The sequence below is a fragment of the Flavobacterium sp. PL11 genome, assembly GCF_035985025.1.
GTDB lineage: Bacteria > Bacteroidota > Bacteroidia > Flavobacteriales > Flavobacteriaceae > Flavobacterium.
Genome location: NZ_JAXCIA010000003.1, coordinates 57,672 through 166,910, shown reverse-complemented (window position 1 = coordinate 166,910; position 109,239 = coordinate 57,672). Strand labels below are relative to the sequence as shown.

At 32.6% G+C, this 109,239-nt stretch carries 85 protein-coding genes, 1 tRNA gene and 2 pseudogenes (1 of these 88 cut by a window edge); 55 read left to right on the top strand and 33 right to left on the bottom strand.

The features are described from left to right. The first annotated feature begins 419 nt into the window (after positions 1-419). The 5 genes from pth (at position 420) to bioB (ending at position 6,356) form a co-directional block, all read left to right on the top strand. Positions 420-1,094 (top strand): aminoacyl-tRNA hydrolase, encoded by a 675-nt coding sequence (pth, locus tag RCH18_RS03145; protein ID WP_326935311.1) that lies wholly within the window; start codon positions 420-422, stop codon positions 1,092-1,094. A 115-nt stretch (positions 1,095-1,209) separates the two neighbouring features. Next, complete coding sequence (locus tag RCH18_RS03140; RefSeq protein ID WP_326935310.1) at positions 1,210-3,249, top strand: T9SS type A sorting domain-containing protein; 2,040 nt, start codon at positions 1,210-1,212, stop codon at positions 3,247-3,249. Positions 3,250-3,345: 96 nt separating this feature from the next. Then, complete coding sequence (locus tag RCH18_RS03135; protein ID WP_326935309.1) at positions 3,346-4,272, top strand: bifunctional riboflavin kinase/FAD synthetase; 927 nt, start codon at positions 3,346-3,348, stop codon at positions 4,270-4,272. 100 nt (positions 4,273-4,372) lie between these two features. After that, positions 4,373-4,828 (top strand): hypothetical protein, encoded by a 456-nt coding sequence (locus RCH18_RS03130; protein ID WP_326935308.1) that lies wholly within the window; start codon positions 4,373-4,375, stop codon positions 4,826-4,828. A gap of 442 nt (positions 4,829-5,270) precedes the next feature. Next, positions 5,271-6,356, top strand: coding sequence for a biotin synthase BioB (gene bioB / locus RCH18_RS03125; RefSeq protein WP_326935307.1), 1,086 nt, complete (start codon positions 5,271-5,273; stop codon positions 6,354-6,356). 137 nt (positions 6,357-6,493) lie between these two features. Here the strand turns inward: bioB and RCH18_RS03120 are convergent, their stop codons facing one another. Next, positions 6,494-10,354 (bottom strand): calcium-binding protein, encoded by a 3,861-nt coding sequence (locus tag RCH18_RS03120; protein ID WP_326935306.1) that lies wholly within the window; start codon positions 10,352-10,354, stop codon positions 6,494-6,496. A gap of 371 nt (positions 10,355-10,725) precedes the next feature. On the opposite strand from RCH18_RS03120, the gene RCH18_RS03115 reads away from it, so the two are divergent. Beyond that, positions 10,726-11,196 (top strand): regulatory protein RecX, encoded by a 471-nt coding sequence (locus tag RCH18_RS03115; RefSeq protein WP_326935305.1) that lies wholly within the window; start codon positions 10,726-10,728, stop codon positions 11,194-11,196. A gap of 3 nt (positions 11,197-11,199) precedes the next feature. Here RCH18_RS03115 and RCH18_RS03110 read toward each other — a convergent pair whose 3' ends face one another. From RCH18_RS03110 to RCH18_RS03080, 7 genes are all read right to left on the bottom strand, one after another. Beyond that, positions 11,200-12,372, bottom strand: a complete 1,173-nt coding sequence (locus tag RCH18_RS03110; RefSeq protein WP_326935304.1) for a beta-ketoacyl synthase N-terminal-like domain-containing protein — start codon at positions 12,370-12,372, stop codon at positions 11,200-11,202. 99 nt (positions 12,373-12,471) lie between these two features. Continuing rightward, positions 12,472-13,743 carry an adenosylmethionine--8-amino-7-oxononanoate transaminase gene (bioA, locus tag RCH18_RS03105; RefSeq protein WP_326935303.1) on the bottom strand — a complete coding sequence of 424 codons (1,272 nt, stop codon included), beginning with the start codon at positions 13,741-13,743 and terminating at the stop codon, positions 12,472-12,474. 59 nt (positions 13,744-13,802) lie between these two features. Beyond that, positions 13,803-14,390 carry a Uma2 family endonuclease gene (locus RCH18_RS03100; RefSeq protein ID WP_326935302.1) on the bottom strand — a complete coding sequence of 196 codons (588 nt, stop codon included), beginning with the start codon at positions 14,388-14,390 and terminating at the stop codon, positions 13,803-13,805. A 227-nt stretch (positions 14,391-14,617) separates the two neighbouring features. Next, complete coding sequence (locus RCH18_RS03095; RefSeq protein WP_326935301.1) at positions 14,618-15,205, bottom strand: Uma2 family endonuclease; 588 nt, start codon at positions 15,203-15,205, stop codon at positions 14,618-14,620. Between the two features lie 216 nt (positions 15,206-15,421). Further along, positions 15,422-16,009, bottom strand: coding sequence for a Uma2 family endonuclease (locus tag RCH18_RS03090; RefSeq protein WP_326935300.1), 588 nt, complete (start codon positions 16,007-16,009; stop codon positions 15,422-15,424). Positions 16,010-16,046: 37 nt separating this feature from the next. Continuing rightward, positions 16,047-16,664: a dethiobiotin synthase gene (gene bioD, locus RCH18_RS03085; protein ID WP_326935299.1), complete on the bottom strand. Its 618-nt coding sequence runs from the start codon at positions 16,662-16,664 to the stop codon at positions 16,047-16,049. A gap of 11 nt (positions 16,665-16,675) precedes the next feature. Beyond that, entirely contained in the window at positions 16,676-17,815 is a 1,140-nt protein-coding gene (locus tag RCH18_RS03080) for an aminotransferase class I/II-fold pyridoxal phosphate-dependent enzyme (RefSeq protein WP_326935298.1), read from the bottom strand. 123 nt (positions 17,816-17,938) lie between these two features. Here RCH18_RS03080 and RCH18_RS03075 point away from each other — a divergent pair, with 123 nt between their 5' ends. Both RCH18_RS03075 and RCH18_RS03070 read left to right on the top strand, forming a co-directional pair. Beyond that, on the top strand, positions 17,939-18,451 hold the full coding sequence (locus RCH18_RS03075; RefSeq protein WP_326935297.1) for a DUF2975 domain-containing protein: 513 nt from the start codon (positions 17,939-17,941) through the stop codon (positions 18,449-18,451). Positions 18,452-18,454: 3 nt separating this feature from the next. Then, positions 18,455-18,673 (top strand): helix-turn-helix domain-containing protein, encoded by a 219-nt coding sequence (locus RCH18_RS03070; RefSeq protein WP_326935296.1) that lies wholly within the window; start codon positions 18,455-18,457, stop codon positions 18,671-18,673. Between the two features lie 59 nt (positions 18,674-18,732). Here the strand turns inward: RCH18_RS03070 and RCH18_RS03065 are convergent, their stop codons facing one another. The 7 genes from RCH18_RS03065 to RCH18_RS03035 all read right to left on the bottom strand — a co-directional run bounded on the left by RCH18_RS03065 (position 18,733) and on the right by RCH18_RS03035 (position 30,027). Continuing rightward, complete coding sequence (locus tag RCH18_RS03065; protein WP_326935295.1) at positions 18,733-19,014, bottom strand: F0F1 ATP synthase subunit epsilon; 282 nt, start codon at positions 19,012-19,014, stop codon at positions 18,733-18,735. Between the two features lie 79 nt (positions 19,015-19,093). Further along, positions 19,094-20,605: a F0F1 ATP synthase subunit beta gene (gene atpD, locus RCH18_RS03060; RefSeq protein WP_326935294.1), complete on the bottom strand. Its 1,512-nt coding sequence runs from the start codon at positions 20,603-20,605 to the stop codon at positions 19,094-19,096. Between the two features lie 256 nt (positions 20,606-20,861). Beyond that, complete coding sequence (locus tag RCH18_RS03055) at positions 20,862-22,343, bottom strand: SGNH/GDSL hydrolase family protein (protein ID WP_326935293.1); 1,482 nt, start codon at positions 22,341-22,343, stop codon at positions 20,862-20,864. 26 nt (positions 22,344-22,369) lie between these two features. Next, positions 22,370-25,177, bottom strand: a complete 2,808-nt coding sequence (locus tag RCH18_RS03050; protein ID WP_326935292.1) for a TonB-dependent receptor domain-containing protein — start codon at positions 25,175-25,177, stop codon at positions 22,370-22,372. Between the two features lie 495 nt (positions 25,178-25,672). Continuing rightward, positions 25,673-27,520 carry a glutamine--fructose-6-phosphate transaminase (isomerizing) gene (gene glmS / locus RCH18_RS03045; RefSeq protein WP_326935291.1) on the bottom strand — a complete coding sequence of 616 codons (1,848 nt, stop codon included), beginning with the start codon at positions 27,518-27,520 and terminating at the stop codon, positions 25,673-25,675. A gap of 9 nt (positions 27,521-27,529) precedes the next feature. Continuing rightward, the gene (locus RCH18_RS03040) at positions 27,530-29,200 is read right to left on the bottom strand and encodes a DUF4270 domain-containing protein (RefSeq protein ID WP_326935290.1); all 1,671 of its coding nucleotides are present in this window, start codon (positions 29,198-29,200) and stop codon (positions 27,530-27,532) included. A gap of 20 nt (positions 29,201-29,220) precedes the next feature. Then, positions 29,221-30,027, bottom strand: coding sequence for a glycogen/starch synthase (locus RCH18_RS03035; protein ID WP_326935289.1), 807 nt, complete (start codon positions 30,025-30,027; stop codon positions 29,221-29,223). A 108-nt stretch (positions 30,028-30,135) separates the two neighbouring features. On the opposite strand from RCH18_RS03035, the gene panC reads away from it, so the two are divergent. From panC to RCH18_RS03015, 4 genes are all read left to right on the top strand, one after another. Then, positions 30,136-30,984, top strand: a complete 849-nt coding sequence (panC, locus tag RCH18_RS03030; RefSeq protein ID WP_326935288.1) for a pantoate--beta-alanine ligase — start codon at positions 30,136-30,138, stop codon at positions 30,982-30,984. Positions 30,985-30,998: 14 nt separating this feature from the next. After that, positions 30,999-31,349, top strand: coding sequence for an aspartate 1-decarboxylase (gene panD / locus RCH18_RS03025; protein ID WP_326935287.1), 351 nt, complete (start codon positions 30,999-31,001; stop codon positions 31,347-31,349). A gap of 80 nt (positions 31,350-31,429) precedes the next feature. Beyond that, on the top strand, positions 31,430-32,791 hold the full coding sequence (gene radA, locus RCH18_RS03020) for a DNA repair protein RadA (protein ID WP_326935286.1): 1,362 nt from the start codon (positions 31,430-31,432) through the stop codon (positions 32,789-32,791). Between the two features lie 700 nt (positions 32,792-33,491). After that, entirely contained in the window at positions 33,492-35,453 is a 1,962-nt protein-coding gene (locus RCH18_RS03015; protein WP_326935285.1) for a biosynthetic peptidoglycan transglycosylase, read from the top strand. A gap of 672 nt (positions 35,454-36,125) precedes the next feature. On the opposite strand, the gene RCH18_RS03010 is transcribed toward RCH18_RS03015, so the two are convergent. The 9 genes and pseudogenes from RCH18_RS03010 to rseP form a co-directional block, all read right to left on the bottom strand. Beyond that, positions 36,126-36,494 carry a DUF2237 family protein gene (locus RCH18_RS03010; protein WP_326935284.1) on the bottom strand — a complete coding sequence of 123 codons (369 nt, stop codon included), beginning with the start codon at positions 36,492-36,494 and terminating at the stop codon, positions 36,126-36,128. A 132-nt stretch (positions 36,495-36,626) separates the two neighbouring features. Further along, positions 36,627-36,809 carry a hypothetical protein gene (locus tag RCH18_RS03005; protein WP_326935283.1) on the bottom strand — a complete coding sequence of 61 codons (183 nt, stop codon included), beginning with the start codon at positions 36,807-36,809 and terminating at the stop codon, positions 36,627-36,629. A gap of 502 nt (positions 36,810-37,311) precedes the next feature. Further along, positions 37,312-37,428, bottom strand: a pseudogene (locus tag RCH18_RS16115) (type II toxin-antitoxin system YoeB family toxin); the annotation flags it as partial. A 15-nt stretch (positions 37,429-37,443) separates the two neighbouring features. Further along, the gene (locus RCH18_RS03000; RefSeq protein ID WP_326935282.1) at positions 37,444-37,581 is read right to left on the bottom strand and encodes a hypothetical protein; all 138 of its coding nucleotides are present in this window, start codon (positions 37,579-37,581) and stop codon (positions 37,444-37,446) included. Next, complete coding sequence (locus RCH18_RS02995; RefSeq protein ID WP_326935281.1) at positions 37,578-37,802, bottom strand: DUF2683 family protein; 225 nt, start codon at positions 37,800-37,802, stop codon at positions 37,578-37,580. The genes RCH18_RS03000 and RCH18_RS02995 overlap by 4 nt, the downstream gene beginning before the upstream one ends. A gap of 239 nt (positions 37,803-38,041) precedes the next feature. Beyond that, positions 38,042-38,224, bottom strand: a pseudogene (locus RCH18_RS16110) (type II toxin-antitoxin system RelE/ParE family toxin); the annotation flags it as partial. Between the two features lie 109 nt (positions 38,225-38,333). Then, positions 38,334-38,582, bottom strand: coding sequence for a type II toxin-antitoxin system ParD family antitoxin (locus RCH18_RS02990; RefSeq protein WP_326935280.1), 249 nt, complete (start codon positions 38,580-38,582; stop codon positions 38,334-38,336). An 820-nt stretch (positions 38,583-39,402) separates the two neighbouring features. Further along, a tRNA-Asn gene (locus RCH18_RS02985) sits at positions 39,403-39,476 on the bottom strand. 103 nt (positions 39,477-39,579) lie between these two features. Then, on the bottom strand, positions 39,580-40,923 hold the full coding sequence (gene rseP / locus RCH18_RS02980) for an RIP metalloprotease RseP (protein WP_326935279.1): 1,344 nt from the start codon (positions 40,921-40,923) through the stop codon (positions 39,580-39,582). A gap of 190 nt (positions 40,924-41,113) precedes the next feature. Here rseP and RCH18_RS02975 point away from each other — a divergent pair, with 190 nt between their 5' ends. The 16 genes from RCH18_RS02975 (at position 41,114) to RCH18_RS02900 (ending at position 60,660) form a co-directional block, all read left to right on the top strand. Next, on the top strand, positions 41,114-42,181 hold the full coding sequence (locus RCH18_RS02975; RefSeq protein ID WP_326935278.1) for an NADH:flavin oxidoreductase/NADH oxidase: 1,068 nt from the start codon (positions 41,114-41,116) through the stop codon (positions 42,179-42,181). Positions 42,182-42,377: 196 nt separating this feature from the next. Beyond that, positions 42,378-43,418, top strand: a complete 1,041-nt coding sequence (locus tag RCH18_RS02970) for a Gfo/Idh/MocA family oxidoreductase (protein WP_326935277.1) — start codon at positions 42,378-42,380, stop codon at positions 43,416-43,418. A 177-nt stretch (positions 43,419-43,595) separates the two neighbouring features. Next, positions 43,596-44,807 (top strand): MFS transporter, encoded by a 1,212-nt coding sequence (locus RCH18_RS02965; RefSeq protein WP_326935276.1) that lies wholly within the window; start codon positions 43,596-43,598, stop codon positions 44,805-44,807. Positions 44,808-45,270: 463 nt separating this feature from the next. Further along, the gene (locus RCH18_RS02960) at positions 45,271-48,108 is read left to right on the top strand and encodes a carboxypeptidase-like regulatory domain-containing protein (protein WP_326935275.1); all 2,838 of its coding nucleotides are present in this window, start codon (positions 45,271-45,273) and stop codon (positions 48,106-48,108) included. A gap of 10 nt (positions 48,109-48,118) precedes the next feature. Further along, positions 48,119-49,474: a DUF5689 domain-containing protein gene (locus RCH18_RS02955; protein ID WP_326935274.1), complete on the top strand. Its 1,356-nt coding sequence runs from the start codon at positions 48,119-48,121 to the stop codon at positions 49,472-49,474. A gap of 39 nt (positions 49,475-49,513) precedes the next feature. Beyond that, positions 49,514-49,981 carry an FKBP-type peptidyl-prolyl cis-trans isomerase gene (locus RCH18_RS02950; RefSeq protein ID WP_326935273.1) on the top strand — a complete coding sequence of 156 codons (468 nt, stop codon included), beginning with the start codon at positions 49,514-49,516 and terminating at the stop codon, positions 49,979-49,981. A gap of 499 nt (positions 49,982-50,480) precedes the next feature. Continuing rightward, positions 50,481-50,951 carry an FKBP-type peptidyl-prolyl cis-trans isomerase gene (locus tag RCH18_RS02945; protein WP_326935272.1) on the top strand — a complete coding sequence of 157 codons (471 nt, stop codon included), beginning with the start codon at positions 50,481-50,483 and terminating at the stop codon, positions 50,949-50,951. Between the two features lie 247 nt (positions 50,952-51,198). After that, a complete protein-coding gene (gene hflX, locus RCH18_RS02940; RefSeq protein ID WP_326935271.1) occupies positions 51,199-52,449 on the top strand; it encodes a GTPase HflX in 1,251 nt (416 codons plus the stop codon). A 521-nt stretch (positions 52,450-52,970) separates the two neighbouring features. After that, complete coding sequence (locus RCH18_RS02935; protein ID WP_326935270.1) at positions 52,971-53,819, top strand: hypothetical protein; 849 nt, start codon at positions 52,971-52,973, stop codon at positions 53,817-53,819. 181 nt (positions 53,820-54,000) lie between these two features. Continuing rightward, a complete protein-coding gene (locus RCH18_RS02930; RefSeq protein ID WP_326935269.1) occupies positions 54,001-56,061 on the top strand; it encodes an ATP-binding protein in 2,061 nt (686 codons plus the stop codon). Between the two features lie 357 nt (positions 56,062-56,418). Continuing rightward, positions 56,419-56,664, top strand: coding sequence for a type II toxin-antitoxin system ParD family antitoxin (locus RCH18_RS02925; RefSeq protein WP_326935268.1), 246 nt, complete (start codon positions 56,419-56,421; stop codon positions 56,662-56,664). Continuing rightward, the gene (locus RCH18_RS02920) at positions 56,664-56,963 is read left to right on the top strand and encodes a type II toxin-antitoxin system RelE/ParE family toxin (protein WP_326935267.1); all 300 of its coding nucleotides are present in this window, start codon (positions 56,664-56,666) and stop codon (positions 56,961-56,963) included. Before RCH18_RS02925 ends, RCH18_RS02920 begins: the two co-directional genes overlap by 1 nt. 400 nt (positions 56,964-57,363) lie before the next feature. After that, entirely contained in the window at positions 57,364-57,618 is a 255-nt protein-coding gene (locus tag RCH18_RS02915) for a type II toxin-antitoxin system Phd/YefM family antitoxin (RefSeq protein ID WP_326935266.1), read from the top strand. Position 57,619: 1 nt separating this feature from the next. Continuing rightward, positions 57,620-57,877 carry a Txe/YoeB family addiction module toxin gene (locus RCH18_RS02910; RefSeq protein ID WP_326935265.1) on the top strand — a complete coding sequence of 86 codons (258 nt, stop codon included), beginning with the start codon at positions 57,620-57,622 and terminating at the stop codon, positions 57,875-57,877. 436 nt (positions 57,878-58,313) lie between these two features. After that, positions 58,314-59,216: an alpha/beta hydrolase family protein gene (locus RCH18_RS02905; RefSeq protein ID WP_326935264.1), complete on the top strand. Its 903-nt coding sequence runs from the start codon at positions 58,314-58,316 to the stop codon at positions 59,214-59,216. 1,039 nt (positions 59,217-60,255) lie between these two features. Then, positions 60,256-60,660: a DoxX family membrane protein gene (locus RCH18_RS02900; RefSeq protein ID WP_326935263.1), complete on the top strand. Its 405-nt coding sequence runs from the start codon at positions 60,256-60,258 to the stop codon at positions 60,658-60,660. A gap of 813 nt (positions 60,661-61,473) precedes the next feature. Here RCH18_RS02900 and RCH18_RS02895 read toward each other — a convergent pair. Next, positions 61,474-61,680, bottom strand: a complete 207-nt coding sequence (locus RCH18_RS02895) for a hypothetical protein (RefSeq protein ID WP_326935262.1) — start codon at positions 61,678-61,680, stop codon at positions 61,474-61,476. Between the two features lie 580 nt (positions 61,681-62,260). Here RCH18_RS02895 and RCH18_RS02890 point away from each other — a divergent pair. The 9 genes from RCH18_RS02890 to proC all read left to right on the top strand — a co-directional run bounded on the left by RCH18_RS02890 (position 62,261) and on the right by proC (position 75,147). Beyond that, positions 62,261-64,627, top strand: a complete 2,367-nt coding sequence (locus tag RCH18_RS02890) for an ATP-binding protein (RefSeq protein WP_326935315.1) — start codon at positions 62,261-62,263, stop codon at positions 64,625-64,627. Positions 64,628-66,137: 1,510 nt separating this feature from the next. Next, entirely contained in the window at positions 66,138-66,935 is a 798-nt protein-coding gene (locus tag RCH18_RS02885) for a DUF1853 family protein (protein WP_326935261.1), read from the top strand. Positions 66,936-67,243: 308 nt separating this feature from the next. Then, complete coding sequence (locus RCH18_RS02880; RefSeq protein WP_326935260.1) at positions 67,244-67,783, top strand: DMP19 family protein; 540 nt, start codon at positions 67,244-67,246, stop codon at positions 67,781-67,783. Positions 67,784-68,041: 258 nt separating this feature from the next. Further along, entirely contained in the window at positions 68,042-69,313 is a 1,272-nt protein-coding gene (gene serS, locus RCH18_RS02875; RefSeq protein ID WP_326935259.1) for a serine--tRNA ligase, read from the top strand. Positions 69,314-69,407: 94 nt separating this feature from the next. Continuing rightward, entirely contained in the window at positions 69,408-71,186 is a 1,779-nt protein-coding gene (locus tag RCH18_RS02870; protein WP_326935258.1) for a hypothetical protein, read from the top strand. A 102-nt stretch (positions 71,187-71,288) separates the two neighbouring features. Further along, on the top strand, positions 71,289-71,600 hold the full coding sequence (locus RCH18_RS02865) for a DUF4286 family protein (RefSeq protein WP_326935257.1): 312 nt from the start codon (positions 71,289-71,291) through the stop codon (positions 71,598-71,600). Positions 71,601-71,815: 215 nt separating this feature from the next. Further along, positions 71,816-72,595, top strand: a complete 780-nt coding sequence (gene rsmA, locus RCH18_RS02860) for a 16S rRNA (adenine(1518)-N(6)/adenine(1519)-N(6))-dimethyltransferase RsmA (RefSeq protein WP_326935256.1) — start codon at positions 71,816-71,818, stop codon at positions 72,593-72,595. Continuing rightward, on the top strand, positions 72,585-73,937 hold the full coding sequence (gene mgtE, locus RCH18_RS02855) for a magnesium transporter (protein ID WP_326935255.1): 1,353 nt from the start codon (positions 72,585-72,587) through the stop codon (positions 73,935-73,937). The genes rsmA and mgtE overlap by 11 nt, the downstream gene beginning before the upstream one ends. 433 nt (positions 73,938-74,370) lie before the next feature. Continuing rightward, on the top strand, positions 74,371-75,147 hold the full coding sequence (gene proC / locus RCH18_RS02850; RefSeq protein WP_326935254.1) for a pyrroline-5-carboxylate reductase: 777 nt from the start codon (positions 74,371-74,373) through the stop codon (positions 75,145-75,147). A 121-nt stretch (positions 75,148-75,268) separates the two neighbouring features. Here the strand turns inward: proC and nhaA are convergent, their stop codons facing one another. Further along, on the bottom strand, positions 75,269-76,432 hold the full coding sequence (gene nhaA / locus RCH18_RS02845) for a Na+/H+ antiporter NhaA (RefSeq protein WP_326935253.1): 1,164 nt from the start codon (positions 76,430-76,432) through the stop codon (positions 75,269-75,271). A gap of 141 nt (positions 76,433-76,573) precedes the next feature. Here nhaA and RCH18_RS02840 point away from each other — a divergent pair, with 141 nt between their 5' ends. Together RCH18_RS02840 and RCH18_RS02835 are read left to right on the top strand one after the other, a co-directional pair. After that, entirely contained in the window at positions 76,574-77,524 is a 951-nt protein-coding gene (locus RCH18_RS02840) for a 2-hydroxyacid dehydrogenase (protein ID WP_326935252.1), read from the top strand. A gap of 47 nt (positions 77,525-77,571) precedes the next feature. After that, positions 77,572-77,853 carry a TM2 domain-containing protein gene (locus RCH18_RS02835; RefSeq protein WP_326935251.1) on the top strand — a complete coding sequence of 94 codons (282 nt, stop codon included), beginning with the start codon at positions 77,572-77,574 and terminating at the stop codon, positions 77,851-77,853. Positions 77,854-77,903: 50 nt separating this feature from the next. On the opposite strand, the gene RCH18_RS02830 is transcribed toward RCH18_RS02835, so the two are convergent. After that, positions 77,904-79,706, bottom strand: a complete 1,803-nt coding sequence (locus RCH18_RS02830; protein ID WP_326935250.1) for a lysophospholipid acyltransferase family protein — start codon at positions 79,704-79,706, stop codon at positions 77,904-77,906. A gap of 113 nt (positions 79,707-79,819) precedes the next feature. Here RCH18_RS02830 and RCH18_RS02825 point away from each other — a divergent pair, with 113 nt between their 5' ends. The 10 genes from RCH18_RS02825 to RCH18_RS02780 all read left to right on the top strand — a co-directional run bounded on the left by RCH18_RS02825 (position 79,820) and on the right by RCH18_RS02780 (position 96,357). After that, the gene (locus RCH18_RS02825; protein WP_326935249.1) at positions 79,820-80,581 is read left to right on the top strand and encodes an exodeoxyribonuclease III; all 762 of its coding nucleotides are present in this window, start codon (positions 79,820-79,822) and stop codon (positions 80,579-80,581) included. Between the two features lie 145 nt (positions 80,582-80,726). Then, positions 80,727-81,668: an OmpA/MotB family protein gene (locus RCH18_RS02820; protein WP_326935248.1), complete on the top strand. Its 942-nt coding sequence runs from the start codon at positions 80,727-80,729 to the stop codon at positions 81,666-81,668. A 152-nt stretch (positions 81,669-81,820) separates the two neighbouring features. Further along, complete coding sequence (locus tag RCH18_RS02815; RefSeq protein ID WP_326935247.1) at positions 81,821-82,858, top strand: aldo/keto reductase; 1,038 nt, start codon at positions 81,821-81,823, stop codon at positions 82,856-82,858. A 1,771-nt stretch (positions 82,859-84,629) separates the two neighbouring features. Then, positions 84,630-88,469, top strand: coding sequence for a DUF7149 domain-containing protein (locus tag RCH18_RS02810; protein ID WP_326935246.1), 3,840 nt, complete (start codon positions 84,630-84,632; stop codon positions 88,467-88,469). A gap of 105 nt (positions 88,470-88,574) precedes the next feature. Next, positions 88,575-88,961, top strand: coding sequence for a hypothetical protein (locus RCH18_RS02805; RefSeq protein WP_326935245.1), 387 nt, complete (start codon positions 88,575-88,577; stop codon positions 88,959-88,961). A 1,377-nt stretch (positions 88,962-90,338) separates the two neighbouring features. Beyond that, positions 90,339-91,094 carry a transposase gene (locus tag RCH18_RS02800; RefSeq protein ID WP_326935244.1) on the top strand — a complete coding sequence of 252 codons (756 nt, stop codon included), beginning with the start codon at positions 90,339-90,341 and terminating at the stop codon, positions 91,092-91,094. Between the two features lie 540 nt (positions 91,095-91,634). After that, positions 91,635-94,859, top strand: coding sequence for a WD40/YVTN/BNR-like repeat-containing protein (locus RCH18_RS02795; protein ID WP_326935243.1), 3,225 nt, complete (start codon positions 91,635-91,637; stop codon positions 94,857-94,859). Between the two features lie 554 nt (positions 94,860-95,413). Further along, positions 95,414-95,683 (top strand): hypothetical protein, encoded by a 270-nt coding sequence (locus RCH18_RS02790; protein WP_326935242.1) that lies wholly within the window; start codon positions 95,414-95,416, stop codon positions 95,681-95,683. Next, the gene (locus tag RCH18_RS02785; RefSeq protein WP_326935241.1) at positions 95,619-96,134 is read left to right on the top strand and encodes an IS66 family transposase zinc-finger binding domain-containing protein; all 516 of its coding nucleotides are present in this window, start codon (positions 95,619-95,621) and stop codon (positions 96,132-96,134) included. Before RCH18_RS02790 ends, RCH18_RS02785 begins: the two co-directional genes overlap by 65 nt. A 40-nt stretch (positions 96,135-96,174) precedes the next feature. Continuing rightward, positions 96,175-96,357, top strand: a complete 183-nt coding sequence (locus tag RCH18_RS02780) for a hypothetical protein (protein ID WP_326935240.1) — start codon at positions 96,175-96,177, stop codon at positions 96,355-96,357. 725 nt (positions 96,358-97,082) lie between these two features. On the opposite strand, the gene RCH18_RS02775 is transcribed toward RCH18_RS02780, so the two are convergent. After that, positions 97,083-97,820 (bottom strand): arylesterase, encoded by a 738-nt coding sequence (locus tag RCH18_RS02775; protein ID WP_326935239.1) that lies wholly within the window; start codon positions 97,818-97,820, stop codon positions 97,083-97,085. A 32-nt stretch (positions 97,821-97,852) separates the two neighbouring features. Here RCH18_RS02775 and RCH18_RS02770 point away from each other — a divergent pair, with 32 nt between their 5' ends. Next, a complete protein-coding gene (locus tag RCH18_RS02770) occupies positions 97,853-98,542 on the top strand; it encodes an ABC transporter ATP-binding protein (protein WP_326935238.1) in 690 nt (229 codons plus the stop codon). A 44-nt stretch (positions 98,543-98,586) separates the two neighbouring features. Continuing rightward, on the top strand, positions 98,587-101,079 hold the full coding sequence (locus tag RCH18_RS02765) for an ABC transporter permease (RefSeq protein ID WP_326935314.1): 2,493 nt from the start codon (positions 98,587-98,589) through the stop codon (positions 101,077-101,079). 285 nt (positions 101,080-101,364) lie between these two features. On the opposite strand, the gene RCH18_RS02760 is transcribed toward RCH18_RS02765, so the two are convergent. Together RCH18_RS02760 and RCH18_RS02755 are read right to left on the bottom strand one after the other, a co-directional pair. After that, complete coding sequence (locus tag RCH18_RS02760; protein ID WP_326935237.1) at positions 101,365-101,919, bottom strand: alpha/beta hydrolase; 555 nt, start codon at positions 101,917-101,919, stop codon at positions 101,365-101,367. A gap of 83 nt (positions 101,920-102,002) precedes the next feature. Then, positions 102,003-102,185: a hypothetical protein gene (locus RCH18_RS02755; protein WP_326935236.1), complete on the bottom strand. Its 183-nt coding sequence runs from the start codon at positions 102,183-102,185 to the stop codon at positions 102,003-102,005. Positions 102,186-102,380: 195 nt separating this feature from the next. Between RCH18_RS02755 and RCH18_RS02750 the strand changes: the two genes are divergently transcribed. After that, positions 102,381-102,737, top strand: a complete 357-nt coding sequence (locus RCH18_RS02750; protein WP_326935235.1) for a hypothetical protein — start codon at positions 102,381-102,383, stop codon at positions 102,735-102,737. Between the two features lie 101 nt (positions 102,738-102,838). On the opposite strand, the gene tnpA is transcribed toward RCH18_RS02750, so the two are convergent. Next, positions 102,839-103,300, bottom strand: a complete 462-nt coding sequence (tnpA, locus tag RCH18_RS02745) for an IS200/IS605 family transposase (protein WP_326935234.1) — start codon at positions 103,298-103,300, stop codon at positions 102,839-102,841. 169 nt (positions 103,301-103,469) lie between these two features. Here tnpA and RCH18_RS02740 point away from each other — a divergent pair, with 169 nt between their 5' ends. Then, entirely contained in the window at positions 103,470-103,682 is a 213-nt protein-coding gene (locus RCH18_RS02740; protein ID WP_326935233.1) for a hypothetical protein, read from the top strand. A 67-nt stretch (positions 103,683-103,749) separates the two neighbouring features. Beyond that, positions 103,750-105,027 carry an IS1380 family transposase gene (locus RCH18_RS02735; protein ID WP_326935232.1) on the top strand — a complete coding sequence of 426 codons (1,278 nt, stop codon included), beginning with the start codon at positions 103,750-103,752 and terminating at the stop codon, positions 105,025-105,027. Between the two features lie 355 nt (positions 105,028-105,382). Here RCH18_RS02735 and RCH18_RS02730 read toward each other — a convergent pair whose 3' ends face one another. Together RCH18_RS02730 and RCH18_RS02725 are read right to left on the bottom strand one after the other, a co-directional pair. Then, positions 105,383-105,556: a hypothetical protein gene (locus RCH18_RS02730; RefSeq protein ID WP_326935231.1), complete on the bottom strand. Its 174-nt coding sequence runs from the start codon at positions 105,554-105,556 to the stop codon at positions 105,383-105,385. A gap of 5 nt (positions 105,557-105,561) precedes the next feature. After that, positions 105,562-107,670 (bottom strand): DEAD/DEAH box helicase family protein, encoded by a 2,109-nt coding sequence (locus RCH18_RS02725; protein WP_326935230.1) that lies wholly within the window; start codon positions 107,668-107,670, stop codon positions 105,562-105,564. Positions 107,671-109,001: 1,331 nt separating this feature from the next. Here RCH18_RS02725 and RCH18_RS02720 point away from each other — a divergent pair. After that, on the top strand, positions 109,002-109,239 hold the beginning of the coding sequence (locus RCH18_RS02720) for a C1 family peptidase (protein WP_326935229.1). 896 nt of this gene lie beyond the right edge of the window; 238 of the gene's 1,134 nt are visible here — the first part of the coding sequence; its start codon is at positions 109,002-109,004; its stop codon lies beyond the right edge, outside the window.

Here is a 109,239-nt window from a genome sequence, read left to right as displayed (position 1 = left end):
ACGATCTAAAGTATAAATAGTTGTTTATGTTAAATAGCAGCAGACATTTTCGATTTCAAAACAACATTTCTCCCGCTTTCCATTGCAATCTTTTTGTTCGCCATAAGGCTCATAAAAAGGATTTTTATTACAATCGGGGCTAGATTATACGTTTTTATTTTTAATGACTATTATATTGTCATTCCGAGGAACGAGGAATCTCTACAATATTTTATTACGGTAACTATAAAGTTCCTACTAAACGCAAGATTTTACAACCATCCCCTATATTGTCATTCCGAGGAACGAGGAATCTCTACAATATTTACCTATCAATTTTCCATTAACTATGAAAATAGTAATAATTCTAAGATAATACTACGCTTGAAAATATCTAAATATCTATTCCACAGAATTGTGAATTAGTTTACTTTTGCAAGATGATAAAATGGATGCAAAAACTATTTTCACCTATAAAAACAGAAGACTTAACGCCTGACATGAAACCGCAGGTGCACGAATACCAACAAAATAATATGAAAAGCGTGAGTAATAAATTTTTAATAGTAGGACTTGGTAACATTGGAGCCGAATATATAAACACAAGACATAATGTAGGTTTTAAAATCGTTGATTTTCTTGCCAAGAAGGAAGGTATTAGTTTTGAAACTGTAAAACTTGGCGCATTAACCGAATATAAATTTAAGGGCAGAACATTTTTATTGCTTAAACCCAATACCTATATGAATTTAAGTGGTAAAGCAGTTCAATATTGGATGGATAAAGAAAATATACCATTAGAAAATATATTTGTAATAACTGATGACTTAAATCTGTCGTTTGGAAGTGTTCGCATCAGACCTAAAGGAAGTGACGGCGGCCACAACGGCTTAAAAAATATTAATTTGGTTTTAAATACTCAAAATTATGCACGTTTTCGTTTTGGAATCAGCGATGAATTCAAAAAAGGAAAACAAGTAGATTACGTTCTTGGCGATTGGGATGATGCCGAAAAAATAGCATTACCAGAACGCTTAGAAGTAGCTTCTGAGATTATTAAATCTTTTGGAACAGCAGGTCTAGAAAATACAATGACTTCCTTTAACGGAAAATAATACTTCTGAATCTAGTAAAAAAAATGTTTTCTTTCAAAGTTTGAAATATCAATAATGTACTATCTTCATTGTTTAAAAAATATTCCATATTGATTGGATGCTATACATTGACTTCATGAAAAAAATTACTTTTATTTTGTTGTTTTCTTTGTCTTCTTTATTTACAATCGGTTTTGCACAAGTAAATACGACAAAGGAAGTCACACTCTTTGGAAAAAAAGAAACGATTAAAACAGGATCCGTGATACGCTGTGCCACCACTCAATATGAAGAATATTTAAAGTCAAAAGATTTAAATAGATTATCTATTAGCGCTTTTGAAAAGTGGATCGCTCCAAAAGTTTTGGAAAGAAAAATTAAAAAAGGCACATCCAAAGTCTTAAAAACGAATGCAATAATTACTATTCCAGTTGTTGTTCATATAATTCACAATGGTGACATCATTGGTACTGACGAAAATATTTATGACGAACAAGTGCTCTCACAAATACGCGTTTTAAATGAAGATTTTAGACGTAAAAGTAACACACCAGGATTTAATACTACTAATGTAGGAGCTGATGTAGAAATAGAATTTGCTCTTGCTAAAAGAGATCCAGCAGGCGTTTTATCAAATGGAATAAATCGTGTCAATTTGCTTCAAGAAAGCTGGTCAACAACTGATATAGATGAATTTGTTAAACCGAAAACACAATGGAATCCTGATAACTATTTCAACATTTGGGTAGTAAAACTAAGTGATCAAACTACCTTAGGATATGCGCAGTTCCCAAGCGCATCTGGCCTAGCTGGAATCGAGTCAAATTCTGGCATTGCATCTACTGATGGTGTAGTTATAGGGTATAAATTTTTTGGATCTTCTACTTACTATCCTGCCGGTTCGTATAGTAATGATTACGATAAAGGTAGAACTACGACTCATGAAGTAGGACATTGGCTTGGACTTCGACATATATGGGGTGATCCTGATAATGATTCAGATGGATGTGATGTAGATGATTTTTGCTTAGACACACCAAACGCAGGAAAAGCCAATGAAGGCTGTCCCACTAAAATAATCGATTCTTGCCCCTTATCTCCCGGTCTAGATATGTTTAAAAACTACATGGATTATACTGATGATGCTTGTATGAATATTTTTACTGCAGATCAAAAAACTCGAATGCTTACAGTAATGAATAATTCTATAAGAAGAGCTGTTTTAAAAAATTCTAATGCGCTTACAATTGGGCTTACTTATAATATTGATGCAGCTATAAATATTGTCAATCTAAATATAAACGCTTGTAGCAAAAGTTTTGCCCCAACAATCACTTTAACTAATAAAGGTAGTGTAGCACTTACAAGAGTGATCATTGCTTACGGAATTGACTCCGTAAATTCAAGGAACTTTACGTGGACTGGAAATCTTGCAAGTAATCAAAGTCAGCAAGTTACATTAGGATCTCTGTCAACCACTGAAGGCAAACATGTATTTAATGCGACAATTTCACAAGTTAACTTAGTAACAGACGAAAATTTAAAAAACAATATTGATGTAGTAAATTTTAATATTACAAAAAGTTATACTTCATCTACTGTAACATTAGATTTACAACTTGATAAATTTGGTTCAGAAACCTCATGGAATCTCACAAATAGTAATGGAGATATTGTATATAAAGGAGGTCCTTACACTGATACTTCGACAACTCCTACGCCAATAAAAACAACTTTTAATTTAGTAAACAATAGTTGTTACACTTTTAAAATTGTCGATAGTGAAAGCGATGGTTTTTGTTGTGATTATGGCAATGGATCCTTTACTTTATCTACAGCCAACAATGAAATCATCGCAACTAGTGAAAATTTTAAAGATCAAAGCATAACTAATTTTATAATAGGAACGTTAGCAGTAAATGAAAATGATATAAATATTACCTATCTATACCCCAATCCAACTACTGATTTTATAAATATAGTAATAGAGAATGAATTAGAAGCACCCGACAATTACACTATTATAAACAGTTTAGGTCAAATTCTAAGAGATAAAAATATTGATGCAAGGCAAGATTTATCAATTGATGTTTCTGCTTTATCGCAAGGGATATATTTTCTTCAATTATCTAAAAACAAATCTAAAATAAAAAATCTCCGATTTATTAAGAATTAGATGCTAATATCAAATCAAAAAAGATTTATATTTTCGTTCGTTTTTTAGTTATATCATTTGGTTATCTTAAATTTGCGCCATTATAAAACAATTGCTTTGAAAATTTTTCATTCTATTAAAGATTTTAGTTCTACAAAAAAAACGATTTTAACATTGGGCACCTTTGATGGAGTCCACATTGGTCATAGAAAAATTTTAGATAGAATCATTCAGTACACTAATAATGAGGAATATGAAAGTCTAGTACTTACTTTTTTTCCACATCCTAGAATGGTATTGCAAGAAGATTGCGATATTAAATTATTAAATACTATTGAAGAAAAAACACAATTATTAGAAACAATAAGATTAGAAAATTTAGTCATTCATCCCTTTGACGAAAAGTTTTCGAGATTAACGGCAGAAGAATTTGTAAAAACAATTCTAGTTGATCAATTTCATGTGCAAAAAATTATTATCGGTCATGACCATCGATTTGGGAGAAATCGTACGGCTAACATTTACGATTTAATCGCATTTGGGAAACAATATGGTTTTGAAGTAGAGCAAATATCAGCACAAGAAATAAATGAAATTTCTGTTAGTTCTACAAAAATACGTAACGCACTCCTTGAAGGAAATATGACTTTAGCAAATGAGTATTTAGGATATAATTATTTTCTAACGGGAAATGTAATTCAAGGAAAACAGCTAGGGCGAACGATAGGTTTTCCAACAGCAAATTTAAAAATTGAAGAGTATTACAAATTGATTCCGCTCAATGGAGTGTATATTGTAAAAAGTATTATTAATCAAAAAATAGTTTTTGGAATGATGAATATTGGATTTAATCCAACTGTATTAGTAGATGAAAAATCAATTGAAATTCATTTTTTTAATTTTGATGAAAATTTATATGATAAAAAAATTAGTGTGTTTATAATACATAGAATTCGCTCTGAAAGAAAATTTGAATCTGTTAATATGTTACAAAATCAATTAGAAAAAGATAAAGTTATTGCGTTAAATTATTTAAATCAATAAACATTTTCAATATTTAATAGATAATTTCATTATTTTTTGTAAATTCGAATTTACTAGATTTTTAGTCAATAAATCATTTTAAATTTCAAAAAATAGTTTTATGAATATACCGAAAGAATTAATAAATGGGTTTATAATATTTTTAGGAATAGGACTTTTCTTCTTACTGGCTGAAGCCTTAGGTTTAGCAGATAATTATCTTTTACGTTTCTTTAATGTCGCATTTATATTTTATGGAACACTTAGAACATTACGTTCTAATTACAAGCAAGGGGATAGATCTTTACCTTCAAATGCCTCCTCGGCTGTCTTTACTGCATTTTCAGGAATTTTTTTAAGTGTTATTGGACTAGTTATATATATTACTATAAATGGTGGCGATGCCTATATAGAATCTCTTTCAAGAAATTTTCTTTTTGGCGGTACTCCATCTGTAATAAGATATGCCTTTTCATTATTATTAGAGGGATTTGTATCAGCAGGGGTAGTATCTTTTTTAATGATTTTATATTGGGAAACAAAGTATAAATCAGACAAGCACGGTGCTAAGAAATAGGATTTTTTATTTCTATAACCTTAAAATAGATAGAGTTAGGATAATATTTTTTAATTAGAACTGAATATATTATTGTTTTATTATTTTATAACATTTATTCAAGTAAAGGCGTAAGCAGTGATTTGCAATTATTGGTGTATTTAATACTGCGTAACATACAGTTTACTAAACTACTTAACATAAGTTAGCAAATGTTTTAAGTAGCAACAATTTTTTATTTCCATTTTACTTTTTGATTAGTATCGACAAGAAATATTTTCTTGTTTTGTTACATACCGAATTTTACCTTAAAACTTAGTTGAACAATCAGTTAAATTAATTCTTATCTCCTGAGAAATGATTTATGGGATAAAAAAATAAAACATTAAAACTTCAATTTACATATAGTCTTAATTATTTTTAGAACTATTTAATTACATTTACGTTTTATAAAATGATATCAATGACTATTACAAAACACGATTGGACTAAACAGGAAATAATTGCCATTTACAATAAACCTATGATGGACTTGCTATATGAAGCAGCTACAATTCATAGAGAACATCACGATCCTAATGTGGTTCAAGTTTCTACTTTGCTTTCTATCAAAACAGGTGGTTGTCCTGAAGATTGTGGGTATTGTCCTCAAGCTGCAAGATATCATACTGAAATTGAAGGCAATGATTTAATGTCTGTTAGTCAAGTAAAAGCACAAGCTTTACGAGCAAAATCAACAGGTTCTTCACGTGTGTGCATGGGAGCGGCTTGGAGAAATGTAAAAGACGGACCTGAATTTGATCAAGTGCTGGAAATGGTACGTACCATTAATAAATTAGACATGGAAGTGTGCTGCACTCTTGGTATGATTACTGAAAATCAAGCGCATCGCTTAGCAGAAGCTGGTTTATATGCATACAATCACAACTTAGATACTTCTGAAGAATACTACAAAGAAGTAATTTCAACACGTGGATATGAAGATCGATTACAAACCATAGAAAATGTACGTAAGACAAATGTGACTGTTTGTAGTGGCGGAATTATTGGAATGGGAGAAAGTATTGAAGATAGAGCTGGAATGCTAGTTGCCCTTTCTACTTTAAATCCTCAGCCAGAATCAGTACCCATAAATGCTTTAGTAGCTGTTGAAGGAACTCCACTGGAGGAAGAAAAACCAGTTGAAATATGGGAAATGATCCGTATGGTAGCAACTACCAGAATCATTATGCCCGAAACTCAAGTTCGATTATCTGCTGGTAGAATGAACATGAGTCGCGAGGGTCAAGCCATGTGCTTTTTTGCTGGTGCAAATTCTATTTTTGCGGGAGATAAGTTATTAACCACTCCTAATCCTGACGTAAATGAAGACATGAAGATGTTTAAAATGCTAGGATTAAATCCGCAAAAACCTTTTACTAAAGTATCACAACCCGCAACCGTTGAAGCATTTGATTCTCAATTTACTACAATGGGTGAAAAGCCAAAATGGTCAAGACCAGGACATCAGATTGAAAGAAATTTAGAAGCTTCTACAAAAGGGAAGTAGTCAAAAAAATATTATTTCAATATCTGTATCGCAATAATAATAAATTATGTTCCTAGTTTAAATATTAGGAACATTTTTTTTATATAAATGGTTTTCCATGAAAGCGGCTAAATTAAAAAATAATAAAAATCAAATGATTACTGTCTCGCTATAATTTTTTTAGAGATAGTTGTTCCATTTTTTAAGAGTACTTTAACGATCAAAACCTCATCAGCTATTATTGCCATCCGCGCTAAAAAATTCTTTTTATTTACTTCAATTGTTTGGTAAATAAGCTTTCCGCCAATGGTATAAATATAAATTGTATCAATAGAATCTAGTGATGAATTCACATTAAGTTCTCCTTTATTTAAAGAAATATAGAAATTGTTTTCTGCTATTTCTAAATTATCAATATTTAGTGCTTTATTTGTATATCGAAGCACAAAGCGATCATTAAATGTCCCTATTTCTGTATCAAAATTATAATTCTTCTTTTTCAAATCGAAGACAACATTCTTAATTTTATCTTCTAGAAATAAAGATTGGTTTAATAATAAACCATCAATTTCATCAATACTAATCGTAAAAGAACCTTTGATAGCGCTATTGTATCCTAATGCAATGCTATCATTATCATTGAATGGTAATGCTCTACCTTGAATAACTAAATTTTTATTAGCAAGAATACTATAAAAATCTAAGTTTTTATTTGCTTTGCGACTTTCACCATCATAATCAGAATCAAATTCATCAGTTGCATTTGTAGTGTAACCAATTAGTATTTGTTTAAAAGCACCTTCGTTATTAAATAAATTTAACCAAATTCGATGTTTTTCAATTTCATTGCTTTTCCACTTTTTAGTAGCAACTGACCTAAAAAAACTACCGTTTTGATCTATTAAACGCATACTATTATTGTAAATCACATTTCCACTGTTTTTACTTGTAGTAAAAAAAGATTGTCCAGAAGCTATTGTCCCATTTGGTTTATTATTATTTACTCCAGAATTTAGTGCCTGACTCGTCCCTACACCGCCCATTATATTATAAACGGCATAATCATTAGCCGCATATTGATTGTTTGTTAATGGTGTGTTGTGAGTCCAGAAATATAATGTTCCCTCTAAAACTGCTGTATTTAAAGCTAAAAATCGATCAGCACTTATCGCAGATGGGTAAGGATTACCTAAGAGGTGCGAAGTATTACTATCATTGACAGGAATTGCTATATTTCCATTATTAGGAATACCTTTAAAAACTGCTTCAAATTGTTCAGGAATATTCTCTGAAAAATTTTGCGGACCACGAATAATATAGCCTTGGCCTATTATCATATTATTTATAGGCGATTCTAAAAACCATGAATTAGCGCTTGGATTATATGAATAATATTTATCTACAAGTGTGTTTGGTGAAACATCTATTAATTTTTGATTTAAAACTGGCGATGACCAATACGTATAATCATATTTCACAATGGGAGTAGTTTTTCTGTGTACATTGATAATTCCAGAATTGATAGTAGCGTCATCAGATTGAAATAGTGAAGCATTATTTTCTACAATAAGTCTTCCCAACCCTGAATATTCAGAGGTTAAACTTAACGTATTACCTGTTTTTATAGCAACTGTATTGCCACTGGAAATAAAACAAGAACAAGATTTAGCAGATATGTCAAAATTATAATTTCCATTGAAAGTTAATGCTTTTCCAAGTGATGGAGCTCCATTACTCCAATTAGTACCATTCCAAGTTGAACTATCGATACATAATTTTATTCTAGCAATACGGTGTTTTGGTATACTAGAAACCAAATTGAAATTTCCTCCAATAATCACTTTTGCATCTTCAGTAAAAGCGATACTAAATAAGGTGTTATTTAAATCAACTTTAAATGTTGCGTCATAAACTCCATTAGGAAGTAAACGCAACATACGCTGTACAACTATTGCATTATAAGTTCCAGAAAATGTACCTCCTATTAGCAAGTGATCATCTAGCTGTACTAAAATAGTTCTAATTTCACCTTTACTAAAACCGGCTCCCGTAATAAAAGAGGAATCGTAACTTCCGTTACTATTTAATCGTACTATTCTTTTTGCGGAAAAACCGTTATAATTTAAAAAAGAGCCACCAATAATAATTTTACCACTGGATTGTAATGCAATTGTATATACATTTTTATCAATACCAGTGCCAATTGAAAATGATGAATCAACACTTCCATCTGTGTTTAAGCGAACCAGTTTATTATAAGGATATTCATTAAAATGTGTAAACCGTCCACCCAAAAGAATTTTTCCATCAGGTTGTATGTAGATAACTTCTATAATTCCATCAGCTCCCATACCTACGTTGAAAGTGGGATCGATACTGCCGTCAGTAAGCAATCTAATTATTCTATTGGAATTGATTGTATTATAAATAGTAAAATTACCACCTACAATTATTTTCCCATCAGACTGTGTAGCTAATGCATAAACTTGATTGTTAAATCCGCTACCTATTACAAACGAGGGGTCAATAATGCCATTTGCTTGAATTCTACAAATACGATTCACTGCAACATTATTGTAGTTTCTAAAACTACCAGCTAAAATAATTTTACCATCAGTTTGCTTTACGGCATTCCTAATAAAATTATCAGCGCCATTAGCTGAAGGATTAAATGATGAATCTACTACTCCATCATCTAATAATCGTGTAATTCTTGATGTTTTAACCCCATTAAACTTAGTGAAATTTCCAAAAACTAACGTTTTATTGTCAGATAACGAAATCACTTTAGCTACTGAATTATTAAAACCAACGCCAGATGTTAAAAAACCAATTTCTAAACTTCCATCTGAACCTATCTTAGCGAGTCGACCTTGATTTTGAGAATCAAAAACAGAAAAAGAACCTCCCACAAACCAGGAATTAGTAGACTCCATTTCTAAAGTAAGCACTGTAGCAGAGCCAGGACCATCTCCAATATCAAATGGTGGGACTACAACACCATTAGCATCTAATAAAATTAATCGGTTAACATCGATTCCATTATAATTTCCAGTAAAAGATCCGCCAATCATCATTTCCCCTATAGCCGTAATTTTAACAACTGAAACATACCCAGCACTAAAGCCAGTTCCTGAATTAAAAGTAGTATCATGGGTACCATCCGAATTTAATCGTACTATTCTATTGGCTGTACTTTCATTATATTTTGTAAAGTCGCCACCTATTACAATCTTACCATCAGCTTGAATAGCAAGCGCTCGTATATCATCATCAAAACCATTTCCAATGTTAAATGTATTGTCCCAACTACCATCTACATTCAACCGGATCATTTTATTGATTGCAATACCAGTGAATAAATTAAAAGTACCTGCTACAAGTATTTTTCCATCAGGCTGAATTTGCAAGGTATTTATAAATCCATTCCCAGCTCCACTACTTATAAAAGAATTATCAGGAAGTCCATTAGGTAAAATACGAGCAATTTTATTTACAGTAGCGCCATAATAATTTGTAAAACTACCTCCAATAATAATTCTACCATTGGTTTGGATAGCAACGGTATAAATAGTTCCATTAGTTGACCCAATAGAGGTGTTAAAGGTTAAATCACGGGAACCGTCACTATTTAATCGAATTAATCTATTAGCCGCTATACCATTATAAAATTTAAACGCACCTCCAACAATAATTTTACCATCGGCTTGTATTGTCGTAGCATAAACATTACCATCAAAACCAATTCCAGTATTGAATGAAACATCTATAGAACCATCTGGAAGCAGGCGCGTAAGTTTAGCAGTAGAATTACCATTACAACTTAAAAAATCACCACCTACAATTAAATTTCCATCTGATTGTAATGCAACTGTTCTTACAGCACCATTAAATCCGTCACCTAGTGAACCATCATCATAGGTGTTGAAAGTAGTATCAACTTTACCTTGTTGTGGATATACAGTATTAATAAATAAAATACTGATTGCTATTACTAAGTAACATAGTTTTGTTTTCAAAATTTCTTTTAGATTTAAAATTTTAAAAAATGGAATTGCTTAAAAGTAATGCTGATAAAGTTAGACATTAAATTTAAATCTCACAACATACACGTTTAGTGTTGATTACATCAGATAAATATATCATTAATTAAAATGTTTGCTGAAATAACACCTAAGATTATTGCTAAACTGATCTTCTAAGAGACTGTATTCTCTTTGAGATATCAGTGATGTGTTTTTGGATATTTACCTTTCTTTTATTGAAATGCTATAGATTTGTAAATCTATTTATGTGTTTTCTACTAGACTTAAATAGTTTAGATTTGTAGTAGTAACTTTGTAACGCACGTTTAATAAAATCTAATACCACGACATTTTATCACCCAAAAATGAAAGATTTCTACACTATAAAAGAAGCTATACCTAAGATAGAGCATTTTTGTGCCTATCAAGAACGCTGTCATGAGGAGGTTATTCAAAAATTGAGAAGTTTCAAGATGGATTCTGATGAGATTGACACCATTATCGTTCATTTGATCGCAGATAAATTCCTTGATGAAGAGCGTTTTGCTTGCAGTTTTGCCAGAGGAAAACATCGTATAAAAAAATGGGGTAAAATTAGAATTGTTAATGAACTAAAGTTTAAAAAAATAAACCAACGTTTAATTACCACTGCTTTAAAAGAAATTTCTGTTGAAGAATATTTAGCTACATTTCATGCAGTGGCTGAGAAAAATTGGGAATCTATTAAAGAGTCTAATGCGTTAAAAAAGAGAAAGAAATTTTGCGATTACTTGTTAAGAAAAGGTTTTGAAAGTAATTTGGTTTATGAGAAAGTAAAGGAATTAGAGGCAGCATAAATTTTAGATAGTCAATAAAATACTTACCGCATTTCCTCCAAAACCTACAGCATTAATTAAAACTTTTTTGATAGGTTTAGTCTTAAGTTGCGCTTTTGCAAAAGGAACGCTAATAAAAGTGTTATTTTGCATCATCATAATAGCAAGTTCCATACTTAATATTCCAGAGGCGCCAAAAGTATGTCCGATTTTCCATTTATTAGTAGTCAATAAAGGGAGGCTTTCACCAAAAACTTTTTGGATAGCTTTATATTCTGATAAATCGCCCTTTACCGTTCCTGGGGCGTGCATTACTATTACATCAACATCGTATAAATCAGTGTTCTTCAATGCCATTTTCATCGATTTTTGGAAGCAGGTCGCCTCTGCTGAAATCGAAATATTATGTTCTAAAATTTCAGTTGCGTATCCTATACCCTCTATATATGCTACTGCATTTTCAGACTTTCCTATTTCTAAACAACATACTCCTGCGCCTTCGCCCAATATCATTGTTGACTGTTTCTTTTTTAAATCAAGAGCTAAATTTGGCCAGTGCACTATTTCATTTATATTATCACCAGCATTAGCATATATTTTTAATGCACGCATTTGAGCAATCGTAAAATCAGTTAATGGCGCTTCACTCCCACCAACTAAAAATTTCTCAGCCATTCCGGCCTTTAACCAAGCTACTCCGTTTAAGACAGCATGTAAAGCTGTAGAACAAGTTATAGAATGTGATATCTCGGGACCTGTGCTTTGTAAATCGTGGGCAACCCAAGAGGAAATATTACCTAAAGTAGTTGTAGGCGAGGCTAGGGTCTGCGCTTTTCCAGTTTCTAAATATTCTTGATGGTGTTTTTCAAAGAGATCAGTTGCTCCGCGGGAGGAACCTATATTTATTCCAAATATGTCATCAGTTTTCCAGCCTGCATATTGAATAGCTTTGCGAGAAGCGGCTATTGCATACAAGACAGAATTGTCAAGCGCCTTATATTTATTATCTGATTCACGTAAAGCAGTTATGATCTCTCTTGAATCATCATCTAATTTAGCAATAAAAGTGTCTTGATTGTCAAGCAAATGTTTTGAAAAGTAGTGCTTCCCGTTGAGATAATTTTCCCAAATAATTTCTGGACAACTCCCTAAAGGAGAGATTGAAGCGATGGAAGTGATAGAAATAATTTTTGACAAGAAATTGTTTTTTAAAGATAAATATGGCTGAATATGGCATCCTACTTTTTAAAATTAATAAAAAAGAATGCAATTAGTAGATTTTAATTTTTTACAAATTTAAACTTTTTCTAAAGCATCTTCAACTACATCATATATTTTCTGTAATTGTTCATTAGTGATAATGTAAGGGGGTAATATATAAACAATATTACCTACGGGACGTAGAATTATACCATTGGCAATAAAAAAATTATAGAGCTTGTTGCGCAAAGTACCGTAATAACTCTCGTTATTCTCGGTTTTTATTTCTAATGCAAAAATAACTCCCAAAACTCTTGTTGTCGTAACTCGTGGATGGTTTTCAATCCTTTTTTGGAAATCTAAATGTTTCTGATTTACGCGTACAAGATTATCTTGCATTTCATTGGTTTGCAGTAATTCTAAACTCGCTAAAGCAGCTGCGCAACCTGTTGGGTTAGCAGTGAAAGTGTGCCCGTGAAACAGTGCCTTATTAATATCATCATCATAAAAAGCCTCAAATAAATCCTGTGTAAAAGTTGTAATTGCCATAGGAATTGTTCCACCAGTTAACGCTTTTGATAAGCACATCATATCAGGTTTTTCAACCAAATAATCAGTTGCAAAAGTTTTTCCTGTTTTGCCAAAGCCTGTCATCACTTCATCAGCAATCGTAAGAATATTGTTTTCTTTACATATTCGAATTAAAACATCCAGCGTTTCTGGATCGTACATCACCATTCCGGCGGCTCCCTGCACTAAAGGTTCATATATAAATGCTGCACAATTATTGTTTTCTATAACAGCTTGCAATGCATTGTAACTTTGTTGCTCATGACCTTTTACAGGAACTGGAATTCTAACAACATCAATAAACATTCCTTCAAAAGCCTGAGTATAAAACGAAATTCCACTTGCGGCCATTGCGGCAAATGTATCTCCGTGAAACGCGTTTTCAAAAGCAATTATGGTGGTTCTCTTCTCCCCTTTATTAAAAAAATATTGTAAACCAACTTTGATTGCTACTTCGACAGCGGTAGAACCATTATCTGAAAAGAATATTTTTTGTTGATTTTTTGGCAGAATTTCCATCAGCTTTTCAGCTAAAACTATTGCAGGTTCATGTGTGAATCCACCAAACAATACATGTTCTAAAGTCGTCAATTGTTTGTAGATCGCATCGGCAATAAATACATTAGAATGTCCGAAAGGATTTACCCACCAAGAAGCAATTGCATCAATATATTCTTTATCGTTTTCGTCCCAAAGCAAAGCGCCTTTTCCTCTTTTTATAGCAATGGGTAAAGCCGCAGTTTTGTGTTGGGTATATGGATGCCAAAGGTATTGACGGTCTCTTTCAGTTAAGTTCATTAAGCAAAGATAGGAAAAGAAGTTTGAGCTACGAAGTGGGAATTATGAGGACAGAAAATTTAATTGAAAATCTCTTCTAGTTTAAAATCGAGTTGTGGGAATAATGGACTTTCAATTTTATCATCTTCAATTAACGGATGTTGACCCACAAAAATACCCTCTTTTAAAACATAAATAAAAATCGTTTTATTTTCTGGATTCACGATCCAATATTCTAAAACGCCAGCTTCCTGATACAAATCATATTTATAGCGCATTTCTTTTTTAAAATTTCCAGGTGAAAGTATTTCAATCATCAGTTCAGGAGCGCCTATTGCACCTCGTGCATCTAGTTTATTTTCATCACAAATCACGCACAAGTCAGGTTGAACAACCGTGTAAATATCAGTATCACTTTTTGAATTTTTAGTACTTAACAAACGAACATCAAAAGGTGCTACAAAAAGATTACAAGAATTATTTTTGAATTTGTTACCTAAAATAATCGTCAAGTCTCGTGAAACTTTTTGATGGTAAGTGCTAGGCGCTGGACTCATTTTGAATATTTTACCTTTAAAAAGCTCCAATCGTTCTTGAAACATCCAAGTCAAATAATCCGCGTAGGAATATTTTTTAGCTAAATCTAATTGACTAATATTGGTAATCATAATTGCTTTTTTATAAAATTAACAACAATAGGCTATGTTATAACTTAAAAATATTTTCTTGAAACAGTGCAGCTTATTGGAGAGTAATCTTTATCTGAATATATTTTTTGAAATGCTAAATTAAAATAATTTGAATATACAATCTAGCTTTCAGAAATTTCAACGCTTTTAAAATCAATTGCCTCTATAAAACTGTATAATTTCTTTTGAAAATTATAAGGTACTAATTAGTTAAAAATCTCTTCTAATCTAAAATCGAGTTGAGGAAATAATGGACTCTCTATTTTATCATCTTCAATTAATGGATGTTGACCCACAAAAACACCTTCTTTTAAAACATAAATGAATATCGTTTTATTTTCTGGATTCACGATCCAATATTCTAAAACGCCAGCTTCCTGATACAAATCATATTTATAACGCATTTCTTTTTTAGAATTTCCAGGTGAAAGTATTTCAATCATTAGCTCAGGAGCGCCTATTGCACCTCGTGCATCTAATTTACTTTCATCGCAAATCACACATAAGTCTGGTTGAACAACCGTGTAAATATCAGTATCGCATTTTTGATTTTTTATATTTAACAGGCGAACATCGAAAGGTGCTACAAAAATATTACAAGTTTCATTTTTGAATTTATTCCATAAAATTCCATGTATGTTGCCTGCAACTTTTTGGTGATACATACTCGGAGCTGGACTCATCTTGAAAATTTTACCTTTAAAGAGTTCCAATCTTTCTTGAAACATCCAGGTTAAATAATCAGCGTAAGAATATTTTTTGGCTAGATCTAATTGACTTATACTGGTAATCATAACTGCTTTTTTATAAAATTAACAACAATAGGCTATGTTATAACTTAAAAATATTTTCTTGAAACAGTGCAGTAGGTAAAGATTGATATATATTTTATGAAATGCTAAATTAAAATGATATGAATATACAATCTAGCTTTCAGAAATTTCAACGCTTTTAAAATCAATTGCCTCTATAAAACTGTATAATTTCTTTTGAAAATTATAAGGTACTAATTAGTTAAAAATCTCTTCTAGTTTAAAATCGAGTTGAGGAAATAATGGACTATCTATCTTATCATCTTCAATTAATGGATGTTGACCCACAAAAACACCCTCTTTTAAAACATAAATGAATATCGTTTTATTTTCTGGATTCACGATCCAATATTCTAAAACGCCAGCTTCCTGATACAAATCGTATTTATAGCGCATTTCTTTTTTAGAATTTCCAGGTGAAAGTATTTCAATCATTAATTCAGGAGCACCAATAGCACCTCGTGCATCTAGTTTATTTTCATCACAAATCACACATAAGTCAGGTTGAAGGACAGTATAAATATCAGTATCACTTTTTGAATTTTTAGTACTTAAAAAACGAACATCAAACGGAGCCACAAAAAGATTACATGAATGGTTTTTAAAGTTGTTCCACAACAAACCTGTCAAGTCTCGTGAAACTTTTTGATGATACATACTCGGAGCTGGACTCATCTTGAAAATTTTACCGCTAAAGAGTTCCAATCGTTCTTGAAACATCCAAGTTAAATAATCAGCGTAAGAATATTTTTTGGCTAGATCTAATTGACTGATATCAGTAATCATAATTGCTTTTTTACAAATTTAACGAAAATAACCATTGTTATAACTTCGATAAATTTTCTTGAAACAATTCAGCATATTCCGAGATCACATTCTTGTCAAAATAAGGTTCATCTTCAATACGACCAATAAAGTTGATTCCCGTTTTAGAAAGAATAATAGACTCCGTAGCTTTGTTTTCATTACCATTAAAAATAATTCCGGCAATTTTTATATTTCTGTTTTGTAACGCTTCAATAGTTAATAAAGTGTGGTTGATGCTTCCCAAATAATGACGCGAAACCACGACTACTTTATAATCGGGCTGAATCAAATCAATGACACAATCCTGATCATTAAGCGGAACAAAAACACCTCCAGCGCCTTCAACAACCAGATGATTTTGTGTCACTGGTTCGGTAATCTTTTTGAGATCAATAGAAATGTTGTCGACTGCTGCCGCAAAATGTGGACTTGCAGGCGTGTTCAACGCATAACTATTCTCGAAAAAAGTTGATTTACTGTTCGACACATATCGCTTTACTTTATGTGTGTCTGAGTTATCTAAATCGCCTGCTTGAATGGGTTTCCAATAATCAGCTTCTAAAGCTTCTGTTACAATAGCTGATGCAATGGTTTTACCAACATCAGTTCCAATTCCCGTTATAAATAGTTTCATTGATTTCTGTTTTAAAACACAAATGTACTCAACAAAAGTAAAATTCGATTGATCTCTTCTTCCGAATTATAACTATGCAAACAAAAACGTAAACGTTCCTGTCCTTCTGAAACTGTTGGTGACAATATAGCTTTTACATCAAATCCGTTTTTCTGTAATTCATTCGCAATTGCTTTTACTTTCTGATTTCCAGGAATAATTGCACTTTGTATTGCTGATTTACTGCGCACGAACAGTTGCTTTAATCCTATTAAATTAAGCTGCTGATTGAAATGAATGATATTATGTTTTAATGCATCAATACTTTTTAAATCTTTATCCAAATATTGATAAGCAATTAAAATCGTAGCAACAGAATGTGGTGAAAGTCCAGTGGTATAAATAAAACTTCGAGCAAAATTTATTAAATACTCTTTCAATTGTACCGAACCCAAAATTGCGGCGCCGTGACAACCTAATCCTTTACCAAAAGTCATAATACGAGCAAAAACGTAATCTTGCAAACCCAACATTTGAACTAATCCTTCTCCTTTAGATCCAAAAACCCCTAAAGCATGTGCTTCATCAACAACTAAGTAACAATGGTATTTATCTGAAAGCGACACTAATTCTTCCAGATTTGGACAATCACCATCCATAGAAAAAACTGATTCAGTCACTATGTAAATTAAGGAATTACCATTTCGTAAAATTAATTTCTCTAAATCTTCAAAATCATTATGTATAAACTTAAATGCTTTTGCGTTTGACATCTTGATTCCGTCGCGGATAGAAGCGTGACACAATTCATCATATAAAATAACATCGTTCCGCTGCGGTACAGAACTAAAAAATCCAATATTGGCATCATAGCCAGAATTAAAAATTAAAGCTGCTTCTGAATGATGAAATTGAGCAATATAGTCCTCTGTGATTTCATATAAAGGATGGTTACCTGAGAGTAAACGCGAACCAGTTGCACCGTTTGTTTTACCATTATTCTTAGATAAAAATTGATGAACCGAGTCATAAAGTTCCTCTGACTTTGCAAATCCTAAATAATCATTAGATGAAAAGTCTATTTTAGTACCTGTTTGTAAAAGTTTCCGCAAGGAATTATTTTGCGAGCGTTCGCTTAATTTATCTACTAAACTTTGTGGAAATTGTTTCATTGCAATACAAATGTAGAAAAACAATTTTAAATCCAACACTATATATTTTAATTGTTATTTGATAAAAATTTATTGTTTATCAATAATTTTTATATATTTGATGTTTAAATAAAATTATTTCTTATGAAGAAATTAAACTTTTTAAAGGCCATTTTAGATTTATTTTGGTTCTTTTCTGTTTTGAGTTCAATAGCGATTGTCGTTTTTGTAGCTATGTATCTTTTTACAAGTAATTTTAATATTCCAATAGAAATAAAAGGTCAAGTAATTAATACAAATTCTATAATTGCCAAAGTTACTGTGGTGGCTAATTTAGTCAGTGGCTTTTTATTTTTATACAGTATTTATTTACTTAGAAAAGTAGTTTCTCTTTTTCAAAAAAAAGAAATATTTACCACGATTGTAATTGATAGTTTTAGTAAAATTGGAAGTTGTATAATTGCCTCTGCATTAATTAGCAGTATTTCTGTTCTTGTTTATAAAGCAGTCGAGAAAAGTTTTACAAGAATTTCACTTGACTTTGGAGGATATGATTCATTATTAATAGCTGTGAGCTTAGGTTTATTTTTTATGGTTATTAGTGAAATATTTAAAATTGCTAAAAGTATAAAGGAAGAAAGTGAATTAACAATTTAGCTTATGCCAATTATTTTAAATTTAGATGTGATGTTGGCAAAACGTAAAATGCGTTCGAATGAACTTGCCGACAAAATAGGAATTACAACTGCTAATTTATCAATACTAAAAACAGGAAAAGCAAAAGCAGTTCGATTTTCTACATTGGAGGCAATTTGTGATGTGTTAGAATGTCAACCAGGTGATATTCTAGAATTCATAAAAGAAGACAACAAAAAATAGATTTGTAATAAAAAAGCCCAACGTTTCCGCTAGGCTTCAATTTTTATTTCATTAAGTATTTAGTCAACTAAAACGATTACTTTATTATCTTTCATTTCAATTGTACCTGAATTGATCGACAATGTATAATTTTGATCATTTACCTTTGTAAATTTACTTGCTACTTCTTTTGCGAAAGCGAAACTAGAAGCAGTAATTTTCACATCGCCTTTTTCCAATATTGAAACTATTGGCGCGTGATTATTCAAAATTTGAAAACTTCCATTAATTCCAGGCAATGTAACCGAAGTTACTTCTGCTGAAAACAATTTGGCTTCTGGTGATACTATTTCTAAAATCATAATTTTTTGAGTTATGAATTATAAATTATGAATTATAAGTTTATTGAAAAACTCATAACTCATAACTCATAACTTATTATTAAGCTTCCGCTAACATTTTTTCTCCTGCTTCGATCGCTTCTTCGATAGTTCCTTTAAGGTTAAAAGCTGATTCTGGTAAGTGATCTAATTCACCATCAATAATCATATTAAATCCTTTGATAGTATCTTTAATATCTACTAAAACTCCTTTCAATCCTGTAAATTGCTCAGCAACGTGGAAAGGTTGAGATAAGAAACGTTGTACACGACGCGCTCTTGAAACAGCTAGTTTATCTTCTTCCGATAATTCTTCCATACCTAGAATGGCGATAATATCTTGTAATTGCTTGTATTTTTGCAAAATTTCTTTTACTCTTTGTGCGCAATCATAATGCTCATCCCCTAAAATTTGTGGTGTAAGAATTCTTGACGTTGAATCTAATGGATCCACTGCAGGATAAATACCTAATTCAGCGATTTTACGAGATAATACTGTTGTTGCATCAAGGTGAGCAAACGTTGTTGCTGGTGCTGGATCCGTTAAATCATCTGCAGGAACGTAAACCGCTTGTACAGATGTAATAGATCCTTTATTTGTTGATGTGATACGCTCTTGCATCGCACCCATTTCTGTTGCTAATGTTGGTTGGTAACCTACTGCAGATGGCATACGACCTAAAAGTGCCGAAACCTCAGAACCTGCTTGTGTAAAACGGAAAATATTATCAACGAAAAACAATACATCTTTCCCTTGATCAGTTCCAGCTCCATCACGGAAATACTCCGCAATAGACAACCCAGAAAGTGCAACACGAGCACGAGCTCCTGGTGGCTCATTCATTTGACCGAAAACGAAAGTAGCTTTAGACTCTCTCATTCCTGGTAAATCTACTTTAGATAAATCCCATCCTCCATTTTCCATAGAGTGCATAAATTCATCACCGTATTTTATGATTCCTGACTCTAGCATCTCACGAAGTAAGTCATTCCCTTCACGTGTTCTTTCTCCTACTCCTGCGAATACTGAAAGACCACCGTGACCCTTTGCTATATTGTTAATCAACTCTTGGATCAATACGGTTTTACCCACACCAGCACCACCAAATAATCCAATTTTACCACCTTTAGAGTAAGGCTCAATTAAATCGATAACTTTAATACCAGTGAATAAAACTTCTGACGAAGTTGATAAGTCTTCAAATCTTGGAGCTTGACGGTGAATGGACATTCCATTTACACCTGTTTTTGGTAATTCAGGCAAACCATCAATTGCATCTCCAATAACGTTAAATAAACGTCCGTAAACATCAGCGCCAATTGGCATTTGGATTGGATTTCCTGTTCCCACTACTTCATATCCTCTACTCAAACCATCTGTTGAGTCCATTGATATGGTACGAACGGTGTTTTCACCAATGTGAGATTGTACTTCAAGTACTAATAAAGTACCATCTTTTTTTGTGATTTCTAATGAATCATAAATTTTTGGAAGTTCAACATCTATACCGTTGAAAACTACGTCAACTACTGGACCAATGATTTGGGCAACTTTTCCTATTACTTTTGACATTACTTATGTGTTTATTAAATAGCTAATTAGGCTTATGAATGAGTACAAACCGAAACCTATCGATTTGGTCCTTTTTTCAAAGCGCAAAGATAATTTTTTAAAATAAAAAATCAACATCTTTTAGCATAAAAAAAACGAAAAAGATAATTGATTATTAAAACGCGATGAGAATATTAAACCACTGATACTTTCACAAAATAAAAAACCACCACGCTTGAGAAACGGGTGGTTCTAAATAAAAATTAATAATTAATAATTACAAAGCAGCTGGATATAGTATCCTATATTTTCCAACATTTACATTTTTAAAATTTGAATTGTATTTAGCATTAATAGCTTCAAGAAATTGATTTGCAATTATAGCATATCCTCTTGGACTTGGATGAACTCCATCTAATGAAAACATTCCACCAGTTACAAAAGTAGAGGTAGTTGTATATCCATTATAAACTATACCTGCTGGAGTTGCTAATTTATCAGTAACCGCTTTTAGTTCTACAAATGCTAAACCTTTTGCATCAGCTATAGATTTGATTGTTGCATTATAAGCATCGGTAGCTACTTTAACCTCTGCCACTTCCTCTTTTGATAACACCCAATTATCCGCAAGAGGAACAGAAACTCCATTTACCGCTGCTGGATTTCCACCAACTAATGTTCCAATGAATGTTCGTGATGTTAATACCATTAAATCTTCTGCAGTTGCATGTCTATATGAAGGAATTCCAAAAGAACTTCTGTCCGTTAAATAACTATCCACAATTACTACTGCATTTGCACCAGCTTGAAAATTTATAGTTCTTCTAGTAGCCTCAGCCGCCGTTAACAATCCCGCATTAACCATTGCTTGTAGACCACCATTATAGCTAGCATACCCACTATTTAACTGCGCAGCAGCTGGAGCAGTTAGTGCTACTGGGTTATATGGAACAGTAGTAAAAAATGGTAAAGCTGTAATATATGGTATATTAGCAACTACACCTTTTGCACCTTTAGCCGTTAACGCATTTATTATATTTGAATAGGTATTTGCAAAAACAGTTGGATCCGTTATATCATTATTTGCGTAGGTAGCAGGATTCATATTTCCAGTTCTATTAATACCTGAACCACCTGAAGTGGCATATACTAAAACATCATTTCCTCCTATCCACAGGGAAAAGAAAGTAGCATCTTGTGCTACAGCATCAGCAATAACTGTGGTTGTATTGCTAGAAGCGAATCTTACAAAATAAGGATTTGCTGTTCCAGCGCCAATCCCAGCAACACTGCCATATCCTGGAGATAATAAGTGGTAACTCTTGGCTCCTGGAACTCCAAGATTATTAAAAGTACCCGTCAATTTGTTAGTAACCTCTGTTGTTGATGATCCAGTTACTGCAACAGGTGCAGTTCCATTAAAAAATAATCGAGGTACAAAAATTGCATTACCGCCTAATAAAAGTCCACCAACATTATCAGCCATTAAAGGCGTTTTAAATTCACCTCCACCAGCTAAAGCAAATTGTTGACTGATAATATTTGCATAAGATCCTTCCTGCCCTAATTTGAATAATGCATTATCACTAAAACCAGCAGCATAAGAATCTCCTACAGCAATATACTTAGTAACAATTGCTGAACCTGAAGTTATTGGTTTTCCATCAGATGAAGTAGAATCAATCATTACCTCATCATCATTATTACATGCTACAAATGCTAATGAAGCAAATAGTAACCATTTGAAATTTTTTATCATTGTTTTTTAAATTAAAATTTGATTAATTACGGATTGATTGTCCATGAAGCAAAGTACTGCTGACCAATAAGCCCAGCTCCTAAAACTTGACCATATTCTTTTCCTCCAATATTTGAAGCTCCAATTTTAAATGTAGATTTTAGCGATGGGAAATCATAATTTAATTGAGCATCAATCACTGTAGCTGAAGCAATTGTTCCATCCGCAAAAGATGATTGCCACAAGTACTCGCTGTTCCATCTTCCGCTTATATTAAATCCAAAATTAGCGAACAATTTTTCATTGCCAATAGATGCTTTTACGCGGTGTTTTGGGGTATTAAATCCTGCTTCAAAACTATCATCTTTAGATTGATCAAAATTAAATTGAGCATAATTGTAATTTACACCAAATTCAAAATCTTGATATACTTTTCGAGACAGACCAATACCAAAACCTAATGATTCAATTTCTAAATCAGTATTTGTATAAAGTTGAAAAGCTCTTGTGTTACCATTAGCAAGTGCATGTAAAGCTTGTTGTCCTTGTGGATTAGTTAAACCACCTCCATCTAAAGCTTTTCCATATAATGGAGCTAAAACATTTAAATTACCAATGAAATTATTATAGATATTATAATATCCATTGATGTCAATTGAAGTTTTATCTATAAAAGAGCGGTATCCTAATTCAAAAGCTTTTACTTCTTCTGGTTTCACTAAATTGGCATTATTTTTAAGCAATAAGGCTGGATTTCTCGCTGCTGCAAATGCTGCTGCTGATGAAGCTGTATATGAATTTTCATAAGCGTTTCTACCAGTTATTGTTACTGAATTTCCTTGCGCAAATCCTTGTCCTACTGCTGTAGCGATAGGTAAAGTTTCAACAAATCGATCTAAGTTGTCAGGAGCTGATCCTAATAATATGGCTCTACCAACATTAAATCCAATGTATTGATCCTGAGTTGATGGGTTACGGAAACCAGTTTGAAACGAACCTCTAAAATTGTGTTTTCTGCTTTCTCCTCCTGTATACACTAATGATAATCGTGGTGAAATATTGCCATCAAAATTTTGAGCTTTGTCATAACGAATAGAACCCGTAAATTTCAAACGGTCATCTAACATTTTCTTTGTTAGCTGTGTGTAGGCACCATATTCATCATATTTAATTGGTCCTTTCGCATCTGTATAAATACGTCCAAAAGAATTTAATTCGTATTGTCTGTAAGAACCTCCGACTTGAATTTCTGCAAAAGAAATTAAATCTTTAAAGTTGTAATTTGCGTCTGAGTGGTAAATTATTGAATTATCTACTAACTTAGAACCAGTCAATACATCAGGATCGCTGATAACTTGACTAAATGCATTTTTGAATGCTGCTGTTCCAGGTAAGAATCGACCTGTATCGGCTACACCTCTTGCACGTGAATGTGCTTGATCAGGTGTTGCTCCAGCTAAAGTTGATTGTACATACGTTCCTGCATATTGACCAAACCATGTTGCATCTGGTTTCCATTTTCTGTTCACATTAATACCTGCAAATAACATATCATACGATTGACCACCATCTTCTGTTGTGGTATAACCTCTAATAAAGAAATTTTTACCTTTAAACTCTATTTTATGTTGTTGCATAAAAAAGTTGTTTAAGTAATAACGATTGGCTCCTTGATAAACTGTGTTACCATACCCGAACTTACTTTGCCAAATCACTTCTAATTTTTCATCACCAAATGGACGAAGATGTAATGAGAAATCAATTTTAGTATTAGATACTTTATTGTCAGTTAAGTCAACTTCGTTATAACCCGTTCTACTTACATTTGTGCTTGGCAATAAATTTACAGCTGATGCTGGAATTATTCCTTGTGCTGCTAATGCTTCACCAACACTTTTAATATTAGTAGCCACTTCATCACCATATACATTTACTCCATCATAATCAATGTTGCCTCTACCAAAACCCATACGCGTTTTATCATCGTAATTAACAGCATTCCATTCTGTTCCTCTCATATAAGCAAAATTTGCTTTACCAGCGAAATACTTATTGAATGCTTTAGCCATTCTAACTCCATAATCGACGTAATCATTAGTACCTGCAGCTTTTTGACTAGTTTGACCAAATTTTGCGTAAGCTCTAATCCCTTCGCTAGCAAATGGACTTTTACTTGTCATAAATAAGATTCCATTAAAAGCATTGGCACCATATAAAGCAGAAGATGCCCCTGGTAATAATTCAACACTTTGTACATCAATTTCAGAAACACCAATTAAATTTCCTAAAACAAAATTTAATAGCGGTGAGGAATTGTCCATACCATCTACTAGCTGCATAAAACGGGTATTTGCCACTGATGCAAATCCACGAGTATTAATAGATTTAAAAGACATACTTGAAGTATTCATTTGCACTTCTTTCATGTTTTCAAGACCATCATAAAATGAAGGAGAAGCCGTTTTTTTGATATCAGCAATACCCATTCTTTCAATAGTTACAGGTGATTCTAAAACTCTTTCTGGCGTTCTAGAAGCAGAAACTACTATTTCATTTAATAATGTTTCTTCTTCTTCAAGCTTTACTGTAACCTTTATATTAATTGCAGTGACTGAGACTTTTTGAGAAATATAACCTACACTTGTAACATTAATAGTGTAAGGTAGATTTTTAGTTGCTTGGATTTTAAAATTACCGTCTACATCAGTGACGGTACTGGCTAATTCGCCGATAATCGTAATATTAGCTCCAGGGATCGGTAGGCCGTTACTATCTGTAACCACGCCTGAAATTGTACTTTGAGCAAAAGCAATGCTACAAAAAAACAATGACATAAAAAGTAAATATACTCTCATCAGATTAAAAATTTGTTGGTTTAGGAAGCCAAAGTACAATTAATTTTGATATTAATAAAAAGTAGCTAAAAAAATTTGATTTTTAGTAGCTTTGGAGCATATTATAGTGATTTTGTACAATATCAATTAAATTTAAAATGTTAAATTTTAGGATAAATTATATAAAAAATAACTATGCAAGCATATAAAAATTAATAATAATTCGGAATTATTATTAATTTCTAACGATATAATAAAAATGAGTGTGCATTCTAAAATATTAATATTGTCCTGATTTTAAGTAATCATACTCTATTGTTTAAATCGAAATTATAAATAATAGTATTCTTAAAAAATAATAGAAATAGCATTTTATAATACAAACTTATTGTTCAGAATTTTAATAAAGAGGCAAATAAAATAATGATGATTTTAAGTAACATTTGGAAAGGCGTTAAATAACAAAAGCCTCATTAATTTGAGGCTTTTGTTTTATTCTTAAAATTATAGTTACAATTATTCGACAGTAACTGATTTTGCTAAATTTCTAGGTTGATCTACATTACAACCACGCATTACAGCAATATGATACGATAAAAGTTGTAATGGAATTGTTGTAATCAATGGTGATAATGCATCTGATGTTTCTGGAATTTCAATGATATAATCTGCTAATTCACGTACTTGAGTATCTCCTTTTGTAACAACGGCTATAATTTTACCGCTTCGTGATTTAATCTCTTGAATGTTACTTACAATTTTATCATAATGACCTTGTTTTGGTGCAATTATAATTACAGGCATGTGTTCATCTATCAATGCAATTGGTCCATGCTTCATTTCTGCAGCTGGATATCCTTCAGCGTGTATGTATGAAATTTCTTTTAGCTTTAAAGCTCCCTCTAAGGCAACTGGGAAATTATACCCTCTTCCAAGATATAAACAATTAGGTGAATCTTTAAAAACTGCAGCAATTTCTTTAGCTATGTCATTAGTTTCTAACGCTTCTTTAACTTTTTCTGGAATAATTTCTAATTCGTTTAAATAAGCATGAAAAACAGAATTTGATAACGTTCCTTTAGCTTTAGCTAAACGCAATGCAATCATTGTTAAAACTGTGATTTGGGTAGTAAATGCTTTAGTAGATGCGACACCTATTTCAGGTCCAGCATGTGTATAAGCTCCCGCATGCGTCTCTCTAGAAATAGAAGAACCAACCACATTACAAACTCCAAAAACAAACGCACCACTTTCTTTAGCGAGTTTAATAGCAGCCATTGTATCTGCTGTTTCACCTGATTGCGATATGGCAATAACAACGTCAGTTCTATTTATGATAGGATTTCTATATCTAAATTCAGAGGCGTATTCTACTTCTACAGAAATTCTTGCAAATTCTTCAAATACATATTCAGCTACCAAGCCAGCGTGCCAAGAAGTTCCACAAGCTACTATGATGATACGGTCTGCATTTAAAAATTTTTCTATATTATCCTCGACACCTGCCATTTGAATCAAACCTTCGTTAGCATGTAATCGTCCTCTATAAGTATCTTTAATAACACTTGGTTGCTCGTAAATTTCCTTAAGCATAAAATGGTCATATCCTCCCTTTTCAATTTGCTCTAAGTTCATTTGCAACTCTTGAATAGTAGGATTAACTAAAGAATCATCTTTAATTTTACGTACTTTCATAGGTTTATGCAATCTAATATTAGCCATTTCACCATCCTCTAAATACACAGCATTAGCAGTATATTCAATAAATGGAGAGGCGTCAGAGGCTATAAAATATTCATTTTCCCCTATACCTATTGCTAGTGGACTACCTAATCGAGCAGCAACAATTTCATTTGGGTTTTTTATATCAAATACTGCAATTGCATACGCACCTACCACCTGATTTAAGGCCACTTGAACAGCCTTACCTAATTTTAAATTATCTTTTTTTTGTACCTCTTCAATCAAATTGATTAAAACTTCAGTGTCAGTATCTGAATGAAAGATATAACCTCTATTTATTAATTCAGCTTTTAAAGGAGCATAATTTTCAATGATTCCGTTATGAATAATAGCTAAATCTCCAGAATTTGAAATGTGAGGGTGCGAATTAACATCATTAGGAACACCGTGTGTAGCCCAGCGAGTATGTCCCATTCCAATGGTACCATTTATAGTAATTTCTTGTAATGCTCTTTCTTCAAGATCTAAAACTTTTCCTTTTGCCTTAGCGACTTTCATCTCTAAACCATCATATAACATCACTCCAGCACTATCGTATCCTCTATATTCTAATCTTTTTAATCCTTTAATAACAATAGGATAAGCTTCTCTATATCCGATATATCCAACAATTCCACACATAATTTATTTTTATTTTGGTTTAGTATAATAAATTTCAAGTTTTAATCTTTTATCAGCAGGAATAGTCGCTTTTCCGCCAAATAGTACAATTCCTAAAGGATTCATCACTGATGCTTTTGGTGCCTGAGAAATGAAAGCGTCAGGAGTTTTTACTTTATATGAAACAACTTTTAAAATATCTTCTGTAATGATAAGACCTAATTTTACATTAGTAGAATCTTTATTATTAATAAGATTTCTTATTTGATTAGTGATTCTAATTTTGTAATTAGCACCTTTTTTTGTAGTCTCATTTTTATTAAGTAGACCATCAAATATTAATTTAGATTTTTTAGGAGAAGTATTATTGATACCTTGGTCTAAAGCGTAATCTACTAATATACGACTATTAGTAAAATCATATAAGTAAAGTCTTTGCGGATGATCACTATTTGCCATAGCATCACTGTCAATATGAAAAACTAAATTTGCCTCATTAATCAGTAATTTTTTACCATCAGTAGGATTTCTTAAATCATCCAGTTCATCAGCGACATCATTTGATCCAGCAATTACGTTTCCATTAGCATCATAACCTCTAACATCTTTTTTATCAAAAAGCTCTAAAACCGCTAATGATCCTTCACCACCTTTAAGATATAATTTTTCATCACCACTAACTATATTACCTGTACTTGGTAACATATTGTAAGTTGATCCTGATGTACTAAAATTATTGTTTAGCAAACTAACTGAATTACCAGTCATGTTTAACACTAACGTCTTTTTATCTCTACTTGGAGCCACACCCGCAGTAGGATTAGCTACATCTTCTTTATATATTATTGTTATTTGACCTTTTGTAAAATCAAGCATAGCTAAATTCCCTGGGCTATTACCTATTTTTTCCATTTTAAAATAGAGACCTCTAAAGTAATTTTTAAATGCGTCATTAGAAGCTAACTTTCCCGAATTTATTGCATTTAGGATTCTCGTTTTAAAATAAATTTTATTCAAATTTAATTGCATTCCAGGCGCGGAGTATTTTTTAGTTTTAACCCCAGTTATAGAGTCTAAAACTTCGACTACTTTTTCAGTAGGATCAAAGTAAAATTGATCATTTTGAGAAGTGTCTGATTCACTGTCATTTAAGCGATTAGAAATTTTCTTACTATCAAATAGTGTATTTTGATCTGTAAAATATTTTTGCTGCTGCTGAAAATTAGTCATCGGATCTGCATCCCGCATAAAGTATCCTGATTCATAAACGCTCAATTTCATTTTGGCTTTTTCAGGACCATAAATAGAATCTAAAACATAGGTACTACTACCATCTACATTAATCTTTTTCTTGAGTTCATCCGTGTAATAGGGTATTGTAAGAATAACACTCTCTACAAATACATTTTGACCAATAGTATTTACAGTGGAAGCTAAACTTACTTGCGTATTAAAATTCGCAGTAGTTTCACCAAAATTTTTGTCATTATAAATTCCTAAAGGATTTATTTCAAGATTATTAGATTGAATAGGACCTGTTTTTTGATTGTAACCATTAACTGTATAAGAGTCTTTATTAAAAACAAAATTATTACTACCTATAAGATCTCCACCAATTTCATTATAATCTTTGTCACACGAGTATAAAAAGACTACAGATATAACTATCAAGGCTTTCTTAAAAAAAGAATTATTGTACATATTTATTAGAAAAGTTAAATTTAAAGAACTTCCGTTTTGTAGAAATTAGTATATGCTTCTGAAAACGAATCTTTGGAGGCGAAAGGTAAAAAAGGTTTTCCTGAAGATTCTATAAATTTTGTTAAACTTGGAGACAGGTTATTTGATGCAATAATTACAGCATCTGAGTGATTGATAGTCGCTTTTATAATATTTTCATAATCTGGAGTTTCCAGATCAGCAATGGCATCAGCAGGAATTCCGTCAAATTTTACCTTGTTAATCATTCCTTTATTTAATGTTCCCTCAAATGATTGAGCATAAACAGATGTTACAATTTTAGTCTCTGAAAATAAGGCTTCATTTTTATAATAATGCTTCATATAAATAGGTAACATAGCAGCCATCCAACCATGAACATGAATAATATCGGGAACCCAATTTAGTTTTTTTACAGTTTCAACGACACCTTTAGCAAAGAAAATGGCACGTTCATCATTATCAGAATACATGACACCTTCTTCATCAGTAAATGTAGCTTTCCTTTTAAAATACTCATCATTGTCAATAAAGTAAACTTGAATCCTTTCCTTAGGAATAGAAGCTACTTTTATAATAAGCGGCATATCCAAGTCATTTACAACTAAATTCATCCCTGAAAGTCTAATTACTTCATGCAATTGATGTCTTCTTTCATTAATATTTCCATACCTTGGCATAAAAATTCTTATCTGTCCACCTTGATCATTTATCATTTTAGGAACGTCATAAGACATTAAAGAGACCTCATTTTCAGCGAGATACGGCACCACTTCAGATGATACATATAATATCCTCTTATCTTTCATATTGTAATTTACTTAGTTTACTGGCAATAAAAACCATGCAAAATTACAAAAATTTATGCAGTTATTAACTAAAATAGTAAGTTTGCAGTTAATTTTAATAATACCACCATGCCTATTTTCTACGGAAAAGCATCTTTAATGGACTATTTGAAATCAATAAAAACAGCTGATTCCACCATTGGATTTGTTCCCACTATGGGTGCTTTACATCAGGGACACCTTGCTTTGATGAAAAAATCACTTTTAGAAAATAATAATACCGTTGTTAGCATTTTTGTCAATCCTACACAATTCAATAACTTAGAGGATTTAGCCAAATATCCAAGAACTTTAGAGGAAGATGTCAAAAAATTAGATGATTTAGATCCTAAGATTATTTTATATGCTCCTTCTGTAGATGATATTTATGAAGGCAACGTTTTGTCACAACATTTTGACTTTGATGGGTTAGAAAATCAAATGGAAGGAAAATTTAGACCTGGTCATTTTGATGGAGTTGGTACAATTGTTAAAAGACTTTTTGAGATTGTAACACCTACAAATGCCTATTTTGGTGAAAAAGATTTTCAACAGTTACAAATTGTAAAAAGAATGGTTTTCAAAGATAAGCTAGGCGTTATAATTGTTGGCTGTCCCATTCACAGAGAACAAAACAATCTTGCCATGAGTTCTAGGAATGAACGATTGTCTGAGCAAGAAAGAGAAGAAGCTGCCATTATTTATAAAACATTAACCGCTGCAAAAGAGAAGTTTACAAAACAAAGTTCAAGAAAAATTACAGAATGGGTTAAATCATTTATCGAACGTAACCCGCGTTTTACATTAGAATATTTTACCATTGCTGATGAAACTACGTTACTATCGTGCACCAAGAAAGATAAAAATAAAAAATACCGTGCTTTTATTGCGGTATTAGTTAACAATATTCGTTTGATTGATACCATTTCACTAAATTAATTTACTTTTGTAGTATGCAAATACAAGTTTTAAAATCAAAAATTCACCGGGTTAAAGTAACAGGTGCCGACTTAAATTATATCGGAAGTATTACCATAGACGAATCTCTCTTAGAAGCGTCGAATATTATTGAAGGTGAAAAAGTGGCTATTGTAAATATCAACAATGGAGAACGCTTCGAAACTTATGCTATCAAAGGACAAAAAAATTCAGGAACAATAACCTTGAATGGTCCAGCGGCTAGAAAAGTTCAAAAAGATGATATCATTATTATTATCTCCTACGCAACAATGGAATTTGAAGAAGCTAAAACATTCAAACCCTGGGTTATTTTTCCAAATGAAAATGATAATTCATTGACTTAAATAATAAATTTTGAATATTATTATTAAACTCTCTAGGCCTTTTTAGGCTGGCAAGCTTAGAAAAAATTTATTTCAAAAGAATGGCTAAAGTAAAAACAACTTTTTTCTGTCAAAACTGCGGTGCACAATATGCAAAATGGCAGGGACAATGTAACTCCTGCAAAGAATGGAATACCATTGCCGAAGAAATTATTCAAAAACAAGAAAAAATAGCTTGGAAAAGCGAAACCACTGTTAGCAACAAGGCTCCAAAACCGCTTCGAATTGATGAGATTGATTCGGCTCAAGAAATCCGAATGGACACTACAGATGCAGAATTGAACCGTGTTTTGGGTGGCGGAATAGTTCCTGGTTCGTTAATACTGTTGGGCGGCGAGCCTGGCATTGGTAAAAGTACACTTTTACTTCAAATCTCCTTAAAATTACCGTACAAAACCCTTTATGTTTCAGGTGAAGAGAGCCAAAAACAAATAAAAATGCGTGCCGAAAGGATTACGTCTACCAGCGACAATTGTTATATTTTAACAGAAACTAAAACTCAAAATATTTTTAAACAGATTGAAGCTATTGAACCTGAGATTGTAATTATCGATTCCATTCAGACGCTTCATACTGATTATATTGAATCAACTGCGGGAAGTATTTCCCAAATTAGAGAAACCACCGCTGAATTGATCAAATTTGCTAAAGAGACCAATATTCCGGTAATTCTTATAGGTCATATCACTAAGGACGGAAACATTGCTGGTCCAAAGATTTTAGAGCACATGGTCGACACGGTTCTACAGTTTGAAGGCGATAGAAATCATGTGTACCGAATATTGCGTTCCTTAAAAAACCGTTTTGGCTCTACGGCCGAAATAGGAATTTATGAAATGTTAGGAAGTGGACTACGCGAAGTTTCTAATCCTTCAGAAATTTTGATTTCGCATAAAGACGAAGAATTGTCAGGAACGGCAATTGCTTCCACTTTAGAAGGAATGAGACCATTGATGATTGAAATTCAAGCCCTAGTGAGTACTGCAGTTTATGGAACTCCCCAGCGAAGTACGACAGGTTACAACGCTAAAAGACTAAATATGATCTTGGCAGTTTTAGAAAAACGAGCAGGCTTTAGGCTTGGCGCCAAAGATGTTTTTCTAAACGTTACAGGTGGAATTTCTGTCGATGATCCTGCTATTGATTTAGCAGTTGTTGCGGCTATTTTATCTTCTAATGAAGATATTGCGGTGAACAAGGATTTTTGTTTTGCGGGCGAAGTAGGACTTTCAGGCGAAATCCGTCCTGTAAACAGAGTAGATCAGCGTATTCAGGAAGCAGAAAAACTTGGGTTTTCAACCATTTTTGTATCAAAATATAATAAAATAGCGATTAAAAATAGCGGAATAAATATTCGTTTAGTAGCTAAAATAGAGGATGTTGCGGGGGAATTATTTGGATAGATAAGTTCGTTTTTTTTTATCGAAAAACTGCAAACTTTATTCAGAAAGCCGTCGTATATTATTTTTGATTTAATCGAAAAGTAATTCATTATAATTGCTATTTACCTTTTTCAATATGAGTTAAAACTAAAAACACAACTTCAAAATCTGATCTTTTGCACAGCAGAAGCAGAAACTTTTATCTTTTTTACATTTATAAAGTGTAGTCGCTAATTAACCACTTAGTGTATAATAGTAAGACTTTGAGTGAAAGCCCCAAATTTTTGGATGTACTTTAACTGTAACTGATGTAATAGAAATTTGTTCCGCTGGCCCTTCAATGGTGAAATAAAATAAAGTTATTTTTACTTATCAATTATTTTCAAAGTTTGAATAACGAATTGCCTTATTTGATTATAAAATATAACTACGTTTATTTCACGATATATCGCTAACCGTAATTAAAAAATCATCAAAAACTAGAGCGATCAATACTTATTGTACAGCTGAAACTAATTTTTAGTACCGTCAGTTCAAAACTGAAAAACACATCCTCGAAGTTGAAAACTTTGCCGAGCGATTCATTGAATAGCCAATAATAATCCTTTACAATATATTAGCTTTTTTAAGACTACGCACACTATACTATAAAGTTTAAATCCTTTTGCTTTATTTCATTAACTTGTACAACTAAATCTTCTAAAAAATCGCTTCCTATTTAATGAAAACTAATAAACAAAAAATAATACTATTTCTTAAAGTGGTCTTGATATTTTTTGTTGTGTTCGCACTATCGCTATATTTTTTTAGAGACATCATTTTAAAACAAGCTATTACTAAAGTTACAGCAAAAATAGAACTCGAATATGATAGCAGCTTGACCGTTAAGCAAGCTAATTTTGAAGGATTTTCAGGTTTGAATTTAACCCAAATCACTTTGACTCCAAAAAATGCAGACACTTTGTGCAACATACAAAAATTAAGAACTAGTATTAATATTTGGAAATTATTAATAGGAGAAATTCAATTAGGAACACTTGAAGTTCAAAACGGATTTGTGCAACTCGTGCAAAAAGGAAATGTAAAAAACTTTGCCGCTTTTCTTAAAAAAAACAATTCAGAATCAGTCAATAATAGTAAAAAAGATTATGCTGAAATCGCCTATCGCATTATTTCAAAAGTACTAAATCTTGTTCCAACAAATATGAAGGTAAAGAATTTAGTTGTTAAATTGAACGACAATGGTACAAAAACAGCTATAAAAATTGATAAATTAGTACTTCAGAACAAAAACTTAGAAACTTTATTAAACATAAAAACGAATTCTTTTTCACAACGGTGGAAAATCAAAGGATTTGCTAATCCAAGAGATAAAAAAGCTGATATCCGGTTTTTTAATCTTGATGCAGGCGCCATCAAAGTTCCTTATTTAGATGAGCGTTACAATCTCATTTCCAGCTTTGACTCCATTCGTTTAAAAATTGACAATATAAACAAAAGTGGTGACGAATTGCACATTGATGGATTTACTTCAATTGCCAATTTAAAAATAAATCATCCCAGAATTTCCCGAAAAGACGTCATTATAAAAAATGCAAGATTTGATTATCGTTTTTTATTAGGCTCTGATTTCATCTCAGTTGATAGTAGTTCTACCGTACAACTTAATAAAATAAAATTTCATCCTTATATTGCGTACCATACTACTCAAGATACCATTTATAAACTTAAAGTAACACTTCCAAAAACCAATGCTCAAGATTTTATAAATTCACTTCCTAGCGGACTATTTACAAATTTTCAGGGGATGGAAGCCATAGGAACTTTCAATTATAATTTAGATTTTCAATACAATGCAAACAAACCAAAGGACTTAGTTTTTGGGAGCAAACTCAAAAAAGAGAACTTGAAGATAACGAAATACGGCACAGCGAATCTAAACAAACTCAATAGTGAATTTGTTTATCGTGCAATTATCAAGGATGTTTTACAACGCCCAATTGTAATTGGAAACGCAAACCCAAATTTTACTCCATTAGACCAAATCTCGCCTTATTTACAAAAAAGTGTTTTAACCACTGAAGATCCTTCCTTCTTTTCTCACCGTGGTTTTATCAATGAAGCTTTCAAACAATCCATTATAAAAAATATAAAAACTAAGAAATTTTCACGTGGTGCTAGTACAATCAGTATGCAATTAGTCAAAAATGTTTTTTTAACACGCGAGAAAACTTTGTCTCGAAAATTAGAAGAGATAGTATTAGTTTATATCTTAGAAAACAACCGAATAGCAAGTAAAGAACGAATGCTGGAAGTTTATTTTAATGTTATTGAATGGGGTCCAAATATTTATGGAATTGGCGAAGCGAGTCGATTTTATTTTGATAAAAATCCAGCTGATTTAGATCTAAAAGAGTGTTTATTCCTTGCCCGAATTATTCCAAGTCCTAAAAAATTCATGTACCAATTTAATGATGAAGGAACGCTAAAAGAATTTGCTGTGAAACAAGAATCTTTTTTGACAAATATTATGACTCGTAGAGGTCTTTTAAGTCTTGAAGATACCATTTATAAACAACAAACAGTAAACATAAATGGCGCGGCTAAATCCTATTTGAGATTAAAAGTGAAAGATTCTACGGTAATTGATTCTATACAAACTTTTGATGAGTTCTCGCTTTAAAAATGTGTTCAAAAATGCCATATTTTATAAGTTGTCGTTGATCTGTGACTAATTCTTTTCTTAAGTGTAAAAGTCCCTTTGAACTTTAATGCCATCAACGTAAGGTTTACAAACACAACCTTAAAGTTATAAACTTTGCAGGACTTGCCAGTTACGAAATGAGAGGTACAAGGTACTAAAGATGATGTACGAAGTGCGAAATATATGGTATAAGGGATAAAATACTAGTCACGAATCACCAATCACGAGTTACGAATAACAGGCTTTTACCGCTCCAAATTTGTCATTCTGACGAAGGAAGAATCTATGTTTGTTGCTCTACTCTGTTGAGATTGCTTCGCTTGTTAAGGTTATCTGATGGCGCAGATTTGCTTTTAAATTCGCATGTCGCAAATCTGGGCTATCATAACGGAGGATACAAACCACATTGTAAGCACAAGCAAGATAATCGCAAGATCGGAAGATACAAACCTCCCTATTGTGCTAAACCAGCAACAACGGCCTGTTGAAAAGCAACTTTATGATCGTGATTGTTTAGAGTAAAATAATTTTGAATCATTAGTAATTTTTAATTTATAACTTGTGACTAGTATATCGCACTACACACCTTGTCTTCACCCCTAATACGTCTTAGCTCGTACCTCGTGCTTCGCAGCTTATACCTCGTACCTTTTATTTTACAACGTGTAACTTTAAATCATCTAATGAAATAATGTCCAACGCTTTTTCATTTGTTGCTTTTAAAATTACAGGCGGCGCAACGCCAGCTTTTAAAGCTTCTTTCCATCGGTTAGCACACAAACACCAAACATCGCCCGATTTTAATCCCGGAAAATTATATTTTAAATTGGGCGTAACTAAATCATTGCCTTTTGATTTAGAATAGTTTAAAAATTCATCCGTTAATACTGCTGCAACAACATGAATTCCTGTATCAGCGTCACCAGTTGAACAAAAACCATCTCTGTAAAATCCTGTTAGCGGTTCTAAACTCGCCATTTCTAGAGCTGTTCCGAGCACGTTTTTTTCTTGCTTTTTCATCTTGTTTTTATTTGATATGGAAGTAGTGGTTTTTTTAGTAATTAAACAATTTTTTTGCACTTCTTCATTTTATCCCAATGTTATAGTTGACACAAATAAAAATAGTAAAATTGATTTTCTCATGATGCTTTTTTATAAAATTTTCACGCCTTGAACATTTATTTTTGAAATATGAATGTCCAAAGAAATTCTGGTATCTAAATAGGTGTCACTCCTACTGACGGCCACTTTATCGGCGCTGTTTTGTCCTTTACACAACGCAAAAATAGACGAGCCTTCACCAGAAATACCTGTACACAAGGCATTATTCGCCAACACACTGTTTTTTCACTGCATCGAAATTAGGGATTACTTATTTACGCATCGGTTCAATAATCACATTAAGTCACGAACGACCAATACGTTCATAACCGTTGTTGAACTAAACGTACGGTAACGTGTTCCTGGAAAATGTTAGTGTTTTGTAAAATTAATTAAAAAATTATTTACAATGACGAAAAAAGGCGACGATTTAGCTGTAACAACTGCAATCATCAATCGTGCAGTTTCCTAATTGCCCGGATTTAAGGTATTACTTTACAGATTTAAATGCAATATTTCGGTTTTAGGAAGGAGCGAGATAATTGGACAAAAATTCAATTGGCAGATGAAACAGTAGGTTGGATTAAAGCCGATGCGATTAAGGAGTTGAGGTCAGCCCCGATTGCTATCGGGGATTGAAGAGCAATTACGATCACATATTCTTCTTATAGCTGGGGATTGGACTGGGTGTGGATTGGAAATTTGCGCTATCGGGTTTATGATGCCATAATCCTTACTATTTGTCGCTGTAATATCCCCAAAAGGAAAGAACAATAACAACAACTTTTTTGCTTTCAATTCTATAGACCATTCGATGTTTAGCCGTTATTCTTCGCGACCAAGGTGGTATTGCATAATGTTTTAATTTTTAGGGCTTTCCAGAACCTGCTAAGAGATGTTCTCGTAACTTATTTAAAAGTGTGTCGATTTTAACGAGTGCTTTTTTGTCACCAGATTTCTTATACTTTTCAATATCAGCGATTGTCAATTCTATCAAATAACTCATAAACCTAAAAACTCTTTTTGCTGCTCTTTTGTAAGCTTTTTCGTTTGTCCAGAGTCAACTTGCATAATAGATTTATCAATTTTAGCAACAAATTCACTCTCGCTTAATAAAGTTTGCTCTTCAGATTCTGCAACTTCAAAACGAACTTTCATTTCTTTCAATAAAGATTTTAGCAACGATTTTTGCTGTTCATTTTTCGGGTAAATTATTATACTATCCATTATCTTTAATATTTTTCAATTACACAAAAGTAACTATTGCACAGCAAGATTTAGATAGTTTATTTTCAAAAATCAATCTCCTTATCACTTAAATCCTATAAATTATAAACCATCATTTTTAGTTCTCGTAGTAAAAGTAAAGTGTAGCGGTTTATTTTAGAAGATAAAACGCTTCGAGATCAGCTCAGACAGCTATCGGGGATCGAAGAGCGAATTATGCGTCGTGGAGCTGGCAGTTTTTATTCGGTCAGTTTGTTTTTTAAATCCATTCTTTCGTGTAATATTCTGATTACTTCAATTTCGTCTTCTGAAATTAGATGATAAAATAGTATAAGCTTTCCAGATTTCAAACCGCGTACGCCTCTACTTATTCCAACATATTCTCTTCCTAAATCAGGATTTGTTTCGATTGCTGCACAAGCAAATTTTAAGGTCGCATACTAGTTGTCGGCCTGACTTTCTGATCATTGTTCGTAAGTGTAATCCGAGATGTCATTTAAGTCATCAATCGCCTCTTGACGCAATACAACTTTAATTATTCTTTCTCTTTTCGGCTTTTAGTTTTTCTAGATTTTCGTCAAAGTCAAAATTTTCAACTCTAGGACTATTTATACCTTCTTGAATAGCATTTTTAAGTGCAATTACCCTACCTTCTTCATTTTCCAAAAGTCGAAGTCCAGCTCTTATTACTTCGCTAACATTTTTATAACGGCCTACAGAAACTTGACTGCTTACAAATTGATCAAAATAATCTCCAAGCGATATAGATGTGTTTTTCATATGGAGTTAATATTTGTTCTTTATTGGAATATGGAATTCGCATATCTTCATCGTGTTTGAGACCAATTCTAGGTCATGCTCATTTTATAATGTGAATTTTTATCAAAGTTACCAAATTTTGGTAAAACTTCTAATTTATTGAGTTCAGGATTTTTTTACTAAATTACATACATCTTGAATATGTGTATGACGTTATCATGCAGTCACAATTATAGTTGACGGTCTTTGTTTAACAAAAGTTAGACTTTATTGAATTATAAAGGCATAAATTTATCACTCTAAATTCTTCAATCGCTTCGTCTTAATACTTAATACGCTACCGCCCCTCAACAATCCCAATTTCTTCCTCGCTCAAATCCTATAATTCATACACCATCAAATCTATTTTTCGTTTTAAAAGTGAGGTGTCAGCGAGAAACTAATCTAAAAACCTTCGAATAAACTTTAACTAAATCAGTTTAAAACTAAAAAACACATCCTCAAAGTTGGAAACTTTGCGGAGCGGGGTAAATATCAGCACACCTCAAAAATTACTAATATAGACCTTACTCTTCATTGATTTAATGTGTTTTTCAATAGCTAATCCTTGTGTTTTAGAATCACACTCAATTATTAAGAAAACAATCCAATCGTCAGCATTATAAATAAATTTACGCGGGGCTGCTTGTCTGTGAAATTCAAGCCTTATGTATAAATCAGATGTGAATCTAATTTAAAATCGGTCGAGTTTCATCGAATGTAGTATGTAAACACTAAAGATAATATTAGTAGTTTTTTAAAACAAAAAAGACTATCATTTCTGATAGTCTTTTTATAAAAGCTCCCTCTCTTGGGCTCGAACCAAGGACCCTCTGATTAACAGTCAGATGCTCTAACCAACTGAGCTAAGAAGGAAACTGAGCAATAAAAAGTAACTTACGTTACATCTCTAAAGCGGTGCAAAGATAGGCTATCATTTGATTTGTGCAAATAAAAATCAAACTTTTTTTAATTTTTTTTATCGACCTACGATTGCCTTGTAAATGTCGTTTCCATTCGCAAATAGTAATAGTGTGATAAGTAAAACAAAACCAACTAATTGCGCATTCTCTAGAAATTTGTCACTTGGTTTTCTACCACTTATAATTTCGTATAATAAAAACATTACATGGCCACCATCAAGTGCTGGAATAGGCAATAAGTTCATTACTCCAAGCATAATGGATAATAAAGCGGTGATTCTCCAAAAAGTTTCCCAGCTCCATGTATCAGGAAAAATATCAAATATTGCTTTAAATCCACCTACTTGTTTGTAAGCACCCGTACTTGGGCTAAAGATCATCTTTAACTGCTTGCCATAACCAACTAACTGATCTTTCCCTTTTGTAATTCCAACGGGTATAGCTTCTAAAAAACTAAATTCTTGTTTACTAATCTTATAATATCCTAGTTTTTCTAATGATTCCATACCCAATCCTCCAACACCTATACCTAATTTTCCATCATTGGAAACTTGTACTGGTACCTGAATCTCTTTTTGATCTCTCAAAACAGTAGCCGCAATTGTTTTGTTTTTGTTGTTTTCCAAAATTGTTTTTGCTTGATCAAAATATTTTGCAGGTTGTCCATTCAAAGCAATTACGATATCTTTTACTTGCAAAGCAGTATTTTTAGATTCTTCAGCAATAGACCCAACAACAAATGGCATTCTAATCCCTAACAACTGCCCTTTTTCAAATTTTGATAATTGGTCTACAAAATCAATTGGCATTTTTATAGTTTTCTCAGCACCATTTCTTTGGATCAAAACCTCTTTTGCCATGACAACTTTCATATTAATGTCGTTGTCAAACTTCACGATTTTTTGGTTATCAACCGAAATTATTTTATCTCCAGTTTTAAAACCTACGTTCTCCATTGCTTTATTTTCGATCAACAAACCATCTTTTAGATCAGCATTTGCAATATAAATGTCGCCATAAGCAAATGCCATTCCGATATAAATGATAAACGCTAATATAAAATTGACAGTAACTCCACCTAACATAATAATTAATCGCTGGTAGGCTGGTTTAGATCTAAATTCCCAAGGTTGTGGTGGCAAAGCCATTTGTTCCTTGTCCATGCTTTCATCTATCATACCGGATATTTTTACGTAACCACCAAGAGGCAGCCACCCAATTCCGTATTCGGTTTCACCAAATTTCTTTTTTAGAAGGGAATATTTAACATCAAAAAACAAATAAAATTTTTCGACTCTGGTTTTGAATAATTTAGCTGGAATAAAATGTCCTAATTCGTGAAGTATAATAAGTAATGATAAACTCAATAAAAATTGAGAAAGCTTTATAAATATTTCCATTGTTTAATATTAATTCTTTTATAACTCGCAAAAGTAACGTTTTCTATTTGTTTTTTTTGCAAATTTATTAGTGTAGGGTTTTAAATGTTTGTTAATTATTAGAAAATCAATATGTCGTTTCCCTTGCGTCTGTTAACTTTACTTTTTCAAAAATAGAAATCCAATATTTATCCCTTTAAAAGTTTTTAAAATGTCATCACCATTATTTTCTCCTCTTTCTATAAAAAGTATTACGCTCAAAAACAGAATCGCAATTTCACCTATGTGTCAATATTCAGCCGTTGATGGCTTTGCTAATGATTGGCATTTGGTCCACCTTGGCAGTCGTGCTACTGGTGGTGCGGGATTAGTAATTCAAGAAGCCACGGCTGTTTCTGCTGAAGGTAGGATTTCTGCTGAAGATCTCGGCCTTTGGAAAGACGAACAAATCGAAAAACTGAAGCAAATTAATGCGTTTATCGTGAGTCAGAATTCGGTTCCCGGAATCCAATTGGCGCATGCCGGACGAAAAGCCAGTGCAGCTTCGCCTTGGAATGGTGGTAGAAAAATTCCATTAAATGAAGGTGGATGGGAAACTGTAGCGCCAAGTGCAATAGCGTATCATCAAAGTGAAGATACGCCAATTGCGTTAGATAAAAGCGGAATTCAAAAAGTAATTTCTGATTTTAAAACAGCTACGAAAAGAGCGGTTCAAGCAGGGTTTCAAGTTCTCGAAATTCATGCAGCACATGGTTATTTATTGCATCAATTTCTTTCTCCTTTATCTAATTTACGAACTGATGAGTACGGTGGATGTTTTGAAAACCGAATTCGATTAACGCTTGAAGTTGTTGAAGCAGTCCAATCAGAATGGCCGGATAATTTACCTTTATTCATTAGAATATCAGCCACTGATTGGGCTGAAGGTGGATGGAATATTGAAGAGTCCATCCAACTTTCTAGAATACTCAAAGAAAAAGGGGTGGACTTAGTTGATGTTTCTTCAGGCGGAGCGGTTTCACATCAGCAAATTCCGGTAGAACCTAATTATCAAGTTCCTTTTGCCGAAAGCATTAAAAAAGAAACAAGAATTTTGACTGGAGCCGTCGGTTTAATTACTGATGCAGCTCAAGCTGAAGAAATAATCACCTCAGGAAAAGCAGATTTAATCTTGTTTGGAAGAGAATCACTGCGAAATCCTTATTTAGGATTAGCCTTTGCAGATGAATTACAAACAGATGTAGATTGGCCAAAACAATATTTAAGAGCAAAGATTTAGAACACGATGAAACTAGTAATAAATGCTACACAGAGTAACTCAGTGTATTACACAGTGTAACACGGTGAAACTAATAATAAATGCTACACAGAGTAATTCAGAGTATGACACGATGAAACTAATTTAAATGCTACACAGAGTAACTCAGTTTATTACACAGTGTAACACTGTGAAACTATCAATTATATAAGTTGCTATGCAAAAAATAAAAACCGCTTTACTTTCTTACGGAATGTCAGGCAAAGTCTTTCATGCTCCTTTTCTGTATTTTCATCCTGGTTTTGAAGTGCTTGGCGCTTGGGAACGAACTAAAAATTTAATTCAAAATGATTTTCCAGAGGCGAAAAGGTATTCATCTATTGAGCAATTACTCGAAGATGATGTCGATTTAGTTGTTGTAAATACACCAGTAGAAACGCATTATGAGTATGCTAAGAAAGTTTTGCTCGCAGGCAAAAATGTCATTGTTGAAAAAGCCTTTACAACAACCGTTGCCCAAGCGCAGGAATTAGCGGCTATTGCCAATGAAAAAGGGGTGAAACTTGCTGTGTTTCAAAACCGGCGATGGGATAGCGATTTTAAAACCGTTCAAAAAATTCTGTCTCAAAAATTGCTAGGCGAAATCGTAGAAGCCGAAATTCATTTTGATAGATATAATCCTATTTTGAGTCCCAAGCTACATAAGGAAACTGCTAATGCTGGAGCAGGAGTTTTAAAGGATTTAGGACCGCATATTATTGATCAAGCTTTATGTTTATTTGGAATGCCAAAATCAGTTTTTGCCGATATTCGGATCACAAGAGAATTTTCTTTGGTTGATGATTATTTTGATATTCTATTGTATTATTCGGATTTTCGTGTACGATTAAAAGCAGGATTTTTTGTTCGAGAAGCTAATCCAGCGTACACCATTCACGGTAAAAAAGGTTCCTTCTTAAAACCACGTGGTGATGTTCAAGAAGACAAATTGAAATTAGGTAAAAAACCAAATCTCAATAATTGGGGAACTGAAGCAGGCGAAAATCAAGGATTATTGCATACGGAAATCAACGGTGAAATTGTAAAAAAATTGATTCCAACATTACAAGGGAATTATTATGATTTTTTTGACGGCGTTTATAATTCAATCATCAATAACACTGTCGAACCTGTTACTGCTTTAGATGGAGTGCGTGTAATGCAAATTATTGAAGCAGCAATACAAAGTAGTGCTCAAAAAAAGGCAATTGATTTGTAAAGTGAATAGTCGAACTGTAAATTTTTAGAAAAAATAAAATTTGCAGAGCGATTTTCCAGCTTTAATTAGATGTTTTTATAAACAATAACGATGTATTTATCTCAACCTCTCTTACATTGAATCAGCAAACGATTGCTTTTCGTAATTTTGTCACATTATATGGTAAAATAAATCATTTTGATAGATTTAAATTTTATAGGAAGGTTACGAAACAAAGGTAAAATCAAGAAATCTTTTACTAACGCAAAAATGTCGTATTTACGACGAATACGATGGTCTGTCTCTGCTTTTTATTTTGCAATGGGTTTGTCTTTTGCAACATGGGCTAGTAGAATTCCAGATATAAAAACCACTTTACAATTAAGTGAGGGCGAATTGGGAACTATTTTATTTGCTTTGCCGCTGGGACAACTAGTAATTATGCCTTTCTCAGGAAAATTGGTGAACCGCTTTGGTAGCCATCGAATGTTAGTTTTTGCTTTACTATTCTATGTTTTTAGTTTGACTAATATTGGCTTAGCCACTCAAACTTGGCAGTTATCATTGGCATTATTTATTTTTGGAATATTTGGAAATTTATCAAATATAGCTGTAAATACGCAAGGAGTGTACACCGAAGTTTTATTCAAAAAAACAATCATGTCCTCATTTCATGGGATGTGGAGTTTTGCAGGATTCACTGGAGCTTTAATCGGATTAGCAATGTTAGCTTTTAATTTTACCACATATATCCACTTTTTGATTATTGCTGCAGTCGTTTTTATCATGATTGTGTTCAATTATAAATTTTTAATAGTTGCTAAAGAAAAGCTCAAAGTTGAAAAGAGAAAAATGTTTACTAAACCGGACAGTGCATTAATCTGGCTTGGAATTATTGCGTTTTTTTGTATGGCCAGTGAAGGTGTAATGTTTGACTGGAGCGGCATTTATTTTAAAGATGTCATCAAGGTACCTAGAGCGTTGGTTATTTTAGGATACACATCATTTATGATTACAATGGCTAGCGGCAGGTTTATTGGCGATAGCTTAATCCTAAAATATGGAAGAAAAACGGTTTTACAAATCAGCGGAATCATGATCTCTGCCGGTCTTTTTACAGCTGTTATCTTTCCTTATATTATTCCAGCAACCATCGCATTTATGTTCGTTGGTCTTGGCGTCTCCACAATAGTGCCTACCGTTTACAGTATTGCAGGAAAAAATAAAAATGTTTCGCCAAGTGTAGCTTTGACCACCGTATCAAGCATCAGTTTTTTGGGATTTCTATTGGGACCACCAGTCATTGGTTATATTGCAGAGTTGTCAAGCCTTAGATTTTCTTTTGCCTTTATAGGAATTTTTGGAATCCTTATTACTGTTATGGTTACTAAAATTAAAGCAATACAGTAATTATTAGCTTTTAGTAGATACCATTTAGTGTCGGTTTTTAAAAATCGCAATGATTTGCTTTTCCTTTTAGAGTAGAAAAAATATACGTGTACTATTGATTTTTCAGCAGACCTGTAAAGAGTTTAAAGCGATTCTGATTTTGATCACAACAAAATAAACAATAAATAGATCGATAAGTTAATTTACAGATTGAAAATCAGTAAATTAACTTTTTTTTTATACATTTAACAGTATGATTATATAGCCTGTTTTTATACTGTTAAACAAAATTCCAAAACTACTTTTTAGCATAATTTCAAGTCATATTTTCGGCAATCTTTTAAAATGTATTTTTCATTTTAAATAGGTATGTCAGTTGCAAACAATTACACTTTATTTATACATTAAACACAATACTACAGAACGTTAGTATCGCATAATCAAAGTTATTTTAAAAGTGAAATTATTAAAATTAGTTTAGTCTATGAAAACTTTCTACTTTATAATTCTTCTAATAGCTCAAGCGGTAAGCAGCACTGCTCAAAACAACACGGGCTTATTTGGTAAAATTATTAATGCCAAAACACAAAGTCCACTTGGTTTTGTAGTGGTTAGTATTCAAAATTCTACTTTATTACAATTGACAAAAACGGACGGACAATTTAGTTTTGATGATGTTCCTTCGGGTAGTATATTATTATTAATACGTAGTCAAGGTTTTAAAGATGTTCTACTTCCATTAGCAATTACCTCAGGCGAAAAGCTAGATTTAGGCACAATTCTATTAGAGGAAGATCAATCACAAGAATTACAAAGCAGTATAATCACGTTAATAGAAAGCGATTTCACTGATGAAAATAGTAGTTCCGAAAGCACTGTGGGACTTTTGCAATCCTCTCGCGATGCTTTTTTGCAAGCGGCAGCTTTCAGTTGGGGACAAGCGCGTTTCAGAGTTCGAGGATTAGACAGTGAATATGCAACAATGATGCTCAATGGCGTAACCTTGAATAAAGTATATGATGGTAGACCACAATGGAGTGAATGGGGCGGACTTAATGACGCATTTCGAAATCAAGAATTTACTTTAGGAACGGCTGCTTCTGATTATACCTTTGGAGGAATTTTAGGCACACAACAAATTAGCACACGAGCATCAATATATAGACCAGGTAGCCGCATTACATTTTCAGCCACTAATACAAATTATAGTTGGCGAAGTATGGCCACACATGCCTCAGGGATGAATGCTAGAGGCTGGGCTTATGTCGTTTCTGCAGGAAAACGATGGGCGGAAGAAGGGCACTTTGAAGGGACAAATTACAACGCAAATTCTTTTTTTGTTAGCCTCGAAAAGAAAGTAAATAATCGACATTCCTTAAATCTTACTGCTTTATACACGCCCAATTCAAGAGCAAAAAATTCACCTAATACAACTGAAGTTATCGAGCTCACTGCTGTTAAATACAATTCCTACTGGGGCTATCAAAATGGTAAAAAAAGAAATGCTCGAATTAAAACGATTCAAGTTCCTTTAGTAATGTTAAATCATTATTTTAAAGTAAACGATAAAGCAAATTTGAATTCTAGCGTTACTTATCAATTTGGAAAAATAACAAATAGCAACATTGATTATCAAAATGCTAATAGTCCTGACCCAACCTATTATCGAAAATTGCCCAGTTATTATAGTTCTTTATATGAAAGAGATGACGGTGAGTTTTCGGGAGCATTTATACCAGATTATGAAAATGCTGAAAAAAGTAAAGCTTTGTTTTTGATCGGTTCTCAAATTGATTGGGCTGCTATTTACCAGGCGAATAAAAAACCGGTATTAGATGCAAATGGAATGATCACAAGCTATGAACCAGTAAATAGTAAGTATGTTTTATATGAAGACAAAGCGCATGATCAAACGGCTGTAATTACAACTAATTTGACATCGCAACTTTCAGAAAATATTTTTTTAAATTCTGGAGTAGCGTATAAAAAATCTAAATCTCAATATTCTCAGTATTTACTAGACTTATTAGGAGGTGCTTATTTTGAAGATATTGACTCTTTTTATAATGGTGATCAATCACAATCTGATCTTAATAATCCTGATCGCCAAGTGGTTGTGGGCGATACTTACGGGTATAATTATATTTTGTTTGCTAATACTTTAGAGGTATTTACACAGTTTAAATTTAATTATGATAAAGTTGACTTTTATTTGGCGCAACAGTTTTCGCAGAGTCAATATCAAAGGGAAGGACTGTATAAAAACGGAATCTACGAAAACACTTCTTTTGGAAAAAGTGAAAAAATAGCCTTTGAAACGTTTGGCTTTAAAGCCGGATTAAATTTAAAAATTTCAGGAAAACAAGTATTTACCTTACATGCAGCCCATTTAACTAAAGCACCATCTTTACGAAATACCTTTTCTAATTCTCGGCTCAACAACACTATTGTCAGTGGATTGGAAAGCGAAACTATAAGTAGTCTTGATGTGAGTTACATCTATCGATCGCCTAAATTAAAAGGTAGATTTACAACTTATTATTCAAGGATTCGGGATGCTACTCAAATATCTTTTTTTTACGCTGAAGGGATTTTTGATGATGGTGCTGGTTATTTAAAAACAGATGCCTTTGTAAGTCAAACATTAACTAAAATTAATAAAAGAAATATAGGCGCTGAATTAAGTTTAGAATACCAATTAACATCTACTATAAAAGCGACATTTTCTGGCGCTTTTGGTGAATATATTTATAATAATGACCCAAAGGTTACTGTAATAAATGATGCCAAAGCTTCAATAGAAAATACAAATCCAGTCTTTGAATTTGGAACATCGGCACTTTCAAATTACAAGCAAGCAGGAATGCCGCAACGCGCTTATTCAGTAGGATTAGAATACCGAGATCCTAAATACTGGTGGATAAGTTCGAATATAAATTATCTAAGCAATAGTTATGTTGATATAGCAGCGTTTCCTAGAACTAAAATATTCTATAAAAATCCTGCTAGTGGTTTTAATTTTCCAGAAGCAACACAGCAGCGAGCTGCTGAATTATTGAAACAAGAAAAATTTGATCCAATATTTTTATTCAATCTAGTGGGCGGAAAGTCGTGGAGAGTGAAAGGTAAAACTTATGGAGTTTTTGCCAGCATTAATAATCTATTGAATAGTACCTATAAAACAGGTGGTTATGAACAGGCACGAAATGCTAATTTTAGAGAACGCAATCAAGATGTTTCCAGCGGAACTCCGTCCTTTGGTAATAAATATTTTTATGGATATGGAAGAACCTATTTTGTGAATCTATACATTAATTTATAAATGAGAAAAGATGAAAGCAATAATTAACCCATTGTATTATAGTTTGTTTTTACTGTTTTTTTTTAGCAATTGTACTTCAGATAATATAGATGCTCCAGAGCTTATGTGTACACAGCCAGATTTCAAACCTAATATTAAAGTAAGTGAACTTCGCGCTAATGCAAATGCGATTGTATCTCAGTATAAATTTGATGATATTATTGAAGCTTATGTGGTGTCGAGTGATGAAGCCGGAAATTTTTTTAAGTCTATTTCTTTTCAAACTTTGGCAACAGCCGAAACAGCCTCAATAGGTTTTAGCGTACCTGTAGATGCAACTAATTTATATATTGATTATAGACCAGGAAATAAAGTATATATAAAACTAAAAAATCAATATACGGATATTGCTTTTGGAGGAATGCGTATTGGTAATATTACGGTAAGTTCTTACAATGATGGTGGAGTGGGCCGACTTTCGCAAAACGATTATAAAGCAGTTTTGAATGCATCTTGTACTAATTTAAAAGAGGAGCAATTAATACAAAAAATAACTATGGACAAGTTACTCAACGATTCATATTTAAACACACTAGTAGAGCTATCTGATGTTCAATTTACTACAGCCGCTGTAGGACGTCGTTATTTTGAAGAAGGGAAAAACGTAGGTGGCGCAACTAATTGGGGATTGACAGATAAATTGGGTAATCAAGTGTACTTTAGAACCAGTAGTTTCTCTGATTTTGCTACTAATATAATTCCAGCTGGTAGCGGAAAAGTGAGAGGAATTTTAACCAAGTATGGTAATGATTATCAACTGCTAGCACGTTCAGAAAAAGATGTTATTATGAATGGATCTAGAGCTAGTGCTTTTTTTTCTCAAGATTTTGAAACTGTTGTCGATAAATCAAATGTAAATCTTCCGGGTTGGGCTAATATTGTGCAGAATGGTAAAATTTCGTGGAAAGGAGGAGTATACTCTGGAAACGGTGTGGCTGAATTTGCAATTTCGGGGGCAAAAGTGGTATCTAATATAGCATGGTTGATCTCACCAAAAATAGATATGGATGTTTATAACAAGGAATCTTTAACATTTAGAACCGCACAACATCATTTAGACGTAGATTCTGATTTAAACTCATTAGAAGTTTATATCTCTACTAATTTTGATGGATTAAATATTACTAAAGCAATATGGATACCACAAAAAGTTAACTTGCCTAGTCAAGCCACACCATGGTATCAATTTGTAGGAAGTGGAGCGATTGATTTATCTCAATATAAAGGTAAAATAAACATTGCTTTTAAATATACCGGTTCAGGAAAAAATCAAGCTTTAGATGGTGCTTTCCAGATCGATGATGTACAAATTTTTGGAGAGAAGTAATTTTGCTATATTTGTAAAAATATAAAATAGAGAGTTATTATGAAATCCACTTTATTAGCACTTATTTCTTTGCTATTTGTTTCTTGTCTATCAGACACAAATTCAAATATAGATACGCAACCAGTTGATTACAGAGCCCAGAATGAAAAAGAAATTACGGACTACATTGCTAAAAATAAATTAATAGCAAAACAAAGTCAGACGGGTTTATATTATATAATTGATGAGCCCGGTACCGGGAAACAGCCTAGCACAACTTCTGATGTAAGGGTTGCCTATAAAGGATATTTTACTAATGGAAATATATTTGATCAAAGCGATGCATCTGGTATTTCATTTAATTTGCAACAAGTTATAAAAGGATGGACAGAAGGGATTACTTACTTTAAAGAAGGTGGAAGTGGAGTACTTTTAGTACCTGCTCATCTCGCATACGGTAATGGCCGACCAGGAATTCCTGCTGGATCTGTGTTAATTTTTGATATAAAGCTACTAACTGTAAATTAAGTTTTGTGGTTTATTATAGATTAATGTAGTTTAGTTAAAACATTTTGAGTATTAATTAAATGATTGAAGGAATCGATTTAGCACGATAGTCTATTTTTATTATTAGCTAAACGCAACTATTTACAAATAAAGATTATTATCAAATGATGATTTTAATAAAAAAAAATCACGCATTAGCAAGTTTTCACTTTATTAAAAGCATTTATAATCTATTAAAATTTTATTTAAGTTGGCTATATGGTCTTAGTTTTACAAAAAAAACATTTATCATTTAATAGTAACTACATTATATTTAAAACTTATATGGCTAAAAACAACCATATTATTTTAGTCCAATTACTGCGGTTTTTCTGAAATCTTTAAACTTAATTTTGCGATCAATATTTAGTTTTAAATCAATAATCATCATTTTAAAAATTTATGATGACCTTATTACCAGAAAAAAAAGAACCACTTCGTTCAAATGATTAAATATATAAATATAAATCCAAACTCCATTATGAAATATTTTTTAGTAGCCCTTCTCTCTCTAATCTTAGTTTCTTGTCTAAACGACAAAAAAAAAGATAATGATAATCAGGTGATTGATTATAAAGCCCAAAACGAAAAAGAAATAACAGATTATATCGCTAAAAATAAGTTGAATGCTACCAAAAGTAAATCGGGTTTGTATTATGTTATTAATGATAAAGGTACAGGTGCTTACCCTAATATATCGTCAAATATAAGAGTTGCTTATAAAGGATATTACACAAACGGAGAAGTGTTTGATGAAAGTACTAGTAATGGAATTCCTTTTAATTTAAATCAAGTAATAAGAGGATGGATAGAAGGACTAACTTATTTTAAGGAAGGCGGAAGCGGAATTCTTTTGGTTCCTGCACATCTAGCTTATGGAAGTAGTACATATAATGGCATTCCGCCAGGATCAGTACTTATATTTGACTTTACATTGATCGCAGTAAACTAAATTTCAAGGTAGAATAGATCATATTTTAATGGTTTTAAATTTTGCTTATCAATAAAACAAAAGGAGATTTTTCTATAGAAAATCTCCTTTTTTGCGTTTAGAAATTAATGTTTTGTAGCATTTTAAATAATTAATGAAATATTAGGCGTATGTTTCAGTAATGACTGCTAAAGGTTGTGATTTATTTATAATCTGATAGCATTATAAGTCACTCACAAATCCTTAAATTTGCGACTTATTTAAAAATATGTTAGAAAAAGAAGTAATAAATTTCGAAAGAACGGCCATCGTAGGTATTGTAACTCAAAATCAAAGTGAAGAGAAACTCAATGAATACCTAGACGAATTGGAGTTTTTAACTTTTACCGCTGGAGGCCAAGTGGTAAAACGCTTTTCGCAAAAAATGGAACGTCCAAATCCTAAGACTTTTGTAGGAACAGGAAAAATTGAAGAAATTCATCAGTTTGTCAAAGAAAACGATATTTCGACTTTAGTATTTGATGATGAATTATCGCCTTCGCAGCAAAAAAATATTTCCAAAATACTAACCGAATGTAAAATTCTAGATAGAACCCACCTTATACTTGATATTTTTGCGCAGCGTGCTGAAACCTCGTATGCGAGAACGCAAGTAGAGCTGGCGCAATGTCAATATTTATTGCCAAGACTTTCTGGAATGTGGACGCACTTAGAACGTCAAAAAGGAGGAATTGGAATGCGTGGACCTGGAGAAACGGAAATTGAAACCGATAGGCGGATTGTACGCGATCGTATCGCATTGTTAAAAGAAAAAATAAAAGCTATAGATAAGCAACAAGGTGTGCAACGCGGAAACCGTGGTGCCATGGTTCGCGTAGCTTTAGTGGGTTATACTAATGTTGGGAAATCGACTTTGATGAATGCTATAGGTAAAAGTGATGTTTTTGTAGAGAACAAGCTTTTTGCTACTTTGGACACAACAGTTCGAAAAGTGGTGATTAAAAACTTACCTTTCTTGCTTTCGGATACGGTAGGATTTATCAGAAAACTGCCAACACAATTAGTAGATTCATTTAAAAGTACATTGGATGAGGTTCGCGAAGCCGACTTACTATTGCACGTTGTTGATATTTCGCATCCTGAGTTTGAAGACCATATTGCATCAGTAAATCAAACCTTATTGGACATTAAAGCTAATGACAAACCAGTGATTATGGTTTTCAATAAAATTGATGCTTACAAACATTTGACCATAGACGAAGATGATTTAATGACCGAAAAAACATCAAGACATTATACACTAGAAGAGTGGAAATCGACTTGGATGAATAGAGTGGGACAAGAAAATGCGTTGTTCATTTCAGCAACTAATAAAGTGAATTTTGAAGAATTTAGAGAACGGATTTATGAGGCGGTGAGACAAATTCACATCACTCGTTTTCCTTACAATAAATTTTTGTATCCTGATTACAAAGATGCGATCGAGAAAGAAGACAAAGAAGATAACGACGCCGAATAAATAAATTGTTTTATAATTTAGAAAATCCCTTTTGAGTTTCAAGAGGGATTTTTTTTGGGCATGACCCAGCTGTAACTCCCCTTGGTCGGGAGTTACAGCTGGGTCGGGCTGTGCGCTGCAATCTTTTATGTAGTCCCGAAAATTCGGGACTACATAAAAGGATTTCCACTTCCATCCCTCATGCGAAACGAGTTCGATCTACCCTACTTGACGTGAGAACAGCAAAAAAGGATTTTGATGATTTGTAATAAAATTATTATTTCTATATTTGGGGATAATAAGTTGTTATGTGTCGTATAAACAACCGAAATTGGGTTTATAAGCGTTATAAAGTACCGGATATCCACAAGTTATAAGCCATTTTTGAAAAACGAAAATATGAAAAATTACGAAGTATCAGAACTTAATATTAAAAATACTTCAGAAGAAGAACAAATAAGAACAAGAGTTATTTTCGAAGATTTACGAGAACGAGCACGACAAATGAAATTCTTTTAGAAAGAGAAAAAGATTTTTTATGTATGGGTCTAAAGATTTCAAATTGGGATGATGGAAAACAAGAAGAATTTTCTGCTTGTGAAAATTCTATTTTTAAAGAGCTCTATCTTACTTACTTTCATAATAACCTTGAAGGCCCTTTTTTTAAAGCTAAAAAAGCAAAAGCAGTGAGAGTTTCAGAATTAGAAAAGATTAAGGATTTTAAAACTCTAATGAATTTATCGGACAGTTGGTTAAAGCAACTTGAAATTGAAAATCATAAAGAACCTATTATACAGGAATTATCAATTGAAACAAGAAGAGATTTAAAAAAGCTTAATAAAAAATACTCTGGATTAAACAAAATTTTTAAAAGGCAGAAAGATGATTTTAGATTAAAAAAAGATAAAATAGTTTTACAATCAAAATTCATTTTTTTACTTGTTAAATCGGTAATTGAAAATAATGATAGTAAAGATTTTGAGATTAATTTCTCAAATGAAATAATTGAATTTGGAATTTATTCTTTAGTTCATATTATTAGTAGACATTACGCAGAACCTATAAAAGGGGATGAAGATAAAACATATCATTATAATAATTTTTTTCCAGCAGAATTACATCTTGACCTTAAAGACATATTAATTGAAATTGACAAACTAAATATAATTAATATAAATTTAACCGACAGAATTATTTTTAAATTTAAAAATGTCACCTATAAACTTTGGATACAAAAAAGAGTCAAACAAGTTAAAGGAGGAGGAAATATAAAAATTTTTAGAATACAAACATTTTATCCAATCTATTCCGGAAAAGACTTGAAAGACATTTCAGAAAATTATAATGAAAACGAAATTTCAGAAAACTTAAGTGTTTTCGTCAGTAAATAAAACGGCTTGTAACAGCGGTTTTGCTAGATTGCGAAATATGTGGTAAAATCACGTTTATCTTTCGCAAGAAATTTTATCTTAGCTGAAAAAGCTCGGTTACGAAGTTCGCAACCTCTCAAAGCCGCAAACGTTGTACGCAATGGCACCGCAGTAGACCAAAAAACCGCATAAATAAAAATATATGAATCCTACTAATTCGACAAATCTAAAGAATAGAGTAAGTAAATTACACTTGCCTAAAACTAAAGCATTGTTGCCCTTATTTGAAATTATTAGTAATTCGATTCACGCTATTCAAGAAAATAGAGCAAAAAACTCTATTAATATTATGGGTAAAATATTAATTGAAACTATCCGAAATGGTGAAGAGGTTGCTCTAAAACAAGTTTCTGATATAGAAATTTATCCGATAAATTCGTTTAATATAATTGACAATGGAATTGGTTTAGATGAAGAAAATATTACTTCATTCGCCGAATTTGATTCAGAAAGAAAAGCAAAAATTGGAGGAAAAGGAATTGGAAGATTAGTTTGTTTAAAGGCGTTTAATAAAATTATTGTAGACAGTATTTATTTTGAAGAGAAACAATTTAAAAACCGCAAATTCGAATATACAAAATCAAAAAATGGCTTTGATAAATACGTTGATAATGTTCCTAGTAATAAGAAAAACACAGGAACTAGTGTAGTACTTTCAAATTTAGAAGGAGAATATATTAAACAAATTCCTTTAAGTTTATTAGAAATCGCAAGACAAACGATAACTCACTTTCAGCTATATTATATTCAAGGAATTGAACCTGAAATCATAATCAAAAATCAAGATGATGTAGAAGTCAATCTTACAAACTTATTCAATAGCGAATTTGAAAAAGAAATTTTAGAAAAAGATTTTGAAATAGGCGAATATGCTTTTAAAGTTTTTATATCAAAATCATTTAAAGCAAAAAGTCATAGAATCTATTATTGTGCTCACGAGAGAAGTGTCAAAGATGAAGGTTTAGGAAAGTATCTAGAAGATTTAAAATACAGCATAAAAAGTTCTGAAAATCATGAAGGATTTTATTTTCAAGTTTATATCGTTAGCGATTTTTTAAATAAAAACGTTAATGAAGAAAGAACTAACTTTAATTTTACCATTGAAGAAGATAATGACGAAATTGACCTTGAAGAAATTACATTGTCAAAAATACGAAAAGCATCGATTATTTGCATTGAGGATTTATTATGTGACTTTTTGAAAAAAATTCGTAAAGAAAAACTAGACATATATTATCCAATAATTGACAGAGAATTTCCAAATTACAATAGTGTAATAAACTACAACAAAGAATTAGTAGAAAAACTTCCAATTGGTCTTTCAAAAAATGAACTAGACTTAAAGTTATATGAAATTGAAAGTCAATGGCGAATTAAAGTAAAGGCAGAAGGAATCGATATTATAGACAAAAAGAAAGATATAACTTCATTAGAGGAATATTCACAACTTTATGATAAATTCCTGACAGAATTTAATGAAATAGGACAATCTGATTTGGCAAGATATATAATTCACAGACGTTCTGTAATTGATTTATTGGATAAACTTATAGAACTTAATGAAAAAGAAAAATTTACAAATGAAGACATTGTTCATAGTCTATTTTTCCCCATACGTGAAACAGGAAATACTGTTACATCTGACAAACAAAATTTGTGGTTATTAGATGAAAGATTAACTTTTAATTCACTGCTTGCATCTGATAAGTTATTCAAACAAATTAAACAATTAGATTCTGATGCAAGCGAAAGAATGGATATTGTCATAAAGAAAGAAGAAATTTTTGATAGTGCAACTATATTTTCAGAAGACAAAATACCATTTGAATCATTTACAATTGTGGAATTTAAAAAGCCTGAAAGAGATAACTATAAACACGGTGACCGCCAAAAAGACCCAATAAAGCAAGTTAGAGCATATATAGATGAGATTATTAAAGACAAAGCAAAACTAAAAGGAAAATCTTTTGGAGCATCCAAAAGCACCCCATTTTATTGTTACATTGTAGCAGACATTACTCCTACTCTTTTAGAAATATTACACTACGAAAGTTTTGACCCAACTCCAGATGGTTTAGGTTATTTTAAATTTTATAGCACAATAAATTCAAAAGCTTACATAGAAGTTTTACCATTTAAAAAAGTTATCAAAGATGCTAAACAAAGAAATAAAATATTATTTGATAAATTAAAACTATCATAAATAAAATTACATCTGTCGATAGCTACGCCTTTGTTGGGCTTGAACAGCCAACAATAAAATCGCGATTAAAACTAACAATTTGAGAGTCAGCTAATACCATAGAGTTATCGTAAAATTATCCGAACGATTATAAAAAGCAAGAACGCCTCTTTTTTTGCAGTAAAGTGAAGGTGGTTTCGATCTTGATTTCCCTTACTTTTTATTGCACGACAAAATAACTATATTCAAAATATTGCTTACACATTTAGAAAACTAAAGAGGCTTGTGTACGAACTGAGGTCCACGATAACTTTTGCGTAAAAGACATAAAAAATTTGAGTTTTATACCAATTGTTGGTATCTTTGATAAAAAAAATTATGGCACGAAATACATCAATATTACTGGGAGACTATTTTGAAATTTTCATCAAAGAACAAATGGCTACAGGAAAGTATAGTTCCGTAAGTGAAGTTGTTAGAACTGCTTTAAGAATTTTCGAGCAGGAAGAAGCTAAAACAAAATCTTTAATCAATGAACTAAAAATTGGAGAACAGAGTAATAAAATGAAAGATTTTGATCGTAAAAAAAATCTTGAAATGCTGAAGGCTAATTTTCAAAAATAATGTCAGAGTACATAATTAGTGAAAAAGCGATAGAAGATATTAATAACATTTGGATTTATACCGCAGAAAATTGGTCTATTGAGCAAGCAGATAGATATTATAACTTAATTTATGACGAGATTGAGTATATTGTTAAAGATTTTGAGATGGCACGTGACTTTGGGAAAATTAGGAAATCGTATAAATATTCAAAAGTAAAATCACATTTAATTTTCTTCAAAAAAGATAAAATGAACGAAATTGAAGTCGTCAGAGTTTTGCATGAAAGGATGGATATTGAAAACAGATTAGCAGAATAAAAAAAGCTACGCTTGACAGTGAAGGCTTCGTTGCGTTCGCCGCGGCGAACGAACACCCGAGCGACAGCGAAAGGACGAAGTAATAAATCCGCGGTTGAATCTTCCGCGGCGGACAGGCTTGATCCGAGTATATCCATTACATTATGGAGTTATCGTGAAAAATATTTGAAGGATTACAAGAGGCAAGAACGCCTCTTTTTTTTGCAATACAATATAAGTAACTTTTATAATGGTTTCATTTACTTTTTCTGTGTACAACAAATCAACCTGTTTACCTAATAGTTAGCCTTTTTCGAAGAAGGCCAAAGCTATAAAACGGTTTATAGTCAGCTTCAATAATTGTACAAAAATGGAGTGAATCTAATATATTGTACATACATTTGTACAAAATACAGTAATTATGTTAATCACAAATATTTCAGATTTCAGAAAAGATATTAAATCTTACTTTGATAGAGTATCAATAAACTTTGAAACGCTAATTATAAACCGTGGGAAAGATTCAGGAATTGTTGTTATATCACTTGAAGAATATAATTCACTGATTGCAACAAATTATGAATTATCAAACAGAACTAACGAACGTAGGTTAGATTCTGCAATTGATAAGTTTAAGAGAGGAAACTCATTTTCTAAAGACTTAATTGAAGAATAAAATGAAATATGTCTTTGTTGATGAATCTTGGGAAGATTATTTGTACTGGCAAAAAATAGACAAGAAAAAAGTTAAAAAAATAAATGACCTACTCAAAGATATTTCAAGAAATCCTTTTGAAGGAATAGGGAAACCAGAACCATTAAAATACAAGTATGCTGGATTTTGGTCAAGAAGAATTGATGATGAACATAGATTAATTTATAGATTTATCGAAGATGAAATTCATATTTTGAAATGTAGACATCATTACGATTAACATTAGTACAGCAAACTCTATGGATTTCTTACTTTCGCCGCAGCCAACCAACAACCGAATAATAACAATCGGAAGAAGTAAAGAACCCACACCTGAATCCTTCGCGGCGTCAAACCAATAACCATACAATAGCAATCTGACGAAGTAATAATGCCGTAATTAAATCCTTCGCGACGGGTGGGCTGGAACAGATAACACACCGTCGACATTACAGAGATATCGTAAAATTATTTACAGCATTATTAAGAGGCAATCAAGCCTATTTTTTTTAGTAGAATAAGACTGATTTATATCGTGAACTAATTTGCCTTTGTGCACCACAAATCAACTATATTTACCAAAACGTTAATGAGTTTTGAGAACGTTTAAGGTTTTAAGACTGAACAACGTTGTAAACAATACTCAATAGAGAAATAAAGTACTATTTTATTAAACCATGATGAACATTAACTTTTTTTATAACTTATTCACTTGGCTAATATTAACAATTTTACCAGAAATGGTATTTTCTCAAACGATGGACTTTACCACTCAAAATGTAAAGTTTGAAAGTGAGGGCGTCACCCTTGCAGGTTCAATTTTAACGCCTAAAAAAATAGTTGCAGCAGTTGTAATTGTTCATGGGTCTGATCCAGTAAAAAGAGAAATGGAGTTCGCAAAACGTCTTGCTAAAGAAGGTTTTGCTGTATTGACGTATGATAAACGAGGAGTTGGTGAATCTGGCGGTTTATATGCAGGACCATCTGTTGGTACAAATAATATTGACAATACTAATCTTAATTTATTAGCTCAGGATGCAAGTTCAGCGGTAAATACATTTCAAACTTATTTGAAAGATAAAAAAATACCGATCGGGTTAATAGGTTTTAGTCAAGCAGGATGGATAATTCCTATTGCTGCAAGCAAAAACACGTTAGTGAAATTCATGGTTTTATTTAGTTGTCCTACCATTACAACATTAGAACAGCTTCGATTTCAGTTTTATACTAATGGAAACGATAATTTTTGGGAAAATCATACAGAAGCAGATGCTCGTGAGCATATCAAAAATGATGTTGATCGTTATCAATTTACAGCAACTGATCCAAAAAATTTTCTAAATAGTATCTCAATCCCAGGTCTCTGGCTTTTTGGTGAAAAAGATATACAGATTCCAGTAAAGTTGTGTATCGAACAATTAAATACATTGAAAGCTGAAGGCAAGCCTTTCGAATACACCCTGTTTTCTAAAATAGGGCATAATACTGTCAATGACAATTATACAGTTCCCTTTGATATTTCGATTCAATGGATAAAGCAGAAAACTTCTGAGATTAAAAAGTCTAAACCATTAAAATAAAGCGGTGCCTAAAAAGGTAAGAGTTCATTGCGTTCATCGCGGCGAACGAACACCCGCGCAATAGCGGACAAACGAATTAATGAATCCGCGGCTGAATTCTCCGCGGCGAACATGATGGAATTGATTACAGGCCGTTAACATAATAGATTTATCGTAAAATTGCCACAAGTCGCTAATGATTGGTATTAAGAGCCATTACCGTCTCTTTTTAGTGAGGTAAAAAATGAGAAGTTTTTGTATTGTTTTCATTTACTTACACGCTTCAACTCCCTTAGCCACAAAGCTAGCTTTTACCTGAACTTGCGCTAAGAGTATCATTTCTGGGCCAGGCAGGGAAATTATACTATTTAAAAGCGGTTATTATATTCAAATTACTTGTTTTGCGATCTGGGCACTTTATTAAAAAACTCTTTCGCCGGTCTTTTTAGAACTTTTGCCTTAATTTTTTTCTATAAAAAATTTAGTTTAAAAACATCAAATTCTGGTTCGCTGATTTTGATTATATTTTAATTTAGTGAAAACTTTAATCACGACTATCTATTTAAGTAGTCCTCAAAGTTTTTATTGCCGGTACATAAATTACAGGCATTAATCTCGGTCATTTCAAAAAGAAATCTATACCGAGATCAAACTGATCTGAAGTACGATAGATCCCATCAATTCAGCAATTGATTGCCGATAAATTTTCCGGTATTTTACTATTTTATGCTCTTTTTTAATCTAATTCTAAATGATTTTTAATTAATTTTACAACAGCGTTTTTTATATAACAGATTACAGAATTTATAGTTCTGTAGCAGTCAAACCAAACTCAAGGCTACTTCAAATTAATGTTTCAAAAGGCATTTTATTTTAGAGAAAACACAAGAGTTACAAGTTTTTGTGCTTCAAATTACTGCCAAATGTTTGCGGGAATTACAAAAAACAACTAGTCTAAATAACCAACGAACTTAAAATTCTTAACTTAGTTATGAAAGAAATTTTTAAAAAAGTAGACAGTAGGATCATAAACAAATTTGATAAACTAACTATAAAAATTATGAGAAGCACAAGCAGACCTGCTATTCGCTTATCATTTGGTATTATTTTTATTTGGTTTGGGATACTAAAACCATTACATCTTTCACCAGCAGAAGGTTTGTTGAAAACAACCGTAACGTGGTTGCCCTTTGGCTCTCCAGATAATTGGTTAATAATTATTGGTTGGTGGGAAGTAATCATTGGAGTTTTCTTTCTCTTTGAAAAAACAACGAGAATAGCAATTATACTTTTATTTACTCAGATGGTAGGAACGTTTATGCCTTTAATTTTTCTTCCTGCGGTAACTTTTCAGTCGGGTAATTTTTTACTGCCAACGTTAGAGGGGCAATATATAATTAAAAATCTGATTATTATTTCAGCAGCATTAGTACTTGGTGGAGAAATTAACAGAGCAAAGAATTAGAAAAGAAAGGACCGCTATACTCGTGGGATTCTTTGCGTTCGCCTTGGCGAAATAACAAAAAAAGATAGTGAACGAACGAAGTAATGGACTCACAATTAGACGGAACTAAGTAGTTGCCTCAACATTATAGACTTGTCTAAAAATTATTATAAATGCTTGTAATTATGGGTAACAGGAAGCAATTTCGCCTCTTATTTTGCAGTATAATTAGCGTAGTTATTATCAAGATCTTACACGAATACCCTTGACCAGCTCGGTATCTTCCGAGTCTAGCAATTGAACTTTAGCTATTGGCAAGATACCTAAAAGCGTCACGCTGGTCAAAAACAGCTAGTCGCGAAGAATTGTCTGTTTTGCCGTAAGGACTTTTGGATAAAAAGATTTGTCTTTACATTTCTAATATTTTAAATTTAATTTTCCTGTGAAATTTTAGTTTTTTTCCTTTTCCAGATATTACTAAAAAACCAATAATGGCGTATTTTTTTTAAAACGTTTGGGCAATCCCGATAGCTATTGGGAGCATCGCAAACCTTCGGATAAAATCCTCATGAGTGCATATCATTTTATTTTTTGAAACCGTCTTGCTTGTAATCCTTAAGGGTAAAATGCTCGTCTTGATTGTCAATGCTTTGGAGAAAGGTACATAAAGTTTGCCACCTCACCTGCTGGCTCGTTTGCTAAAAATGTCCAATCTATATTTCCTTAATGCTCTGACCACTTGTACAACTTTGAGTTGTTGCGCATCTAAATTTAAGCCGTACAAGCGTAAGCTGCGCACTTCAAATAACGCACGCCACAAGTACAAGAGTTTAATTAAGATTTCATGTTATGTGGATTACAACTTGTAAGTAACCGCCAAACTGTTTCTTTATTAGTTACCGTGAAGCGTTTTTTATCATTTTTCATTGATGGCAAATGGGGGTATTTATTCGGCAATCCCTCTGATTTTAGCAAAACCGAAGCCCAAACACATTTTTTAAAGTACGTTTTTAAAGGTGTTTTAGATTGTTTTTGAAGCATAAATAGGTACTCTTGTAGTTGCTCAATGTCTAAAATCGTTGGGATTTTTTTGAAATTTAATTGTATAGCCGTAACATGCTTACCGTAATCTCTATGGCCACTTTTACTTCTGCCATAAACAAACGTGGCTCGCTTAAAACAATGAAATAAAACCGCAAAATCAGGAATCTATGCAATGGCATGACCGATGCTATTAGTTAGTACAACTACTTCATCTTCTTTTTTGTCATCTTAGTTAATTTTTTATATATTGTGCACAAAATTCTAACATTTTCAGACAAAACTTTACCGTAGGTTTGATTCAACAGAATTATTACAATATTCCGAATTAAGTATTAAATTCACAATTATCTTTACAAGAAATTTTACTTAAACAGAAAAATTTCGGTAAAGAAGTTCGCAAACCCGTAAAACCTCGAAAAGTTGATTAAAATCCTAAACGACTAATAGTGCGTGCTTTAAAATTTATAATATAGTAGCAATATGACAAACACTAATGCATAATGAAAATTATAAAATCACATTCAAAAAAAAATATTTAGTAATGGATTCAAAATCATCGCAATAGGCAAGAAGCTTAATTGAAGCATCACTCGATCCACTTGTTACAATTTCTGCCGAAGGGAAAATTACAGATGTAAATGAAGCATCAGTGAAAGTAACAGGAGAAACGAGAGAAAAATTAATTGGAACTGACTTTTCTGACTATTTTACTGAGCCTAAGAAAGCACGTGAAGGATATAAGCAGGTTTTTGAAGAAGGATTTGTTTCCGATTATCCACTCACTATTCACCACAAAAATGGAAATTTGACGGATGTATTATATAACGCATCAGTTTATAAAGACGACAAAGGAAATGTTTTGGGAGTTTTTGCGGCAGCAAGAGATGTGACCAACAAAAAAGCAGAGGAGTTAATCATTGCTAACAAAGAACTTGCTATTAAAAACGAAGAAAAAGAAAAACGTGCAGGAGAGTTAAGCGCTGTTAACAAAAAACTTGTTTTTCAAAACGAAGAGAAAGAAAAACGTGCAGCTGAATTAATTATAGCCAACAAAGAGCTTGTATTTCAAGACCAAGAGAAAGTAAAACGTGCAGCAGAATTAGTGATTGCCAACAAAGAACTTGTATTTCAAAACGAAGAAAAAGAAAAACGGGCTGACGAATTGATTATTGCTAATAAGGAACTTGTATTCCAAAACGAAGAGAAAGTAAAACGGGCTGACGAATTAATCATTGCCAACAAGGAACTTTTATTTCAAAACGAAGAGAAAGGAAAACGTGCAGCAGAATTAGTAATTGCCAACAAAGAACTTGTATTTCAAAACCAAGAGAAAGGAAAACGTGCAGCAGAATTAGTGATTGCCAACAAAGAACTTGTATTTCAAAATAAGGAGAAAGAAAAACGTGCAGACGAATTAATCATTGCAAATAAAGAACTTGTATTTCAAAACGAAGAGAAAGGAAAACGTGCAGCAGAATTAGTGATTGCCAACAAAGAACTTGTATTTCAAAACGAAGAGAAAGGAAAACGTGCTGACGAATTAATTATCGCCAACAAAGAACTTGTATTCCAAAATAAGGAAAAAGAAAAACGTGCAGACGAATTAATCATTGCAAATAAAGAACTTGTATTTCAAAACGAAGAGAAAGAAAAACGTGCTGACGAATTAGCGCTTGCCGACAAAGAACTTGTATTTCAAAACGAAGAAAAAGAAAAACGAAAAATTGAAAATACAGCATTAGAAGCACTCAGTAATTCTCTAAAACAAGGAAAAGTGGTTGCGGAATTGGCAACGCTAAATGCAGAAGAGGCAAAAGGTATAGCAGAAAATGCTTTACAATCCAAACAACAATTTTTATCGAATATGAGCCATGAAATCCGGACTCCTATGAATGCAATTCTTGGCTTTACAAAGGTGCTTTTGAAAACAGATTTAGCCCCAAAGCAGAAAGAATATTTAGATGCTATAAAAATTAGTGGCGATGGATTACTTGTGCTAATAAATGATATTTTAGATTTAGCAAAAACAGATGCAGGAAAAATGACATTTGAAGAAAAACCTTTTAAATTAGAATTCTTGATATCAACAATGCATCGGGTATTCGACTTAAAAATTAAAGAAAAGAATTTAGAGTTAGTGAAAGAATTCGACAACAAAATTCCAATGGTGTTGTTAGGCGATGCCGTGCGTTTGCACCAAATTCTTTTAAATCTTTTAAGTAATGCCAGAAAGTTTACAGCAAAAGGGAAAATAATAGTAACTGTTCGTTTATTGTGCGAAGATAAAGTGACAGCAACCATTGAGTTTGCAATTACCGACACAGGAATAGGAATACCAGAAAACAAATTAGAATTCATTTTTGAAAATTTTCAACAAGCAACAAGTTCCACTTCAAGCACATTTGGAGGAACAGGATTGGGACTTGCCATTTGCAAACAACTAGTAGAAAAACAGGGTGGAAGTATTTTAGTAAAAAGTAAAGTGGATGAAGGCTCAACTTTTAGTTTCACTTTAAGTTTTCAAAAGACCGTTGGAGAAAGTAAAAAAGAAAGTGAAAAGGTCGAATTAAACAAAGAAATTAAAGACATAAAAATATTAGTGGTTGAAGACATTAAACTAAATCAATTATTGATGAAGATAATATTAGATGATTTTAAATTTAAACATGATATTGCGGCTAATGGAAAAATTGCAATTGAGAAACTACAAACAGAAACGTACGATATTATTTTGATGGACTTACAGATGCCAATAATGAGTGGGTTTGAAGCAACTGAATATATTCGTAATACAATGAAATTAAAAATTCCAATTATTGCTTTAACAGCCGATGTAACAACAGTTGATGTCGAAAAATGTAAAGCAGTTGGCATGAACGACTACATTTCAAAACCGCTTGATGAACAAATATTACATAATAAAATTATCAAATTACTAAAATAGTAAAGCTATGACAAAACGATGGACAAAAAACAGGTTGAGCCGAAAAACCAAAGCTTCGCTGGGATAAAAAAGTTAATAATGATTAGCAGTTGAATCCCTTGCGACATGTAAATTACAACCAGTTGAGAGTTTGTTAACACTAAAAAGTTGTAGTAAAAAAAATAGCAGAATAATTTTAAGAGGCAAAGGAAGCCTCTTTTTTTTACAGTAAGATGAGATGAGTTTTAAATGTGATTTCGTTTACTTTTTTGTGTATTACAAATCAACAATATTTATAAAAGAGTTACCTTGTTTTTAAAATTTTGTCTTTTTTACAAAAAATGAGGCCGTTTCTAGTACGGAAAAAAACAGCATTAATCTCAAAATCTCAAGTAGAAAATAGCAAAATGTTATCTAAATGAATAACCTTATCAAATAAACAAAAAGTTTATTAGCGATATTATTTATTATGAAAATTACTATCTTGACTTATTTTAATGATCAAAAAAATGACGTCAAAAAAAATTTAGCTATACTTTACAGTTAATATCTACTCAGGATAGAATTTCAGAAAAATTTTCAAACATATAACAAACCCTGATGGAATATTTGAAATCAAAATGGAGGTTGGTTCTGATTTGTTTAGAGCTTTTAGTTTCTTCAACAAAGGAAATTTAGTTTTTTTAATAAATGGTTTTTAGAAGAAAGCACTAAAAATTCCACAATCAGAAATCAAATTAGCAGAAAAATTGAAGAAAGAATATTTAGATGAAAAATAAAAATAGTAAAAATTATGAAAAAAGAGAATAAAAAAATAACATCATTTGGACAACCTTTAGACTAACAACACGGAAAAATGGAACTGAAACTCGCCAAAACTAGGAAGATGAGTATGATAATTTTTGAACTTGGTGTTTGAATTCAAGAATTGAGAAAAGAGCGTGGATAGACTCAAGAGGAATTAACGTTAAAATGTGGAACAACAAAAAGTTATATTTCTAAAAAGAAAATAATGCAAGTGATATTAGACTTTCGACCTTACTGAGAATCATGAGACAAGGATTGGGTAGACACTTGAAATTGAGTTTGACGCTATAAACAGAGACACCACGAAACAACTTCGAATTCTTTATTGTGTCCAAAGGCTAATCAATGACCGGATTATAGCTAAAAACGGAGCAGTGATTTCGCACTTTGATTCTCCATGTCGTAACATTTGGTAAAAATATAAGCCGTAAACACTATTAGGTTATCCTGAAATTATTAGAAATCTCAATAATTATAGGAATTAAAAGGTAAGAACATTTCTATTTTTGCAGTAGAAAAGGGAGTGATTTTTATCCTAATTTCCTTTACTTTTTTTTGAAAAACAAATCACTTAAATATAGTAAATTGTCACGCTATTACAAAAACTCTTAAGGTTTGTAGAACTACTGAAACTGGCAATAGTATTACTTAAAAAACTCAAAATCAAAAACTAATTTTCCTCATAAAACATTCTATAAGGCCACACCCATTAAACCGAGTAAAAATGAAAATCAAGGCTAGGATAACATCAATAATTAAAGCGAATAGTTTAGACTTTTCTATTACTGGCTTTCCAACTTTTGACTTATCAGAATTAGATCTAGAAAATGATCTGGAATTTCTATTACCTACCAATTTAAGATTGGGTCATTTAATAGAAAGAGTGGTTGCTGAATTAATTAAATCTTCTACCAACTATAAAATGCTTTATGAAAACATTCAAATAATTGAAGATAAAAGAACCATTGGTGAAATTGATTTTATTATTCAAAATGAAAATACAAAACAATGCATCCACCTAGAGTTGGCCTATAAGTTTTATCTCTTTGATCCTAGCATTTCCTTAGAACCCATAAATAATTGGATTGGTCCTAATAGAAATGATTCTTTACTAGACAAATTACAAAAACTAAAAGCCAAGCAATTTCCTTTATTATATTATCGGTGTACTGCTTCAAAATTTAATACTATAGCAATTGAGCAAGTAGCTCAGGCTCTATGTTTATTAGTGTCTTTGTTTGTTCCTTTTAAATATAAAGGAAGTTTTAATCCTATTTATCAAAAAGCCATAAAAGGATATTATATAAATGTGGATACTTTCATAAGCCTAAATAGCGCAGCGAAATGGTATTATATTCCTTTAAAAAAGGAATGGGGAATCGATCCTTCTGAAAATGAAATTTGGACTGATATTACTGGTATTGCAAAAGATGTTACCGAAAGTATTAAAGAAAAACAATCACTTTTATGCTGGCAAAAATATAGGAATTTATATTCAGAATTTTTTATAGTTTGGTGGTAAATTTTTAAATCGAATTACCAATACATTTTATGGATTCGTTTAAAAGTAAATTCTTATTAGATTTTTTAAAACTTAATTGATGGCGTATATTGTTGATGTGATATTTTAAAATCTAAATTACCTTGAACCTATAAATGAAATAATATTTTACATTAAAGCTAATTTCAATCCAGTAATTTTGGTTTTAATAGGACTTACTTTTTCTAATATATTAATCATTTTAATTCCCTCCTGACAATCTAAAAAACATTTTAATACTTCGATTATTTAGGCGAAATTTGTAAATTAACTTTTAAAGGCATACTAATATGGAATTTGGAAGAATCATAATTTCAGAGACAGCGGCAAATAGCGAAAACCCACAAGACATAGTCAATTCAAATATTTCGGTGATTAATTTAATGCGTGAGGAAAAAATAGATGATGATCTAATCCATCAAGACGCATTGATGAGTTATTATTTAGATTATTATACTTCTCAATATACTAAAGGGAATTTTTCACAATTTGTTTATAGTTCACAATGGAATACCGAATTAAATGAACTAATAGAAGAAGCTTTACAGTTGATTGGAGCAGAGAAGCATTTAGAATTATTTCAACAACAATGCAAGAAAGTAAAATTATTGAGTAGCGTAAAAAGAGATAAATTCTTTAAAGGAAAATTAGATGGTGTAAATCCCACTCGTGATTTGATGAATAACGATACTTTTTTTGAAATTGAAGAAAATTTAGTACAGCTTAATGCTGATTTTTTACAAACGCATCCTGATTTAGAAGTGCTCTCAGTTGACGACATGTTTACGACCTTAGAGGAATTTTTAGGACATGAGATTAAAAGAGAATAAATAAGTTAATCCTAATTTTTCACGAAATACAAGAGATTTTATTTCATTGATTTTTTTACAAAACTGACTACTTGGTTACATAAAATATACTTTTTATTAGCAATTCGTTAAATCATCAGAATTATAAATTGGTGATAATTCGTCCAATCCGTGTCTAAAAGTCCCAAAACCGAATACCTAAATTTTTCCCTCATTACTATAAAACATTTCCTTAAATTTGCTACCATTATTTAAAAGTTAGCGCAAAAAAATTAAGCTATGTTACAAATCGCATTTATTAGAGAGAATCAGGAGAAAGTAATCAACGCTTTGGCAAAAAGAAATATGGATGCCAAAAATATTGTTGAAGAAGTGATACAATTAGATGAAAAACGCCGTGCTACGCAAGTAGAATTGGATGGGATTTTATCAGAATCTAATAAATTATCCAAGGATATTGGTGAGTTAATGAAAAATGGCGAAAAGTCAAAAGCCGCTATTTTAAAAGAAAAAACCGTTTTACTGAAAGAGAAAAGTAAAAAATTAGCAGAAACCGCTGATCTGCTTGCTGCTGATCTTTCAGAGAAATTATATACATTACCTAATCTTCCCGCAGCTATCGTTCCTAATGGAAAAACACCTGAAGAAAACTTAAACGTTTTTCAGGAAGGCGATATTCCAGTTTTACATAAAGATGCGCAGCCACACTGGGAATTGGTGAAGAAATACGATATAATAGATTTTGAATTAGGTGTAAAAATCACGGGTGCAGGATTTCCAGTATACAAGGGTAAAGGCGCCAAATTACAACGCGCCTTAATCAATTATTTCTTGGATAAAAATACTGCTGCGGGTTATAATGAAGTACAAGTTCCGCACATGGTCAATGAAGCTTCGGCTTATGGAACGGGACAATTGCCAGATAAAGAAGGACAAATGTACCATGACAAAACGGATGATTTATACTTAATTCCTACGGCGGAAGTTCCTGTGACCAATTTATTTCGTGATGTGATTTTGAGCGAAAATGAATTGCCTATTTTAACCACAGCTTATACGCCATGTTTTCGTCGTGAGGCGGGTTCTTATGGTGCTCATGTTCGTGGATTAAACCGTTTGCATCAATTTGATAAAGTAGAAATTGTACGTGTGGAGCATCCTGATAAGTCTTATGAAGCACTTGACGGAATGGTAGACCACGTGAAATCTATCCTTCAAGAACTGAAATTGCCATATAGAATTTTACGCCTTTGTGGCGGTGATATGGGATTTACAGCTTCGTTAACTTATGATTTTGAGGTATTTTCAACAGCGCAAGATCGCTGGTTAGAAGTTTCTTCGGTTTCTAATTTTGAGACTTTTCAGGCAAATCGTTTAAAATTGCGTTTTAAAGATAAGGATGGAAAAAACCAATTGGCGCACACCTTAAACGGAAGTTCACTAGCCTTACCAAGGGTTTTAGCTGGAATTTTAGAAAATTATCAAACTCCAGAAGGTATTTTAATCCCTGAAGTCTTACGTCCTTATTGTGGATTTGACATTATTAATTAATTAGTTTTCAGTTTTCGGCGACCCGTGTTTAATTTGCTTTTTGCAAAACACACTTTTCTGGACAACTGAACATAGAACGCCGAATACTTTGAATATGAAGCACCTTTTTCTCTATATCGCACTATTTATCTCATCAATTTGTGTTTCACAAAATGAACAATTAGCGCAATATTATTATGAGAAAGGGGATTTTGAAAAAGCGAAAGTAGGTTTTGAAGAATTACTAAAAAGCATACCACAAAACACGCAGTATTTTTTGAGAACCTTAGACTGTTATCAGCAGTTGCAGCAATTTGATGTCGCTGAAAACGCAATCCAGCAACGATTTGATAAATACAAACAAGGCAATCTGCTAGTAGAATTAGGTTATAATTTACAACTTCAAAAAAAAGATAGTCAAGCTAACGCCCTATACGATCAAGCTATTGAACGAATCAAGAAAAATCCAAATGAAGTATATGCCATTGCCAGTTCTTTCGAAAAAAAAGTGCTTTTAGATTACGCATTAAAATCATATAAAACAGCTATAGAAATAGAACCTAATTTTAATTTCAATTATCAAATGGCGTTGCTCTACGGACAATTAGGGAATATCGAAATGATGATTACAACCTTTCTAGATGAATCATTCCAGAATCCTCAAAATTCAGTGATGATCCAGAATCAATTGGTTCGTTTTATGGTTGACGATGGTGATGCTAATTTCAACGAACAATTGCGCAAAGCACTAGTTTTACGAACACAAAAGAATCAGGATATTCATTGGAATCGGTTTTTGAGTTGGTTTTATGTCCAAGAAAAAGAGTTTGAGAAAGCTTTTATCCAAGAAAAAGCCATTTACAAACGCAATCCTGAATCGTTTTCAGCGATCCTAAATTTAGCACAACAGGCAATTCAAGAAGAAAATCAGATAGCTGCTAAAGAAATTTTAGATTTTATCTTAGAGAATAGTAAAGATTTGCAATTATTGATTCAGGTCAATGCTTATTTAATGGAAATCAAAATACAAAAAGCACCGGAAAAAGATTTTGAGGGCATAAATCAGGAGTTAAATGCTATTTTAAAAGAATTCGAGATCAGTCCATTTACCTTATCTTTGCAACTGATTCAGGCGCATTTTGTTGCATTTAATTTAAAAAAACCAGAACAAGGAAAGGCCATAGTAAAGCGCGCTTTAGAAATGCAGTTGGATAAATATGATTTGGCTACAGCCAAAATGGAACTTGCAGACATATTCTTATATGAGGAAAAATTCAATCAGGCTTTATTGTATTATTCTCAAATTGAATTGGATTTAAAAAATGATGTTTTAGCGCATGAAGCGACATTAAAAGCAGCAAAAACAAGTTATTTTAAATCTGATTTTGAGTATGCGTTGAAACAATTTAAAGAATTAAAATCAGCAAATACGCAATTGATTGCTAATGATGCACTGGAATATTTTTTATTAATAAATGACAACACAGTTGCTGATTCTACTCAAACAGCATTAAAGCAGTTTGCAAAAGGAGATTATTTACTTTATCAAAATAGGAATCAAGAGGCAATAGACCAATTTCAATCGATCTTAAACACATTTAAAGGGGATGAGATAGTGGCAGTAACATTGTTGCGATTGGGTAAAATATATGAAAAACTTGCCGATTTTAATTTGGCTTTAAGCCAATACCAAAAAATCATTGATCAACATAGTGACGGAATTTATGTGGATGAAGCACTATATTTCTCAGCAGAAATTTATAATAAACAGTTACAAGAACCTGAAAAAGCAAAGCCTTTGTACGAAAAAATCATCTTTAATCATCAAGATAGTATTCATTTTGTGGAAGCAAGAAAAAAATTCAGACAATTAAGAGGTGATACAAATTTATAATAAAAGGTTAATTGGTTAATTGGTTAACTGTTTAAACAAATATCCATTTAAAAACTAACCATTTAAACAAATAACCAACTAAACGATTAATCAACTAAAAAAATGATTATATACAACGTTACCACTAATATACATGAAAGTGTGCACGATCAATGGATGATCTGGATGCGGTACAAACATATCCCCGAACTTTTAGCAACAAAAAAATTCTGTTCAGCAAGAATGGTTCGTGTTTTAATTGAGGAAGAGATGGGTGGAGTTACCTATTCAGTACAATACACAACGGATAGTAAAGAAACTTTAGAGAAATATTATCAGGAGGATGCTCCAGGATTTAGAGAAGAAGGGTTAAAATTATTTGGAGATAAAATGCTCGCTTTTAGAACAGAGCTAGAATTAATAGCTGATTATTAATAAAGTGTTGAAAGGATGATCATTGTGAACATTCAGTAAAAATTGGAACTGTTTAAGCCTATATTTTAGTCTTAAATTGCTAAAGTAAGTTAAATTAGAGGTCGCAATTTGCGACCTTCAAACAATAAAACATAAATGCTTTGCTTAATAAGTAGAAATTAATCCTAGCACTTAAAATATAAATACTTTGTGACTTCGAGTTACTAAACAACAAAATGGAAAAAGTAACAGCTAAAAAACACCTTGGACAGCACTTTTTAAAAGATGAAAGCATCGCAAAAGATATTGCTGATACGCTGAATTTAGAAGGATACGACGATCTACTGGAAATTGGACCAGGTATGGGAGTATTAACTAAATATTTATTAGAAAAACCAGTTAATACTTATGTTATTGAAATTGATACCGAATCAGTAACGTATTTAGATCAAAATTTCCCGAAATTAAAGGATAGAATTATTTCCAAAGATTTTTTAAAATATAATATCAACGAGATTTTTGAAGGAAAGCAATTTGCTATAATTGGTAATTTTCCCTATAATATTTCAACCCAAATTGTTTTTCGAACATTAGAATACCGTCATCAAATTCCGGAATTTGCAGGAATGTTTCAGAAAGAGGTAGCGCAACGCATTTGCGAAAAAAAAGGAACAAAAGCTTATGGGATTTTATCAGTTTTAGTACAAGCCTTTTATGATGCAGAATATTTATTTACAGTCGATGAAAATGTATTTATTCCACCGCCAAAAGTAAAATCAGGAGTTTTACGCTTGCGCAGAAAACAAGATTACAGTTTGCCTTGCGGAGAAAAATTATTTTTTACTGTTGTTAAAACTGCTTTTCAGCAAAGACGTAAAACGCTACGCAATAGTTTAAAAACCTTAAATTTGTCAGATGCTTTACGAGAAGATGAAGTTTTTAATCTTCGACCTGAGCAATTGAACGTAGATCAATTTATAGAACTTACCCAAAAAATAGAAGCCGATGGAATTTAAAATCAGCAAAGGATTAATTCAGGAGTTGGAGGTACTCATTCAAAATAAAGACGACCAGCAATTGGAACTTTTATTGCATGACATGCACCATGCTGATATTGCTGAAATTCTTGATGAGCTTGATTTTAATGAAGCAACCTATATTTTTAAGGTATTAGACAGTGAAAAAACGGCAGAAATTCTGCTTGAATTAGAGGATGATTTACGGGAAAATATATTAAGTAGGCTTTCGCCAAAGGAAATTGCCGAAGAGCTAGACGAACTTGAAACAAATGATGCGGCGGATATTATTGCGGAGCTTTCTCAAGATTTAAAAGCTGAAGTAATATCAGAACTTTTAGATGTTGAACACGCTAAGGATATTGTTGACTTATTGCGTTATGATGAAGATACAGCAGGTGGACTAATGCACAAAGAGTTAGTTAAAGTCAATGAAAATTGGAATGTACTTACTTGCGTCAAAGAAATGCGAATTCAAGCTGAAAACATCTCTAGAGTTCACTCTATTTATGTGGTGGATGATGAAGACCGCTTAAAAGGTAGATTATCATTGAAAGATTTATTAACGACCTCCTCAAGAACGGCAGTTAACGATGTTTATATTCGAAAATTAAATTTTGTAAAAGTCGATACGGAAGATGTTGAGGTAGCCAGAATCATGCAACGATACGATTTAGAGGCTATTCCGGTAGTAGATGAATTAGGTAGATTAGTTGGCCGAATCACCATTGATGACATTGTTGATGTAATAAAAGAAGAAGCTGATGAGGATTACCAGTTAGCGGCAGGTATATCGCAAGACGTTGAAGCTGATGATAGTATTTTTGAGCATACAAAAGCTAGATTGCCTTGGTTAGTATTAGCATTATTAGGAGGATTCGTATCGGTAAAAGTATTGGGATTATTTGAAGGTGCAATGCTGGATCATGGGAATTTATTCTTTTTCACACCACTTATAGCAGCAATGGCAGGGAATGTTGGTGTACAATCTTCGGCAATTATTGTTCAAGGATTGGCAAATAATACATTAAGCGGATCATTGTTTAGTAGGTTAGTCAAAGAAGTTTCACTGAGTTTACTAAACGGTTGTATATTAGCTATTATATTATTTTTAGGAAGTCATTATCTTCTAAATGTTGAAGTAATCATTGGTGTAATTGTTACCACCGCATTAGTATCTGTAATTATTATCGCTTCATTGATAGGGACTTTTATTCCTTTATTACTTGATAAATTTGGAATAGATCCTGCCTTAGCCACAGGTCCATTTATAACCACAAGCAATGATATATGTGGGATCTTGATTTATTTTTCGATCGCCAAAATTATTTTGGGATTTTAAAAAACAGATACTTTTTAAGTTTGAATTACCCCCAATAGCAGTCGGGATTTTTATCACAAATCATATAAATTATTGAAATATAATTTACAACATATTCTGTAATTTTCCACTGGTATTCATAATAGTCTAAAGGTCAAAAGAATCTTATACCACTTCACCTTTGAATATAATGTAAAAAGCTTATGATTTTTTGTCCGGTTGAGCGCAGTCGAAACCCTTTTTGCAAGTCATATATAATCTCGACTAAAAACCTGTTCTGAGCGCAGACGAAGGGCTCGATTTAAAAAGAAACAAAGCAGTAAATTTAAAACACAATTGGTATTATTTTCTTTTTAACTATTTTTATGAATAAATCCAGTAAAATCAACTAACATTTTCACATTTGGGATCTCTTTTAAATTGGAGATCTTAAAGAAAAAATTACAAGAAGCGTATGAAAGTACATATTATTGGCGGCGGAAACTTGGGTGTTTCAATTGCACTGGGATTATCTAAATTTTCAACAGATAATCAAATTACAATAACGAGAAGAAATACAGCAAGTATTTTATATCTTGAAAAATTAGGGGCCATAGTCTCAACTAATAATACACATTGTATTCAAGAAGCTGATCTTATTATTCTAACAATTAAACCCTATCAAGTCGATACTGTATTAAGCGAAATATTACCGGTGATTTCTAATAAAATTATTGCATCAGCCGTGAGTGGGTTATCGATTGAAAACCTACAAAAAAAAATTGGAGATACAAATACCGCGGTTCGAATCATGCCTAACATCGCAGCACAGTTTGGAGCATCAGCTACTTGTATAGCATTTCAAGAACAAAATAAAGACAAAGCACAGATTGTGGTTTCGCTTTTTCAAAGTCTAGGAACTGCTCCTATAATTGATGAAAAATTAATGGATGCAGCAACGGTTTTAGCCGCCAGCGGAACCGCTTTTGCATTGCGTTATATACGGGCATCGATGCAAGCGGGAATTGAGATTGGATTTGATTGGCAAACAGCATTGGCAATCTCAGCACAAACTGTAAAAGGTGCTGCTCAAATGCTGCTAGAAGAAAAAGTACATCCTGAACAACTTATTGACCGCGTTACAACGCCTCAAGGCTGTACCATTGCCGGTTTAAATGAGATGGAATTGCACGGATTTAGTTCGTCATTAATTAGAGGAATTAAAACTTCTTTGAAACAGATCAAAGGATAAGTTTTTTTTAATTAAAAAATGATGTAAAAAAATCTTAAAGTTAATAATCAAGACAAAAAAGGCCTCGTTTAAAACAATTTTAAACGAGGCTTTTTTAATAAATTTATATTAGTAATAACTATTACTTATGCTTTTTAGACCTTCTAGTAGGATTTAAAGTATATTTTAAAAACAAATAACCCATTGTTCCAGCAATAAAAGAAGCGATTAAAATTGCAATTTTTGAATAATTAATGACTTCGGCACCATCATTTTTAAAGGCAAGTAATGTTATAAAAATAGACATGGTAAAACCAATTCCACCCAGCATTCCTGCACCTACAATGTTTTTCCATTTTAAATCTCGAGGTAATGCACAGATTCCAAAAGTAACGGCAAGAAATGAAAACAGCCAAATCCCTAATGGTTTACCAACAACTAATCCTAATATAATACCAATGGTGTTAGGATGATTTAAGCCTTCATGCCAATCTGAACCTATTGCAATTCCAGTATTTGCTATTGCAAATAAAGGAAGAATGAAAAAAGCTACTGGTTTATGCAAAAAATGCTGTAGTTTATATGATGAAGTTCTTTTACTACCATCACCAAACGGAATTACAAAAGCTAGTAACACACCAGTAATAGTTGCATGAACACCTGAATTCAGCATGAAATACCACATTCCAACACCTCCTATTAAGTAAGGAATAAGATTGTGGACTTTCCTTCTGTTTAAAATAAACAATCCACCCATGATCGCAAAAGAGGTGAATAAATTCATAAAAGCAATTCCATCAGAATAAAAGACGGCAATTACTAAAATTGCACCAATATCATCAATGACCGCAAGAGCCGTCAAAAATACTTTAAGTGAAGTGGGCACTCGACTTCCTAGAAGTGAAAGTATTCCTATTGCAAAAGCAATATCAGTAGCCATAGGTATTCCAGCTCCGTTTTGGGTGATAGTACCATAATTTAATAACAGAAAGATCCCAGCAGGAACTATAATTCCACCGAGTGCACCAAAAATAGGCAATGCAGCATTTTTAATACTAGATAGTTCTCCCTGATAAATTTCGCGCTCTAGTTCTAAACCTATTAGTAAAAAGAAAATAGCCATTAAGCCATCATTAATCCATTCTGTGATGGTATGACTTCCTAAATTAGTTTCCCAAAAAGCAATATATTCCGTTTGAAAAATGGAGTTGGCTAAAAAAAGAGAAATAATTGTTGCAAAAAGCAATAAGAGACCACCAGATTTTTCGCTTTCAAAAAAAGCGTTAAAAGTTTTTGTTAATTTCATTGTTGTATTTTATTTATTACAACTTTAGAATTTGTAATAAAAATTAAAAATGCTAATTTATGAATTTCGACTTTAATTTCAATATTTAAAATCATAAACCGTATTTTTTTTGTTATTTTGGACAATTAAAATTTTAAGATTATGAATATAAAAATCCTTCACATAGATAGTAATCATCCTTTACTTTGGGATCAATTGAATAAAGCAGGATTTGTAAACCATAGTGATTTTACCTCTTCTAAGGAAGAAATTGAAAATAAAATTCAAGATTATCAAGGAATCGTAATTCGTAGCCGTTTTAAAATTGATAAATCATTTTTAGATAAAGCTATTAATTTACAATTTATAGCCAGAGTAGGAGCGGGATTAGAAAGTATTGATTGTGAGTACGCAACGTCAAAAAAAATTGCACTTATTGCCGCTCCAGAAGGCAATCGCAATGCTGTTGCAGAACATAGCTTGGGCATGATTTTATCACTTTTCAATAATTTGAATCAAGCTGATACTGAAATAAAATCAGGGAATTGGAATCGAGAAAGCAATCGAGGGCATGAACTGGATGGTAAAACGGTAGGTATCATAGGTTATGGCAATATGGGTAAGGCTCTCGCCAAAAAACTACAAGGTTTTGATGTCAAAGTTTTATGCTATGATATTTTAGACAGCGTGGCTGATGCCAATGCAAAACAAGTTTCATTAAAGGAATTGCAACAAAAAACCGATTTGCTGAGTTTACATATTCCGTGGACTCCAGAAACAGATAAGATGGTTAACACTAAATTCATCAATGATTTTGAAAAACCTTTTTGGATTATTAATACTTCAAGAGGGAAAAATATTGTTACAGCTGATCTAGTTGCTGCAATGCAATCTGGAAAAATTTTGGGTGCTGGATTAGATGTTTTAGAATATGAGAAATTATCTTTTGAAACTTTGTTTAATGATACTCACACGCCAGATGCTTTAAAATATTTATTAAATGCTAAAAATGCGTTGCTTACACCTCACATTGCAGGATGGACTTTTGAAAGTCATGAGCGATTGGCTCAAGTGATTGTCGATAAAATAAAATTAAAGTATCAAGTTCAATAAATAAGCAACATATTAAAATTAACTAACCTTTATATATAACTTTAAAAATGGAAAACTCAAAGCAAGAAGACTGGAATAATCCTCGACCAGTTAAGCAAGATAATAAGAAATTAGCAGCTGGTATATTAGCAATACTATTAGGATCTCTAGGAATACATAAATTCCTTTTAGGATATACAACTGAAGGGATAATATGGTTGATTATTAGTATTTGTACTTGTGGAACAGTAACCACTTTATTAGGCTTAATTGAAGGAATTATTTACTTGACTAAATCGGATGAAGAATTTTATCAAACCTATCAAGTGAATAAAAAAGCATGGTTTTAAAAAATAAAAAAGCCCGTTGATTTAATCAGCGGGCTTTTTAACTAAAAGAATCAATCTTCTTTTTCACTTAATTTACGTTCAAGTTCCTTCTGAAACTCTTCCATTACAGGTTTCATTGTACTATCTGGAATATCTGAAATTCTAATATACATCAATCCATCTACAGCATTGTTAAAAAGGGGGTCGACATTAAAGGCAACCACTTTTGCATTTTGTTTGATGTATTTTTTAATCAGCACGGGCAAACGTAAGCTTCCAGGTTCGAGTTCGTCAATAATTTTATCAAACTTATTTAAATCAGCTTCTGTTTCATTAAAAATGAAATCCTTGTCGGCGTCTTTCAGTTTTACTTTATACTCTTTTTTGGGATGAATATATTGGGCTATGTAAGGATCATAATAATTAGATTTCATAAATTCAATCATCAATGATTTAGAAAAATCAGAGAATTGGTTGCTGATGCTTACGCCGCCTAGCAAAAATTTATGCTCTGGATAACGCAATGTAGTGTGCATAATTCCTTTCCAAAGTAAGAAAAGCGGCATTGGTTTTTGTTGGTATTCTTTAATGATAAAAGCACGACCCATTTCAATGGATTTATGCATCATATCATACAACTCTGGTTCAAAACGAAATAAATCGTTGAGATAAAAACCATTTATACCGTATTTAGGATATATTTTTGAACCTAATCCCATTCTATAAGCGCCAGCAATTTTATTAGTTTCATTATCCCATAAAAATAAATGATGGTAATACTTATCATGTTTGTCTAAATCAATACTTTCATTTGTGCCTTCTCCTACTTCGCGAAAGGTAATTTCCCGTAATCGTCCTATTTCATGTAAAATATTAGGAATCTTTGAAGCTTCTGTAAAAAAAACTTCATAGTTTTTACTTTGTAACAGGCGGCAATCAGTATTTCTAGCTATTTCTACTTCGGCAATCATCTTTTCTTGATTGGCTCCGGTTACAATTTTCTTAGGACTTTTAGGAATTTTTAATGGCGAAGTTGGTAAAAAGTGGCTTTCTTTTTCAAATGGATTAGCCAGCATATACGTTTTCTTACGCAAAAACTCAGAGTATTCTTCAATCGATTTATATTCGTTTTGTTCGGTAACTGAAATTGGCTTCCCAACACGAACTTTTATAACACGGTTTTTTTGGCTAAACACTTCTGATGGTAATTTGGCAGTTCTAAAAGTGCTACTTATCTTAGAAAGTAAATAAAACAACCGACTGTTTTTAGCATGAAAATAAATTGGAATTACAGGAACTTGCGCTTTTCTAATTACTTTAATGGCACCTTCTTCCCACGGTTTGTCCACCATTAATTTTCCATCTTTATAAGTAGAAACTTCTCCTGCTGGAAACATTCCTAATGGTTTTCCATCGCTCAAATGACGAAGTGTTTCTTTGATTCCCACAACGCTAGATTTTGCATCCTTATGATTTTCAAAAGGATTTACAGGCATTATATATTTCTTCAGGGGTTCAATACGATGCAATAGAAAATTAGCGATAATTTTGAAATTCGGTTCTCTTTCTAACATTAATTTTAGCAATAGAACACCATCAATTCCGCCAAGTGGATGATTTGAAATGGTAATATAAGCACCATCTTTGGGTAAACGCTTTAAATCTTCATCTGGGATTTCAAAGTTAATTTGTAGATCGTCTAAAATTCCATTTAAAAAAGCAACATCTTTTAAATGTCTATTTCTATCATATACTTTATTTAATGTAGAAATTTTAAGCACCTTCATTAATATCCACCCGGAGAAAGTTCCAAAAAATCCGTATTTGTCAACATTTATTGCCTTTGCAACTTCTTTGGCGGTAACTAAACCCATTTATTTCGTATTTTTAGAGCAAGAAACAAAGATAGCAAAAAAGTCCATTTTCTCTATTTTTCTCAATCAAACTTCTTCTTTTTTATTACTTTTGAAACTCAAAAAAATCTATAATGAAAATTATTTCATACAATGTCAACGGAATCAGAGCTGCAATTACTAAAGGTTTTATCGATTGGTTGCAGCAAGCAAATCCAGATGTAATTTGCCTTCAGGAAATTAAAGCAACTGAAGATCAAATTCCTGTGGATGCAATAACTGCTGCAGGTTATCCTTATCAATATTATTATTCAGCAACTAAAAAAGGGTATAGCGGCGTAGCAATTTTATCCAAAATAAAACCCAACAATGTTGTTTATGGCACTGGAATCGCTCACATGGATTTTGAAGGAAGAAATCTTAGAGCTGATTTTGATGATGTTTCTATCATGAGTTTGTACCTTCCATCAGGAACAAATATAGATCGACTAGATCATAAATTTATGTTTATGGATGATTTTCAAAATTATATAAACGGTCTTAAGAAAGAAATTCCCAACCTTATTATTTGTGGCGATTATAATATTTGCCACGAGGCTATTGATATTCATGATCCTGTACGCAATAAAAATGTCTCTGGATTTTTACCGCAAGAAAGAGCTTGGCTTGACAACTTTATGAAAGAAGGTTTTGTTGATAGTTTCCGCCATTTTAATAACGAGCCACATCAATATTCTTGGTGGAGTTATCGAGCGGGAGCGCGAGGAAATAATAAAGGATGGCGTATAGATTACAATTTAGTTAGTGATTCGTTGAAACATAAATTAAAAAGAGCCGTTATTTTGTCTGATGCCGTTCATTCTGATCACTGTCCAATTCTAGTGGAAATCGAGTGATTTTTTTAGAAGCTTTATCCTGCTATCCGTTACAATCTTGTTGCTTTTTTGAAAAAGCAACAAGGATTTTCACTGCTATCAGGGCTAGGGCATCTCGATAAAATGACTATTTTTGGTCAAACATAAATTAAAAAAGTAAAACAAAATGATAAAAAATATTTCAATCGGACTACTGGTATTAGCACTCTCATCATCGTGTGTGTCAAAAAAGATATATAATGATTTAGAAAATAAGTTTGCTGATTTAAAAAAAGAAAATAAAAATATTTCTGATGAAAATTCCGATTTATTAAGAGCTAATAATCAATTAGAAGTGTACCGTGATGGCTTAACTGCTGATCTAAGTAAGCTAAAAGCAGAACTTAATAAGTTAAAATCAGATTATGCAGCAGCGCAAGAAAAATTTAAAGTTTTACAAGATTCCTACGCCGCTTTAGAAAAAAACAGTAGCGATGCTTTGCAAACTAACATGAAAAAAAATAGAGATTTATTAAGTCAGTTAGATGAAAAGGGAAAAGCTTTATCTATAGAACAAGAGCGCTTAAGCAAAAATGCACAACGCTTACAAGAACTTGAAAACTTGATTGCTGCTAAAGAAGCGAGCATGAAAAAACTAAAGGAAACCTTATCAAATGCATTAAATGTTTTTGAAGGAAAGGGATTGACCGTTGAGCAAAAAAATGGAAAAGTTTATGTTTCAATGGAAAACAAATTGCTATTTAATTCAGGTAGTTATGCTGTAGGTTCAGAGGGTAAAAAAGCAGTTATAGAAGTTGGTAAAGTTTTAGGAGATAATCCAGAGATTGCGGTCCTAATTGAAGGTCATACTGACAATGATTCTTATGCAGGTTCAGGTCCAATTGCTGATAACTGGGATTTATCTACTAAAAGAGCTACAGCAATTGTTGCTATCTTGAGTGAAAACAAAAACATCAATAAGCAAAATCTCACTGCTGCAGGACGTAGCGAATACGCACCATTAGGCAGCAATTCAACTGCAGAGGGGAAAGCTAAAAATCGAAGAATCGAAATTATCTTAACGCCAAGACTGGATGAAATTGCTGAAATGCTAAATGAAATTAATTAGTATTAAAAAATCAAAAATATTTAGAAGGTTCAAAGATTATTCTTTGAGCCTTTTTAATTGCCTAATTTTAAATGTTCCTTAAAAATAGCGTAAACAGAAAATTAAAAGTTTTAGAAAAACTATTTTTACACACTAACTACAATTACAAAAAAATGAAATATACGACTTTACCCAATACGGATATAAAAGTTAGTAAAATATGCCTTGGCACCATGACTTTTGGTGAACAAAATACAGAAGCTGAGGGTCACGCCCAAATGGATTATGCATTTGAAAACGGAGTTAACTTTTTTGACACGGCTGAGATGTATTCGGTTCCTGCGCGTCAAGAAACGTATGGAAGTACCGAAAAAATCATTGGAACTTGGTTTAAAAAAACGGGAAAGAGGGAGAACATCGTTTTAGCATCTAAAATTGCTGGGCCAAGTCCTACGTTTACATATATGCGTGATCATTTAGATTTTTCACCTACAAGTATCAAGACTGCTTTAGATCAAAGTTTACAACGATTACAAACTGATTATTTAGATTTGTATCAATTGCATTGGCCTGAGCGAAAAAACAATTGTTTTGGTCAACGCGGTTTTAAAATACAAGATGATGCTTGGCAGGATAATATTCATGCCGTTTTACAAACTTTAGACGGTTTTGTCAAAGAAGGGAAAATTAAACATATTGGACTTTCTAATGAAACGCCTTGGGGAATTATGCGGTTTTTAGAGGAAAGTAAATACAATAATCTACCAAGAATAAAAACCATTCAAAATCCATATTCGCTATTGAATCGCCTTTTTGAGGTGGGATCTTCTGAGATTTGTATGCGTGAAAATATGGGTTTATTAGCGTATTCACCAATGGCTTTTGGTATTTTATCAGGTAAGTTTTTGACAGGGGAAAGTCATCCAAAAGCTAGAATCAAATTGTTCCCAAATTACTCTAGATACAGCAGTGAGCAATGTACAAATGCAACAATAATGTATAACGATATTGCAAAGAAAAACGGTTTGACTTTAACTGAATTATCATTAGCATTCATCGAGCAACAAGCTTTTGTCACAAGTACAATTATAGGTGCCACAAGTATCGCACAATTAAAGGAAAATATTGATACAATCAACGTGTCACTTTCTGATGAAATAATTACTGAAATTAATAAAGTTCAGGCAATCATTCCAGATCCTGCACCTTAATTTTAAAAGTTAACAGTAAGGCCGATTTTTCTAGTAAAAATCGGCTTTTTGATTTTTATGATAAAGTGATTTTCGCTCCGCAAAGTTTCTATCTTTGAGGATGTGTTTTTCAGTTTTAAACTGATGTAGCCTACGATACAACCTAAGGATCATTGGATAAAAGGTAACACCACTTCATTTTTGAATTACCGTAAAACACTATTGCTTTTTGTCTGGTTGAGCGGAGTCGAAACCCTTTTGACAAGTCCTATATAATCTCGACTAAAAGCCTGTCCTGAGCGCAGATGAAGGGCTCGATTTGACTTAAAATAAAACAGTAAATTTAAAACACAATTGGTGTACTAATCAAATAACGTTGCTATCCTTATCATTCCGACTTTTGAGGACTCGAGGGTTTATCTAAATAGGCGAAGTAAGCTCAACGGCGTAGAGCAACAAACAAAGATTCTTCCTTCGTCAGAATGACAAAGTTGGAGAACTAAAAGCATAACTTAATTGTTTTTACCTTAAAGCGTAAAGCTCTTAATTCGGATGTTGAAATTTGTAACTCATATTTCATACATCTTACGTCCTAACATTAGTTTAAGGATAACACCACTTCATTTTTGAATATGCCGCAATAGGCTATTGATTTTTGTCTGGTTGAGCGGAGTCGAAACCCTTTTGACAAGTCCTGTTTAATCTCGACTAAAAACCTGTCCTGAGCGCAGACGAAGGGCTCGATTTGACTTAAAATAAAACAGTAAATTTAAAACACAATTGGTGTACTAATCAAATAACGTTGCTATCCTTATCATTCCGACTTTTGAGGACTCGAGGGTTTATCTAAATAGGCGAAGAAAGCTCAACGGCGTAGAGCAACAAACAAAGATTCTTCCTTCGTCAGAATTACAAAGTTGGAGAACTAAAAGCATAACTTAATTGTTTTTACCTTAAAGCGTAAAGCTCTTAATTCGGAGGTTGAAATTTGTAACTCGTATTTCATACATCTTACGTCCTAACATTAGGTTAAGAATAACACCACTTCATTTTTGAATATGCTGCAATAGGCTATTGATTTTTGTCTGGTTGAGCGGAGTCGAAACCCTTTTGACAAGTCCTATATAATCTCGACTAAAAGCCTGTCCTGAGCGCAGACGAAGGGCTCGATTTGACTTAAAATAAAACAGTAAATTTAAAACACAATTGGTGTACTAATCAAATAACGTTGCTATCCTTATCATTCCGACTTTTGAGGACTCGAGGGTTTATCTAAATAGGCGAAGTAAGCTCAACGGCGTAGAGCAACAAACAAAGATTCTTCCTTCGTCAGAATGACAAAGTTGGAGAACTAAAAGCATAACTTAATTGTTTTTACCTTAAAGCGTAAAGCTCTTAATTCGGAGGTTGAAATTTGTAACTCGTATTTCATACATCTTACGTCCTAACATTAGGTTAAGAATAACACCACTTCATTTTTGAATATGCCGCAATAGGCTATTGATTTTTGTCTGGTTGAGCGGAGTCGAAACCCTTTTGACAAGTCCTATATAATCTCGACTAAAAGCCTGTCCTGAGCGCAGACGAAGGGCTCGATTTGACATAAAAAAACACAATACACGTAATTCGTAATTCGTAATTCGTAATTCGTAATTTGTAATTCGTAATTCGAAATTCGTAATTCGAAATTCGTGCTGAATTTAATTGCACAATAAAAGTATAACCTGTAAATCCGTCTTGTCCAATTCGTTTATTTTTGGTACGTTTGGTTATTCTCAACACCCACAGCTCTATGCTCATCAAACCTCGTAAAGCGCTCAACAAAGCCTTTCTTAAAATTAGACCGGACCGCAATGGCATCGAATTGTTTAAATCAAAGCTCATCCTTCTTTTAGATTCTAGCAAAGCCAATGAATCCGAGGAGTTTCATAAGAATTTGATTTCCGATTTTCTCAAAAATACCTATTATTCGCCGAATTATTTTATCAATACTAAAGGCCGAAATGATTTGGTGATCCACACCAGTTCGGAAGCTAAAAGTAATGTGGGCGTGATTATTGAAGCCAAAAGTCCGACCAACAAAGCCGAAATGATTTCGGAGAAAAGTTTAAATAGTAAAGCCTTGCAAGAATTGGTTTTGTACTTTTTGCGGGAACGCATCACGCACAAAAACCTGGAAGTCAAACATCTTGTGGCAACCAACCTCAACGAATGGTTTCTTTTTGACGCACAAATTTTTGATAAGCTTTTTGCACAAAACAAAACCTTTGTCAAGCAATTTCAAGACTTTGAAGAGGGAAAATTATCGGGTAATACCACGGATTTTTTCTACAGAGAAATTGCCAAACCTCACATCGCTTCGGTTGTTGATAAAATAGAATATACCTATTTTGATTTGGCTACTTACGATACGATTCTGCGGAATGCCGATAAAGAAGACGACGCCAAGTTGATTGTTTTGTACAAATTACTTTCGCCGGAACATCTTTTGAAACTGTCTTTTGCGAACGACAGCAATTCTTTGGACAAGAATTTCTATAATGAACTCCTGCATCTCATTGGCTTGACCGAAACCAAAGAAGGCGGCAAAAAACTCATTCAGCGTCCTAAAGTAGGCGAACGAAACAGCGGTTCTCTACTAGAAAATGCCATCAATCAGTTGGATAGTTTGGATAAAATATCCCGACTTCCCAACCCAAAACAATATGGCGTTACTTATGAAGAACGCCTTTTTACCGTAGGTTTAGAACTTTGCATTACGTGGGTCAACCGCATCTTGTTTTTAAAACTCTTGGAAGCCCAACTCATCAGTTACCACAAAGGCGACCGGAGTTATGCGTTTTTGCACAAAGAAGTATTGCACGATTATGACAACCTCAACGCGCTGTTTTTTATGGTGCTTGCCAAGAAACCCGAAGATAGAAACGATCGGGTCAAGGAGGTGTTTGCCAAAGTGCCGTACCTGAACAGTTCGCTTTTTGAACCTACAGATTTAGAACACGATACCTTATTTATTGCCGGATTAGAAGATAGTATTCCGCTTCCTTTTATATCGGGAACGGTGATTAAAGACGGCAACGGAAAGAAACACAAAGGCGAAATAAATGCCTTGGATTACTTTTTTGACTTTTTAGACGCCTACGATTTTGCCAGTGAAGGAAGCGAGGAAATTCAGGAGGACAATAAAACCTTGATTAACGCCTCAGTGCTAGGACTGATTTTTGAAAAAATCAATGGCTATAAAGACGGTTCGTTTTACACACCCAGTTTCATTACGATGTACATGTGTAAAGAAACCATTAGGCGTGCCGTGGTGCAAAAGTTCAAATCGGCACCTAACCCAACCAAAGCGGGCGAAAACTTCTCTACAATTGAAACGTTCAACGACTTGTACAACAGCATAACCGACTTGCAAGGAGCAAACGACATCATCAACAGCTTAAAAATATGCGATCCAGCCGTGGGATCGGGACACTTTCTGGTTTCGGCATTGAATGAAATTATCAGCATCAAGCAGGATTTGGGTATTTTGCTGGATAGAAAAGGCAAGCGTTTAAAGGAATACCAAATGGATATTGTAAACGATGAGTTGATTATAACTGATGACGATGGCGTGCCATTTACCTACAATCCCAAAAGTGCCGAAAGCCAGCGGGTGCAAGAAACCTTGTTTTATGAAAAGCAAACCATTATTGAAAACTGCTTGTTTGGTGTGGACATCAACCCGAATTCGGTTAAGATATGTAGATTAAGATTGTGGATTGAACTTTTGAAAAATGCCTATTACACAAGTAGGGACAAGTCGCGACTTGTCCCTACGTTGGAAACGTTACCCAACATTGACATCAACATTAAATGCGGGAATTCCTTGATTGCACGATTTGGGTTGGACGCTGATTTAAAGAAAGCCTTGAAGCAAAGCAAATGGAACATTGAAAGTTATAAACTTGCCGTGGATACCTATAGAAATGCCGAAAGCAAGGAACAGAAAAAAGACATGGAACGCTTGATTGCGGATATCAAAGGCAATTTTAGAAGTGAAATAGGGATTAACGACCCTAAGAAATTAAGTTTAGAAAAAAAGAAAGGCGAACTCTTTAATTATACCCAGCAAGTAGGCCTTTTTGACCGCAGCAAGAAAGAGCAAACCGCATGGAATAAGGCGGTAAATACGCTAGCGGGCGATGTTAAAAAACTAGAAACAGATATTGAGGAAATCAAGAACAACGCTATTTATGAAAATGCTTTTGAATGGCGCTTTGAGTTTCCCGAAGTCTTGAATGATGCTGGGGATTTTGTGGGTTTTGATGTGGTGATTGGGAATCCGCCTTATATCAAAGAATATGAAGGAAAAGAAATATTTGACGGGTTACGAAATAATCAAGTTTACCAAGGTAAAATGGACATTTGGTATATGTTTATGGCTGATGGAATAAAAATTCTTAATCAAAATGGTTTGTTAAATTTTATTGCACCTAATAACTGGGTTACTAATTCCGGAGCAAGCAAAATGAGGAATTATATGTTAGAAAATGCCAAGTTTATTCAACTCATTGATTTTGCTAATTATATGGTTTTTGATACCGCGAGTATTCAAACTATGATTATGCTATTTGAAAAAAATAAAGCTAATAATTACACATTTGATTATCGAAAAATAAATTACGCTAAACCACTATATGAAGATGCCATCGATATAATCGAAAACTATAAATCTGAAAATATCCAGTTATTAGCGCCAACAATAGTAAAACAAAATTTAATGGAGAAATCCTTTACTTTCAATAGTGGAACTGATGATGTGATTTTAGATAAAATACTTTCAAAAAGCAATTTTACGTTAGATGAAAAATTAGAGGTTGCTCAAGGTATAGTATTCCCACAAGATTTTTTAAACAAAGCATCCAACGAAAAATTAGTAAATTTCAAGGTTGGAGATGGAGTTTTTGCTTTGAGTGAAATTGAAAAGCAAAGCCTTAACCTTAATGATGATGAAAAGAAATTAATTAGACCTTACTTTACAAGTGAACAATTTCGAAGATATCACGGAACAAACGAAAATAAACTATGGATAATCTATACATCGTCAAAGTTTAAAAATGCAGACGAGATTAAACCATATCCTAATATAAAAAAGCATTTAGACCAATTTAGAACTATAATTACATCGGATAATCAACCGTATGGATTACACCGTACTAGAGTTGAGCGATTTTTTAAAGGCGAGAAAATTATCACATTACGTAAATGTGCTGGAAAACCAGTTTTTACTTACACAAATTTTGACTCGTATGTTTCAGCTACTTTTTATGTAATTAAGACTGATAGACTAAATCAGAAGTATTTAACAGGATTACTAAATTCAAGACTGCTGGAATTTTGGTTGCGAAACAAAGGAAAAATGCAAGGAAATAATTTTCAACTTGATAAGGAGCCCTTGATAAATATGCCAATAATAAAACCATCAGAGTTGATTCAAAAACAAATAGCATCAATAGTAGACCAAATTTTAACCCTAAAGCAAGCCGACGCTTCGGCTGACACATCGGTTTTAGAACGAGAAATTGATTTGATGGTGTATGAATTATATGGTTTGAGTGAGGGGGAAATTGGGGTTGTTGAGGGGAGTTAGGGGGCTGAGGTGAGGGCAACTAAAAAATGTTTTCGGATATTAAAAGGAATGAATAAGCTATATATATTCTTGCGTATATTTGGTAGTTGTAAAACATTTAAGAAAATGACCATAGCCTATAAAAAGAAATACTTGAATTTAAACCTCATATATGCTTTACTTTTCACTATAACTTTATTTACGGTTGCTTTGAATAGTGAAGAGAATTGGAAAATGATTATCGGAATATTGGTACCAGCTAGTTTCATCGCAAAATATTTTTATCAGAAACAAAAAAAATACCTTACAATTGAAGATGACAAGATAAAAGTCAATAACATTTTCGGTAGAGAAATTAACTTATATGAAATACTTACGATTGAAAAATACGCTGGAGATTATATACTCAAAACTGGAATTAAAAAACTAAAAATTGATATAACTATTATAGAGCCAGTGGAATTATCTAATTTAAATTCTGAATTAGAAAAACTAAATGTGAAATGGGAATAAAAACGTTTTACAACACCGTTTATAAATCCCGATAGCGCGGATTTTCAATCCGTGCCCAATCCCATAAAAATAACACTTAACGCCTAAATTATTTCCGATAACTATGATTTTCAATCATATAGCACCCGATAGCGCGGATTTTCAATCCGTGCCCAATCATATAAAAGCAAATCTTACTGCCTAATCCCGATACCCGCTAGCGCGGATTTGTAATCCGTGCCCGCTAACATTCCTGATTATGCACTTCAATTTTAGAACCTTGCTCCGCAAAATTACTCCAGCTCCGAAGATGTGTTTTCAGTTTTAAACTGATGTTTCTTACGATAAAAGATGCTAATCAAATAAAGATGATATCCTTATCATTCCCGCTCAGGAGGATTCGAGGATTTATCTGAATTGGCCAATTATGTTCAACGGCGTAGAGCAACAAACTGAGATTCTTCCTTCGTCAGAATGACAGAGTTGGAGCAGTAAAAGCCTGTTATACCTGATAGCGCGGATTTGTAATCCGTGCCCGCTAACATTCCTGATTATGCACTTCAATTTTAGAACCTTGCTCCGCAAAATTACCCCAGCTCCGAAGATGTGTTTTCAGTTTTAATCTGATGTTACTTACGATAAAAGATGCTAATCAAATAAAGTTGCTGTTCTTGTCATTCCGACTTAGCAGGATTCGAGGATTTATCTGAATAGGCGAAATATGCTCAACGGCGTAGAGCAACAAACTGAGATTCTTCCTTCGTCAGAATGACAAAGTCCCGCGCGATAAAGTTTCCAACTTTGAAAATGTATTTTTCAGTTTTAAACTGATTTAGTTAAAGCTAGTTAGGGGGTTTTACAAATTATTTCTAGCTCCGCAAAGTTTGTAACTTTAAGGATATTTTTTTAGTTTTGAACTGATTTAGATAAAGGTAGTTTGGGGGTTTTACGAATTATTCCTACCTCCGCCTCCGCTCCGCAAAATTTCCAACTTTGAGGACGTGTTTATCAGTTTTAAACTGATTTAGTTAAAGGTGGTTTGAAGGTTTTACGAATTATTTTAGCTCCGCAAAGTTTGTAACTTTCAGGATATTTTTTCAGTTTTAAACTGATTTAGATAAAGGTAGTTTGGGGGTTTTACGAATTATTCCTACCTCCGCCTCCGCTCCTCAAAGTTTCCAACTTTGAGGATGTGTTTTTCAGTTTTAAACTGATTTAGTTAACGCTTATTCAAAAATATTCAAATTACCCCTTTCTCATAATGGATTGAATATCAAAAATCTAATTTTTCTGAAGTAATAAAATATGCCAAAAGTTTTAGCAGTAAAACTCCTAAATATGATAGACAAAATAGATTACTGTGCTATAAACACAAATTGAAAATTCTTATTGGCACACATGCGTACTTTAGACAATAAAACTGTAACTGACAAAACTTGTTCTGTAGCAATTGCGCAATTTGGACTAGAAAGAAAGTTAGATTTATGGCATCGTCCAAAGTCTATTTACAGCAATTTGCAACAACTAACACGTGAAAGAGATCAAATAGTATTTGAAAGAACGATGGTAAAAAATCATCTACACGCAGAAAAATCAGAAACTGAACCTAATGAGAGTAGCTTGTCAGGAATTAATACCCGGATAAAGTTCTTGAATGGGCAGGAAAAAGAAATAAAAAAAGAGATAGGAAATTGGATTAGTACAGATGCCTATTTAAAACAAGAAATAGAAAACATTTGCACTATACCAGGAATTGATGAATTGCCAGCCGTTATTATTTTAGCAGAAACCAATGGTTTTGAACTCATCCGAAATAAAAGACAATTGACAAGTTATGCAGCATTAGATGTTGAAGAAAAGCAGTCTGGAACATTAGTGAAAGGAAAGCCACGTATATCAAAAAGTGGAAATAGACATTTGCGTAAAGCAATGCATTTGCCAGGATTAACCGCTGTAAGATGGGATGATAATTTTAGAGATTTATACGCAAGAATTGTCTCAAAAAATGGAATTAAAATGAAAGGATTGATAGCAGTTCAGCGAAAGCTTTTAGAAATGACCTACAGCATATTTAAGAATAAATGTTTTTATGAGAAAGAATACGAAGCCAAGCGAATTGATCAAAAAAATAGCGTCCCAGCACAAATGGCATAACACGCTATACAAGCTGGTTCTTGACCGCTTTAAATGCAAAATTAAAAAGAAAATGAATTACATGCAATAAATCCAAAATAAAAGACATTAGATTATTAAAGCAAAAACACTAATCTAAAGGATTTACTTAAAATCATTTTCCAAAAATAAATTAGATATTTTATTAGCAAATTAACACAGAATCTATCGAGAGGAGCTTTTTAAAAAGACTTTACAGCAATGTAATGTCTTTTTAAAAATCGCTAAAACGTACTTTTTTTCCATAGAAATTATCTACACTATTTAATCACTTGTATTAAAATTGATGTTTTCTACATATAATTATTTAACCCTAAGTAGTACTAAATTAAATCACATATTTAATCTTTCACTAAATAGATGCTTTCCAAACAAGGACATTTTTTGTAAAAGCTTTTAAATTTTATATATTTATAATCGAAAACTCAAATAACCTATTTATAAAACAATTATTATGGAATAATTCTCGTTTTCAACACTTATTTTAACGCTATTAACTAATTACCACTTAACCAAAACAATATGAACCAACCTTTTATTAAAAAAATTCGATTTAGTGTCTTTCTTGTATTTTTCATAACGCTTTCCACTGCCATAGGACATGCACAAAAAAAGAATGTTAAGAATAAAACAGCAGCACCTTTTGTTTCTGATAATGTCTTCAATGCTCTTAAATGGAGAAATATTGGTCCCTTTCGATCGGGAAGATCCCTAGCAGTAGCAGGACATGCAGACCATCCGTTGACGTATTATTTTGGTTCGACAGGTGGCGGAGTTTGGAAAACTATTGATGGTGGAAATGATTGGCTTCCTATTTCTGATAGCATCTTCAAATCGTCAGCGGTTGGCGCAATTACAGTAGCGCCATCTGATGCCAATGTAGTTTATGTAGGTATGGGTGAAGCCGATATGCGTTCTAATATTTCTTTTGGTGATGGAATGTATAAATCCGTAAATGCAGGAAAAACATGGTCTAAAATAGGACTAGAAAAAGCAGATGCCATAGCGAATATAGAAGTGCATCCCACAGATGCAAATATCGTTTTTGCAGCAGCAATGGGTAATCCTTTTAAGTCTAATCCTGAACGAGGCGTTTATCGCAGTAAAGATGGTGGCAAATCATGGCAATTAGTATTGTCTAAAGATGAGAATACAGGCGCAATGTGTGTTCGTATTGATCCCAGCAATCCACGAATAGTGTATGCAACGCTGTGGGAAGGATACCGTAATGGGCATTCTATGTCATCCGGTGGAAAAGGTTCTGGAATGTATAAATCTATTGATGGCGGTGACAATTGGAAATCCCTAAACGAAAAACCAGGAATGCCTGTTGGAATGCTTGGGAAAATGGGTATCGCGGTCTCTCCAGTAAATTCTAATCGTTTGTATGCTTTAATTGAAAATACAAAAGGAGGTCTTTATCGTTCTGATGATGCCGGTGAACATTGGGAATTAATTAATGAAGATAAAAATCTTTGGCAACGCCCATGGTATTATATGAATTTACAAACCGATCCCAAAAATGAAAATGGTTTGATTGTATTAAATGTTAATGCTTGGAAAACTTTTGATGGAGGGAAAAGCTTTAAAAAAATAAATGTGCGACACGGAGATACGCATGATGTGTGGATAAACCCTAAAAATCCAGATAACTTTATTATAGGTGATGATGGCGGAGGAGAAGTTACCTTCAACGGAGGAGAAACATTCACGGAAATAGACACGCCAACCGCGCAATTTTATCACGTATCAGTTGACAATGAATTCCCCTATAATATTTATGGCGCGCAACAAGATAATTCTTCGATACGCATTGCTTCAAGAACAAGTGGTAATAGTATAGGCACGGAATCATGGTATGCAGTTGCAGGTGGAGAAGCAGGCTACATTCAAGCTGACCCTAACAACGCTGATATTACTTATGGAGGCGAATATGATGGCCAGTTAAGCTCTCATAACAAAAAAACGGGACAAAGCAAAGACATCTCTCCTTACCCAGAATCAAACATAGGAGCCCCATCAAATGCAAAAAAATATCGTTTTCAATGGACGTACCCAATTGTTTTCTCTCCTCATAATCCAAAAAGAATGTACGTTACTTCTCAAGTAGTACATGTAACGGAAGACCAAGGAAATTCGTTTGAGATTATTAGTCCTGATTTATCTAGAAATGATCCAAAAACTACAGGCGAAACTGGTGGGCCAATAACTAAAGATCAAACTGGAGCCGAAGTTTATGCCACTATATTTACACTCTCAGAATCCCCTTTGGAGAAAGGCGTTATCTGGACAGGTTCTGATGACGGTTTGGTGCATATTACGAAAAATGATGGAGGAAAATGGGAGAATATATCGCTGCCAAAGTCAGTACTGCCTGAGTTTTCATTAATCAGTATGATTCATACTTCGGAACATGAAAAAGGGAAAGCCTATTTAACTGCCAATAAATATATGTATGGTGATCGCACACCGTACATGTTTAAAACAGTCGATTATGGGAAAAATTGGACCAAAATAACCAATGGGATCCCATCTGATGAATATTGTAGAGTACTGCGCGAAGACCCCAATAAGGCTGGATTATTGTTTGCTGGAACCGAGAGAGGAGTATATGTGTCTTTTAATGATGGAGATTCTTGGCAAAAGCTAAACCTAAATCTTCCAATTACTCCTATTCGTGATTTACAAATTCAAAAAAGAGAAAAGGATTTAATTGTAGCTACTCACGGCCGAGCCTTTTGGATACTGGATGACATAACGCCACTTTATGAAATAAAAGACAAAACTATTAAAGAGGACAAACACCTTTTCAAGCCTCGCGCCGCTTATAGAATGAAAGGCGGGCAAAGTGAAGACACGAATACGGGAACCAATGCACCTAATGGAGCAATTGTACGCTATTATTTCAAAAAGAAACCTTCCACAGAGATAAAATTACAGTTCTTGACACAACAAGGAGATACGATTATTACCTACTCTTCTACAAAAAATTTGAAAGGAGAGCCAATGAAAATCGCCAAAGAATTTTTTCAAGATACTAAAAAAGAGCAGCCCGGTTTTATCACTGCAAAAGCTGGTATGAACACATTTGTGTGGAACATGCGGTACCCAAATGCAACCGCTGTTGAAGGAACCAATATAATGTGGGCAGGATCTGGCGAGGGTGCCAAAGTGGTTCCAGGGAATTATATCGTTAGATTAATTGAAGACAAGACAATTATTGCAGCATCACCAATTGAAATAAAACTAGACCCAAGAGTTACTGTTAGTGATGCTGATTTAAAAGAGCAATTTGATTTACATCAAAAAGCGAACAAAAAGGTAAATGAAGCGCATATCGCTATTAACCAAATCCGAAAAATCCGCACGCAAATTAATGACTATATCGCTGCAGTGAAAGATACTATTGTCGTGAATGAAATAAAAAAAATGACAAAACTGACTTTGGAAAATCTAGATAAAGTAGAAGCAACATTAATGCAGCCTAAAGCTAAAGCGCCACAAGACGTATTAGCGTATCCAATTCAATTAAATGATAAAATGGCTGGATTAGGATCTAATATTTCCTCATCAGAGTCAAAACCAACACGAAATGCTTACGTTGTTTATGAAGATTTAGCAATGAAAATAGATGCGGAAATCAAAAAAATAAAAGACATTATTGATAAAGATGTTAAGGAGTTTAATGCTTTTGTCATGAAACAGCAAATTCCGGCTATTATCTTAGAAAAGAAGTACAATAAATAAAACTTGATTTTTCAAGTTTCCACAACAAAAAAAAGGGTAGAAAATATAGATTTTTCTGCCCTTTAAAAAAAAGTTAACAATACCCTTTCCTGTGAGTTGCATTATTACATTGCCATTATTTGATTTTAGTAAAAATTAGAATCATTCGCACGAACAAGAATACATATTTCATCCCTATTGAGTTTAAGTGCCTTTGTGTTCCTTAAACCTTTATTGTGTCCCTATCAACAAAAAAATATTTACTCACTCAGCATCTCCACGCAAATGATAAATTTCCCCAATTAAAGGTTCAAAAGAAAATTTAGCATTGTACCCTAATTCATTCTAATCAAATCCCTGCATTAGAGTCTGATATTGAATTTTAGCAACTATTCGGTTGTGAAATTCTTAAAAATAAGTAGGTTATTATTAATTTTAAAAATGGATTATAAAAAATCTCTCTGGTTTTCAATATTTTGGTTGTAAGTCTGTTTTGATTGTTAATACTTACTGGGTCTATTTGCCTTGTTTTATATGTTTTACAACTGAAATTTGTAAAAAATAAAATATCTTTTTTGACAACTCAACCTAGCATAGAATCCCTTTTAGAAATCATAGCAAAACAAGCTGTGCAGATTGAGCAGCTTTTAAAAAGGGTTGAGCAACTTGAACTTGAACTTGCCGTTTATAAAAGTAAAAAAAACAGTACTAACAACCATATTGCGCCATCCAAGGATGAAAATCGTATCAAAACCAATCAATCCTTACGTGAGAAAACAGGTGAAAAAACCAGCAGGTCAACTGGGACATCTGGGAAAAACGTTGGATTTTTCATACGATATTAGTCAGGTTGACCAAGTGGTACAACACCTACCTGATTATTGCAATTCTTGTGGTAAAACCTTAGTAAGTGCTGAAAAAGCACTCTTAGATAAACACCAGATAATTGATATTCCACCCATTAAACCCGTGCGAATTGAACATCAAATTTTTAGTAAAACCTGTACTTGTGGTTGCGTGAACAAAGAGAAATTTCCACAAAATATGCCTTTAAAAATTCAATATGGACCTAATATTAAAGCTACAATCGCTTATTTGAGCACAGGTCAGTATGTTCCTTTTCCAAGGATGCAAGAATTTTTTTCGGATGTGATGAATCTATCTATTTCTGAAGGTGGAATAGCACACATTTTACAACGATTTGCTCAAAAATCAACTCCTTTATATTTAATGATTAAACACGGTATTCAGTGCGGTGCTTGTGTTGGAACAGATCAAATGCTTAAGCATTTGTGAAAACGAATGAAACAAAATAAAACATGAACAAACAGGAGTTGTGGTAAATGGCGCAAAATATTGGCGGTGGTGCTGGCAAAATTCACGTTTTACCTACATTACTATCACTGATAATAAAGGATTTAAAACCATTGAAAATGAATTTCAGAATGGTCTTCCAAATACATTTTTAGGTCACGACCGCTATGCGGCACGTTTTAAATGTAAAGCTAAAGGACATTAAATTTGTATAGCCCACTTACTGCGAGATCTCAATTACATTGAGGAATTATACAAAAGTGAGTGGCAAAATCGGTTAAGATTAAACTCTATCAAGCTTTAAAGTTAAAAAATAAATTACTCTCAGATAATATAATGCCCAAAATATAGAACGCAAAAATATAGAAAACAAACTGGATGAACTACTCAAAACAATAATTCCAGAGCCACATAAAAAAGCAATTACTTTACAAAAACAACTCCTTATTCATCAACAAGAAATACTTCTTTTTCTAGATCATCCAGAAATACCACCCGATAATAATGGATCATAAAGAGCAATCAGACCCCAGAGCTATGCTCAAACTGGCGCAGCAAACATAATAGTGAAACAAAAATATCAGGACAGCTTAAATCTACATCTGGAGCCGATGCTTTTGCAATCATAAGATCTATAATTAATACCACTATCAAATCTAAAAAAATGTTTTTCACGCACTTTTGCTCACAGCTTTGAAGGGAACACAATAGTTACAAAATATAAATTAGACGGAAGACAATCACAGTTTTAACTTTTTAATAAAGAAAAATACTAGAGAAAGTAAATAGAAAATTGAGCTAGAATTTGCCGCGAAGCATCATTTTGGCTAAATTTTTCTTTTACAATGCAGTACCTTTAATTCTGATAAATTGACAAATAATAGTTTAAACTTTGCCCTTAAAAAATTGGAACCACCGACATAATTCTATTTATTTTATGATTGGTTTTAAAACATTCCAAACATTTGTGGCCAGTATTTCATGGCCTTCTTTTGTGGGATGAATACCATCAGATTGATTCAAAGCAGCTACACCGCCAACATTTTCCAATAGAAAAGGAATTAAATATACATCATTCTTTTCAGCCAATGAAGGAAATAAGTCCTGAAATTCTGTTGAATACGTTTGTCCCATATTCGGTGGAAGTTGCATACCCGCTAAAATAATTTTTGTTGATGGATATTTTGTCTTTACCGCATCAATAATATATTGCAAATTCTCTTTTGTTTGTTGCAACGGCACTCCTCTTAAACCATCATTTGCACCTAATTCCAAAATAAAAATAGCTGGTTCTTCATTTAAAACCCATTCAATTCTGTTTTTGCCACCCGACGTTGTTTCGCCACTTACACCCGAATTAACAACAGTATAATCTAATTGCAATGCGTCTATTTTATCTTGAATTATTCCAGGAAAAGCGTCGTTCACATCTTCTAATCCATAGCCTGCGCTTAAACTATCACCAAAAAAAAGAATTTTTTTAGAACTATTAGTTTGAGCTTGTTCCGTTTCTGTTTCAGGTGACTTTGTTTCTGAATTGCTTCCTTTGTTAGCGTTATCAGATTTACAAGCAACGAACAAAATCAGTATAGCAAAGTGAGAAAACTTTATGAAAACCTTTAGATTTCGAGTGACAGTATTTAGTAGCAATTGTCTATTTTTCAGCATCAGCATATTATAAAAAAAATTAAATAAAAATAATGTCAAATATATTAAAGATTAATGATTTAGAGAAAACTTATACGAGTGGTTCTAAAAAATTAACAGTAATTAGCAATATCTCATTTGAAGTCGAAAAAGGTTCTATCTTCTCCATTGTTGGACCGTCAGGAAGCGGAAAAACAACATTATTAGGACTTTGTGCGGGTTTGGATTATCCAACTTCTGGAACTATTGAACTTTGCGGAACACCTTTACAAGCTTTAAATGAAGATGAACGCGCTGCCTTGCGAAACAAAGAAGTGGGTTTTATTTTTCAGAATTTTCAACTGTTGCCAACCTTAACAGCTCTGGAAAACGTAATTGTCCCTTTAGAATTACAAGGTGAAAAAAATGCGGCAAAGTTTGGTATCGCTTTATTAGAAAAAGTAGGCTTAGGCGATCGTTTGCATCATTATCCTTCGCAATTATCTGGAGGTGAACAGCAACGAGTGGCATTGGCAAGAGCGTTTTCTAATAAACCCTCTATTTTATTTGCAGATGAACCTACAGGGAATTTAGATGAAGAAACTGGTGAAAAAGTTATTCAGTTACTTTTTGAGTTAAATAAAGAAGCCGGCACCACTTTAATTATTATTACGCATGATTTAGATTTAGCAAATCGTACGCAACGAATTCTACGATTAAAAGGTGGGAAGATTATTTCAAACGAAAAAACAACAACTATTTAATGAGCAATATTAATTCAAAATTGAATTTTCAGTGGCTTTTAAAAATGGCTTGGAGGGACGGTAGAGCGAGTCTATCCCGTTTACTGCTTTTTATGGCTTCCATCATTTTGGGTATTGCAGCGGTAGTTTCCATTCAATTGTTTAGTGAAAACTTAAAGCAAAACATTCAAAAACAGTCAAAATCCTTAATGGGAGCCGATTTTATTATTGACAGTAAGCAAGAACCGTCTAAAAAAGTGCTCACCATTATAGACTCTTTAGGAGCTGATGCTTCGGAAGTGAACTTTGCTTCAATGGCTGCTTTTCCTAAAAATGGCGGAACGAAATTAGTAAAAGTGCGGGCCATGGAAGGGCAATTCCCTTTTTATGGCAACATTACAACTGAACCCGTAGAAGCTGGTGCAACTTATCAGAGTTTAAAAGGAGCTTTAGTAGATGCCACTTTGTTATTACAATTCAACCTTAATCCCGGCGATTCCATAACAATTGGCGAATTGACGCTTCCTATAATTGGTGCTTTACAATCCATTCCGGGTACTACAGCCATTTCATCGTCTGTAGCGCCAGCCGTTTTAATTCCTTTTTCTTTATTAGAAAAAACAAATTTGTTGCAATTGGGAAGCAGAAAAGAATACCAGTACTTTTTTAAAGCACCGGAAATGGATTTAAATAAGTTGACTGAAAAACTAAATCCTATTCTCAATGCCGAAAATGCCGATTTAGATACGCATGTTAGCACAAGCGAAAATTTAGGAAAACGGTATGATAATGTGAGTCGGTTTTTAAATTTAGTAGCTTTCATTGCGCTTTTACTCGGATGCATTGGTATTGCAAGTTCGGTACACATTTACATCAAAGAAAAGCTGAAAAGTGTGGCGGTTTTAAAATGTTTAGGAGCCTCAAGAAAACAAGCCTTTTTAATTTATTTACTGCAAATCATCAGCATTGGTTTTGTTGGTGGAATAATTGGTTCCGCCATTGGAACGGGTTTACAATACGCTTTCCCTTATATTTTGCAAGACTTTTTACCATTTGATGTCCAAGTAATTATATCCGTACAGCCTTTAATTATGGGTGTTGCTTTGGGTGTTTTAATGTCGGTTTTATTTGCATTATTGCCGTTATTAGGCACTTGGTACGTATCGCCATTAGAAGTTTTAAGAGGTGCTGAAGACAATTTGCAAAAGCCGAAATTTGCACGAATTACAGTCTTTTTGACGATTGTACTTTTTATATTTCTGTTTTCTTTTTGGATGCTGAAAGACGCCGTAGATGGATTAATTTTTACCGGTGGTATTTTCATCACTGTTGCGATATTGGCGGGTATTTCACATCTATTTATTCAATTGATAAAAAAATATTTTCCAAGTTCTTGGGGCTATACGAAACGACAGAGTTTACTTAACTTATTTCGTCCTAATAACCAAACCATGGTACTTGTTTTGGCTATTGGTTTAGGTACTTTTTTAATAAGTACGTTATATTTTACGAAAGATATTTTGTTGGCCAAAACCACGATCGAAAATAAAAAGAAAGATGCCAATATCATTTTGCTTGATGTGCAAGCTGAACAAGAAACAGCGCTGTTGCAAACCCTTAAAAGTAAAAATTTAGAGGTAATTGCTAACGTTCCAATTATAACGATGCGGATGGAACGTATTCGTGGCAGGTCGGTAAATGAAATCCGTCAAGATAGCACAATTAACATGCGTAAATGGGTTTTGAATAGGGAATTTAGAGTCACTTATCGCGATGCTTTATCGGAAACTGAAGAATTAATCGAAGGCGAATGGATCGGAAAAGCATCACCTAGAAAACCCATTCCAATATCTATTTCAGATAAAATGGCTGAAGATGCAAATTTAAAGCTGGGTGATAAACTCGTTTTTAATGTTCAAGGTGTTTTAATGGAAACTTTTGTAGGCAGTATTCGGAAAGTAGATTGGACGAGTTTGCAAATAAATTTCATGATTTTATTCCCGACTGGCGTTTTAGAGTATGCCCCTCAATTTAATGTAATGACAACTTATGTACCCAACAAAGAAAGTTCTGCGGCTTTACAGCGAGATTTGGTACAAAAATACCCCAATGTGACCATTTTAGATCTTCGGCAAGTGTTCACCATTGTAGAAGATATTCTTGACAAAATTTCGTGGATTATTAATTTTATGGCATTATTTAGTATTTTAACAGGCTTAATTGTACTCGTCGGTTCAGTTAGAAATAGCAAATACCAACGTATCAAGGAAAGCGTTCTATTGCGAACTTTGGGTGCAAAAAGCAAACAAATTTTACAGATAACTGCTTTGGAATATATTTATTTAGGAATATTAGGAAGTTTAACTGGTGTTTTATTATCTTTAATCGGAAGTCAATTGTTAGCTCTTTTAGTTTTTAAAGAACCATTTATACCTTCCCTAATTCCGTTTTTAGTGTTCATACCAGGAATTACATTTTTAGTGGTGCTGATTGGCTTAAGCAATTTGAAATCTGTTTTAAATAGCCCACCATTGGAGGTATTGCGGAAAGAAGTTTAAAAGTATGACAATTGTGAATCATCCTGTTTTTCTTGAAATTTTTCTAAAACAGGATGATTGATATTTTTGCTTTACCGCAAAACTATTTTTAAATTCTACACTTGGAAACAAAAAATAGTTGTATTCTAAATTTGGGCTATTTGTAAGAAGTATTGCAAGTGCTTAAAAATTTGCATTTACAGTTGAAGTTGATAGCAATGTAGTTTCTACTTTAAACGTAATGCTTAAAATTATTTGAGAATAATAAAATTCTTTTTCACAATGTAAAAGCAACTAATAATTACATCACTGCGTTGTTTTCTTCATAAAATCTACCGTTTCATCAATGCGGTCGTTCCAAGGCCAAAAATATTGCAAAATCATAGGAATGTGCTTCTTGTTTACTAAAATGGGAGTTACGTCTTTCTGATACTGCTGCAATTCTTTGACAAAACGATTGTTTACTACTTTGATGGATTGATAGGTTTTCTTTCCCACATAAATTAGAAATGGTGGAGTGTTTTTGTTTAAGAAATAAATAGGCGAAGCATTTTTCCATTCCTTTGGGTCATTTGTCCAAGTAGTTAAATAATCATTTTCGTTTGTGGGTGGGAATTGCTCAAAATAATGTTTCATGTCTAATCCTGCTGCATGATTCAAAATAATTCTCGAAACGGTATTTTTTTCCACTCCATATTTGGGATTCATGGTAGCCAAAGCCACTAAATGTCCTCCCGCAGAATGACCAGTAACAAAAAGCTTTTCGGGATCTCCACCGTATTTTTTGATACTGGTTTCCACCCGTTTAATCGCACTTGCAATTTCTGAAGCTATCTGATCATAATTTGCCTCTGGACTCAACGTATAACTCGGAATAATCGTAATTACATTTTTCGTGGCAAAATTTCTTTCAAAAAACCCTTAAATGTTTTTATTTCCCGTGTTCAATTTTCACCGTGAACGTATACTAAAACAGGCAACTTCTCCGCTTTTACTTTTCGAGGAACAAATACATTTAGTTCCATTGGCTTATTCTGAACCGAAGTTACATAAGTGATGTTCTTGAATTTTTTGGTGCTGCAACTTGAAAATGCAAGCAGTACGGAAAGGAGGAGTAAATAACGCATTCGTTTTTTATTGTAATATATGATAAAAGTAGGAAAATAAGCTCAACTTTTTTTTAGAATTAAATCTTTCAATTTTAGAATTAAGCTTTGAAGTAACTTATACAGCACATTTATTGAAGAGATTGTAAAATTAGCAGCAGCTAGAAAATCTAATTTTATCCCAAAGAGCCAGCGGCTCGACCAATTTCCCAACCCGTGAATTTATTCGCGAAAGAAAAAAAACACAGCCTCAACAAAGAGCCAGCGGCTCGACCGATTTCCCAACCCGTGAATTTATTCACGGAGGAGAAAAAATACAACCTCAACAAAGAGCCAGCGGCTCGACCGATTTCCCAACCCATGAATTTATTCGCGGAGGAGAAAAAATACAACCTCAACAAAGAGCGATCGGCTCGACTGATTTCCCTACCCGTGAATTTATTCGCGAAAGAGAAAAACCACAACCTCAACAAAGAGCCAGCGGCTCGACCAATTTCCCAACCCGTGAACTTATTCGCGAAAGAAAAAAAACACAACCTCAACAAAGAGCCAGCGGCTCGACCAATTTCCTAACCCGTGAATTTATTCGCGGTTTATCAAAAATACAACCTCAACAAAGAGCCAGCGGCTCGACTGATTTTGTACCCCATCAATTTATTAGTGGGTTTATCAAATCAAATCAAATCCTCAAAAAGATACCGATCCTCATACGGAATTTCAAACTCATCCAACAACGCAATATATTCCTCCTTAAACGATTTCTTTCTGTGATGTTCCTCTTGATTGGCAATGTAATTATAGACATTTTTCACCGCAGATTTGCTATACGAAAATACGCCGTATCCTACTTGCCATTCAAACCGCTCTTTCAGCAATCCAGTTTCATTGATGCGTTTCGAGGATTTTGCCTTTACCGATTTCATTAAATCAGAAATAGAAACCGTAGGTTTTAAACTTAAAAAACAGTGGACATGATCCTCCACTCCATTTACAATAATAGTTTTGCATCCCGTCTCGTTAATTAAATTACCAAGAACTGCAAAAACACTGCTTCGCCAATCTTTGTGCAAAACTGCTTTTCGGTATTTGACTGCAAATACACATTGGATATAAACTTGATGGTAGGTGTTTGCCATAACTTATCTAATTAAAGATTTATTATGTCAAATTTAATTAAAATTGTGAAGTAATTTAAGAGTTGAAAATAAGATGTTTATAATTTGAAGCTTTATTTATTGGAATTCCTTTATTGAGATTTTTTCATTGAAGGGTTTGTTTATAGGACTTCTTTTCCATTCCCTTGGATTGAAATCCAAGGCAAAAACATCGGCCGTTCCTCTGGAACTTTTATTAGAATTGGGTTTTCTAATTTACTTTGGATTGAAATCCAAGGTAACAAAATGGGTCGTTCCTATGGAACTTTTATTAGGATTGACTTTTCAAGTTTTTAATGATTTACTTTTAAAATATTTCTTAAATCCGCAAGCTACTGAATTAGGAAAGAGAAAAAGTCAGTGAAAACAATGCTTCAAAGACTTTTTTCTTTCCAAAATTTTGACTAAATTTAGTCAAAATCTCTCACAGGATGAAAATTACGACTTCTTTAGAAAATATCCACAGTTTTGGCGGATTAAATTTTGTGTCAAACGAATTTAAAACACTTGATTTTGCACAAATAATTGACAACCAATTAGGTAATAGAAGCCCATTTGCCCAATATTCTTATTCAGATATTTTGAAAAATATGTGGATGATTGCTTTCGCTGGTGGCGATTGTGCTGAAGATATTCAGGAACACTTAAAAACGGAACTTCAAAATACCATTGACATGAATGTTAGTTCGCCCGATACTATTCTGCGAGTGCAACAAGAACTAGCAAGTGCTACAAAAATCATATATTCAAAGGCTCAAGTTGAGAATCAAATCAAAACAAATGAAAATCTTAATAAATTAAATTTAAGCATTTTAAAGAAATTAAATGTGTTTAATCAGCATAAATATCATGATTTAGATTTTGATAATCAGTTTATTGCCACTGAAAAATATGATGCAAAGAAAGGGTACAAAATGATTCACGGCTATTTCCCATCTGTTGCTTCAATTGGAAGAAATACTGTTTATTTTGAAAATAGAAATGGTAATTCCAATGTCAAATTTGAGCAACACGAAACTTTAGAAAACGTTTTTACATTGCTCAAAACTAACAACATAAAAATTGGAAGAGCACGAATGGATTGTGGCTCATTTACTCAAAATGTTATTGAAAAAGTGGCATCACATTGTAAAATATTTTACATAAGAGCTCAAAAATGCGAAGATTTACTGCAACAACTCAAGTCAGTAACTACTTGGCAAACTATTGAAATCAATCATAAAAAAGTAGAAGTTTGTAGCTTGAATTATAAACCTTTTAAAAAAGAAACCTCATACCGATACGTAATTAGTAGAGAGCCAAACGATACAGGTCAAGTAGATGTTTTTCAGCAAGATTCATTCATTTACAGAGCTATAATTACTAATGATTCCGCTTTATCAAAGCAAGAAGTTATTGAGTTTTATAACCAACGTGGGGCTTCTGAAAAAATATTTGATGAATTAAATAATGATTTTGGCTGGAAGCATTTGCCTTTTTCATTTTTAAATCAGAACACTGTTTATATGATGATTATGGTAATGTGTAGAAATTTTTATCTCTATTTAGTGGAAAAAATTTCTGAAAAAGTGACATTTATAAAAAGTAGTTTTCGATTAAAGAAGTTCATTTTTCGATTTGTCGTAGTACCATCAAAATGGATAAAAAAATCAGGTCAAAAAACCTTAAAACTCTTTACCAACATGCCATATCATTTAGTTCTAACGTGATAATACGGCTCAAAAAAGCTAAATATTACCACAATTACGTTTTGTATTTAAAATTAAAAGCTTGAATTACAGCGTTTTGACTTTTTATTCTTTTCGGGCTCATCGTTGACGAATAAAAAAATCGCAAACGCAATAATTGCAAGCACAAATAAATTAACGAACTATATTACAGACTTTTTTTTTAAAATTAAAGACTGTTTTAAACAAAAATTGGATAATAATCGATTTTTAAATCCGAAAAGGATATTTAGATTAAACGAATTTGTAGCTTGCGGATTTAAGGTTATTTAATTAGTTAATTATAAATCAAAAATTTTAACGTCTTTTCCATTAAGATTTTTAGTTGTCTGTACATCTACAATTCACATTGGAACAACAAAGTATTTAATGTGATAATTGCGTCCAAAATTTCATTCATGTCAGATAAGTCAATATCTTCCATCATTTCTGCTAAATCGTCATCACTAACATTGTAGTAGTTTAATGAAGAGGCTACTTTGTCAATTATTTGTTGTTTCAGATCTTTCATTTTTATTAATTTAAAATATAATTTCGTTCCATTTTATAAAGTTCTACATTGTTATCATTTAATCTCGGTATTACAACCATATCATATATTGTAGCATAAGGCTTGTCATCGTGTTTTCTTAACAATCGACCTCTTCGCTGAATAAACTGTCTAGGATTACCTGTTCTACTTGCAAAAATTCCAACTTCTGCTCGAGGAACATCAACACCTTCATCTAACATTTTCATAGCAAAAAGCATGTCGATTTTCCCTTCGGAAAAACCTCTTAATAAATCTTTCAAGTTTTGTCCGCCACCAACGTAGGAATTTATTTTTAGATTAGGTAAGATTTCATGTCCCGCTACTAAAAATTTATTAAGCATTCGTTCCGAAGTTCCATCTTCTTCGTAAACGTAGCCTTCTGGAATATAAGTAAAAATATATTTAAGTTTGTTTATCTGTTTTAATTCTAATAAAATTTCTTTAAAACATTCAATCTTATTGTTTGCTTTATGGATGATGCTTTTTCTTTTTAAAAGTAATATTTCTACAATTGGATCTTTTTTAAATTCCCCTTTTTCAAAATCAAAAAACTTCAAAAGCTTTTTAGAAATTTCGATATATTCTTCTAGTTCATCTTCATTTAATTCAACAATTACGGGGTGGTATTTATAGCTGCATAAAAAATCATTATCCATAGCTTCTTTCATTGAGAAGCTGTAAGTATAAGGCTCTTTATCATTGAAAAATTTATCTATAAATGCTGTACCTTCTGGGTCATAAATTCGTTTTGGTGTTGCCGACAAACCAATACGTTTTTTTATCAATGAATTGTTCATTGCGGCTTTGATATTTTTTGCACCCATATTATGCGCTTCATCTGCAATCAAAATAAATTCTTGCTCTACTTTCTTGAAATATTTTTGAAATTTAGTCGAAGTGAAACTTGCATAAGTTGAAATCAATACAAGATCCTTTTTTAAACCAGCATTGAAATTACTGACATAATTAGAAAATTCTTTTTCCCAATTGCTTCCGCCACCTATTTTAATACTATTTTGAAAATTAAATGACAACACTTCTTCTTCCCATTGATTAAGTAACGCTATTGATGGCACTAAAATAACGACAAAGTAAGTATTGGTTTTTTTATACTCGTTTAGGACACAGTTAAGCGAAGTTTTTGTCTTACCCGTTCCGGTTGCCATACCAAAAACACCTGTAAAATTATTTTTTACCCAATTACTATAAGCTTTATTTTGATACTCTCTAGGTTTGTATGGAGGAGGAAATCGTGGCTCATTAAAAATTTTAGAAACGGTTTTATTGAATTTCTCTTTTAAAGCCTTATTTACTTTTTTGATTTTATTCTCTTCTTCGGTATATGCGTCCCCGTTTAATTCTACAAGCTCTACCTCTTCATCTAAAAGCTGATATTCATCAAGTGAAATAGATTTCTGCTTTATAATATTGATAAGTTTCTCTGGATTCAAATAAATAAAATCCTTTGATTCTTTTTTAAAAATCTGGTCATAATCTACAGTCTCATTTTTGATATTTGCTCGTTCGGATGCTTCGCCCCAAGAACGATTGATAACAAAGCTTTCGCCATTGCAAACTATACCTTTATAAGTAAAATTACAACTGCCAACGATATTAATTATGTTGTCTTCAGTATCCCAAAACAAAGCTTCCTTATAGTGTGAAATCTCTCCGCTTTTCGTAGTTACGGGAATAACACCAATTCTATTATTATCAATTAAATAGCGTAAGCAATTATAAAAATGATTTACCTGTTTTTTTGTAAGTACATCATTTAGTCGGTCTAAATCGCTTAATATATGCTGCTCAATAGCGTTATAAAAGTCAGGCTCTAAAACGTATTTATCATTAATTAATTTATAATCATTTTCGTTTACAAAGTGATTTATTAAGAAATCAATTGTACCGCCGTTATAAATAAACTGTGCAAAGCCATAAGATAAAGTACTAATTGATGAGGAACTAAAATAACCTAATTTGAATTGTATCTTTTTTGAAATAGGAATAATCTCTCCGAAAAACTCGAAAGGAATCATTTCTCCAGATGAGGACACTTTTAGAGTAACAGGTAATTTTACATCGATAAATGACATAAAGAATTTGATAAGATATATTAATCGATAAATATAAGAAAATTAATAAAAAACAATTCAATTCTATACTTTATAAATTAAAAAAAATGTAAAATTTATTTCGCCTACATTATGGCTATTGTATTATCGCACGAGAAAACCACCTTTCACAAAAACACAGCAACAATAAAAATCGTTTTCAATAGAAAACATTTTTAATTGATCATTTTTTATAAACATTCCTCGAATATTATTGCTTTAACTGAATAAATTTTAAGTATTACCGCCATTAATATTTAGTTTATTTAACAATTATGCAAATCTGCAACAATTCTTAAAAAAGTGAGATCCTTTTTGTAAACTAATAAATATTTTGGCTACATTTGATTAGTAATCAAAGTGTTGTGTTTTAATTGCTACATTTTAGCATTGATTTAGAGTACTGATAAACAATTATTTTTAAAAGCAGTTTATAACCTTAAAAAATAGTAAGCATTACCATCTTAAAATATAATTATAACTGCCCTTTAATAATTATAGCAGCTTTGAATTTTATTACTAATTGCAAGTTATTAATACTTGAGAAATTTGTAATCGCACCTACAACCTTACAAATAAAGTTTATCAATAATGTGAGAATAATTTAAACTATTTCTTATAACTAATAAAATATTTTGACTAATTCATAAAATGCTTTTTTCAAGGTAAAAATGTTTTTTAAGGAATAAAATTCTTAAAGCATTATAATTCAATTAATAATACAAATAATATGGCAATAAGTCAAATCGAAAGTTTTCGATTTGACTTTAAATCTTGACACCATACATTGCAAGGAGTTCAACTAAAACTAAAAACCTGTGATTTCACATCGTTTAAGTTCAACTGGAATAAAAGAGAAATTATTGTTTTTAATTTAATAAAACTTCAATAATAGATTCTCTAATACGAATAGTGTTTTGCTCCTAGTTTTGAATTAAAAGAATAGTATCCCAATCAATCAAAATAAAATAGCGCACTTATTATAAATTCGACCATATATTCTGAATTCCAAAAGCCCTTTTGGACAAAAAACCTACAAACAAAAATTAAAGGATTATTCAATTTCAGCAAAGCAGCTCATTAAAGTTAAAAATTTATGCGAATACATTAATACTAATCGCGATGCTGAAATTAATCACCCGTCAAAAATAATATGCCTTAATTAAAGGTAAAATTGCTATGACTGCTATTTACGAAAGGTATTGTGTATCCGAACTTAGAATTTATAATATACCAAAATCAATAGAAAGAGAATGAGACTCAGGGTTGCCGAAAACTGCACAGAGTAGGCATAAATCTTAAATGTTTTTAAAATGGCAAAAGAGAAACTAGAGCTTAAAGCAGTTCAAGAAGCAATTGCAAGTTCAAGTGCCGGTTGGCAAGCTGGCACTACAAGTGTATCAGAATTATCGGAGGAAGACAAAGTAATTCTGCTTGGTTATACTCCAGCACCAGGTGCTCCGAGTTTACAAGATCAAGAACGGTCATGTGAGGCAGCGTTATCCAATTATTTAGCACAATCAGCAGCAAATTTTTCAAATTCTTATGGCG

What these genes read in the sequence shown, in the direction of transcription:
- RCH18_RS02870 (WP_326935258.1), top strand. Translation starts at nt 69,408, where the DNA reads ATGAAGCACCTTTTTCTCTATATCGCACTATTTATCTCATCAATTTGT.
- RCH18_RS03075 (WP_326935297.1), top strand. Translation starts at nt 17,939, where the DNA reads ATGAAGAAATTAAACTTTTTAAAGGCCATTTTAGATTTATTTTGGTTC.
- RCH18_RS03140 (WP_326935310.1), top strand. Translation starts at nt 1,210, where the DNA reads ATGAAAAAAATTACTTTTATTTTGTTGTTTTCTTTGTCTTCTTTATTT.
- hflX (WP_326935271.1), top strand. Translation starts at nt 51,199, where the DNA reads ATGTTAGAAAAAGAAGTAATAAATTTCGAAAGAACGGCCATCGTAGGT.
- RCH18_RS03000 (WP_326935282.1), bottom strand. Translation starts at nt 37,581, where the DNA reads ATGAGTTATTTGATAGAATTGACAATCGCTGATATTGAAAAGTATAAG.
- RCH18_RS02775 (WP_326935239.1), bottom strand. Translation starts at nt 97,820, where the DNA reads ATGCTGAAAAATAGACAATTGCTACTAAATACTGTCACTCGAAATCTA.
- RCH18_RS03100 (WP_326935302.1), bottom strand. Translation starts at nt 14,390, where the DNA reads ATGATTACCAATATTAGTCAATTAGATTTAGCTAAAAAATATTCCTAC.
- RCH18_RS02885 (WP_326935261.1), top strand. Translation starts at nt 66,138, where the DNA reads ATGAAAATCAAGGCTAGGATAACATCAATAATTAAAGCGAATAGTTTA.
- RCH18_RS02990 (WP_326935280.1), bottom strand. Translation starts at nt 38,582, where the DNA reads ATGAAAAACACATCTATATCGCTTGGAGATTATTTTGATCAATTTGTA.
- RCH18_RS03050 (WP_326935292.1), bottom strand. Translation starts at nt 25,177, where the DNA reads ATGAGAGTATATTTACTTTTTATGTCATTGTTTTTTTGTAGCATTGCT.
- RCH18_RS02930 (WP_326935269.1), top strand. Translation starts at nt 54,001, where the DNA reads ATGAATCCTACTAATTCGACAAATCTAAAGAATAGAGTAAGTAAATTA.
- RCH18_RS02810 (WP_326935246.1), top strand. Translation starts at nt 84,630, where the DNA reads ATGCTCATCAAACCTCGTAAAGCGCTCAACAAAGCCTTTCTTAAAATT.
- RCH18_RS02935 (WP_326935270.1), top strand. Translation starts at nt 52,971, where the DNA reads ATGGGTCTAAAGATTTCAAATTGGGATGATGGAAAACAAGAAGAATTT.
- RCH18_RS03080 (WP_326935298.1), bottom strand. Translation starts at nt 17,815, where the DNA reads ATGAAACAATTTCCACAAAGTTTAGTAGATAAATTAAGCGAACGCTCG.
- RCH18_RS02735 (WP_326935232.1), top strand. Translation starts at nt 103,750, where the DNA reads ATGAAAATTACGACTTCTTTAGAAAATATCCACAGTTTTGGCGGATTA.
- RCH18_RS02765 (WP_326935314.1), top strand. Translation starts at nt 98,587, where the DNA reads ATGGCTTGGAGGGACGGTAGAGCGAGTCTATCCCGTTTACTGCTTTTT.
- RCH18_RS02995 (WP_326935281.1), bottom strand. Translation starts at nt 37,802, where the DNA reads ATGGATAGTATAATAATTTACCCGAAAAATGAACAGCAAAAATCGTTG.
- RCH18_RS03015 (WP_326935285.1), top strand. Translation starts at nt 33,492, where the DNA reads ATGAAAACTAATAAACAAAAAATAATACTATTTCTTAAAGTGGTCTTG.
- bioB (WP_326935307.1), top strand. Translation starts at nt 5,271, where the DNA reads ATGACTATTACAAAACACGATTGGACTAAACAGGAAATAATTGCCATT.
- RCH18_RS02830 (WP_326935250.1), bottom strand. Translation starts at nt 79,706, where the DNA reads ATGGGTTTAGTTACCGCCAAAGAAGTTGCAAAGGCAATAAATGTTGAC.
- RCH18_RS02800 (WP_326935244.1), top strand. Translation starts at nt 90,339, where the DNA reads ATGCGTACTTTAGACAATAAAACTGTAACTGACAAAACTTGTTCTGTA.
- rseP (WP_326935279.1), bottom strand. Translation starts at nt 40,923, where the DNA reads ATGGAAATATTTATAAAGCTTTCTCAATTTTTATTGAGTTTATCATTA.
- mgtE (WP_326935255.1), top strand. Translation starts at nt 72,585, where the DNA reads ATGGAATTTAAAATCAGCAAAGGATTAATTCAGGAGTTGGAGGTACTC.
- proC (WP_326935254.1), top strand. Translation starts at nt 74,371, where the DNA reads ATGAAAGTACATATTATTGGCGGCGGAAACTTGGGTGTTTCAATTGCA.
- RCH18_RS02815 (WP_326935247.1), top strand. Translation starts at nt 81,821, where the DNA reads ATGAAATATACGACTTTACCCAATACGGATATAAAAGTTAGTAAAATA.
- RCH18_RS02945 (WP_326935272.1), top strand. Translation starts at nt 50,481, where the DNA reads ATGAAATATTTTTTAGTAGCCCTTCTCTCTCTAATCTTAGTTTCTTGT.
- radA (WP_326935286.1), top strand. Translation starts at nt 31,430, where the DNA reads ATGGCTAAAGTAAAAACAACTTTTTTCTGTCAAAACTGCGGTGCACAA.
- RCH18_RS02920 (WP_326935267.1), top strand. Translation starts at nt 56,664, where the DNA reads ATGTCAGAGTACATAATTAGTGAAAAAGCGATAGAAGATATTAATAAC.
- RCH18_RS03040 (WP_326935290.1), bottom strand. Translation starts at nt 29,200, where the DNA reads ATGTACAATAATTCTTTTTTTAAGAAAGCCTTGATAGTTATATCTGTA.
- RCH18_RS02795 (WP_326935243.1), top strand. Translation starts at nt 91,635, where the DNA reads ATGAACCAACCTTTTATTAAAAAAATTCGATTTAGTGTCTTTCTTGTA.
- serS (WP_326935259.1), top strand. Translation starts at nt 68,042, where the DNA reads ATGTTACAAATCGCATTTATTAGAGAGAATCAGGAGAAAGTAATCAAC.
- RCH18_RS03130 (WP_326935308.1), top strand. Translation starts at nt 4,373, where the DNA reads ATGAATATACCGAAAGAATTAATAAATGGGTTTATAATATTTTTAGGA.
- RCH18_RS02865 (WP_326935257.1), top strand. Translation starts at nt 71,289, where the DNA reads ATGATTATATACAACGTTACCACTAATATACATGAAAGTGTGCACGAT.
- panD (WP_326935287.1), top strand. Translation starts at nt 30,999, where the DNA reads ATGCAAATACAAGTTTTAAAATCAAAAATTCACCGGGTTAAAGTAACA.
- RCH18_RS02955 (WP_326935274.1), top strand. Translation starts at nt 48,119, where the DNA reads ATGAAAGCAATAATTAACCCATTGTATTATAGTTTGTTTTTACTGTTT.
- bioA (WP_326935303.1), bottom strand. Translation starts at nt 13,743, where the DNA reads ATGAACTTAACTGAAAGAGACCGTCAATACCTTTGGCATCCATATACC.
- RCH18_RS02925 (WP_326935268.1), top strand. Translation starts at nt 56,419, where the DNA reads ATGGCACGAAATACATCAATATTACTGGGAGACTATTTTGAAATTTTC.
- RCH18_RS03115 (WP_326935305.1), top strand. Translation starts at nt 10,726, where the DNA reads ATGAAAGATTTCTACACTATAAAAGAAGCTATACCTAAGATAGAGCAT.
- RCH18_RS03065 (WP_326935295.1), bottom strand. Translation starts at nt 19,014, where the DNA reads ATGATTTTAGAAATAGTATCACCAGAAGCCAAATTGTTTTCAGCAGAA.
- RCH18_RS03095 (WP_326935301.1), bottom strand. Translation starts at nt 15,205, where the DNA reads ATGATTACCAGTATAAGTCAATTAGATCTAGCCAAAAAATATTCTTAC.
- atpD (WP_326935294.1), bottom strand. Translation starts at nt 20,605, where the DNA reads ATGTCAAAAGTAATAGGAAAAGTTGCCCAAATCATTGGTCCAGTAGTT.
- RCH18_RS02950 (WP_326935273.1), top strand. Translation starts at nt 49,514, where the DNA reads ATGAAATCCACTTTATTAGCACTTATTTCTTTGCTATTTGTTTCTTGT.
- RCH18_RS02805 (WP_326935245.1), top strand. Translation starts at nt 88,575, where the DNA reads ATGACCATAGCCTATAAAAAGAAATACTTGAATTTAAACCTCATATAT.
- RCH18_RS03035 (WP_326935289.1), bottom strand. Translation starts at nt 30,027, where the DNA reads ATGAAAGATAAGAGGATATTATATGTATCATCTGAAGTGGTGCCGTAT.
- RCH18_RS02835 (WP_326935251.1), top strand. Translation starts at nt 77,572, where the DNA reads ATGGAAAACTCAAAGCAAGAAGACTGGAATAATCCTCGACCAGTTAAG.
- glmS (WP_326935291.1), bottom strand. Translation starts at nt 27,520, where the DNA reads ATGTGTGGAATTGTTGGATATATCGGATATAGAGAAGCTTATCCTATT.
- RCH18_RS02825 (WP_326935249.1), top strand. Translation starts at nt 79,820, where the DNA reads ATGAAAATTATTTCATACAATGTCAACGGAATCAGAGCTGCAATTACT.
- RCH18_RS02840 (WP_326935252.1), top strand. Translation starts at nt 76,574, where the DNA reads ATGAATATAAAAATCCTTCACATAGATAGTAATCATCCTTTACTTTGG.
- RCH18_RS02975 (WP_326935278.1), top strand. Translation starts at nt 41,114, where the DNA reads ATGTCATCACCATTATTTTCTCCTCTTTCTATAAAAAGTATTACGCTC.
- RCH18_RS02820 (WP_326935248.1), top strand. Translation starts at nt 80,727, where the DNA reads ATGATAAAAAATATTTCAATCGGACTACTGGTATTAGCACTCTCATCA.
- RCH18_RS03010 (WP_326935284.1), bottom strand. Translation starts at nt 36,494, where the DNA reads ATGAAAAAGCAAGAAAAAAACGTGCTCGGAACAGCTCTAGAAATGGCG.
- RCH18_RS03055 (WP_326935293.1), bottom strand. Translation starts at nt 22,343, where the DNA reads ATGATAAAAAATTTCAAATGGTTACTATTTGCTTCATTAGCATTTGTA.
- panC (WP_326935288.1), top strand. Translation starts at nt 30,136, where the DNA reads ATGCCTATTTTCTACGGAAAAGCATCTTTAATGGACTATTTGAAATCA.
- RCH18_RS02960 (WP_326935275.1), top strand. Translation starts at nt 45,271, where the DNA reads ATGAAAACTTTCTACTTTATAATTCTTCTAATAGCTCAAGCGGTAAGC.
- nhaA (WP_326935253.1), bottom strand. Translation starts at nt 76,432, where the DNA reads ATGAAATTAACAAAAACTTTTAACGCTTTTTTTGAAAGCGAAAAATCT.
- RCH18_RS02895 (WP_326935262.1), bottom strand. Translation starts at nt 61,680, where the DNA reads ATGCTTCAAAAACAATCTAAAACACCTTTAAAAACGTACTTTAAAAAA.
- RCH18_RS02880 (WP_326935260.1), top strand. Translation starts at nt 67,244, where the DNA reads ATGGAATTTGGAAGAATCATAATTTCAGAGACAGCGGCAAATAGCGAA.
- RCH18_RS02910 (WP_326935265.1), top strand. Translation starts at nt 57,620, where the DNA reads ATGAAATATGTCTTTGTTGATGAATCTTGGGAAGATTATTTGTACTGG.
- RCH18_RS02905 (WP_326935264.1), top strand. Translation starts at nt 58,314, where the DNA reads ATGATGAACATTAACTTTTTTTATAACTTATTCACTTGGCTAATATTA.
- RCH18_RS03070 (WP_326935296.1), top strand. Translation starts at nt 18,455, where the DNA reads ATGCCAATTATTTTAAATTTAGATGTGATGTTGGCAAAACGTAAAATG.
- RCH18_RS02770 (WP_326935238.1), top strand. Translation starts at nt 97,853, where the DNA reads ATGTCAAATATATTAAAGATTAATGATTTAGAGAAAACTTATACGAGT.
- bioD (WP_326935299.1), bottom strand. Translation starts at nt 16,664, where the DNA reads ATGAAACTATTTATAACGGGAATTGGAACTGATGTTGGTAAAACCATT.
- tnpA (WP_326935234.1), bottom strand. Translation starts at nt 103,300, where the DNA reads ATGGCAAACACCTACCATCAAGTTTATATCCAATGTGTATTTGCAGTC.
- RCH18_RS02725 (WP_326935230.1), bottom strand. Translation starts at nt 107,670, where the DNA reads ATGTCATTTATCGATGTAAAATTACCTGTTACTCTAAAAGTGTCCTCA.
- RCH18_RS03090 (WP_326935300.1), bottom strand. Translation starts at nt 16,009, where the DNA reads ATGATTACTGATATCAGTCAATTAGATCTAGCCAAAAAATATTCTTAC.
- RCH18_RS02900 (WP_326935263.1), top strand. Translation starts at nt 60,256, where the DNA reads ATGAGAAGCACAAGCAGACCTGCTATTCGCTTATCATTTGGTATTATT.
- pth (WP_326935311.1), top strand. Translation starts at nt 420, where the DNA reads ATGATAAAATGGATGCAAAAACTATTTTCACCTATAAAAACAGAAGAC.
- RCH18_RS02970 (WP_326935277.1), top strand. Translation starts at nt 42,378, where the DNA reads ATGCAAAAAATAAAAACCGCTTTACTTTCTTACGGAATGTCAGGCAAA.
- RCH18_RS02755 (WP_326935236.1), bottom strand. Translation starts at nt 102,185, where the DNA reads ATGCGTTATTTACTCCTCCTTTCCGTACTGCTTGCATTTTCAAGTTGC.
- RCH18_RS02915 (WP_326935266.1), top strand. Translation starts at nt 57,364, where the DNA reads ATGTTAATCACAAATATTTCAGATTTCAGAAAAGATATTAAATCTTAC.
- RCH18_RS02730 (WP_326935231.1), bottom strand. Translation starts at nt 105,556, where the DNA reads ATGAAAGATCTGAAACAACAAATAATTGACAAAGTAGCCTCTTCATTA.
- rsmA (WP_326935256.1), top strand. Translation starts at nt 71,816, where the DNA reads ATGGAAAAAGTAACAGCTAAAAAACACCTTGGACAGCACTTTTTAAAA.